At 66.8% G+C, this 84,007-nt stretch carries 72 protein-coding genes, 1 other RNA gene and 1 pseudogene; 35 read left to right on the top strand and 39 right to left on the bottom strand.

Annotated features, from left to right (window positions below):
* The 5 genes from A3CW_RS48665 to cobA all read left to right on the top strand — a co-directional run.
* Positions 1 to 393 (top strand): DUF934 domain-containing protein (locus A3CW_RS48665; protein ID WP_035514919.1); only part of this gene is annotated, 393 nt, incomplete at its 5' end.
* Positions 390 to 1,157: a phosphoadenylyl-sulfate reductase gene (locus tag A3CW_RS0135485; protein WP_028207776.1), complete on the top strand. Its 768-nt coding sequence runs from the start codon at positions 390 to 392 to the stop codon at positions 1,155 to 1,157. The genes A3CW_RS48665 and A3CW_RS0135485, both read left to right, overlap by 4 nt.
* Before the next feature lie 99 nt (positions 1,158 to 1,256).
* Positions 1,257 to 2,219 (top strand): sulfate adenylyltransferase subunit CysD, encoded by a 963-nt coding sequence (cysD, locus tag A3CW_RS0135480; RefSeq protein WP_028207775.1) that lies wholly within the window; start codon positions 1,257 to 1,259, stop codon positions 2,217 to 2,219.
* 25 nt (positions 2,220 to 2,244) lie between these two features.
* Positions 2,245 to 3,561, top strand: a complete 1,317-nt coding sequence (locus tag A3CW_RS0135475) for a sulfate adenylyltransferase subunit 1 (protein ID WP_028207774.1) — start codon at positions 2,245 to 2,247, stop codon at positions 3,559 to 3,561.
* 53 nt (positions 3,562 to 3,614) lie between these two features.
* Complete coding sequence (gene cobA, locus A3CW_RS0135470) at positions 3,615 to 4,388, top strand: uroporphyrinogen-III C-methyltransferase (protein WP_028207773.1); 774 nt, start codon at positions 3,615 to 3,617, stop codon at positions 4,386 to 4,388.
* Positions 4,389 to 4,464: 76 nt separating this feature from the next.
* On the opposite strand, the gene A3CW_RS0135465 is transcribed toward cobA, so the two are convergent.
* The 3 genes from A3CW_RS0135465 to lptF are packed head-to-tail and all read right to left on the bottom strand — an operon-like array spanning position 4,465 to position 7,149.
* Positions 4,465 to 4,842, bottom strand: a complete 378-nt coding sequence (locus tag A3CW_RS0135465; RefSeq protein WP_028207772.1) for a sirohydrochlorin chelatase — start codon at positions 4,840 to 4,842, stop codon at positions 4,465 to 4,467.
* Positions 4,843 to 4,884: 42 nt separating this feature from the next.
* Positions 4,885 to 6,033 carry an LPS export ABC transporter permease LptG gene (lptG, locus tag A3CW_RS0135460; RefSeq protein ID WP_028207771.1) on the bottom strand — a complete coding sequence of 383 codons (1,149 nt, stop codon included), beginning with the start codon at positions 6,031 to 6,033 and terminating at the stop codon, positions 4,885 to 4,887.
* 15 nt (positions 6,034 to 6,048) lie between these two features.
* Positions 6,049 to 7,149: an LPS export ABC transporter permease LptF gene (lptF, locus tag A3CW_RS0135455; RefSeq protein ID WP_028207770.1), complete on the bottom strand. Its 1,101-nt coding sequence runs from the start codon at positions 7,147 to 7,149 to the stop codon at positions 6,049 to 6,051.
* A 134-nt stretch (positions 7,150 to 7,283) separates the two neighbouring features.
* Here lptF and A3CW_RS0135450 point away from each other — a divergent pair, with 134 nt between their 5' ends.
* From A3CW_RS0135450 to A3CW_RS50435, 3 genes are read left to right on the top strand one after another with little or no spacing between them, the layout of a single operon-like run.
* Positions 7,284 to 8,795 carry a leucyl aminopeptidase gene (locus A3CW_RS0135450; protein WP_028207769.1) on the top strand — a complete coding sequence of 504 codons (1,512 nt, stop codon included), beginning with the start codon at positions 7,284 to 7,286 and terminating at the stop codon, positions 8,793 to 8,795.
* 52 nt (positions 8,796 to 8,847) lie between these two features.
* A complete protein-coding gene (locus A3CW_RS0135445) occupies positions 8,848 to 9,264 on the top strand; it encodes a DNA polymerase III subunit chi (RefSeq protein ID WP_028207768.1) in 417 nt (138 codons plus the stop codon).
* Positions 9,265 to 9,323: 59 nt separating this feature from the next.
* The gene (locus A3CW_RS50435; protein WP_028207767.1) at positions 9,324 to 9,725 is read left to right on the top strand and encodes a DUF2486 family protein; all 402 of its coding nucleotides are present in this window, start codon (positions 9,324 to 9,326) and stop codon (positions 9,723 to 9,725) included.
* Positions 9,726 to 9,785: 60 nt separating this feature from the next.
* On the opposite strand, the gene A3CW_RS0135435 is transcribed toward A3CW_RS50435, so the two are convergent.
* Both A3CW_RS0135435 and ilvD read right to left on the bottom strand, forming a co-directional pair.
* Complete coding sequence (locus A3CW_RS0135435; RefSeq protein WP_028207766.1) at positions 9,786 to 10,145, bottom strand: c-type cytochrome; 360 nt, start codon at positions 10,143 to 10,145, stop codon at positions 9,786 to 9,788.
* 142 nt (positions 10,146 to 10,287) lie between these two features.
* The gene (gene ilvD / locus A3CW_RS0135430) at positions 10,288 to 11,961 is read right to left on the bottom strand and encodes a dihydroxy-acid dehydratase (RefSeq protein WP_028207765.1); all 1,674 of its coding nucleotides are present in this window, start codon (positions 11,959 to 11,961) and stop codon (positions 10,288 to 10,290) included.
* 160 nt (positions 11,962 to 12,121) lie between these two features.
* Here ilvD and A3CW_RS0135425 point away from each other — a divergent pair, with 160 nt between their 5' ends.
* Both A3CW_RS0135425 and lgt read left to right on the top strand, forming a co-directional pair.
* Positions 12,122 to 13,081 (top strand): LysR family transcriptional regulator, encoded by a 960-nt coding sequence (locus tag A3CW_RS0135425; RefSeq protein ID WP_028207764.1) that lies wholly within the window; start codon positions 12,122 to 12,124, stop codon positions 13,079 to 13,081.
* A gap of 234 nt (positions 13,082 to 13,315) precedes the next feature.
* Positions 13,316 to 14,230 (top strand): prolipoprotein diacylglyceryl transferase, encoded by a 915-nt coding sequence (gene lgt, locus A3CW_RS0135420; protein WP_028207763.1) that lies wholly within the window; start codon positions 13,316 to 13,318, stop codon positions 14,228 to 14,230.
* 99 nt (positions 14,231 to 14,329) lie between these two features.
* Here the strand turns inward: lgt and A3CW_RS0135415 are convergent, their stop codons facing one another.
* The 5 genes from A3CW_RS0135415 to A3CW_RS0135400 form a co-directional block, all read right to left on the bottom strand.
* The gene (locus tag A3CW_RS0135415; protein ID WP_028207762.1) at positions 14,330 to 15,064 is read right to left on the bottom strand and encodes an SIMPL domain-containing protein; all 735 of its coding nucleotides are present in this window, start codon (positions 15,062 to 15,064) and stop codon (positions 14,330 to 14,332) included.
* Between the two features lie 118 nt (positions 15,065 to 15,182).
* Entirely contained in the window at positions 15,183 to 15,641 is a 459-nt protein-coding gene (locus A3CW_RS0135410; RefSeq protein ID WP_028207761.1) for an EVE domain-containing protein, read from the bottom strand.
* Positions 15,642 to 15,754: 113 nt separating this feature from the next.
* Positions 15,755 to 15,936: non-coding RNA, 6S RNA (gene ssrS, locus A3CW_RS50645), on the bottom strand.
* 115 nt (positions 15,937 to 16,051) lie between these two features.
* Positions 16,052 to 16,366, bottom strand: a complete 315-nt coding sequence (locus A3CW_RS0135405) for a cell division protein ZapA (protein WP_028207760.1) — start codon at positions 16,364 to 16,366, stop codon at positions 16,052 to 16,054.
* Positions 16,363 to 16,716 (bottom strand): hypothetical protein, encoded by a 354-nt coding sequence (locus A3CW_RS0135400; protein ID WP_028207759.1) that lies wholly within the window; start codon positions 16,714 to 16,716, stop codon positions 16,363 to 16,365. Before A3CW_RS0135400 ends, A3CW_RS0135405 begins: the two co-directional genes overlap by 4 nt.
* 388 nt (positions 16,717 to 17,104) lie before the next feature.
* Between A3CW_RS0135400 and A3CW_RS0135395 the strand changes: the two genes are divergently transcribed.
* The 5 genes from A3CW_RS0135395 to cobC are packed head-to-tail and all read left to right on the top strand — an operon-like array spanning position 17,105 to position 21,482.
* On the top strand, positions 17,105 to 18,172 hold the full coding sequence (locus A3CW_RS0135395; RefSeq protein ID WP_051481935.1) for a FecCD family ABC transporter permease: 1,068 nt from the start codon (positions 17,105 to 17,107) through the stop codon (positions 18,170 to 18,172).
* Complete coding sequence (locus A3CW_RS48655) at positions 18,169 to 19,014, top strand: ABC transporter ATP-binding protein (protein ID WP_051481934.1); 846 nt, start codon at positions 18,169 to 18,171, stop codon at positions 19,012 to 19,014. Before A3CW_RS0135395 ends, A3CW_RS48655 begins: the two co-directional genes overlap by 4 nt.
* A gap of 41 nt (positions 19,015 to 19,055) precedes the next feature.
* On the top strand, positions 19,056 to 20,120 hold the full coding sequence (cobT, locus tag A3CW_RS0135385; protein WP_028207757.1) for a nicotinate-nucleotide--dimethylbenzimidazole phosphoribosyltransferase: 1,065 nt from the start codon (positions 19,056 to 19,058) through the stop codon (positions 20,118 to 20,120).
* Between the two features lie 10 nt (positions 20,121 to 20,130).
* On the top strand, positions 20,131 to 20,907 hold the full coding sequence (locus A3CW_RS0135380; RefSeq protein ID WP_028207756.1) for an adenosylcobinamide-GDP ribazoletransferase: 777 nt from the start codon (positions 20,131 to 20,133) through the stop codon (positions 20,905 to 20,907).
* Entirely contained in the window at positions 20,892 to 21,482 is a 591-nt protein-coding gene (gene cobC / locus A3CW_RS0135375) for an alpha-ribazole phosphatase (protein ID WP_028207755.1), read from the top strand. The genes A3CW_RS0135380 and cobC overlap by 16 nt, the downstream gene beginning before the upstream one ends.
* 18 nt (positions 21,483 to 21,500) lie before the next feature.
* On the opposite strand, the gene A3CW_RS0135370 is transcribed toward cobC, so the two are convergent.
* The 4 genes from A3CW_RS0135370 to cobU are packed head-to-tail and all read right to left on the bottom strand — an operon-like array spanning position 21,501 to position 24,916.
* Entirely contained in the window at positions 21,501 to 22,409 is a 909-nt protein-coding gene (locus A3CW_RS0135370; protein WP_028207754.1) for a cobalamin-binding protein, read from the bottom strand.
* A complete protein-coding gene (cobD, locus tag A3CW_RS0135365; RefSeq protein WP_028207753.1) occupies positions 22,409 to 23,434 on the bottom strand; it encodes a threonine-phosphate decarboxylase CobD in 1,026 nt (341 codons plus the stop codon). The genes A3CW_RS0135370 and cobD overlap by 1 nt, the downstream gene beginning before the upstream one ends.
* Entirely contained in the window at positions 23,427 to 24,362 is a 936-nt protein-coding gene (gene cbiB / locus A3CW_RS0135360; protein WP_028207752.1) for an adenosylcobinamide-phosphate synthase CbiB, read from the bottom strand. The genes cobD and cbiB overlap by 8 nt, the downstream gene beginning before the upstream one ends.
* Positions 24,362 to 24,916, bottom strand: a complete 555-nt coding sequence (gene cobU, locus A3CW_RS0135355) for a bifunctional adenosylcobinamide kinase/adenosylcobinamide-phosphate guanylyltransferase (RefSeq protein ID WP_028207751.1) — start codon at positions 24,914 to 24,916, stop codon at positions 24,362 to 24,364. Before cobU ends, cbiB begins: the two co-directional genes overlap by 1 nt.
* A gap of 129 nt (positions 24,917 to 25,045) precedes the next feature.
* On the opposite strand from cobU, the gene A3CW_RS0135350 reads away from it, so the two are divergent.
* Positions 25,046 to 26,575: a cobyric acid synthase gene (locus A3CW_RS0135350; protein WP_028207750.1), complete on the top strand. Its 1,530-nt coding sequence runs from the start codon at positions 25,046 to 25,048 to the stop codon at positions 26,573 to 26,575.
* Between the two features lie 17 nt (positions 26,576 to 26,592).
* Here the strand turns inward: A3CW_RS0135350 and A3CW_RS0135345 are convergent, their stop codons facing one another.
* On the bottom strand, positions 26,593 to 27,012 hold the full coding sequence (locus tag A3CW_RS0135345; protein WP_028207749.1) for a PaaI family thioesterase: 420 nt from the start codon (positions 27,010 to 27,012) through the stop codon (positions 26,593 to 26,595).
* 209 nt (positions 27,013 to 27,221) lie between these two features.
* Here A3CW_RS0135345 and A3CW_RS0135340 point away from each other — a divergent pair, with 209 nt between their 5' ends.
* A complete protein-coding gene (locus A3CW_RS0135340) occupies positions 27,222 to 27,848 on the top strand; it encodes a ParA family protein (RefSeq protein WP_028207748.1) in 627 nt (208 codons plus the stop codon).
* Between the two features lie 54 nt (positions 27,849 to 27,902).
* On the opposite strand, the gene panD is transcribed toward A3CW_RS0135340, so the two are convergent.
* From panD to A3CW_RS0135320, 4 genes are all read right to left on the bottom strand, one after another.
* On the bottom strand, positions 27,903 to 28,289 hold the full coding sequence (gene panD, locus A3CW_RS0135335) for an aspartate 1-decarboxylase (protein ID WP_028207747.1): 387 nt from the start codon (positions 28,287 to 28,289) through the stop codon (positions 27,903 to 27,905).
* 98 nt (positions 28,290 to 28,387) lie between these two features.
* A complete protein-coding gene (gene panC / locus A3CW_RS0135330) occupies positions 28,388 to 29,230 on the bottom strand; it encodes a pantoate--beta-alanine ligase (RefSeq protein WP_028207746.1) in 843 nt (280 codons plus the stop codon).
* Between the two features lie 316 nt (positions 29,231 to 29,546).
* On the bottom strand, positions 29,547 to 30,461 hold the full coding sequence (locus A3CW_RS48650; RefSeq protein ID WP_169739131.1) for a segregation and condensation protein A: 915 nt from the start codon (positions 30,459 to 30,461) through the stop codon (positions 29,547 to 29,549).
* A complete protein-coding gene (locus tag A3CW_RS0135320; protein ID WP_028207745.1) occupies positions 30,461 to 30,646 on the bottom strand; it encodes a DUF3460 family protein in 186 nt (61 codons plus the stop codon). Before A3CW_RS0135320 ends, A3CW_RS48650 begins: the two co-directional genes overlap by 1 nt.
* A gap of 313 nt (positions 30,647 to 30,959) precedes the next feature.
* Between A3CW_RS0135320 and A3CW_RS0135315 the strand changes: the two genes are divergently transcribed.
* Entirely contained in the window at positions 30,960 to 32,801 is a 1,842-nt protein-coding gene (locus A3CW_RS0135315; RefSeq protein WP_407669798.1) for an autotransporter assembly complex protein TamA, read from the top strand.
* A 61-nt stretch (positions 32,802 to 32,862) separates the two neighbouring features.
* Positions 32,863 to 37,359: a translocation/assembly module TamB domain-containing protein gene (locus tag A3CW_RS48645; protein WP_051481933.1), complete on the top strand. Its 4,497-nt coding sequence runs from the start codon at positions 32,863 to 32,865 to the stop codon at positions 37,357 to 37,359.
* A gap of 68 nt (positions 37,360 to 37,427) precedes the next feature.
* Here the strand turns inward: A3CW_RS48645 and metG are convergent, their stop codons facing one another.
* Positions 37,428 to 39,581 carry a methionine--tRNA ligase gene (metG, locus tag A3CW_RS0135305; protein ID WP_028207743.1) on the bottom strand — a complete coding sequence of 718 codons (2,154 nt, stop codon included), beginning with the start codon at positions 39,579 to 39,581 and terminating at the stop codon, positions 37,428 to 37,430.
* A 464-nt stretch (positions 39,582 to 40,045) separates the two neighbouring features.
* Positions 40,046 to 40,699, bottom strand: coding sequence for an OmpA family protein (locus A3CW_RS0135300; protein WP_028207742.1), 654 nt, complete (start codon positions 40,697 to 40,699; stop codon positions 40,046 to 40,048).
* Between the two features lie 318 nt (positions 40,700 to 41,017).
* Here A3CW_RS0135300 and apbC point away from each other — a divergent pair, with 318 nt between their 5' ends.
* From apbC to A3CW_RS0135275, 5 genes are all read left to right on the top strand, one after another.
* On the top strand, positions 41,018 to 42,106 hold the full coding sequence (gene apbC, locus A3CW_RS0135295; protein WP_028207741.1) for an iron-sulfur cluster carrier protein ApbC: 1,089 nt from the start codon (positions 41,018 to 41,020) through the stop codon (positions 42,104 to 42,106).
* A 149-nt stretch (positions 42,107 to 42,255) separates the two neighbouring features.
* Complete coding sequence (locus A3CW_RS0135290; RefSeq protein ID WP_028207740.1) at positions 42,256 to 42,810, top strand: superoxide dismutase family protein; 555 nt, start codon at positions 42,256 to 42,258, stop codon at positions 42,808 to 42,810.
* 143 nt (positions 42,811 to 42,953) lie between these two features.
* Entirely contained in the window at positions 42,954 to 43,523 is a 570-nt protein-coding gene (gene dcd / locus A3CW_RS0135285; protein WP_028207739.1) for a dCTP deaminase, read from the top strand.
* 81 nt (positions 43,524 to 43,604) lie between these two features.
* Complete coding sequence (locus A3CW_RS0135280; RefSeq protein ID WP_028207738.1) at positions 43,605 to 45,884, top strand: arginine/lysine/ornithine decarboxylase; 2,280 nt, start codon at positions 43,605 to 43,607, stop codon at positions 45,882 to 45,884.
* A 62-nt stretch (positions 45,885 to 45,946) separates the two neighbouring features.
* The gene (locus A3CW_RS0135275) at positions 45,947 to 46,627 is read left to right on the top strand and encodes a lysozyme inhibitor LprI family protein (protein ID WP_154678134.1); all 681 of its coding nucleotides are present in this window, start codon (positions 45,947 to 45,949) and stop codon (positions 46,625 to 46,627) included.
* Positions 46,628 to 46,637: 10 nt separating this feature from the next.
* On the opposite strand, the gene A3CW_RS0135270 is transcribed toward A3CW_RS0135275, so the two are convergent.
* From A3CW_RS0135270 to A3CW_RS0135255, 3 genes are all read right to left on the bottom strand, one after another.
* Complete coding sequence (locus A3CW_RS0135270; RefSeq protein ID WP_028207736.1) at positions 46,638 to 47,567, bottom strand: bestrophin family protein; 930 nt, start codon at positions 47,565 to 47,567, stop codon at positions 46,638 to 46,640.
* A gap of 254 nt (positions 47,568 to 47,821) precedes the next feature.
* Positions 47,822 to 49,228: an argininosuccinate lyase gene (argH, locus tag A3CW_RS0135260; RefSeq protein WP_028207735.1), complete on the bottom strand. Its 1,407-nt coding sequence runs from the start codon at positions 49,226 to 49,228 to the stop codon at positions 47,822 to 47,824.
* Positions 49,229 to 49,367: 139 nt separating this feature from the next.
* Positions 49,368 to 50,201 carry a helix-turn-helix transcriptional regulator gene (locus A3CW_RS0135255; protein ID WP_028207734.1) on the bottom strand — a complete coding sequence of 278 codons (834 nt, stop codon included), beginning with the start codon at positions 50,199 to 50,201 and terminating at the stop codon, positions 49,368 to 49,370.
* Between the two features lie 200 nt (positions 50,202 to 50,401).
* Between A3CW_RS0135255 and A3CW_RS0135250 the strand changes: the two genes are divergently transcribed.
* Positions 50,402 to 51,166, top strand: coding sequence for a class I SAM-dependent methyltransferase (locus tag A3CW_RS0135250; RefSeq protein WP_028207733.1), 765 nt, complete (start codon positions 50,402 to 50,404; stop codon positions 51,164 to 51,166).
* Positions 51,167 to 51,245: 79 nt separating this feature from the next.
* Here A3CW_RS0135250 and ppc read toward each other — a convergent pair whose 3' ends face one another.
* Positions 51,246 to 54,320, bottom strand: coding sequence for a phosphoenolpyruvate carboxylase (gene ppc, locus A3CW_RS0135245; protein WP_028207732.1), 3,075 nt, complete (start codon positions 54,318 to 54,320; stop codon positions 51,246 to 51,248).
* A gap of 535 nt (positions 54,321 to 54,855) precedes the next feature.
* Between ppc and hemC the strand changes: the two genes are divergently transcribed.
* Genes hemC through A3CW_RS0135230 form a run of 3 tightly spaced genes read left to right on the top strand, consistent with a single transcriptional unit; the run spans position 54,856 to position 59,294 of the window.
* On the top strand, positions 54,856 to 55,908 hold the full coding sequence (gene hemC, locus A3CW_RS0135240) for a hydroxymethylbilane synthase (protein WP_028207731.1): 1,053 nt from the start codon (positions 54,856 to 54,858) through the stop codon (positions 55,906 to 55,908).
* Positions 55,905 to 58,091, top strand: a complete 2,187-nt coding sequence (gene hemDX, locus A3CW_RS0135235) for a fused uroporphyrinogen-III synthase HemD/membrane protein HemX (protein WP_245623837.1) — start codon at positions 55,905 to 55,907, stop codon at positions 58,089 to 58,091. Before hemC ends, hemDX begins: the two co-directional genes overlap by 4 nt.
* Before the next feature lie 3 nt (positions 58,092 to 58,094).
* On the top strand, positions 58,095 to 59,294 hold the full coding sequence (locus A3CW_RS0135230) for a heme biosynthesis protein HemY (RefSeq protein ID WP_028207729.1): 1,200 nt from the start codon (positions 58,095 to 58,097) through the stop codon (positions 59,292 to 59,294).
* 87 nt (positions 59,295 to 59,381) lie between these two features.
* On the opposite strand, the gene A3CW_RS0135225 is transcribed toward A3CW_RS0135230, so the two are convergent.
* The 3 genes from A3CW_RS0135225 to A3CW_RS0135215 all read right to left on the bottom strand — a co-directional run bounded on the left by A3CW_RS0135225 (position 59,382) and on the right by A3CW_RS0135215 (position 63,081).
* Positions 59,382 to 60,701 (bottom strand): MFS transporter, encoded by a 1,320-nt coding sequence (locus tag A3CW_RS0135225; RefSeq protein WP_028207728.1) that lies wholly within the window; start codon positions 60,699 to 60,701, stop codon positions 59,382 to 59,384.
* Positions 60,702 to 60,852: 151 nt separating this feature from the next.
* The gene (locus A3CW_RS0135220; RefSeq protein ID WP_028207727.1) at positions 60,853 to 61,611 is read right to left on the bottom strand and encodes an SDR family oxidoreductase; all 759 of its coding nucleotides are present in this window, start codon (positions 61,609 to 61,611) and stop codon (positions 60,853 to 60,855) included.
* A 30-nt stretch (positions 61,612 to 61,641) separates the two neighbouring features.
* Positions 61,642 to 63,081: an aldehyde dehydrogenase family protein gene (locus A3CW_RS0135215; protein WP_028207726.1), complete on the bottom strand. Its 1,440-nt coding sequence runs from the start codon at positions 63,079 to 63,081 to the stop codon at positions 61,642 to 61,644.
* Between the two features lie 308 nt (positions 63,082 to 63,389).
* Here A3CW_RS0135215 and ppa point away from each other — a divergent pair, with 308 nt between their 5' ends.
* Entirely contained in the window at positions 63,390 to 63,917 is a 528-nt protein-coding gene (gene ppa / locus A3CW_RS0135210; RefSeq protein ID WP_028207725.1) for an inorganic diphosphatase, read from the top strand.
* Between the two features lie 71 nt (positions 63,918 to 63,988).
* Here ppa and A3CW_RS48640 read toward each other — a convergent pair whose 3' ends face one another.
* The 3 genes from A3CW_RS48640 to A3CW_RS0135195 form a co-directional block, all read right to left on the bottom strand.
* Complete coding sequence (locus tag A3CW_RS48640) at positions 63,989 to 66,829, bottom strand: EAL domain-containing protein (protein ID WP_081771959.1); 2,841 nt, start codon at positions 66,827 to 66,829, stop codon at positions 63,989 to 63,991.
* Between the two features lie 159 nt (positions 66,830 to 66,988).
* Complete coding sequence (locus tag A3CW_RS0135200; protein WP_028207724.1) at positions 66,989 to 67,309, bottom strand: GIY-YIG nuclease family protein; 321 nt, start codon at positions 67,307 to 67,309, stop codon at positions 66,989 to 66,991.
* Positions 67,310 to 67,391: 82 nt separating this feature from the next.
* A complete protein-coding gene (locus tag A3CW_RS0135195; RefSeq protein WP_028207723.1) occupies positions 67,392 to 68,564 on the bottom strand; it encodes a GNAT family N-acetyltransferase in 1,173 nt (390 codons plus the stop codon).
* 218 nt (positions 68,565 to 68,782) lie between these two features.
* Here A3CW_RS0135195 and A3CW_RS0135190 point away from each other — a divergent pair, with 218 nt between their 5' ends.
* Both A3CW_RS0135190 and A3CW_RS0135185 read left to right on the top strand, forming a co-directional pair.
* Positions 68,783 to 70,894 carry an NAD(+) synthase gene (locus A3CW_RS0135190; protein ID WP_028207722.1) on the top strand — a complete coding sequence of 704 codons (2,112 nt, stop codon included), beginning with the start codon at positions 68,783 to 68,785 and terminating at the stop codon, positions 70,892 to 70,894.
* 75 nt (positions 70,895 to 70,969) lie between these two features.
* Complete coding sequence (locus A3CW_RS0135185; protein ID WP_028207721.1) at positions 70,970 to 71,308, top strand: P-II family nitrogen regulator; 339 nt, start codon at positions 70,970 to 70,972, stop codon at positions 71,306 to 71,308.
* A gap of 199 nt (positions 71,309 to 71,507) precedes the next feature.
* Here A3CW_RS0135185 and A3CW_RS0135180 read toward each other — a convergent pair whose 3' ends face one another.
* The 5 genes from A3CW_RS0135180 to A3CW_RS0135160 all read right to left on the bottom strand — a co-directional run bounded on the left by A3CW_RS0135180 (position 71,508) and on the right by A3CW_RS0135160 (position 76,539).
* The gene (locus A3CW_RS0135180; RefSeq protein ID WP_028207720.1) at positions 71,508 to 72,680 is read right to left on the bottom strand and encodes a porin; all 1,173 of its coding nucleotides are present in this window, start codon (positions 72,678 to 72,680) and stop codon (positions 71,508 to 71,510) included.
* Between the two features lie 579 nt (positions 72,681 to 73,259).
* On the bottom strand, positions 73,260 to 74,042 hold the full coding sequence (locus A3CW_RS0135175; RefSeq protein ID WP_028207719.1) for an ABC transporter ATP-binding protein: 783 nt from the start codon (positions 74,040 to 74,042) through the stop codon (positions 73,260 to 73,262).
* A 30-nt stretch (positions 74,043 to 74,072) separates the two neighbouring features.
* Positions 74,073 to 74,795, bottom strand: coding sequence for an ABC transporter permease (locus A3CW_RS0135170; protein WP_028207718.1), 723 nt, complete (start codon positions 74,793 to 74,795; stop codon positions 74,073 to 74,075).
* Between the two features lie 19 nt (positions 74,796 to 74,814).
* Positions 74,815 to 75,504: an ABC transporter permease gene (locus A3CW_RS0135165; protein WP_028207717.1), complete on the bottom strand. Its 690-nt coding sequence runs from the start codon at positions 75,502 to 75,504 to the stop codon at positions 74,815 to 74,817.
* 258 nt (positions 75,505 to 75,762) lie between these two features.
* Complete coding sequence (locus A3CW_RS0135160; protein WP_028207716.1) at positions 75,763 to 76,539, bottom strand: ABC transporter substrate-binding protein; 777 nt, start codon at positions 76,537 to 76,539, stop codon at positions 75,763 to 75,765.
* Between the two features lie 434 nt (positions 76,540 to 76,973).
* Here A3CW_RS0135160 and A3CW_RS0135155 point away from each other — a divergent pair, with 434 nt between their 5' ends.
* Positions 76,974 to 77,672, top strand: coding sequence for a pirin family protein (locus A3CW_RS0135155; RefSeq protein WP_028207715.1), 699 nt, complete (start codon positions 76,974 to 76,976; stop codon positions 77,670 to 77,672).
* Between the two features lie 142 nt (positions 77,673 to 77,814).
* On the opposite strand, the gene A3CW_RS0135150 is transcribed toward A3CW_RS0135155, so the two are convergent.
* Positions 77,815 to 78,384 (bottom strand): periplasmic heavy metal sensor, encoded by a 570-nt coding sequence (locus tag A3CW_RS0135150; protein WP_028207714.1) that lies wholly within the window; start codon positions 78,382 to 78,384, stop codon positions 77,815 to 77,817.
* 233 nt (positions 78,385 to 78,617) lie between these two features.
* Between A3CW_RS0135150 and A3CW_RS0135145 the strand changes: the two genes are divergently transcribed.
* Both A3CW_RS0135145 and A3CW_RS0135140 read left to right on the top strand, forming a co-directional pair.
* Positions 78,618 to 79,349 (top strand): response regulator, encoded by a 732-nt coding sequence (locus A3CW_RS0135145; protein ID WP_028207713.1) that lies wholly within the window; start codon positions 78,618 to 78,620, stop codon positions 79,347 to 79,349.
* Positions 79,333 to 80,649 (top strand): ATP-binding protein, encoded by a 1,317-nt coding sequence (locus tag A3CW_RS0135140; protein ID WP_028207712.1) that lies wholly within the window; start codon positions 79,333 to 79,335, stop codon positions 80,647 to 80,649. Before A3CW_RS0135145 ends, A3CW_RS0135140 begins: the two co-directional genes overlap by 17 nt.
* A 166-nt stretch (positions 80,650 to 80,815) precedes the next feature.
* Here A3CW_RS0135140 and A3CW_RS0135135 read toward each other — a convergent pair whose 3' ends face one another.
* Complete coding sequence (locus tag A3CW_RS0135135) at positions 80,816 to 81,082, bottom strand: double-stranded DNA-specific endonuclease (RefSeq protein WP_028207711.1); 267 nt, start codon at positions 81,080 to 81,082, stop codon at positions 80,816 to 80,818.
* 177 nt (positions 81,083 to 81,259) lie between these two features.
* Positions 81,260 to 82,939, bottom strand: coding sequence for a GGDEF domain-containing protein (locus A3CW_RS0135130; protein ID WP_028207710.1), 1,680 nt, complete (start codon positions 82,937 to 82,939; stop codon positions 81,260 to 81,262).
* Positions 82,940 to 83,704: 765 nt separating this feature from the next.
* On the opposite strand from A3CW_RS0135130, the pseudogene A3CW_RS48635 reads away from it, so the two are divergent.
* A pseudogene (locus A3CW_RS48635) lies at positions 83,705 to 84,007 on the top strand (sulfonate ABC transporter permease); the annotation flags it as partial.

Below are 84,007 nucleotides of genomic sequence, written 5' to 3'. Positions count from 1 at the left end.
GTCGCTGCGCGCGGCAAGGACGAACTCGGCGTGTGGCTCGCGCCGGACAGCGAACCGGCCGATATCGCCGGCGACTTCGACAAGCTCGCGCTGATCGGCGTGGACTTCCCCGTNTTCCGNGATGGCCGCGGCTTNTCGATCGGCCGCCTGTTGCGCGAGCGCTATGGCTACAAGGGCGAGCTGCGCGCGATCGGCGACGTGCTGCGCGACCAGCTGCGCTTTCACGAGCGCTGCGGCTTCGATGCGTTCGCCGTGCGCGCCGACAAGGACATCCACGACGCGCTCAAGGCGTTCACCGAGTTCACGGTGCAATACCAGGGCGCCTTCGACGAACCGTCGCCGCTGTTCCGCCGCCGTCTGGCTCAACAAGCGCAACAAGGTTCGGCAGCATGAGCACCGTCGCGAACGAAATCACGGCTGAGCTGCAGGCGAAAATCGGGCGCCTCGACGCGCTGCTCGATTCGATCGCGGCGCGTCACGCCGACGTGAAGCTGGCCAGTAGCCTCGCAGCCGAAGACATGCTGCTCACGCACGCGATTCTTTCGCGCGCTGTGAAAATCGGCGTCTTCTCGCTGAACACGGGCCGCCTGCACGCCGAAACGCTCGGCATGATCGACGTGGTGCGCGAGCGCTACGGCTACGAGATCGAGCAGCTTCATCCGCAACAGGACGCGGTGGACGAATACGTCGCCCAGCACGGCCTGAATGCGTTCTACGAGAGCGTCGATCTGCGCAAGCGCTGCTGCGAAATCCGCAAGGTCGAGCCGCTGAACCGTGCGCTTTCGGGCGTTTCCGCCTGGGTCACGGGCCAGCGCCGCGAGCAGTCGGTCACGCGCGCGGAGCTGCACGAGGAAGAACGCGACGAAGCGCGCAATATCGACAAGTTCAATCCGCTCGCCGACTGGACCGAAGCCGATGTCTGGGCCTACCTGCGCGCCTTCGAGGTGCCGGTGAACCCGCTGCACGCCCGCGGCTACCCGAGCATCGGCTGCGAGCCCTGCACGCGCGCGATCCGTCCCGGCGAAGACAGCCGCGCGGGCCGCTGGTGGTGGGAATCGCGCGACACGAAGGAATGTGGCTTGCACATCACGTCCGTGTCGGCCATTCCGGTCGTCGAAGTGTCGTCCGAAGTGTCGTCAATCGGCCAGGCGAACTAAGATTCAAGTTTGTCGCGCCGTCGTGAAGACCGGCGCGCTACCGAATACCGAGTACTGCGTGTCCCGTAAAAAGGGCGCGAATAAACGAAGGATCCGAACATGAGCACCACGCTCGACTCAGCAGTGAACGCACCGCTCCAGGTCACGGCGAACCGCATGGACCATCTCGACTGGCTCGAAGCCGAGTCGATCCACATCCTGCGTGAACTCGTCGCCGAATGCAGCAAGCCTGCGCTGCTGTTCTCGGGCGGCAAGGACTCGGTCGTCGTGCTGGCGCTCGCACTGAAGGCGTTCGGCCTCGGCGCGAACCGCAAGACCGCGCTGCCGTTCCCGCTCGTGCACATCGACACGGGCCACAACTACGAGGAAGTGATCGACTTCCGCGATCGCCGCGCAGCCGAAATCGGCGCGGAACTCGTGGTCGGCCACGTGGAAGATTCGATCAAGCGCGGCACCGTGCGCCTGCGCCGCGAAACCGATTCGCGCAACGCCGCGCAAGCGGTCACGCTGCTGGAAACCATCGAGCAATACGGCTACACGGCGATGATCGGCGGTGCGCGCCGCGACGAAGAGAAGGCCCGCGCGAAGGAGCGCATCTTCTCGTTCCGCGACGAATTCGGCCAGTGGGACCCGAAGGCGCAGCGCCCGGAACTCTGGAGCCTGTACAACGCGCGCCTGCACAAGGGCGAGCACCTGCGCGTGTTCCCGATCTCGAACTGGACGGAACTGGACGTGTGGCAATACATCGAGCGCGAGAAGCTCGAACTGCCGTCGATCTACTACGCGCACCAGCGCGAGATCGTGCGCCGCAACGGCCTGCTCGTGCCGGTCACGCCGCTCACGCCGATGAAGGAAGGCGAAGTCAGCGAAATGGCGCAGGTGCGTTTCCGCACCGTGGGCGACATCAGCTGCACGTGCCCGGTGGCGAGCGATGCCGACAACGTCGAGAAGATCATCGCCGAAACGGCCGTGACCGAGATCACGGAACGCGGTGCGACGCGCATGGACGACCAGGCGTCGGAAGCCGCGATGGAACAGCGCAAGAAGCAAGGTTATTTCTAAAGAGCACGCAGAGGAAAGATTAGACATGGTTACGACGCATCAACCTGAAGACCTCGGCGTGCTGCGCTTCATCACGGCGGGCAGCGTGGACGACGGCAAGAGCACGCTGATCGGCCGCCTGCTGTACGACAGCAAGGCTGTTCTGAGCGACCAGCTCTCGGCGCTTTCGCGTGCGAAGAACAAGCGCACGGTGGGCGACGAGATCGACCTGTCGCTGCTCACCGACGGCCTCGAAGCCGAGCGCGAGCAGGGCATCACGATCGACGTGGCGTACCGTTATTTCGCCACGGCCAAGCGCAAGTTCATCATCGCCGACACGCCGGGCCACGAGCAGTACACGCGCAACATGGTCACGGGCGCTTCGACGGCGCACGCCGCGATCATCCTGATCGACCCGACGCGCGTGACGGTCGAGAACGGTGTCACGCAACTGCTGCCGCAGACCAAGCGCCACAGCGCCATCGTCAAGCTGCTGGGCCTGCAGCACGTGATCGTCGCGATCAACAAGATGGACCTGGTCGATTACAGCGAAGCGACGTTCGACCTGATCCGCGAAGCCTATGTCGTGCTCGCGCGCCAGCTCGGCCTCAATGACGTGCGCTTCGTGCCGGTTTCGGCGCTCAAGGGCGACAACATCGTCGCCGCGAGCGAGCGTATGCCGTGGTATGCGGGCGAGCCGCTGCTCGACGTGCTCGAGCAACTGCCGGTCGCGCAGGCCACGGGCGAAGCGCTGCGCTTCCCGGTGCAGTGGGTCGCGCGCCAGGATGGTTCCAGCGCCGACGACTTCCGCGGTTACATGGGCCGTGTCGAAGCGGGCGAAGTGAAGCTCGGCGACGCCATTTCGGTGCTCCCGGCTGGCCGCAGCGCAACGGTGGCCGAAATCATCGCGCCGGTCCCGGGCGGCACGGCGCAGGTCGACCGCGCGTTCGCGGGCCAGACCGTCACGATCCGTCTTTCGGAAGACGTCGACGTCTCGCGCGGCGACACCTTCGTGCCCGCGGCCGATGCTGCGCAACCCGCGAAGAAGCTCGAAGCGGACCTCTGCTGGTTCGACGAAGAGCCGCTCTCGCAGCAGCGCAAGTACCTGCTCAAGCAGACCACGAGCACGGTGTTCGCGAAGATCGGCGCGGTCAAGCAGGTGCTCGACGTGCACACGCTCTCGCACGCCACCGACCGCCACGAACTCGCGATGAACGATATCGGCCGCGTGGCGCTCTCGCTGCAGAAGCCGCTCGTCTGCGACCTGTATGATGCGAATCCTGGCACCGGCGCATTCGTGCTGATCGACGAGGCGACGCATCACACGGTGGCCGCGGGCATGATCCGCGCGTTCTCGGCGTAAGGCATTGCGCGAGGTTGCGGCCGCGCGCGGCCGCAACAATGGATTCGAAGCATATGGGCAAGGTATATCTGATCGGCGCGGGACCGGGCGCAGCGGACCTCATCACGGTACGCGGCGCACGGCTGCTCGCGAGCGCCGACGTCGTGCTGCACGACGCGCTCGTCGAGCCGGCCATGCTCGAGTACGCGCCGCCAACCGCGAAGTTCATCGCGGTCGGCAAGCGCTGCGGGCAGCGCTCCACGGCGCAGCACTTCATCAACAAGCAACTCGTCGATGCGGCGCGCGAGCACGCCGTGGTCGTGCGCCTGAAGGGCGGCGACCCGATGCTGTTCGGCCGAGCCGACGAGGAGATGCGCGCGCTCGAAGCGGCCGGCATCGAGTTCGAAGTCGTGCCGGGCATTACAGCGGCGCTGGCGAGCGCGGCGACGCTGCAACGCTCGCTCACGCTGCGAGGCGTGGCGCGCAGCGTTGCGCTTGCCACGTATTCGCGCGCGGCGGGCAGCGAGGAGATTCGCGAGCAGGTCAACGCCGATTCGCTCGTGTTCTACATGGGCCGCGACAGCGCGCCCGAGATCGCGCGCCAGCTGATCGACGCGGGCCGCGCGGGCGCCACGCCGGTGGCGATCGTCGAAGCCTGCAGCACCGCGCGCGAGCGCACGCTGACGCTGACGCTGGCCGGTCTCGCAGCGGGTGAGGCGCAGGAGTGGCTCGACCCGGCGCAGCCGAGCCTGCTCATGATCGGCGATGCGTTCGCCGAACGCGCAGGGCAGGCGCAACGCGAGGATGATGCGCAGGACGACCATCGAGGCCGTCGCGCCGCGGCATAAGCGCCACGCGAAAAAAGCCAGCAAAGCAAAACGGGCTCGCTGAAAAGCGAGCCCGTTTTTTTATGCGTGAGCGATTTTAGTCGCGGTCGTTTTCGATGCAGTAGCGCACGATCGCATCGAGCACTGTATCGTCCTCGCCGACAGCGCCCACACAGCGCAGGCGCACATCCGGATGCTCGCTCTGGCATTGCGCGATCAGCGCGGGCAGATCGCGGCGCACGTGGCCGCCCTGGCCAAAGAACACGGGCACGACCGTGATCGTGTCGCAGCCCGCCGCGGCCTGTCCGGCGATGGCATCGGGCAGGCTCGGAGTCATGAGTTCGAGAAAGGCGAGGCCGACCGGACCCGCATCGCCGCGCGCGGCGGCGAGCCTCGTGGCCAGGCGCTGAAACGGCTCTTGCCAGCGCGCGTCGCGTGCGCCGTGGCCGAAGAGAATCATGCCGTGCGTGCCCATGCCTGCGAGCCTGTGCGAATTAGCGGCCGAACGCTTCCGGCATCAATGCCGGTCGACCCATTTGAGCCCGATCAGCCCGACCGCGAGATAGATAAGCCCCGGTGTCGCCGCCGTGAGCGGCGCGGGCCAGGTGTTCAGTGTACCCACGTGCGAGAACAGCGTGTTGACGAGCTGGAAGCTCATGCCGAGCATGATCCCGCCGAACACCTTCATGCCCACCACGCCGGCGCGCGTATGCAGATACGCGAACGGCAGCGAGAGCACGAGCATCACGAACACGGCGAACGGGTAGAGCAGCTTGCGCCAGAACGCAATCTGGTAGCGCTGCGCGTCCTGATGGTTCTCGGTCAGATGCTGGATGTAGCGGAACAGGTTGAACATCGACATCCGGTCGGGCGAAACGAGCAGCACCGAGAGAATGTTCGGCGTGAGCTCCGAGCGCAGCGAGTATTCGGGCGCGGAGGTCTGCTGTGCGCGATAGACCGGATTGAGCGCATCGACCGGCTGGTTCTGCGGCGGCGGCACGCCGATCAGTTGCGTATCGGTCACGTCCTTGAGCAGCCAGTGGCCCGGCGGCTGGAACGTGCCGCTCTTCGCGAGGCGCACGTTGGAGAGCCGGAACTGCGAATCGAATTCGTAGATGCGCACGTTCGTGATGGTCGCGTCGGGCAGCAGCTCGCCCACGTTCACGAAACGCGTGACCTGCTCGCCGTCGGCGCGCGCAGTGAGCGTGTCCTTCACCCACACACCCGACTGGAAGTTGCTCGACACCGCCGAGCCCAACGCCTCGAGACGCACGCGCTCGGAGAGCTGGTCGGTGTAAGGGCCGACGACTTCGCCGATCAGGTAGGTGAGCATCACGAGCGGCACGCCGATCTTGAGCAGCGAGCGCAGCGCCTGGTTGGTGGCGAGACCCGACACGCGAAAGATCGTGTACTCGGAATTCGCGGCCATTTGCGCGAACACGTAGATCGCGGCGATGAGCGCCGCGACCGGGATGATCTCGTAGAGCCGCGAGGGCGCCTGGAGCGCCACGCGCAGCACCGCGTACTGGAATTTGTAGTTGCCGTGGCCGACCGAGTTCAGCTCGTTGATGAGGTCGAAGAAGAAGAACAGGCCGGAGAAGGCGAACAGGATGAAGATGAACGTCAGGTAAACCTGGCGAGCGAAGTATTTTTCGTAGATGCGCATCGGTCAGTATCCCCCTCAGTTTCCAGGAGAGGCGCGCCGGAACATCGCACGTGTAAAGAGCGGCCGGTTGCGCACGCGTATCCAGAAGATGAACACGACGAGCGCGAGCACCACGGCGTGCAGCAGGACGAGACCGACGCCGAAGGACATCTTGCCTTGCTCGATCTGCGACTGCACGACGTTGAGCAGGTTCGAATAGGTGAGGTAGATCAGCACCGCCATCACGAGATTGATCGTGCGGCTGCGGCGCGGGTTCTGGTAGGCAAGCGGAATGCCGAGCAGCATCAGGTTGATCGCGATGAGCGGCAGACCGGCGCGCCAGGCGAGTTCGCCCAGGTTGTCGTTGGTCGGATGGCGCAGGAGGCCCGGCGTGGACGTCGTGCTCGCCGAGGGCGTGTTCACCAGCGGCTGGCTCGTGATCTTCACGCCGTAACGCTGGAACTCGCTGATGCGGAAGTCCGGGTGGCCAGGCTCGCCGTCGTAGCGGCGGCCGTTTTCGAGCACGACGAAGCGGTCGCCGCTCTTCATGGTTTCGGTGTGGCCCGTCTTCGAGACGATCACGCTCACCTTGCCGTTTTCCGTGCTCGTGACGAACACGTTCTCCACGCGGCCCTGGTCGGGGCTCATGCTCTCGATGAAGAACACGCGGTGCGTGGTGGGCGATTCGCGGAACTGGCCAGGCGCCAGCAGCGACACTTCATCGCGCTGCTGGAAGCGCGCGCGAATCAGTTTGCTTTGCGCATTCGACCACGGCCAGCCGATGAACGCGAAGAACACGACGAGCAGGATGATCGGCGCGGCAAAGGTGGCGACCGGTTTGATCAGGCGCGTGAGGCTCACCCCGGAGGAGAGCCACACGACCATTTCGGAATCCTTGTACCAGCGCGTGAGGACGAACAGGATCGACACGAACAGCGTGACGATGAGCATGACGGCCATGTAGCCGATCACGGTGAGTCCGATCAGCACCAGCACGTCGCGCGGGTCGATCTGACCGGACGCGGCGAAGCCGACGATGCGGATCATCATCGTCGTCAGCATGATCGTGAGCAGAACCATGAACACGGCGCCGGCCGTGTACGCGAGTTCGCGCTGCAGGGAACGTTCGAAGATCATTCTTGATGGGCAGGGCGGGCGGACCATGCCGGGAGGCGCGCAGCTCGCGCAACCGCCCAGGAGCCGCCGCGGGAAAAATAGCGGATAATTGCGGCTTTCATCCTAAGCCCTGATTTTATCCGAGGACAAGCGCGATGGACTTTAGCATAAAAGCCTGTGACTGGAGCAAAGGCGGGGACGGCCCCTTCCTGACCGGCAAGTCGGATTGTGTCGTGGTCGGCGTGTTCGAGGCGCAAACGCTCTCGGGCGCGGCGTTCGCGATCGACAGCGCCATTGGCGGCGCAATCGCGCGCGTCGTCAAGGCCGGCGACATCGACGGCAAGGCCGGCTCCACGCTGTTCCTGCCGGAAGTGAGCGGCATCGGCGCATCGCGCGTGCTGCTCGTGGGTCTCGGCAAGCAGGACGCGTTCGGCCAGAAGGCTTACGGCGACGCGGTCAAGGCCGCCTGGCGAGCGATCCTCGGCACGAAAATCGCACAGGTCACCTTCACGCTCGCGCAACTGCCGGTGAAGGAGCGCACGGGCGACTGGGGCGTGCGCACCGCCATTCTCGCGCTGCGCAACGAGACCTATCGCTTCACGCAGATGAAGAGCAAGCCCGACGTCTCGCAGCGGGCCCTCAAGCGCGTGGTCTTCAGCATCGACGCCGCCGAAGAGAAGGCCGCCAAGCTTGCGGCGAAGCAGTCTGTCGCGCTCGCCAACGGCATGGACCTCACGCGCGACCTCGGCAATCTGCCGGGCAACGTGTGCACGCCCACCTATCTCGCGGCCACGGCCAAGAAGCTCGCGCGCGACTGGAAGCTCAAGGTCGAGGTGCTCGGCCAGCGCCAGATCGAGACGCTCAAGATGGGTTCGTTTCTTTCGGTGACAAAGGGCTCCGTCGAGCCGCCGCAGTTCATCGTGCTGCACTATCAGGGCGCAAGCGTCAAGGCCGCGCCGATCGTGCTGGTCGGCAAGGGCATCACGTTCGACACGGGCGGCATTTCGCTCAAGCCCGGCGAGGGCATGGACGAGATGAAGTACGACATGTGCGGCGCGGGCTCGGTGCTCGGCACGATCCGCGCGGTCGCCGAAATGGGGCTCAAGCTCAACGTGATCGGCATCATTCCGACCTGCGAGAACATGCCCGCGGGCAACGCCACGAAGCCGGGCGATATCGTCACGACGATGGCGGGCCTCACGGTCGAAGTGCTCAACACCGACGCCGAAGGCCGCCTGATCCTGTGCGACGCGCTCACCTACGCCGAGCGCTTCAAGCCGGCCGCCGTGGTGGACATCGCCACGCTCACGGGCGCCTGCATCATCGCGCTCGGCCATCACAACAGCGGCCTTTTCTCGAAGGACGACGCGCTCGCGGGCGAACTGCTCGACGCTTCGCGCGAAGCGAACGATCCGGCCTGGCGCCTGCCGCTCGACGACGAGTATCAGGACCAGCTCAAGTCGAACTTTGCCGACCTCGCCAACATCGGCGGGCGTCCGGCGGGCAGCGTGACGGCGGCGTGCTTCCTGTCGCGTTTCACCGACAACTACCCGTGGGCGCACCTCGACATCGCGGGCACGGCGTGGAAGAGCGGCGCGGCCAAGGGGGCAACGGGCCGTCCGGTGCCGCTGCTCGCCCAGTTCCTGATCGATCGCGCCGGGCAATGAGGGCAGGTATGGCGATTGCTGCCCACCTGACGGTGTGTAAAGTGGTGTGGGCATGACGCGCATCGATTTCCACACGAACGTCGGCGACTCGCTGCTGTATGCGTGCCGCCTCGTGCGCAAGGCGTATCAGGCGGGCCAGCAGGCAGTGGTGCTGGCCGAGCCTGCGCGCCTGCGCGCGTTCGACGAAATGTTGTGGACCTTTTCGCCGCTCGACTTCGTGCCGCACTGCATGGCCGACAGCCCGCACGCGGGCGAATCGCCCATCGTGCTGGCAACGGATCTCGAGCGTGCGCCGCATCATCGTGTGCTGCTCAATCTCGGCGCGGAAGTCCCGCCTCAGTTCGCACGCTTCGAACGCCTGCTCGAAGTGATTGGCGATGCGCCCGACGAACTCGCGTCGGGCCGTGAGCGCTATCGTTTCTACCGCGACCGCGGTTACGCGCTCAACAACTACAAGCAGGGCGGCTAAGGCCGGACGCGAGAGGCGTACCGGCGCGAGGCCGACTGCCCCGATCGATGGAGGTAGACATGTCCGGCATGCACGAATCGGAAGATGCTTCGATTCCGCTCTTGAGCGAGGTGATGGTGTCCGGCAATCCGCTGCGCGCGCACAACGTCGAAGAGGCGAAGAGCGCGACGGCCGCTGCCGTCACGGCCGCCGTGGCCGAGCGCGAGGAGGGACTGTTCGCGCACGACGCCGACGCGCTCGTCGAGCGCCTGCGGGGCCGTTGCCTGACCTGGCTCACCGGCGAAGGCCGCGCCGTGATCGAGGCGCGCTGCGGCGCCGCGATGCAGGAACATACAAACTGGCTCGTGGGCCAGGTGTCGCGCGAAATCGGCCTTGCGCTCGAAACGGAGCTCACGAACTGGGTGAAGGCCGCCGTGCGCGAAGAGTTGGCGGCGCGCGCGGGGCGACCGCCTTCGGCCTGATTCAGTCAAGTGTGAGGCGGCGAGCGCTCACCCGGGGCCCGCGCCATCACACCGTTCGCCTCACTTGAGCGTGAGGATCCAGTTCGCGAGCTGGGCCGCCTGGCCTGGGTTCAGCTGCGTGTTGGCCGGCATCTGCACCGTGCCCCACACGCCGCTGCTGCCTTCCAGAATCTTGTGGGTGAGATAGGTCTGCGCGTCGGGCTTGCCCGCGTACTTCGCGGCGACATCGCGCAGGGCGGGACCCATGAAATTGCGGGTCACCGAGTGGCAGCTCATGCAGTTCTGCTGCTGGGCGAGCGCGAGGCCAGTGGGTCCATGCTGCGCGCGGGCCGGGGCTGCCCCGAGTGCGCCGGCAAGGCCGATGGCGAGCGCGGCGGCGAGCGTCGCTGTCTTGTTCTTCGCTTGCGACTTCCGTTTCATACTGGTCTCCGCCAGCGTATGCGCCGGCTGTGTCGTCGCATTATAAAAGCAAAGGGCGCACGTCCTGGACGTGCGCCCTCTGCTTTACTGCAGGTCGAGATTCGAGCGGCGCCTGGCCCCCGCCGGCGCGGCTCAGCGCCGCCTAGCCCGTCACCGCGCCCTGGTTCGCCGGGCGCGCGAGCGCCGCATACTTCGCCATGACACCGCGTGTGTAGCGCGGCGTGGGCTGCTTCCACGCCGCGCGCCGGCGCGCGAGTTCGGCGTCGTCCACGTTCAGTTGCAGCAGGAGCGTGTGAGCGTCGATGGTGATCGAGTCGCCTTCCTGCACCAGCGCGATCGTGCCGCCTTCAAACGCTTCCGGCGCGACGTGGCCCACCACCATGCCCCAGGTGCCGCCCGAGAAGCGTCCATCGGTGATGAGCCCAACCGACTCCCCAAGCCCCTTGCCGATGATCGCCGAAGTCGGCGCGAGCATTTCCGGCATGCCGGGACCGCCCTTCGGGCCGAGATAGCGCAGCACGACCACGTCGCCTGCCTTGATCTCGTCTGCGAGGATGGCTTCCATCGCGCTCTGCTCGTCGTCGAATACGCGCGCGGGGCCCGTGATGACCGGATTCTTCAGGCCTGTGATCTTGGCGACCGCGCCCTCGGTCGCGAGGTTGCCCTTGAGGATCGCCAGGTGGCCTTCCTTGTACAGCGCCTGGCTGATCGGGAAGATCACCTTCTGGTCCACGCGCGGCGTGGAAGGCACGTCCTTGAGTTCTTCCGCGATGGTCTTGCCCGTGATGGTGATGCAGTCGCCATGCAGGAGGCCCGCATCGAGCAGGATCTTGAGGACCTGCGGAATGCCGCCGGCCTCGTGCAGGTCGGTGGCGACGTACTGGCCCGAGGGTTTCAGGTCGCAGATCACCGGCACCTTCTTGCGCATGCGCTCGAAGTCGTCGATGGTCCATTCGATTTCCGCGGCGTGCGCGATGGCGAGATAGTGCAGCACGGCGTTGGTCGAGCCGCCCGTCGCCATGATGAGCGCCACGGCGTTCTCGATCGACTTCTTCGTGATGATGTCGCGCGGCTTGAGGTCCTGCTTGACGGCCTCGACCAGCACGCGCGCCGATTCCGCCGCCGAGTCGACTTTCTCCTCGTCGGGGTTGGCCATCGTCGACGAATACATGAGCGACATGCCGAGCGCCTCGAACGACGAACTCATCGTGTTCGCGGTGTACATGCCGCCGCACGAACCCGTGGATGGGCAGGCGTTTTTCTCGACGCCTTCGAAATCTTCTTCGGTCATGCGCCCCGCGGTGAATTCGCCCACGGCCTCGAACGCCGAGACGATGGTGAGGGCCTTACCCTTCCAGTTACCCGGGCGGATCGTGCCGCCGTACACGTAAATGCCGGGCACGTTGATGCGCGCGAGCGCGATCATGCCGCCAGGCATGTTCTTGTCGCAGCCGCCGATCACGACCACGCCGTCCATCCACTGGCCTTGCACGCAGGTCTCGATGCAGTCCGCGATGACTTCGCGCGAGACGAGCGAGTACTTCATGCCCTCGGTGCCCATCGACATGCCGTCCGAGATCGTGGGCGTGCCGAAGGTCTGCGGGTTCGCGTCGGCGCGCTTGATGGCGTCGACGGCCGCGTCGGTCAGGCGCTGCAGGCCGGCGTTGCACGGCGTGATGGTCGAATGGCCATTGGCGACGCCGATCATCGGCTTGTCGAAATCGGCCTTCTCGTAGCCGAGCGCGTAATACATCGAACGATTGGGCGAGCGGGCGACGCCTTGCGTGATGTGCTTCGAACGACGGTTATAGGGCATGGGGACCTCCGGTGGATTTTGTCTCGGATGCCGGGTGTGGGTTCTGGTTTGGGGGAGCGCCGGCACGTCTATCGAAGCATGCGATTTCGCGAGAGCGCTGTCCAATATATTATTCGTGGTCTATTGAGTCGAAAAACATATCAATACGAGACCGCTGCCGATGAATCCGACTATCCCCGATCTGCGCCAGCTTCGTTATTTCGTCGCCGTGGCCGAGGAGCAGCATTTCGGCCGCGCGGCGGCGCGCCTGTCGATGACGCAGCCGCCGCTTTCGCAGGCCATTCGCGCGCTGGAGGAGACGCTGGGCGTGGAGCTGTTCGCGCGCACGCGCCGTTCGGTCGAATTGACGGCCGTGGGCGCCGATCTGCTGCCGGAGGTGAGGCGCCTCCTGGCGAGCGCCGAAGCGCTGCGGCCGCTCGCCCAGAGCCTCGCGCGCGGCGAGGCGGGCGTGCTTGCGCTGGCCTTCGTTTCGACCGCCGACTACGGCTTGCTGCCGCTTTTGCTGCGCGACTTCGGCGCGCGCTATCCGCGCGTGCGCCTGCAGCTCGCCGAAGCCACGAGCGACGTGCAGGTGGAAGAGCTGGTGGCGGGCCGCATCGACGCCGGCCTCGTGATCGCACCCGTGCCGCCGCGCCACGCGGCCCAGCTCGCTTACCAGCCGATCGCGCGCGAGCCGCTCGTGGTCGCGATGCCCACGGCGCTTTCGGCGCGCCTTGGCGGCCCGTGCGCCGACGACTGGCACGACGAGCCCGTGAGCCTGCGCGATCTCGCCGATGCGCCGCTCGTCGTTTTTCCGCGCCATCTGGCCCCCGGTTTCTACGACACCATCATGGACTGCTACGGCGCGGCCGGCCTCGCGCCGCTCATTGGCCAGGAAGCGATCCAGATGCAGACGATCGTGAGCCTCGTCTCGGCCGGCATGGGCGTGGCGCTCGTGCCGCAGTCGCTGCGCCATCTGCGGCGCACGTGCGTCGTGTACCGGCCGCTCACCGGGGCGGTGCCGGCCATCGAAACGGGCCTCGTCTGGCGCTCGGCCGAGGTGAGCCCGGTGCTCGCGGCGTTCATCGAGATCGTGCGCGCGCACGCGGCGACGGCGGGCGGGCCGGCGCGCGAGGGCTAGCCGGAAGCTGGGTGTGCCGCGCACGTCATCTGTCACCGTGACACTCGCCGCGCATCGCCAAACGTGCATTTTGGTTCGCGCCCCCTCGCGTCGGCGATAATGTCACGCCATGACGTGCTGGCGGCGAACCTCGCCGCTTTGCAAACGTCCAACGCGCTTTGCCCGCTTGCGTGAGCGGCGCGTACTGCTTACAACCCGATTTCAATCGATATCGCCGACAAGACTTCATCCACGATGCTCATCCACCCGAACTTCGACCCCGTCGCCATTCATCTGGGGCCGCTCGCCGTGCGCTGGTACGGCCTCATGTATCTCGTCGGCTTCATTCTGGCGATCGTGATCGGCCGTCTGCGCCTGCGTCTGCCCTACGTGGCCGCGCAGGGCTGGACCGCGAAAGACATCGACGACATGCTGTTCTACGGTGTGCTCGGCACGATACTCGGCGGGCGCTTGGGTTACGTGCTGTTCTACAAGGCGAGCTGGTATTTCGCGCATCCGCTCGACATCTTCAAGGTGTGGGAAGGCGGCATGTCGTTTCACGGCGGCTTCCTCGGCGTGACGTTCGCGATGGTTCTGTTCGCGTGGCAACGCGGCCGCACCTGGCTGCAAGTCACCGACTTCGTCGCGCCGATGGTGCCCACGGGACTCGCCTTTGGCCGTCTCGGCAACTTCATCAACGGCGAGCTGTGGGGCCGCGTGACCTCGCCCGACTCGCCGTGGGCCATGCTGTTTCCGGGCGCCGCGAACGACGACGCCGCGTGGCTCGCCGCGCATCCGCAACTGGCCGCGCAGTGGCATCTGAACGAAGTGTTCGCGCAGTACCATCTGCTGCCGCGCCATCCTTCGGAGCTGTATGAAATCGCGCTGGAAGGCATCGCGCTCTTCATCGTGCTGATTCTGTTCGCGCGCAAGCCGCGCCCCGTTGGCGCAATTTCGGCCATGTTCCTGATCGGCTATGGTCTCGCGCGCTTCACGGTCGAGTTCGCACGCGAACCCGATGACTTCCTCGGCCTGCTCGCGCTCGGCCTCTCGATGGGCCAGTGGCTCTCGCTGCCGATGATCATCGTGGGAATTGGCTTGATGGCGTGGGCGTATCGCCGCGCCAGGCGTGGCAACGACGGCGCGCAGGTAGCGGGCGCAAAGAGCTGACACGCGCACGACGCACTCCGCGTTTTAGCCCATGAAAAAGGCCACGGTTTTCACCGTGGCCTTTTTACTTGCGCGCCTGAACTGCTTGTATGGCGCGCCTTACTTCATCTGCACCGAGCCGGAGACGTTGACCGTCACCGTGGATGTGCCGCCTTCGAGCGGCACCGGCGCCGACATCTTCGCGTCAGCCGAAGCGGCGCGCGCGCTCATCATCATCATGGGGCGCGGCATCACGCCCGAGTGCCCCACGTTCACGTCGCGAATCGTGTAGCTGCTGTAGCCGAACGCGCGCGTGGCCGAGAGCGCCTGGTCGCGAAACGAGGCGATGGCCTGGCCCGAAAGCTTTTGCTCGGCGGCGCGCTGCGCCTCGGGCGACAGCGAGAACTGCACGTTGCCCACCTGCATGATCGACGAGAGGTCGCCGGCGAGCTTCGACGCCGCGGCGAAATCATGCGACTCGAGCACAACTTCCGTGCGGCCGCGCCAGGCGGAGATGCGTCCGTCGCGATCCGTGGAGGGGAAGATCGAGAACTGGCCGGAGTGCGCGGTCACGCCCGCGACGCCTCTGGCGCGTTGGAGCGCGGCGTCGGCGCGCTGATTGAGCGTTGCGGTGAGCGACGCGGGATCGTTCGCTTCCTGTTCGTAGAACAGCGTAATGTTGACGACGTCCTGAGGCACTTCGGCGCTAGCCTGCGCGGAAAGCGAAAGCACGCCCGAGGGCTGCTGGAAGCGCGCGTCGCTCTGTGCGAACGCGGTGCCCGGCGCGAGTGTCATGGCGAGGGGGAGGGCGGCAGCCAATGCGGCGGCGAGCGTGACGGCGGTTTTTCGGTTCATTGAGGCTCCTTGCAGAACTGGCGTCGCGCGCGAGGCATACGTGACGCGCGACTGTGCGCGATTGTGCTTGAAGTCGCGCACGAATGCTGTGTGCGTGCCCGGCCGCGTCAACACCGCATCACATCAGATGTTTTGTGATGAAGTTCCACTCGGCCGTCGTGACCGGCGTGATCGAAAGGCGATTGCCCTTGGCGAGCACGCTCATGTCCGCGAGTTCCTGGTGCTCGCGCAAGGCGGCCAGCGCAATGAGCGGGCACTTCTTCTTGAACACGACGTCGACGAGTATCCAGCGCGGATTCTCGTGCGTCGATTTCGCGTCGTAGTAAGCGCTTTTCGGATCGAACTGCGTGGGATCGGGGTAGGCCGTGGACGACACCTGCGCGAGGCCCGCGATACCGGGCTCAGGGCAGCTCGAGTGATAGAACAGGACGCCGTCGCCTTGCTGCATGGTGTCGCGCATGAAATTGCGCGCCTGATAGTTCCGTACGCCTGTCCAGGGCAGCGTGCGCTGCGGCGCGTTTGCGAGGTCGTCGATGCTTGCTTCGTCGGGTTCGGACTTCATCAGCCAGTAGCGCATGAGTCGAAGTTCACGTCGAAAGGGGGAGGGGCGAGCGTGCGCGCCACGAAACAAGGCAAGTGCAGGCCGCACAATGGAAAACGGCATCGGACTGTGGTCCGATGCCGTTTGAATAGGTCCCCGCCATAGCCGCTAGGCCGGCATCCTGAACCGAGGGTTCAGAATTGGTCGCAGTTAGCAGCACTTCGGGTACATCAGACTGTGTGACGCGCACGCCCGTGCTACAAATTTCCGCAACCGTGCACATGGCATTGGTTCAAGGAATATATGACCTTGGCGAACCAGGCAGGGAAGCTGACTAAACTGGTTGGCAGCGTGTTTAGAAACGCGCGTTTCTAAACAAATCAACGCTACCTATGAACAACATCATACCGCACATTAGCGCTTACAACTGCGATGTACGACAGCGCTTATTGCACACCGTACTGGTGAATCACAGCGCCGAGTTGTTCGTTCATTTGGCGCATTGTACGACGGATTTCTTCGGCTGGGAATGCTTCGCCGTGTCGCACGCTCGTTTGCAGGCGCAGCAGTTCCGAGGCGAGCGAGAGCGCCGCCATGACGGCGATGCGATCGATGCCGCGCACGTTGCTGTGATTGCGGATCTTCGACATTTCGGCGTCCACGCGCGCCACGGCTTCGAGCAGCGCCTGTTCCGTTTCCGGCGAACAGACGAGGCGATAGGTTTGGCCGAGTATCGTCGCTTCGATCTGCTTGGTGGTCATGCATTTTCTCCGTGGCGGGCCGCGTTGCTGTCGTCGTCGTTGCTCTGCGACGGCTCAAGCAGATCGAGCTGGTTGTCGCGCTCGTTACCTGCGCGTGCGCGTGGCAGCTTTTCGAGGATCGCGTTCAGCCGCACCTGCGCATCGTCGATCTTGGCCGAGAGTGCATCGCGCTCGGCTTGCAGCGCGGCGCGCTCCTCGCGGACCTGTTCGAGTTCGGTGCGTGTTTCGTCGCATTGCGCACGCAGCTGCGCGAGTTGCTCTTCGAGTGCGAGGCGTGCTTCGTGTTGGCGCTGATTAATCTCGATCAGCCGCCCGATGTTTTGTGAGAGTGTTTCGAGTTCGTTGAGCATGTGCTGCGTCCTCTAAAGACAGGCATTCTAGCGCGGATTAACGCGTATTTTGATAATTGTGTCGTTTCCAGACGTAACAACCCGGCTTCTTACCCGAATCAGGCCCGAAACCCTCGCTACGTGTGCTGCATAGGCCGGGCGGGAACGTAATTTGCCAAAGCCGCGCGCGCAGCGCATCGTCTCGATCGTGGTCCGCGCGTTATAACATCACGGATTCATGGTTTTTTGCCAGTGCTTTCGCGAACGGCTTGTGCCATGCCGCTTCTGCTACGCGTCATGCTGAATCTTTCGCGATAAACATACTCGCTCTGTCGTGGCCTGCGATAGCCCTATTGTCTTTCTGTGTGAACTTGATTGAATTCCGCCGCCGAGTTTCCCGATGCGTTCCATGAGCCGCGATGAGTCCCACGCTGTGCCGCCGCTGCACGCGTTGCCGCGCCGCTCGATGAGTGCGCGCCGCGCGAGCATGATCTGGGGCGCGCTCGCAGCAGTGGCGCTCGTGGTGTTCGTTGCATCGCTCGCAACCGGCAGCGTGAGCGTGACGTTTGCGCAGGCGCTGGCGGCGCTGGCTCCCGCACATGACGTGCACGGCGCGCCGGACATGGCGGTCGAAATCGTGCGCACGCTGCGCTTGCCGCGCGCGTTGGCGGGTTTTGCATGTGGCGGCTTGCTCGCGCTGGCGGGCGCGCTGCTGCAGGTGCTGCTGCGCAATCCGCTTGCGGAGCCCTATGTGCTGGGCGTTTCGGGGGGCGCTGCCGCATTCGCACTCGTGGCGATGATCGCGGGCGTGGCGTGGTGGGGCGTGCAGGCGAGCGCGTGTGCGGGTGCGTTCGTTTCGATCCTGCTCGTGCTCGGCCTCGCGCGCCGCGAGTTGTGGCGCGGCGAGCCGCAAGACAGCTCGCCGCGGCTGCTCCTGACGGGCGCGGTGACGGCGGCAGGCTGGGGCGCATTGATCACGCTGCTGCTCACGCTCGCGCCTGACACGCGCTTGCGCGGCATGCTGTTCTGGCTCACGGGCGATCTCAATGGCGCGAGCACGCCATGGCCCGCGCTCGCGACGCTTGGCGTGGTCCTTGCGTGCATCGTGCCCGCCGCGCCGATGCTCAACGTGCTGCTGCGCGGCGACGCTGCTGCGCAGGCGCTCGGTGTGCCGGTGCTGCGTCTGCGCGTGGGCATTTATCTTGCCGCGTCGCTCGCGGCGGCCGCTGCCGTGACGACGGGCGGCACCATCGGCTTCGTGGGGCTCGTCGTGCCCCACATGCTGCGCCTCGCGTTCGGCAACGACCAGCGCATGCTCGTGCCCGCCGCCGCGCTCGCGGGCGGCGTGGCCGTGATGGGCGCGGACCTCGTCGCGCGTACGGTAGCGGCGCCCGCGCAGTTGCCGGTGGGCGTCGTGACTGCGCTCGCGGGCGTGCCCGTTTTCCTGTGGATGCTGCTCGCGAGGCGCGGACGATGAGCGATACGCATCCACCCCCGCTCGCGGTCCACGCGCTCACGTTGCGCGCGGGCGCGCGCACGCTCGTGGAATCGCTCACGCAAAGGTTTGCCGCTGGCGAAATCTGGTGCGTGGTGGGCGCGAATGGCGCGGGCAAGACCACGCTGATCGGCGCGCTTGCGGGCCTGGGCGAGCCCTCGGCGGGACGCGTGGAAGTGGAGGGCATCGCGCTCTCGCAGTGGCCGCCGGTGCGCCTCGCGCAGCGCCGCGCGCTGATGCCCCAGGACCAGCGTGACGCCTTCGGTGCGAGCGTGATCGACACTGTGCTGCTCAATCGCTATCCGCATCTTTCGGGCTGGGGCTGGGAAGGCGACGCCGATCGCGCCGCCGCGCATGCCGCGCTCGCCACGCTCGGCCTCGAAGCGTTCGCCGCGCGCGATGTGCTGTCGCTCTCGGGCGGTGAGCGCCAGCGTGTCGCGCTCGCCGCCGCGCTGTGCCAGGGCGCGGCGCTCCTGCTGCTCGACGAGCCGCTCGCGCATCTGGACCTGCATCATCAGATCGCGTGTCTTCAAGCGCTCTCGCACTGGGTGCGCAGTGAAGCGCGGACGGTGCTGTTTTCGTGCCACGATCTCAATCTTGCGCGGCGTTTCGCAACGCACGCGCTCCTGCTCGACGGCCGCGGCGGCTTTCACGCGGGCCCCGTGCGCGATGTGCTCACGCCGGAGCGCGCGAGCGCCGCATTCGGTCATCCGCTCGTGCTGATACGCGAGGGCGCGCACGAGGCGCTTGTCCCTGCACTCGTCCCTGCACCCGGCTCGACATCTTCATCACCGCATTCGCCGGGATCGAACGGCGTGCACTAGTACGCCGCCGTCGCCCGCATCACTTCGAAACGAAACACACCATGACGTCATCGCTTACCGAACTGCTCGCCGTCGAACCGCTCGACCTCTCGTTGCGCGACGAACTGCAACGCCTCATCGACACGAAGACCAAACCGCCCGGCAGTCTCGGCCGCCTCGAAACACTGGCGCGCCAGCTCGGCATGATCCAGGGCACGACGCACCCGAGCGTCGAGCGTCCCGTGATGATCGTGTTCGCAGGGGACCACGGCGTTGCCGCCGAAGGCGTGAGCCCGTATCCGCAGGCCGTGACCGCGCAGATGGTCGCGAACTTCGTGGCAGGGGGCGCGGCGATCAACGTGTTCAGCGACGTGGCGGGACTCACGCTCGAAGTCGTCAACGCGGGCGTGGCGACGCCGCTGCCGCCGTCGCCGACACTCGTCGACGTGCCCATCGCGGCCGGCACGCGCAACTTCGCGCGCGAGCGCGCCATGACGCGCGACGAAGCCATCGCCGCGCTCGCCGCGGGCGCTGGGCGCGTGCGCCATCACGCGGCGCTCGGCACGAACGTGATCGGCTTCGGCGAAATGGGCATTGCGAACACGTCGTCGGCCGCGTGCCTGATGAGCCGGCTGTGCGGCGTGCCGATCGACGAATGCGTCGGGCGCGGCACGGGCCTCGACAATGCGGGCCTTGCGAAAAAGCGCAATGTGCTCGCGGCGGCGCTCGCGCATCATGCCGACGCGCGCGAGCCGCTCGACGTGCTCGCCGCGTTCGGCGGCTTCGAGATCGCGATGATGACGGGCGCGTACCTCGAAGCGGCACGCTCGCGCATGGCGATTCTCGTGGACGGCTTCATCGCCACCTCGGCGCTGCTCGTGGCCGACTCGCTCGCGCCGAACGTGCGCGACTACTGCGTGTTTGCGCACGCATCGAACGAAGCGGGGCACCGCCGCATGCTCGATCACTTCGGCGCGCGCGAACTGCTCGCGCTCGATCTGCGTCTGGGCGAGGGCACCGGCGCGGCGCTCGCGGTGCCGCTGCTGCGCGCGGCGGTGGCGTTCCTCAACGACATGGCGAGCTTCGAGTCGGCCGGCGTCGACAATCGCAGTGATCGCCACGCCTGAGCGCCGCGCGATGAATCCGCTTGCGGAGCTGCGTTATTTCTTCACGGCGCTGGGCTATTTCACGCGCGTGCCCGTGCCGCGCTGGGTGGGCTTCGAGCCCGCGTGGCTCAATGCGGCGGCGCGCTACTTTCCGCTCGTCGGCGCGTTGATCGGCGCGCTTGGGGCGCTCGTCTATCTCGCCGCGTTGCGCGTGTTTCCGGCGAACGTGGCCGTGTTGCTGTCGATGGCGGTCACGCTCCTCGCGACGGGCGCTTTCCACGAGGATGGTCTCGCCGACTGCCTCGACGCATTCGGCGGCGCGTACGCCCGTGAGGACGTGCTGCGCATCATGCACGATTCGCGCATCGGCGCGTTCGGCGCGATCGGGCTCGTGGTGGCGCTCGCGCTCAAGTGGCAGACGCTCGCGGCACTGCCGCCGGCGCGCGCCGCGATGCTGATGATCGCCGGCCATGCCGCGAGCCGCGCGTGCGCGATCAGCTATCTCGTCTCGCTCGAGTATGTGCGTCCCGAGGGCAAGGCCAAGCCCGTCGCGCAGCGCATGAGCGTGCCCGCGTGGCTGTGCGCGTGCGTGTTCGGCTTGCCGTGGCTGTTCTGGCCGGCGGGGTCCGGCGCGCCCGACTGGCGCGCGGGCGCAGCGACGCTCGTCGTGCTCGCCGGATTGCGCTATGGGCTGGGGCGTTACTTCGTGCGCCGCATCGGCGGCTATACGGGCGATTGTCTCGGCTTCGCGCAACAGGTGTTCGAGATTGCCATCTACCTCGTGGGGCTCGCATGGATCTCGTTCTGATCCGTCATCCCGCCGTGGCGGTGGATGCGGGCGTGTGCTACGGCGCGAGCGATGTGCCGCTCGCGGGCGACGCGACGCAGCAGGCCGCGTCGATTGCCGGGCGGATTGCGGCGCTCGGCGTGCGCGAACCGCAACGTATCGAAACGAGCCCGCTCACGCGCTGCGCGAGCGTGGCGGCGGCGCTTGGCCGTCCGCGCGGCTACACGCCGCAAGCCGACGCATGCCTCGCAGAGATGGATTTCGGCGCGTGGGAGATGCAGCGCTGGGACGCTATCGAGCGCGCGCAGATCGACGCATGGGCCGCGAATTTCGAGCATGCGCGCGAGCATGGCGGCGAGAGCGTCGCGCAGTTCGATGCGCGCGTGAGCGGCTGGTTCGACGCGCTCGACGCGCGCGAGAAGTCCACCGTTTGGGCCGTCACGCATGCGGGCGTGATTCGCACCGTCACGGCGCGCGCACTCGGCGTACCGCTCGCGCGCTGCGTGCGCTGGCCGCTGGAGATGGGCGCCATCGTGCATTTGCGTTACGACTCGTCGAGCGCCCTATGGCTGCTCGCGCGCTGGAACGCCTGGTAAGTCGCTGAGGATAGCGAATCAATGCGCCGCGGCGTTGCGCGAGCGGGCGAGGTCGAGATCCTTGCACAACTGCGCCGCGCCCAGGGCGATGCGCGGCGCGGGGCGCGTGAGCAGATCGCCGTCGATGGCGAAGAGATTGCCATGCGCAACCGCGGCTAGCGCGGGCCAGGCGCGCCAGCGCTCGAGGCTCGGCAGCGGGCGGTCCGGCGAGGTCGCGCCCTGTGACGCGGTGACGATCGCATCGGGATTGGCGGCGAGGACGGCTTCAGTCGTTACCGTCGGCACGAGCGGTTCGAGCGCCGCGAACACGTTGCGGCCGCCGCAGAGCGCGATCACGTCGCTGATCATGTGCGAGCCGTTGAGGGTCATCAGCGGCTGATCCCAGACTTCGTAGAACACGCTCACGGGTGCGCGCTGCGCATAGCGTGCGCGCAGCTGCGCGATGTCACGGCGATAAACAGTCGCGGCGGCCTGCGCGGTGTCTTCGGTGCCGAGCAGCACGCCGAGGCGCATGAGCGAGGTCGCGACGTCGTCGAGCTTATGCGGCTCGCTGAAAAAGAGGGGGATGTGCAGCGCGCGCAGACGATCGAGCTGTTGCTGCGCGTTGCCGTGACGCCAGACCACGATGAGGTCGGGCTTGAGCGCGGCGATGCGCTCGAGGTCGAGCGCGCGATTGTCGCCCACGCGCGGCACCTTTTGCGCGTCGGGCGGGTAGTCGCTGTAGGCCACGGCGCCGACCACTTTCGCGCCGCCGCCCGCGGCATAGAGCAGCTCGGTCATGTGGGGCGCGAGGCTCACCACGCGCTGCGCAGGCGCGGGGAGGGTGACGGTGTTGCCGGCGTCGTCGATGGCGGTGACGGTCGCATGCGCGGCGCACGGCAGGATCGTCGCGACCAGCAGTGCCAGCGCCATGGCGGCTGCGCGCATCAGCCGATCGTCCGCATGGCTTGCCCGAGTGCGCTTTCGAAGCGCTGCCATTCGTCTTCGGACGCGGGCAGGCCAAAGCGCAGGCTGGCCGGCGCGTCGAAGCGGCGCGTCCACACGGCGTGGCGCGCGAGGGCGTCCTGCAGCGCCGGCGCGCGAGGGTCCGTGATCCACGCAAACAGTGGCGTGGCGTGCAGCGTGAAGCCGTGAACGCGCAACAGCGCGACGAGGCGCGCGCTTTCGGCGGCGAGGCGAATGCGCGCCTCGTTCTGCCACGCGCTGTCTTCGAATGCATGGGTGACGGCGTGGCGCGCCGGCCCGCTCACGGTCCACGCGCCCAGACTCGCGCGCAACGCGGCCAGCAGGGCAGGTGCGCCGAGCGCGAATCCGCAGCGCGCGCCCGCGAGCCCGAAGAACTTGCCGGGCGAGCGCAGCACGACGAGTCCTGCGCGGCGGGTTGCGTGCGCAAGCGTTTCGGATCGCTCGTGGCCGAACGCATCGGCAAAGGCTTCGTCGACGATCAGCGTGCCGCCGCGCGCCGCGAGTTGTGCATGCCAATGCAGCAGGCGGTCGGCAGCAAGATGCGTGGCCGTCGGATTGTTCGGATTCACCACGACGGCATGCGTGACGGTATCGGGCAGCGTGTCCTGCATGACGTCGAGCGGCACGATCTCATGGCCCGCGCGCGCGAACGCCGGTGCGTACTCGCCGTAGGTGAGCGGTGCAATCGCGACACGTGCACTCGGCAGCAGCGCCGGCAGCGCGCGGATCGCGGCCTGACTGCCCGCCACCGGCAAGACGTGGCGGGCATCGGGTGCGCCGTAGTAGCGCGCGGCGCACGCGGCGAAGCCGTCGCCGTCGTCGGGCAGGCGCCGCCATGCCGTGGGCGGCACCGGCGGCACGGGGTAGCCATGCGGATTGATGCCGGTGGAGAGGTCGATCCACGCGTCCCAGGCGATGCCGTAACGCTGTGCGGCTTCGTGCAGATTACCGCCGTGCGCGACGAGTGCGGTTGGCTGCTCAGACATGGGTCGCTACGCTCACGAAGGCCAGTGCGAGCAGCGCCGCGAGCCACAAAATGGTGGTGCGCTCGACGAGCCGCAGAGCCGCATCCACATGCTGCGCGCGCGGCGGCGAGCCCGCGCCGAGCGCCGGGCGCTCCTCGAGCATGCCGTGGTAAACGGCCGCGCCGCCCAGCAGCACGTTCAGGCTGCCTGCGCCGGAGGCCATCACCGGGCCCGCGTTCGGGCTCTCCCAGCGATGCGCCTGTTCGCGCCAGCAGCGCAGCGCCATGCGCGTATCGCCGAGCAGCGCGTAGCTCGCGGCCGTGAGGCGCGCGGGAATCCAGTTGAGTACGTCGTCGATGCGCGCGGCCGCCCAGCCAAAGCGCAGGAAGCGCGGCGTGCGGTAGCCCCACATGGCATCGAGCGTGTTGGCGAGACGGAACGCGAGGGCGCCCGGGCCGCCCGCGATCGCGAACCAGAACAGCGCGCCGAAGATCGCGTCGTTGCCGTTTTCGAGCGCCGATTCGACGGCCGCACGCGAGAGCGCGGTGGCGTCTGCCCCGGCTGTGTCGCGCGAGACGATGCGGCCCGTCAACTCGCGCGCGGCTGCGAGGTCGCGCCGGGCGAGCGCGGCGCCGATCGGCGCGATGTGCTCCGTGAGGCTGCGCGCGCCGAGCGCGAACCAGAGCAGCGCGACGTGGAGCGCCCAGGCGAGCGGCCAGGGCAGCAGCGCGCACAGCAGCGCGGCGACGACGACGGGCGGCGCAACGGCGGCGAGCCATGCGACGAGGCCGAGCGGACGGCCGCGGCGGCCTATGTTCAAGCGCGCTTCGAGGCGGTTCGCGTAGCGGCCGAAAGCGACGAGCGGGTGGGCGCGTCGCGGCTCGCCGAGCCAGCGGTCCACGGCGACGCCGGCCACGGCGAGCGCGGCGGTGACGGGTAGCGAGAGCATCATGAGGTCCCGCGCGGCGCTTTGAGCACCAGAGGCAGGCCTGCGGCGACGAGCGTGGCGCGGTCGGCGAGCGCCGCGATGCGCTGATTGAGGCGGCCGAGTTCGTCGACGTAAAGGCGCGTGGCCGCGCCCATCGGCACGACGCCCATGCCGATCTCGTTGCTCACCACGAGCACCGTGCCTTGCGCGCGCTCGCAGGCGGCGGCGAAGGCGTCGAGGCGCTCGCGCCAGTCGGGCAGCGGCGCTTCGGAGTCGGCGGGGCAAAGCAGGTTCGCGAGCCACAGCGTGAGGCAATCGATCAGCACGCACTGGCCGGGCGCCGCTGCTGCGTCGAGGGCGAGAGCGAGATCGAGCGGCGCCTCGGCGAGCGCCCAGTGCGCAGGCCGGCGCGCGCGGTGGTGGCCGATGCGCTCGGCGAACTCGATGTCGGCCGTCACGCGCGCGGTGGCGATATACGTGACCGGCAGGCCGCTCGCGGCGGCGAGGCGTTCGGCGTGCGCGCTCTTGCCCGAGCGCGCGCCGCCGACGATGAAGGTGAGATCGCGCGAATTCATCGCGTGATTGTAACGGCTGCGCTCAGGCCCGCCGTTGTCCGTTCGGCCAATGTCGCGCCGTGGTCCTGCATCGGGCGGCGGGGCGATGGGATAATGCGCGTTCGCCTTCGCCGCCCACCCAAGCGCTTCATGACCGCCACGCTACCCGCCCGCGTACCCACCGGCACGCTGATGATCCAGGGCACGACCTCCGACGCCGGCAAGAGCACGCTCGTCGCCGGCCTGTGCCGCCTCGCGCGCCGCGCGGGGGCGCGCGTCGCGCCGTTCAAGCCGCAGAACATGGCGCTCAACAGCGCCGTGACCGTGGACGGCGGCGAGATCGGCCGCGCCCAGGCGCTGCAGGCCGTCGCCGCCGGCATCGAGGCGCATACCGACCTCAATCCGGTGCTGCTCAAACCCAATAGCGACCTCGGCTCGCAGGTCATCATCCACGGCAAGGCGCGCATGAACCTGGGCGCGCGCGCGTACCAGGACTACAAGCCGCTCGCGCGCGAGGCCGTGCTGGCGTCCTATGCGCGTCTGCGCGCGCGCTATGACACGGTGTTCGTGGAAGGCGCGGGCAGCCCCGCCGAAGTCAACCTGCGCGCCAACGACATCGCGAACATGGGTTTTGCCGAGGCGGTCGATTGCCCGGTCGTGCTCGTGGCCGACATCGACCGGGGCGGCGTGTTCGCGCATCTGATCGGCACGCTGGCCTGTCTTTCGGAGAGCGAGCGCGCGCGAATCAAAGGTTTCGTCATCAACCGCTTTCGCGGCGACCGCACGCTGCTGGAACCCGGCCTCGCCTGGCTCGAGCAGCAGACGGGCAAGCCGGTGCTGGGCGTCGTGCCGTATCTGCACGGCCTCACGCTCGACGCCGAGGACATGCTGCCCGGCGCGGCCCACAGCGGCGCACAGGCTGGCGGCGAGACGCTGCGCGTGATCGTGCCGGCGCTGCCGCACATCAGCAACCACACTGACTTCGACGCCCTACGCGCGCATCCACAGGTCGATTTCACCTATGTGCGCACGGGCGAAGCGCCGCCCGCCTCCGATCTCGTGATCCTGCCGGGCTCGAAGAACGTGTGCGACGACCTCGCGTGGCTGCGCGCCCAGGGCTGGGAGACGGCGCTCGCGCGGCATCTGCGCTATGGCGGGCGCGTGATCGGCATTTGCGGCGGCATGCAGATGCTCGGGCGCGCGATTGCCGATCCGCATGGCGTGGAGGGCGAGCCGGGCGCGGTCGAGGGCTTCGGCTGGCTCGACTACGAGACCGTGCTCACGCGCGAAAAGACCTTGAAGAACGTGACGGGCGCGCTCGCGCTGGAAGGCGCGGATGGAGATACGGTCGCGGGCCCGGCGCGCGTGGCGGGCTACGAAATCCATATGGGCGAGACGCGCGGACGCTCGCTCGAATCGCCCGCGCTATGGCTTGCTGTAGGCGACGAGGGGGCGACGCGCCCCGATGGCGCGCGCTCGGCGGATGGCCAGATTCTCGCGACCTATGTGCACGGCCTGTTCGACACGCCGCAGGCGTGCGCGGCGCTCTTGCGCTGGGCCGGGCTCGCGCAGGCGCGCGCGGTGGACTATCCGGCGTTGCGCGAGGCGTCGCTGGAGCGGCTCGCGGACACGCTCGCGGCGAGCCTCGATCTGGAGAAGGTGTTCGGCGTAATCGGCTAAAAGCGCGGCTGACCGGCTCAGTAAAGCACCATCTGCGTACAGCGGAACAGCGCGATGGTCTTGCCGTCCGGGCCGCTCACGGTGGCGTCCCAGACCTGGGTGCTGCGCCCGAGGTGCACGCCCTTCGCCACGGCCGAGATCGTGCCTTCGCGCGCGGTGCTGAGATGATTGCTCTTGATCTCGATGGTCGTGAAGTTCTTCGCGTTGGGCGGCAGGTGCGCGAGGCAGGCGTAGCCGCAGGCCGTGTCGGCGAGGCCGATTACCGTGGCGGCGTGCAGGAAGCCATTGGGGGCGAGCAGGTCGCTGCGCACGTCGAGTTCGGCGCGCAGCAGGCCTTGCTCGAGGACCAGCGGGCGAAAGCCCAGCAAATCGGGCAGGCGGCCGCGCTGTCTCTCGAGCAGGGATTCGATCGTGATGTCGTGGCGTAGCGTGCTCATGCTCGGTCAGTCTCCTTGATTTGATATGAACATTGCGGGTGCGCGCTCGCGAGGGGGCTTCGGCGGCGCGCAATTTGCCGATAATATCGGACGGTTGATTCGGGGCGCCGGTTCGTCTGCAAGGCGCCTCGCCAGGTATCGAACAACGCATCACGCAAAATCACGGCAATCCGGCTGGCCATGCGCCAGCCATCCTGACGGGAGCATTCATGACGGTAATCGTGGTGGCGAATCCCAAGGGCGGCGTGGGAAAGAGCACGCTGTCCACCAATCTGGCCGGTTATTTCGCCGCGCAGGGCGAGTGGGTGGCGCTCGCGGACCTCGACCGGCAGCAGTCCTCGCACGCCTGGCTCGATCTGCGGCCCGCGACGCTGCCGGCCATCGAAAGCTGGCAGGTCGATCTGGACGACCCGGCAAAGCCGCCCAAAGGGCTCGAGCACGCAGTCATCGACACGCCCGCCGGCCTGCATGGCAACCGGCTCGGGGCGATCATCGAGCTGGCGGACAGGGTGATCGTGCCGCTGCAGCCCTCGATGTTCGACATTCTCGCCACCCAGGACTTCCTGAACCGCCTGGCCAAGGAAAAGGCCGTGCGCAAGGGCGCGATCCAGGTGGGCGTGGTGGGCATGCGGGTGGACGCGCGCACGCGCTCGGCCGAGCAGCTGCAGCGCTTCGTCGAAGGCCTGGAGCTGCCCGTGCTGGGCTATCTGCGCGACACGCAGAACTACGTGCAGCTCGCTGCGCACGGCCTCACGCTGTGGGACGTCGCGAAGAGCCGGGTCGAGAAGGACCTCGACCAGTGGCAGTCGATTCTCGGCTGGGTCGACGGCAAATAAGCGCGCAGGGACGGCGGCGCGGGCCCGATGAGCCGCGCCGGCCAGGCCCGCGTTTTAGCTCCAGCTTTGCGTGGGCACGTGGTCGCGGCTGCCCTTGATGCGGTTGTTCTCGTCCACGAACACGAGGTCCGGCTTCCAGCCGGCCTTGAGCTCTTCCTCTTCCACGTTCGCGAAGGCCGCGATGATCACGAGGTCGCCCAGTTGTGCGCGGCGCGCGGCCGAGCCGTTCAGCGAGATCATGCCGCTGCCGCGCTCGCCCTTGATCGCGTAGGTCGTGAAGCGCTCGCCATTGTTGATGTTCCAGATGTCGATGCGCTCGTTTTCGACGATGTTCGCCGCTTCGAGCAGGTTTTCGTCGATGGCGCACGAGCCTTCGTAGTGCAGCTCGCAGTGCGTGACCGCGACGCGGTGGATCTTCGACTTGAGCATATGGCGTTGCATGGAGGGTCTCCTCAGGCGGACGGGCGCGCGGCCCGCCGCGGGTAGGCGGAATCTGGGGTTATCGGGTGAAAGCGGGACGGCGCGGCCGCCCGCGGGCCTCAGATCTCGAGGTTGTCGATCAGGCGCGTCGCGCCGAGCCTGGCGGCAGCCAGCACGACGAGCGGCGACTCGGCGTCGCCAGCCACGCCCGGCGCGGGCGGCAGCAGGTTCGCGCGCTTGCGGATCGCAATGTAGTCGGGCTTCCAGCCGCGCGCGGCGAGCGTCGCCATGGCGTCGAGTTCGAGCTGCTGGAAGTCGCGGCGGCCCGACAGCACCGACTCGCGGATCGCGCGCAGCACGCCTGCCAGTTGCGGCGCCTCGGCGCGCTCGGCGTCGCTCAGATAGCGGTTGCGTGAGCTGAGCGCGAGGCCGTTGGTGTCGCGCACGGTTTCCGCGGCGACGATCTCGGTCGGCAGCGCGAACTGCTGGCACATCCCGCGCATGATCATGAGCTGCTGGTAGTCCTTCTTGCCGAACACGGCCACGCGCGGCTGCACGCACGACATCAGCTTCATGACGACCGTGCACACGCCCTCGAAGAAGCCGGGGCGGAATTCGCCTTCCAGAATGTCGCCCAGGTCGTGCGGCGGGCGCACGCGGTACTCCTGCGGCTGCGGATACATGTCGCGCTCGGTCGGCGCGAACAGCACATAGACGTTTTCCTTCTGCAGCTTCTCGATGTCGTCCTGAAGCGTGCGCGGATACTTGTCGAAGTCCTCGTTCGGGCCGAACTGCAGCCGGTTGACGAAGATACTCGCCACGACCGGGTCGCCGTGCTGGCGCGCGAGGCGCATCAGCGAGAGATGGCCTTCGTGCAGGTTGCCCATGGTCGGCACGAACGCGGTGCGGTTTTGGCCGCGCATCTGGTCGCGCAATTCCTGAATCGAGCTAATGACTTTCATGATCGGATGCTTTATGCCTCGCGCGGGGCAAGACTTGGGTGGCACGGCCGCAAGCCAGAGACCCGGACGAAGGGCCGCGAGCGGACGTCGCGCGCCCGGTCCGCGCGGATGGCGCGGCAAGTGTTTCGTGTGCCCCGTATATGGGACGAGACCGGGCAGGCGCGGGCGATTGTAGTGGATTTGTGCATGCGGCGCACCCGCCTCGGGTAGGGGGTTGTCCTGGCGTTCCGCTGTGCGGCCCGGCGGAGGGTCCTGCGCGATGCGGTCCTATTTAATGGCTCGCCGCGCGCGGGCCCGGGCAAGGGCGGGCCAGGAATCAGGCCGGCAAATACGCGAGCCGCACGTAAATCGGCGCGAACGGCTCGGGCTGGGTGATCTCGATGAGCGATTCGCGCGACAGCTCCAGCATGGCGATGAAGTTCACGATCACGACGGGCACGCCGCGCGTGGTGTCGAACAGCTCGGAGAACTCCATGAAACGCTCGCCCTGGAGCCGGCGCAGGATGATGCTCATGTGCTCGCGCACCGAGAGCTCCTCGCGCGAGATCTTGTGGTGCTGGACGAGCTTCGCGCGCTTGATGACGTCGGCCCACGCGGCGCGCAGGTCGTTGCTGTCCACGTCGGGAAAGCGCGGGGTGATGCTCTGTTCGATAAAGACCTCGGCGCGCAGGAAGTCGCGGCCGAGCTGCGGCAACTGATCCAGGCGCTGAGAGGCGAGCTTCATCTGCTCGTATTCGAGCAGGCGGCGAACGAGTTCGGCGCGCGGGTCCTCGGCTTCCTCGCCCGTATCGGCCTTCTTTACAGGCAGCAGCATGCGCGACTTGATCTCGATGAGCATGGCCGCCATCAGCAGATATTCGGCTGCGAGTTCGAGGTTGGTCTTGCGCAGTTGCTCGACATAGCCGAGGTACTGGGTCGTGACATCCGCCATCGGGATGTCGAGGACGTTGAAGTTCTGCTTGCGGATGAGGTACAGCAGCAGGTCGAGCGGGCCTTCGAAGGTCTCGAGGAAGACTTCGAGCGCGTCCGGCGGGATGTAGAGGTCCTGCGGGAGCTTGAAGAGCGGCTCGCCGTAAAGGCGTGCGAACGCGACGCCGTCGACCGTGTCGGGCGTCGAGTCGGTTGCGGGCGTGGTCAGCGCCTCACCGGGCGTTTGCCCGGCAGCGTGGCCCGCGTGACTGGCCGCGTGCTCGCCTGCTGGCGGCGCGCCGGCTCCGTCGGCCTCGGCCATCAGAAGTTCTGGTAGTAGACGTAAGACGTTTGCCTCACGCGCGAAGCCTGCTGGCGCTCGCGCTCGTCGAGGTCGATCGGCTGCTTGTCCCACAGGAGCGCGCGGCCCTTGCGTTGCTGTTCTTCGAGCTGCGGCTTTTGCTGCTTGAGCTGGTTGATGAACTGCGTGATGTCCGACTGATACATGGCTGACGTCCGTCCAGTAAGGCGGGGCGCCTGATTGCGCCGCGCCGCTAATTCTGTCGGCGGCAATTTTACCGCAAGCCAACGCCGCGGAACATCCGCGCGGGCGCAGCGCGCGTCGGCCATGCCTCGGGCCGCTCCGCGCGCGCCATGCGTCCGGCTGCGCCGGCGTTGTGGCACGCTTTGCGCCTCCTCCTGGGGTTTTGACGCGCCGATGTGGTGAAATAACGCGTTTGCGCCCGTTGCCGCTTCCCGTGCCCTGCGCGCGAGCGGCGCAACCGGTGGCAACCAGTTCTACGACGGCCGGAGGTGGCGTTTGGCGGGATGGGTGATCGAAGCATTGTGCGCACGGCGGCGCCCCTCGCGGGCGGCGCGGCCACGGCTCGCCGCGTGCCTGATCGTGTGCCTCGCCGAGTTCTGCGCCGTGGCGCCGCCCGCCCGGGCCGACATCCTGACCACCCTGCTGCCGTGGATGCGCCCGCGCACCTACTACGACGTCGATATCCAGGCCTCGCCGCGCGACCTGCGCAAGCTGCTCGAGACGCACCTCGACATTGCGCGCTTTGCCACGCGCGCCGACGTGAACGAGGACCAGTTCGAGTTCCTCGTGACCGCGGCGCCGCAGCAGGTACGCGACCTCGCCTCGACGGCGGGCTATTTCACGCCGGTCGTGCGTACCGACGTGCGCACGATCGACGGCAGGCGGCACGTGCGGGTGAGCGTCGATCCGGGGCCGCGCACGACGATTTCCTCGGTGAAGCTCGTGTTTCGCGGCCCGGTCCTCACGGAAGACCCGGCGCAGGAGAACACCGCGCGCTTCGCGTTCTCGCTGCACGACGGCGACGCCTTTACGCAGTCGGGCTGGGACGACGCCAAGAATGCCTCGCTCAAGGCACTGCAGGCGCGCCGCTACCTCGGCGCCAAGATCGCGTTTTCGGAGGCGCGGGTCGATCCGCTCAGACATGACGCGCAACTTTCCGTAACGTTCGACAGCGGGCCGACCTTCACGCTGGGCAAGCTCGATGTTTCGGGGCCGCGGCGCTATCCGGGCTACATCATCGACAACGTGAATCCGCTCTCGCCGGGCGAAATCTACGACCTGAAGCGCGTGGCCGAACTGCAGCGCCAGGTGCAGAACACGCCGTACTACGCGAGCGTGGCGATCGACGTCGACGCGAACACGCAAAAGCCGCTCGAGACGCCCGTGCACGTGAAGGTGAGCGAGTTCCCCTACAACAACTTCCGCGGCGGCGTGGGTTATTCGACCGACACCGGTGCGCACGTCCAGGGCTCCTACACCTACCTGAACACGTTCGGGGCGGCGTGGCCGTTCCAGGTGCAGGGGCGGCTCGACCAGATCCAGAAGTTCGGTCAGGTCCAGCTTTCGATGCCGCCGGGCCCGCGCGCCTGGACCAACAGCCTCGTCGCGTCCTACACGACCACCGACGTCTCGGACACGAACATCTATAGCGCGCGTGTCGGTGTCCAGCGCACGCGCACCTCGCAGAACATCGACTACGCGTACGCGCTGATGTTCTACGACGACCGCCTCACGCAGAACGTGGGGCCGTCCTCGCGGGCCTATGCGCTCGTGCCGACATGGGGCTGGACGCGCCGCAATGTCGACGACCCGCTGTTTCCGCGCTCGGGCAACATCATCCGCATGGAGGCGGGCGTCGCGCTCAAGAACGTGGGCGCCGAGCAAAGCTTCCTGCGCGCCTACATGCGCGGCCAGCAATACCTGCCGATCGGCCACAGCGACATCATGGTGTTCCGCGCGGAACTGGGCGGCGTGTTCACGAGCGGTCCGTCGAGCGGCATCCCCGCGTCGCTGCTGTTCCGTGCGGGCGGTTCGAACTCGGTGCGCGGCTACTCGTTCCAGAGCATCGGTAACGACCAGTCGGGCTCGATCCTGCCGACCAAGTACCTCGTCACCGGCTCAGCCGAGTACCAGCACTGGTTCAGTCACGACTGGGGCGGCGCAGCGTTCTTCGACGTCGGCACCGCCACCGACACCTGGGGCGAAAAGGAGTTCGATCCGGGCGCGGGTATCGGCGCGCGCTGGCGCAGCCCCGTCGGGCCGGTCAACCTCGATCTCGCCTATGGCTTTCGCACTCACAGCGTGCGGCCTTATCTGACACTCGGGATCGCCTTCTGATGATGACGCGCTCGCTGTTCCGCTTTTCAACGCCTCCTGCGCCGCACGGCGAGGGGGCGGCATGAGCGCGCGTCGTCTCACTGCGGTGGCATGGCTGACGGCCACGTTCGCGGTGCCGCCGGGGGAGGCTGGCCGCAGCCCGGACGATGAAGCGCGCGGCGAACCCGGCGGCGATGGAGGCAATGGCGGCGACGGCGGCGACGGCGGCGCGGGCGGTGCAGGCGACAACAATGGTGCGCCGCCGCGGCGCCGCGGGCCGCGGCTCTGGAAGGCGCTTGCCTGGGCGATCGTCGTGCCGGTGCTGCTCGTCGGGCTCGTCGCCGGCTTGCTCTATGGCGTGCTGACCACCGAGCGCGGCACGGCCTACGCGTGGCGCGCGGCAGTCAGGCTGCTCGACGGCAAGCTCGCGGGCAGGCTCGAAGGCGGCACGCTTGCGACCGGTGTGCGTTTTTCCAACGTGAGCTGGCGCGGCACGGACGGCACCACGCTCAAGGTGGACCGCATCGGCGGCCAGTGGGAGCTGCAGGGATTCGGCCAGAAACCCTGGCGGTTCGTGGTGGACTATCTGCACGCCGGCGACATCGAGATGCGCATCGTGCCGTCGCACGAGCCTTCCTCGCCCATGAAGCTGCCGGAAAACCTGCAGCTGCCGCTCGGGCTCGAGATCCGCGACCTGCAGGTGGACAAGCTCACGGTGCACGAAGGCACCTCGACCAACGAGTTCTCGCACTTCCAGTTCCACGGACGCAGCGACGGCCGCCATCACGAGGCCGCCATCGAGCGTCTCGACACGCCCTTTGGCGCGGTGAGCGCCGAGGCGAAGCTCGACGGCGTGCGGCCGTTCGCGCTCACGGGCGACCTGGGCTACTCCGGCAAGGTGAACGGCGAAGACGTGCAGGTCAGCGCAAACCTCGCCGGCTCGCTCGAGGCGCTCACGGCCGATGTCGAGGCAAGCGGCATGAAGCTCACCGGCCGCGCGCATGTGGAGGCCACGCCGTTCGCTTCCGTGCCGCTGCAGCGCGTCACGCTCGCGTTCGATCATGTCAATCCGCAGGCGTTTGCGCCGGGCGCGCCGTTCGCCGACCTCGCGGTGCGTGCGCAGTTGCAGCCAGTGCCGGGCGGTGCGGCGGGCGTGCCGGCGGCGCTCGCGGCGGTGGCGTCGGGGGCGGCGGCGGTGTCGGACGTGACGCCGGCTTCCGTGCCGGCGTCGGCATCGGCGCCAGCGGGTGGCGCGAAGCCCGATGCCGCGGCTGCCTCCGCCGCCTCGGCCGCAGCCGACGCGGCGCGCGCGCGCAGCAATGCGGCTGGCTTCACGGTGGCGGGCGCGGTCTCGATCGTGAACGCGAAGCCGGGCGCCATCGACGAAAAGCTGCTGCCGCTCATCGACGCCCACGCCGACGTCGTGCTCGATGCGAAGACGCAGCGCATCCCGAAGCTCGCCGTGCGTCTCGTGAAGAACGCGACGATCACCGGAGGCGGGACGATCAGCGGGCGCGACGGACGCTTCGACCTGAAGGTGGCCGCCCTCGACCTCAACGCGATCCAGTCGAGCGTGCGCGCCACGCAATTCGCGGGGCCGGTCGGCGTGCGGCTGAACGGCGACGTGCAGAGCGTCACGCTCGATCTCGCCGATCCGAGGGCGGCGCTGCGCGTGCAGGGCAAGATCACGCAGGACCCCGCGCGCCTCTCGCTCAACGACGTGCGGCTGACTTCGGGGGCGGGGCGCATCGACCTGTCGGGCGCGCTCAAGCACGACGCCAGTTCCACGTATCAACTCAAGGCGGTGCTGACCAATTTCGATCCGTTGTCGCTCACGCCGCAAACGCCGGCGCGCCCGGCCGCGAAGTCGCCCGCGCTGGCCGCCCGGCCGCGGCCCGCGGCCCAACCCGCCGCCGACGCGCTCAATCAGCAACGCAATCTCGCGCTCAATCCGGCACTGAACCCGTCGCTCAATCCCGCGCAATCGGGCGAGCAGGCCGCCGCGCAAAAGCGCGTGGAGAACGCGAAACAGACTGAGCAGGCCGGGGCGGCCGAACCTGTAGCGAAGCCGCGACCGGCCACGCGTCCCGCAGGCCGGCGCATCGAGGCGCGCGTGAACGGCACGCTCAATGCGAGCGGCACACTCGCGCCCACCTTCACGACGCGGGCCGAGTTCAAGCTCGGCCCGAGCGTCTACGACGACCTGCCGCTCACGGGCCAGGGCCTTATCCAGCTGGCGGGCTCGCGTATTCTGCCAAGCCGCGCGAACCTCTCGGTCGCGGGCAATACCGTGGACCTGCAAGGCAGCTTCGGCGCGCGGGGCGACCGCCTGCGCTTTCGCGTGGATGCGCCGCAGCTCGACCGGCTCGGCTTCGGCATAGCGGGCCAGCTCGCGGCGAACGGCGACGTGACCGGCACCTTCGCGCATCCCGACGTCTCGCTCGACTACAAGGCCGACCACGTGGTGTTCGGCGATAACCGCGTCGGCCATGCCGAGGGCCGGGCCCTCGCGCGCGACGGCGCGAACGGCGCGCTCGCCTTCAGCACCGACGCGAGTGACATTGCCGTGGCGGGCGTCGACATCGCGACGCTCACCGCGCGCCTCGACGGCACGCGCGCGAAGCACACGCTCAGCGCGAGCGCGAAGGGCAAGGTGCAGGGCCAGCCGATCGACTTCGTGGTGGCGGCCAACGGCGGCCTCCAGGACACGCGCGAAGGCACGCGCTGGAACGGCACGGTGACGCAACTCGAGAACCGCGGCGTGCCCGGTGTGAAGCTGCAGTCGCCGCTCACGGTGAGCGCGGGCCCCGGCAAGGTCACGCTCGGCGCGACGCGTATTACGGGGGAAGGCGCGTCGCTCGACCTGAAATCGTTCGATCTCGACCATGGCCGCATCCGCTCGGCGGGCACGCTCACCAACGTGTCGCTCGCGCGCATCATGCAGATCCGGCAGCAGTTCACGGGCGTGCCGTCGACGCTCAGGACCGACCTGATCTTCGACGGCGACTGGGACTTCGCCGTCGGCCCGACGGCCACCGGCTATGTGCAGATCAAGCGCCGCTCGGGCGACATCACGACCGAGGTCGGCCGCGGCTTTGCCTCGCTCGGCGTGGGCGAGCTCAACGTGCGCGCGGCCTTCAGCGGCGGCAACCGCCTCACGCTCACGGCGCATGCGCAGGCGAGCCGCATCGGCGTGCTCGACATCGACGCCTATACGACACTCATGCCGCGCGACGGCATTCTCACTGTCGCGGACGAGGCGCCGATCGGCGGCACCATCAAGGCGAACGTGCCCTCGCTCAGGAACACGGGCGGCATGCTCGGCCCGACTTATCTGCTCGACGGCCATCTCGCGCTGCAACTCGCGCTCGGCGGCACGGTCGCGAAGCCGAATCTCACGGGCTCGCTGGTCGGCGACGGCATCTCGGCCACCGTGGTCGACCAGGGCGTGGAGTTGAAGGACGGCGTGATCCGCATCGCGCTCTCGCAGAACCTCGTCGACTTCCAGCAGGTGGAGTTCCACGGCGCGACGAGCGGCACGCTGCGCGCAAAGGGCCAGGTGCGCCTCGACAACGCCGAGCCCGATCTCACCGCGAGCATCGTCGCGGACAAGCTCGAGCTTTTCGCTTCGCCCGACCGCAAGCTGTCGCTGTCCGGCAGCGCGAGCATCGCCAACGGCGGGCATCTCGGCGGCATGCAGATCGACGGCAAGTTCACCGTCGATCACGCGCTCTTCGACATGCCCGAGTTACCTGCGCCTTCGCTCGGCGACGACGTCGTGATCGTGCGCCCCGACGGCACGACGGTGGGCGGCAGGCCGCCCATCGAGGAAACGGCATCGACCAGGCCCGCGCCGCGCTTCGCGCCGCGTGCAAACATCGACATCGATCTCGGCCACGACTTCCGCTTCCGCGGGCAGGGCGCGGATCTGGGCCTCGCAGGCATGATCTCGGTCAACAGCGCGCCGGACGTCCCGCTGCGCGCGGTCGGCAACGTGCGCGTGACCGAAGGCTCCACGTACACGGCGTTCGGCACCAAGCTCAATATCGAAAATGGCTTCTTCACGTTCAACGGGCCGGTGGGCAATCCGGGCATCAACATTCTCGCCATGCGGCGCAACCAGCAGGTCGAGGCGGGCGTGCAGGTCACCGGCACCGTGCAGGCGCCTTCGGTGCGGCTCGTGTCCGAGCCCAACGTGCCCGATAACGAAAAGCTCTCCTGGCTGCTATTCGGGCACGGCACCGACCAGGGCAACAACCTCGGCCAGCAGAGCGCGATGACGACGGCGCTCGCCCTGCTCGGCAGCGCGCAAGGCAAGCGCATTGCGCAGAGCATCGGCCTCGACGAATTTTCGATCGGCCGCAGCGAGGTGGGCCTGACCGACACCGAGGTCGTGATGATCGCGAAGGCCATCAACCAGCGTCTCGTGATCGGCTACGAACAGGGCCTGCAGTCGGCGTCGAACGCGGTGAAGGCCACGATCAACCTCTCGCGCTACTGGTCGCTGGTGGTGTACGGCGGCACCTTCAACGGCGCCGATATTCTTTATACGCGGCGTTTCGATCGGCTGCGCCGCTAGCGCCTCGAAAAGCCAGGCGCAAAAAAAACGCCCCTCGCAAGGGGCGTTTCGCACGACATGGGCGGGTGTTACCTGACCCGCATGCCCGGCTTCGCGCCGCTATGCGGCTCGAGAATGTACAGACCCGGTTCGGCCTTCTCGTCGGCGGCGGAAGCCGCGAGCACCATGCCTTCGGACATGCCGAACTTCATCTTGCGCGGCGCGAGGTTCGCAACCATCACCGTGAGCTTGCCCTTGAGGTCTTCCGGCTTGTACGCCGACCGGATACCCGAGAACACGTTGCGCGTTTTTTCCTCGCCCACGTCGAGCGTGAGTTGCAGCAGCTTGTCCGATCCTTCGACGAGGTTGCAGTCGACGATCAGCGCCACGCGCAGGTCGATCTTCGCGAAGTCGTCGATCGAGATGACTTCCGGCGTTTCATCGGCGGCAGGTTTCTTCGCTTCCCTGGCAGCCTTCGACTTCTTGTTCGCATCCGCAGCCGCAGCGGCGGGCGCATCGGTTGCCTGGAGCGAATCGCGGTTGGCGGCGAGCAGCGCCTCGATCTGCTTCGGATCGACGCGCGTCATCAGGTGCTTGTACGCGTTGATCGGCTGTTGCGACGAGAGCGCCTTGCCTGCATCGGCCCAGGTCAGCGGCTCGATCGCCAGGAACTGTTCGACGCCTTCTGCGAGCGTCGGCAGCACCGGCTTCAGAGCGAGCGAAAGCAGGCGGAACGCTTCGAGGCTCACGCTGCAGGTCTCGTGCAGCGCCGCCGAGTTGGCCGGATCCTTGGCCTGCTCCCACGGCTTGGCCGTATCGACGTAACCGTTCACGGCGTCGGCGAGCTCCATCGTCTGGCGCAGCGCGCGGCTGTATTCGCGTGCTTCGTAGTGCGCAGCGATTTGCGCAATCGTGGCGCGCAGTTGCTCGAGCAGCGGATGATGCATCGCGCTATCTTGCACGCGGCCTTCGAAGCGCTTGATCAGGAAGCCCGCCGCGCGGCTTGCGATGTTGATGTACTTGCCGACGAGGTCGCTGTTCACGCGCGCCTGGAAGTCTTCGAGGTTCAGGTCGAGGTCTTCCATGGTGCTGTTGAGCTTCGCGGCGAAGTAGTAGCGCAGCCACTCGGGGTTCAGGCCCGTGGTCACATAGCTTTCCGCCGTGATGAAGGTGCCGCGCGACTTCGACATCTTCGCGCCGTCCACGGTCAAAAAGCCGTGCGCGAAGACGTTGGTCGGCGTGCGGTGGCCCGAGAACTGCAGCATGGCCGGCCAGAACAGCGTATGGAAATACAGGATGTCCTTGCCGATGAAGTGGTACTGCTCCGTCTTCGAGCCGGCCTTCACCCATGCCTCGAAATCGAGGCCGCGCTTCTCGCACAGGTTCTTGAAGCTCGCGTAATAGCCGACCGGCGCGTCGAGCCACACGTAGAAGTACTTGCCGGGCGCGCCCGGAATCTCAAAGCCGAAGTAGGGCGCGTCGCGCGAGATGTCCCAGTCGGCGAGCTTCGATTCGCCCGACTCGCCCAGCCACTCGCGCATCTTGTTGGTCGCTTCCGGTTGCGCGAGGCCGCTCACCCAGCCGCGCAGGAAGTCTTCGCAGCGCGGGTCCGAGAGGCGGAAGAAGTGGTGCGTCGAGGTCTTGCGGATGGGGGTTGCGCCCGAGACCACCGAGTACGGATTCTTCAGATCAGTCGGCGCGTAGGTCGAGCCGCACACTTCGCAGCTGTCGCCGTACTGGTCCTTCGCGCCGCACTTCGGGCACTCGCCCTTGATGAAGCGGTCCGGCAGAAACATGTTCTTGACCGGGTCGTAGGCCTGCTCGATGTCGCGCGTCTCGATGAAACCCGCTTCCTTGAGCGCCAGATAGACCGACTCGGAAAGTACGCGGTTCTCTTCGGAGTCCGTCGAGTAGTAATTGTCGAACGAGACGCCGAAGCTGTCGAAGTCGCGCTTGTGCTCCTGCCACACGCGCGCGATCAGCTGCTGCGGCGTGAGGCCTTCCTTCTCCGCACGCAGCATGACGGGCGTGCCGTGCGTGTCGTCGGCACCGACGTAGTAGACCTCGTGGCCATGCATTCGCAGCGCGCGAACCCAGATGTCCGTCTGGATGTACTCGACCAGGTGGCCGATGTGGATCTGACCGTTGGCGTACGGCAGAGCAGACGTAACGAGAACCTGGCGGCGGCCGCTTTGATTGGCATGCGCGCCGGCTGCAGCGAGGTCGGTGGCGGGTGCTGACATAAGTGAGGGGAAGTCCGATGTTGCGGGGGGAAAGGGCGATTTTAGCAGGGCGGGCGCACCACCGTTCGGCGAGCCGGTGGACGCTCGTATGCGAAATGCCTGGAGGGAGCGCGGGGCTGCGCAGGCAACGGCTATGTTGCGTTGCACAAATCGCGGCCAAAAAAAACCGGGGCAAGAATGGCCCCGGAGCAACAACGACAAGAGGAGAATGGTGACGCGGCGGCGCTGCCGCACACGTACCGTAAAGACAGACAGCACGTTTTCTCGAGAGTTCGAAAAATATTTCGATTCTCTTCCAGCGCGTGGAAGCGGGGGTCGGATGGCCGTCCAGCAAGGATTTCGGAGCGCGTCTTTCGGGCCGCTCGAAATGCAAACGGGGCAGCATGACTGCCGCCCCGTTGATGTGTCGCTCTTTTATGGCGCAGTCGCTGGCAACTGCATTCCGGCGACTGCGCCTGGCCGGCTTAACCGCCCTGGTGCTGCGACGTCGCGCGCAGGTACATTTCCACGCGGCGGTTAGCCGCGCGGCCCGCTTCGGTGTTGTTGTCTGCGATCGGTTGCGTATCGCCGAGGCCTGAGGCCGACATGCGCTGCATCTGAATGCCGCGAGAGGCGAGGTAGTTCACGACGCTCTGGGCGCGGTTGACCGACAGCGTCTGGTTGTAGGCGGGGGAGCCCGTGTTATCCGTATGGCCGACCACCTGCGCAACCACTTCCGGGTTCTGCTGGAGCGTCTGCGCGACCTGGTCGAGCACCGGCGCGAACGACGGCTTGATTGCGTAGCTGCTGGTGTCGAACGTCACATTGCTCGGGATGTCGAGCTTGAGCGAGCCGTCCGGCTGCTCGGTGATCTTCGTGCCGGTGCCCTTGGTGGCGCCCGAGAGCTTGTTGTGGATGTTCTGCCAGTTGTAGCCGGTGATGCCGCCGACCAGTGCGCCCGCGCCTGCGCCGATTGCAGCGCCCTTGCCGCCGCCGAAGATGGCGCCGATCGCCGCGCCCGTGCCTGCGCCGACACCGGTGCCGACAGCCGTGTTGGTGCCCTGCTGCGTCGCGCAGCCGGCGACGAGCGCGCCGGCGATGGCGAAGACGGACAGGCGAGTCAGGATTTTTGTGTTCATTTGCTTTCCTTTCTTGAGTGGAACGGACGCTGCCCGCGGCGTCCGCGGCCCCGCATGCGAACAGGGTCTTCGAACGGCGCGCGGCGGCAGCTACTACAATGACGCCTTGAGGTTTGCGCCGCCAGGCGGAAAGCCGCTAAGTCGCGGCTTCGAGACCACCTGGTCGGCACACAAAATCGATGCTGCCGCGAAGCGTGCCCTGTCGGGCAATTTTGCGCAATGCAGCTTAACAATTTCTTTCGATTTCCGGCGCGTAGGCGATCAGTCCACACTCGGATCGGCGCTAATGCAGACCGGCATTCTCCCCACGGAGTTTCAATGAGCATAGATCGGGCTTTGGTCGACGCCGCGCTCGCGGCCTTGACGGATCCGAACACGGGCCATCCCTACACGGTGGCCAAGGGCGTGCGCAACGTCACCGTCGAAGGCGAGACGGTCGGCGTCGAGATCGTGCTCGGCTATCCGGCGAAGAGCCAGTTCGACGCGGTGCGCGTGCAGGTCGAAGCGGCGCTCGGCGCCGTGCCGGGCGTGAAGGCGAGCCGCGTCGCGGTTAGAAGCGAGATTACCGCGCATACGGTGCAACGCGGCGTGAAGCTGCTGCCCAACGTGAAGAATATCGTCGCCGTGGCCTCGGGCAAGGGCGGCGTGGGCAAGAGCACGACCGCCGTGAATTTCGCGCTCGCGCTCGCCGCCGAAGGCGCTTCGGTCGGCCTGCTCGACGCGGACATCTACGGCCCCTCGCTGCCGATGATGCTTGGCATCCAGGGCCGCCCCGAGTCGCCCGACGGACAGTCGATGAATCCGCTCGAAGGCCACGGCGTGCAGGCCAACTCGATCGGCTTTCTGATCGAGCAGGACAACCCGATGGTCTGGCGCGGCCCGATGGCGACGTCCGCGCTCGAGCAGCTGCTGCGTCAGACCAACTGGCGCGAGCTCGACTATCTCGTGGTCGACATGCCGCCGGGCACCGGCGACATCCAGCTCACGCTCTCGCAGCGCGTGCCCGTGACGGGCGCCGTGATCGTCACGACGCCGCAGGACATCGCGCTGCTCGACGCGAAGAAGGGCCTCAAGATGTTCGAGAAGGTGGGCATTCCGATTCTCGGCATCGTCGAGAACATGGCCGTGCACATCTGCTCGAACTGCGGCCACGCCGAGCACATTTTCGGCGCGGGCGGCGGCGAGCGCATGGCGAAGGAGTACGGCGTGGAAGTGCTCGGCAGTCTGCCGCTAGACATCGCCATTCGCGAGCAGGCCGATTCGGGCAACCCCACCGTGGTAGCCGCGCCGCAGGGGCCGGTGGCGGAAATCTATCGGGCGATCGCGCGCCGCGTGGCGATCCAGATCGCCGAGCGCGCCCGCGACATGACCTCGAAGTTCCCGACCATCGTCGTGCAGAACACCTGAGCTCCGGCGCGGGCCGCGGCGCTTGTGCGGCGCCCCGCGCATGGGGACAGATAGGCGCGCGCCGCGCCGCCTGCGCGGTATCATGTGGGCTTCATCGGGTCCGGTATGGCGGCAGCAACGGGGCTGCCGCCGCCCGGCAAGAGGATCGCATGGATAAAGGACACGACAGGCAAGCGGGGAATGCGCAGGTCGTCTGGGTGATCGCCGTCGTCACGCTTTGCGGCTGCGCGCTGCTGGCGGGCTGCACGAGCTTCATGGGGCAGCAGGACAAGCGCGCGGTCGCACAGTTGCTGCCCACGGTCGGCAGCCAGGTGCGCGGCACGGTTTCGTTCGTCGAGCACTCCGACGGCGTGCAGGTGAGCTACAACCTCGCGGGCCTGCAGCCCGACAGCGATCACGCATTGCAGGTGCACGAGCGCGGCGACTGCAACGCCACCGACGCCTCGAGCGCCGGCGCCGTGTTCGCGCCCGCCGCGGAGCGCCTGAAGCCCGGCGTGCGCGTGGAAGGCGACCTCGGCAATATCCATGCGGATTCGAACGGCGTGGCGTCGGGCTTTATCGTCGCACCCGAGGTCTCGCTCGACGGCGTGCGCTCCGTGCTGCAACGCGCGGTGATCGTGCACCGGGACGCCATCGACCCCTACGCGTACCCGCAGCGCGGCACCGGCCCGGCGCTCGCCTGCGGGCTGATCCGCGCCCAGTGAGCGCGGCGTTTGCGCCGGCGCGAAACGCAGTTCCAGGCATGCCGATCCACATCGCGTAAAATAGGCGCCTTTCGCACGCGGCGCACGCCCGGTGGGGCCGTCCGCATGCTTTCCCGACCCGATTTTCTCGTTAAGTAGCGAACATGGCAATCAAGTCCGACAAGTGGATCCGGCGCATGGCCGAAGAGCAGAAGATGATCGAGCCGTTCGTGCGCGATCAGGTCCGTATGTCGGAAGACGGCCGCAAGATCGTGAGCTACGGCACCTCGAGCTACGGCTACGATATCCGCTGCGCCGACGAATTCAAGATCTTCACGAACATCAACTCGACCATCGTCGATCCGAAGAACTTCGACGAAAAGTCGTTCGTGGACTTCAAGGGCGACGTCTGCATCATCCCGCCCAATTCGTTCGCGCTGGCGCGCACGGTCGAGTATTTCCGCATTCCGCGTAACGTCCTGACCGTGTGTCTGGGCAAGTCGACCTATGCGCGCTGCGGGATCATCGTGAACGTCACGCCGTTCGAGCCTGAGTGGGAAGGGTACGTCACGCTCGAATTCTCAAATACGACACCTTTGCCTGCGAAAATCTACGCGAACGAAGGGGTGGCGCAAGTGCTGTTCTTCGAAAGCGACGAGATCTGCGAGGTCTCCTACGCGGATCGCGGCGGCAAGTATCAAGGCCAGCACGGCGTCACCCTGCCGAAGACCTGACGCAGACAACCACCGGACACAACGACATACGGGGACCGCTGCGCGTCATATGCAGCGGTCGTTTCTTTTGGAGAATCGCCCATGAAGTTCCGTTTTCCCGTCGTCATCATCGACGAAGACTTTCGCTCCGAGAACATCTCGGGTTCCGGCATACGCGCGCTCGCCGAAGCCATCGAGAAAGAGGGCGCGGAAGTCCTCGGGCTGACGAGCTACGGCGACCTCACGTCGTTCGCGCAGCAGTCGAGCCGCGCCGCCTGCTTCATCCTCTCGATCGACGACGACGAACTGCTGCCCTACGTGGAAGGCTCGGACGAGGAAGCGCCCGAGCACGCCCCCGCCATCGTCGCGTTGCGCGCGTTCATGGAAGCGGTGCGCAAGCGCAACTCGGACATCCCGATCTTCCTGTACGGCGAGACGCGCACCTCGCGCCATCTGCCCAACGACATCCTGCGCGAGCTGCACGGCTTCATCCACATGTTCGAGGACACGCCGGAGTTCGTCGCGCGCCACGTGATTCGCGAAGCGCGCGTGTATCTCGACGCGCTGGCGCCGCCGTTCTTCAAGGAACTCGTCAAGTACGCCGACGAAGGTTCGTACTCGTGGCACTGCCCGGGTCACTCGGGCGGCGTCGCGTTCCTGAAGAATCCGCTCGGCCAGATGTTCCACCAGTTCTTCGGCGAGAACATGCTGCGCGCCGACGTCTGCAATGCGGTCGAGGAACTCGGCCAGCTGCTCGATCACACCGGCCCGGTCGCGGCCTCGGAGCGCAACGCGGCGCGCATCTTCAGCGCGGACCACGTGTTCTTTGTGACCAACGGCACGTCCACGTCGAACAAGATCGTCTGGCACGCGACGGTCGCGCCCGGCGACATCGTGCTGGTGGACCGCAACTGCCACAAGTCGATCCTGCACGCGATCACGATGACGGGCGCGATTCCCGTGTTCCTCACGCCCACGCGCAACAACTTCGGCATCATCGGTCCGATTCCGCGCGACGAGTTCAAGCCGGAAAACATCCGCAAGAAGATCGAGGCGAATCCGTTCGCCCGCGAGGCGCTCGCGAAGAATCCGAACGTGAAGCCGCGCATTCTGACGATCACGCAGAGCACGTACGACGGCGTGGTCTACAACGTCGAGATGATCAAGGATCTGCTCGGCGACATGCTCGACACGCTGCACTTCGACGAAGCCTGGCTGCCGCACGCCGAATTCCACGAGTTCTATCAGGACATGCACGCGATCGGCGCGGGCCGTCCGCGCACCAAGGCGCTGGTGTTCGCGACACACTCCACGCACAAGCTGCTCGCCGGCATCTCGCAGGCCTCGCAGATCGTCGTGCAGGACTCGGAAGACAGCGCATTCGACCGCCACCGCTTCAACGAGGCGTATCTGATGCACACGTCGACGTCGCCGCAGTATGCGATCATCGCGTCGTGCGACGTGGCCGCCGCGATGATGGAAGCGCCGGGCGGCCCGGCGCTGGTGGAAGAGTCGATCGCCGAGGCGCTCGACTTCCGCCGCGCCATGCGCAAGGTCGACGCCGAATACGGCGACGACTGGTTCTTCCAGGTCTGGGGGCCGGACGAGCTGGCCGAAGAAGGCATCGGTTCGCGCGAAGACTGGATGCTGCGCCCGAACGATCACTGGCACGGCTTCGGCGCGCTGGCGGAAGGCTTCAACATGCTGGACCCGATCAAGGCGACCATCGTCACGCCGGGTCTGGACGTGGACGGCGAATTCGGCGAGACCGGCATTCCGGCCGCGATCGTGACGAAGTACCTGGCCGAGCACGGCATCATCGTCGAGAAGACCGGGCTGTACTCGTTCTTCATCATGTTCACGATCGGCATCACGAAGGGCCGCTGGAACTCGATGGTGACCGAGCTCCAGCAGTTCAAGGACGACTACGACAACAACCAGCCGCTGTGGCGCGTGTTGCCCGAATTCGTCGCGCAGCATCCGATGTACGAGCGCGTGGGCCTGCGCGACCTGTGCCAGCAGATCCACAGCGTCTACCGCGCCAACGACATCGCGCGCCTCACGACCGAGATGTACCTCTCGAGCATGGAGCCTGCGATGAAGCCTTCGGACGCATTCGCGAAGCTCGCGCACCGCGAGATCGATCGCGTGCCTGTCGACGAACTCGAAGGCCGCGTCACGTCGATCCTGCTCACGCCGTACCCGCCGGGCATTCCGCTGCTGATTCCGGGCGAGCGCTTCAACAGGACGATCGTGAATTATCTGAAGTTCGCGCGCGAGTTCAACGAGCGCTTCCCGGGCTTCCACACCGACATCCACGGGCTCGTGGGCGAGACCATCAACGGCCGCATCGAGTATTTCGTGGATTGCGTGCGCGCCTGAACGCGCAAGGGAGGGGAATGTTGGGTGGTTCATCGGCGCGGCTAGCGCGTTACTTTGCTGCGATGGTCTCGACGCTGTCGGTGATTTCGGCCGCCACGGTGCTGTTCGCCGTGGCGCCGGCGGCGCGCGCCGAGGTCGCGGCCGCCGATCCGATCGACACGGCCATGCGCACCTGCCTCGCGCGCGCGGACCGGTCGTCGACGGCCGGGCAGATCCAGTGCATGGACGACGCGCGCACGGCATGGCGCAAGGCCGCCGACAACGCGCTCACGCAACTGCTCGCGAAGTTGCCGGCCGCGCAGCAAAAGCGCTGGCAACTGAGCCAGCAGAAGTGGGTGGCGTGGCGCGACGCCGAGGACACCATGCTCGGCGCCGCGTTCGCGACCACGAGCGGCAGCACCTATCAGCTCTACGAGGCGGACATGCGCCTGCAGCCGGTGCGCGATCGCGCGCTCGCGCTGCGCAACCAGGCGGCGATGTACGACGGCGACGCGCCGAAGGTGCGCGCCTGCAGCGCCGACGCGCGCTGCGAGCACGTGAGCTACGACCTCAATCGCTACTACCGTCAGCTCTATGCGCGGATGCCGAAGCACGCGCGGCCTACGGTCTCGCGTGCACAAAGCGACTGGCGCGCGTATCGCGACGCGACCACGCCGCTCATCGACGAGCATGCGCGGCTCGATCTGCTAGGCGGGCGCCTCGCGACCTTGAAGCGCCTCGCCGAAACGGTGAACAACCACTGAGGCTGGGCTTTCAGTCGAGGATGAACTGCTCCGGCGCGCGCGCCGGCAGCGCGGTGGGCTCGCCCATCAGGTCGTGCAACGCGACCTCGATGCCGGCCGACATCAGGTTGAGCGCGAGGTCGTTGTCTTCGGTGCCGAACGGGTCTTCGAGCTGCGAGGCGATCGCCTCGTGGGCCATGAACGCGTAGGCCACGAACACGGCGAAGATCGGCGTCAAACCGCCGATGCTATCGACGAGGCCGAACGGCAGCATCGCGCAGAAGAAGTACACGGTGCGATGAATCATCACCGTATAGGCGAACGGCAGCGGCGTGGAGACGATGCGCTCGCACCCGCCGATCACATCCGAAATGCCATTGAGATTGTGCTCGAACGCGAGCACCGCGTAGCCGTCGAGGCGGCCTTCGCGCGTCTCGCGCCGGACCCATTCCGCGGCGCACAGCAGGAGCGCGGCCGGGCGGTAGCGCGACGCCAGCACGCGCTCGAACAGCGCGGGCGGCAGGCGCGATTCGAGATCGGCGCGCGGGTCGGAGTTGCGCAGTTGATGGCGCAGCGCATGCGGCAACGCAGCGAGCAGACTCATCAGCTCGCGGGCCCGTTCGCGCGTTGCGGCTTCGTCGCCGCTGCGCGGGAGCGTCAGCGCTTGCCGCACCAGCGAGCGCGTCTCATTGAGCATTTGCCCCCAGAGCTTGCGGCCTTCCCAGTAGCGGTCGTAGCTCGCGCTGTTGCGAAAGCCGAGAAACACCGCGAGCGCGATGCCGATCAGCGAGAACGGCACCGTGCTCAGGTTGACCGTGAGCTTGAGGATGTGATCGTGCGCGGCCACTGCGATGATCGAGAGGACCAGCACGATGGAAAGGCGCGGCAGAAGTTGCGGCAGCACGGAGCCGCGCCACGCGAGCAGCATGCGGAACCAGTGGAGATGAGGGCGGACGATCATTGGGGCAGGGGTGGGAGCGAAGACAAAACCCGACGGAGCAAGTCGTCAGTATGGCGCGGGATCGTAGGCCATGGCGCGCGACCGCCGGGCGCACACTTCCGACATTTTGCTGCGGGCACAGCGCGCTGTCATGTGTGTCCTCATGCGCATTGTCACCTTGCGCGCGGCCCAGAAACAAACAGGGCGCGCGACGTTGTCCGTCGCGCGCCCTGTTGGCCTTTGAGTGCGGGCGTTCTCCGCCCGCTTCGCTGCGCTTACTTGAGCGCTGCGCGCGCCGCCGCGATGGCCGCACGCACCTGCTCGGGCGCGGTGCCGCCCGGATGGTTGCGCGCCGAGACCGAGCCTTCGAGCGTCAGCACTTCGAACACGTCTTCGGTCAGCAGGTGCGAGACGGCCGGCAGTTCGCGGCGCATCTCGTCGAGCGTGAGGTCGGCGAGATCGCAGTTGCGGTCCACGCAGATACGCACCGCGTGCGCCACGGCTTCGTGCGCGTCGCGGAACGGCAGGCCCTTCTTGACGAGGTAGTCGGCCAGATCCGTGGCCGTGGAGAAGCCTTGCAGCGCAGCCGCGCGCATTGCCTGCTCCTTGACCGCGATGCCCGCGACCATCTCCGCGAAGATACGCAGCGTGTCCGCCACCGTATCGACGGTATCGAACAACGGCTCCTTGTCTTCCTGGTTGTCCTTGTTGTACGCGAGCGGCTGGCCCTTCATCAGCGTGAGGAGCGCCATGAGATGGCCGTTCACGCGGCCGGTCTTGCCGCGCGCCAGTTCAGGCACGTCCGGGTTCTTCTTCTGCGGCATGATCGACGAGCCCGTGCAGAAGCGGTCGGCCAGATCGATGAAGCCCACGCGCGGGCTCATCCACAGCACCAGCTCTTCCGAGAAGCGCGAGACGTGCGTCATCACGAGCGCGGCCGCCGCCGTGAATTCGATGGCGAAGTCGCGATCGGAAACGGCGTCGAGCGAGTTCGCGCAGATGCCGTCGAAGCCCAGCGTCTTCGCCACGGCGAAGCGGTCGATCGGATAGCTCGTGCCCGCGAGCGCCGCCGCGCCGAGCGGCAGACGGTTCACGCGCTTGCGGCAGTCCACCATGCGCTCGGCGTCGCGCGAGAACATTTCCACGTAGGCGAGCAGGTGATGGCCGAAGGTGACCGGCTGCGCCACTTGCAGGTGCGTGAAGCCGGGCATGATGGTGCCCGAGTGCTGTTCGGCCAGGTCGAGCAGCGCGCCGCGCAGGTCGACAAGCAGGCCGCCGATGCGGTCGATCTCGCCGCGCAGCCACAGGCGGATGTCGGTCGCGACCTGGTCGTTGCGCGAGCGGCCCGTGTGCAGGCGCTTGCCTGCGTCGCCGATCAGGGCGGTCAGGCGCGCTTCGATGTTCAGGTGCACGTCTTCGAGGTCGAGCAGCCATTCGAATTCGCCGCGCTCGATCTCGCCCTTGATCTTCGCCATGCCGCCCTGGATGGCGGCGAGGTCGTCGGCGGAGATGATCTTCTGTGCAGCCAGCATCGACGCGTGCGCGAGCGAGCCCTCGATATCGACGAGCGCGAGGCGCTTGTCGAAGAAGACCGACGACGTGTAGCGCTTGACCAGCTCCGACATGGGTTCGGAGAAGCGAGCCGACCAGGCTTCGCCTTTTTTGTGCAGTTGGGACGTCATGGTGATGGGGCGTGAACGAGCAAGCGGTGAGAAGGCGTGCCGCGCGGCGCATTGCGCTGCATTGCGTCAAGCACGGCGGGAAAGATCACAATTTTAACATCGGCGGTCTGCCGCAACGCCGCCAGGCGGCCCGCGCCGCTCAGAGCCGCACCAGCACCACGAGCTTGAGATCTTCGCGGTGCGCGGGCTTGAAGGTGATCTGGTCGTAGGCGATGCGGCCGTGGCGCGGGTGGTTGAACTCGCGCCGGCCGCCCTCGCGCTCGAACACGTCCTGCGAGGCCCAGAAGCGCGCGAACTCGTCGCTCGCGGCGATCAGCGAGTCGATCAGCGCGCGCGTGGGCGCGTCGTTCAGGTGGCGAATCGAGTCGGCGCGGAACTCGGCGGCCAGGCGCCGCGCGCGCGTTTCCCAGTCGAGAATCAGCTCGCGCCCGAGCGGCTCGGTGAACGTGAAGCGCAGCAGGTTGCGGTCGTGCTCGCCGTCGAGCCAGCCCGTGAAGAGGTCCGCCGCATGCGCGTTCCAGGCGAGCGCGGTCCACTGGCGGTCGAGCACGTAGGCGGGGGCGTCCACGAGCTTCACCGTTTGCAGCAGCGTGGCGGGCGCGTCCGCGGCGGTGGCCGGATCGGGCTCGGCGGGGTCGCGCTGCGCGGCCAGTTCGAACAGGTAGGCGCGCTCGGCGCGCGAGAGCCGCAGCGCGACGGCGATGCGCGCGAGCGCGTCCGCCGAGGCCGAAACGGGGCGGCCCTGCTCGATCCACGTGTACCAGGTCGGGCTCACGCCGCACAACTGCGCGACTTCCTCGCGGCGCAGGCCCGGTGTGCGGCGGCGCGGGCCCGGCGGCAGGCCGACCTCCGCGGGCGAAAGACGCTCGCGATGGGCGCGGATGAATTCACCCAGCGCGCGGGCGGGTGTCGCGTCGAGGGTTTTGCCGGCGGCGGCGGAAGGCGATCCCGAGGAGGGCGTGTCGAGGCTCATGGGCGTGGGGCTAGTGGCGGCGATACCAGAATAATCGCTTAACTTGTACTGGTACAAAACGGCCTCTATTGTAGCGTCTGACGCAGCGACGGGCCGCCACGTCAGCCAGCCCGGAGATTGCAGAAGCCGCGGCGCGCAGCGCTCGCCGCTTCGCGCCCTACATAACGAGCCGCATCAGAACCCGCAAAAAGGAGCATGCGATGAAGCATCACGATCAGGTCGCCGACGCATTCGGCTCGACCGCCGCCGCCTACCTCACGAGCCAGGTCCACGCGAGCGGCGCGGATCTGGAGAACCTCGCCGCGACCTTCGCGGCCACCTGCGGCAATGCGACGGTGCTGGACATGGGCTGCGGCGCAGGCCACGCGAGCTTTGCCGTGGCGCCGCACGTGCGCGAAGTCGTCGCCTACGACATCGCCCCGCAGATGCTGGCCACGGTCGAAGCCGCCGCGAAGGCGCGTGGCTTGACGACGGTGCGCGCACAGCAGGGCGCGGCGGAAACGCTGCCGTTCGCCGACGCGAGCTTCAACTGGGCCGTTAGCCGCATGAGCGCGCACCACTGGCGCGACGTGCCGCAGGCGCTGGCCGAAGTGCACCGCGTGCTCAAGCCGGGCGGCCGGCTGAAGTTCATCGACATCGCGGGCATCGACGATCCGCTTTACGACACGCATATTCAGGCGATCGAACTGTTGCGCGATGCGTCGCACATTCGCGACTACCGCGCCGACGAGTGGCTCGCGATGCTCGACGCGGCCGGCTTCGACGCGAAGGTGAGCGAGCGCTGGCGCATCGCGCTCGACTTCGATTCGTGGGTGACGCGCATGCGTACGCCTCCGGAGCGCGTGACGGCGATCCGCTCGATGTGGGAACGCGCGCCCGATGAAGTGCGGCAATACTTCGATGTGCAGAGCGATTTGTCGTTCAAGCTCGATGCGCTGATGATCGAGGCGACGCGGCGCGATTGACGCGCACCTGAGGCAATCAAAAACGGCGTCGTGACCGCGAGGGCACGACGCCGTTTGCACATGAGCGCAGCGCGAACGCTCAACCCGTATTGCGCAACCCCGCCGCAATTCCGTTGATCGTCAGATGAATACCGCGCCGCACGCGCGGGCTCGGGTCACCGGCGCGATAGCGCTTGATCAGTTCCACCTGCAAGTGATTCAGGGGATCGAGATACGGGAAGCGGTTCTTGATCGAACGCGCGAGCAGCGGGTTATCGGCGAGCCGTGCGGAGGCACCCGTGATCTCGCCGAGCACCTTCGTCGTGCGCTCCCATTCGGCCACGATGCGCTCGAACACGAGCTTGCGCAGCTTCTTGTCCGCGACGAGCTGCGCGTAGCGCGAGGCTACCGCGAGGTCGGTCTTCGCGAGCGTCATGTCCATGTTCGAGAGCAGGTTCGAGAAGAACGGCCAGGTCTTGTACATCTTCTTGAACATCGCAAGACGGCGCGCGCGCTCGGCGTCGCTGCCCGCATCGTCGAGATACGAGGCGACCGCGCTGCCAAAGCCGTACCAGCCCGTGAGCAGCAGGCGGCACTGGCCCCACGAGAAGCCCCAAGGAATCGCGCGCAGATCGTCGATCTTGCGGTTCTTCGGGTCCTGCAGCTTGCGCGAGGCCGGACGGCTGCCGATGTTCAGCTCCGCGATTTCCGTGATCGGCGTGGAGGCGAAGAAGTAGTCGGTGAAGCCCGGCGTCTCGTAGACGAGCGAGCGGTATGCGGCCATCGCGGCGTCGGAGAGCGCCTGCATCGTCTCTTCGAATGCGGGCAGTTGATCGGGTGCGCTGCTCGCCCCGCCCATCGGCAGCAGCGTCGCTTCGAGCGTCGCGGCGATCACCGTTTCGAGGTTGCGGCGGCCGATCTCCGGATTGCCGAACTTGCTCGCGATGACTTCGCCCTGCTCGGTCAGACGGATCTGGCCTTCCACCGTGCCCGGGGGCTGCGAGAGGATCGCGTTGTAGGTCGGGCCGCCGCCGCGGCCCACCGTGCCGCCGCGGCCGTGGAACAGACGCAGCGTGATGCCGCGCTGCTTGTACAGCGCGACGAGCGCCAGCTCCGCGCGGTACAGCTCCCAGTTCGAGGTGAGGAAGCCGCCGTCCTTGTTGCTGTCCGAGTAGCCGAGCATGATTTCCTGCTCGTTGCCCTGGTGCTCGACAATGCCGTCGATGCCCGGCAGCGCGAGCAGGTCGCGCATGATGCCCGGCGCGTGGCGCAAGTCGGGGATCGTCTCGAAGAGCGGGATCACCATCAGCGCGGCCTTCGCGGGGTCTTCCGCGTGGCCGAGGCGTCCGCCCATGAGGCCGGTTTCCTTCTGCAGCAGCAGCACTTCGAGCAGGTCGGAAACCGTTTCGGTGTGCGAGATGATGTAGTTGCGCACCGCGCGCGCGCCGAACTTCTCGCGCGTGACGCGCGCCATTTCGAGCACGCCCAGCTCGCTCTTCACGAGGTCCGAATAGTCGAGGTACGGCGAGCGCAGCGTGCGCGGGTCGGCGAGCTGCGCGAGCAGCACGATCTGCTTGTCTTCTTCGGAAAGCTCCGCATAGTCGGCTTCGACGCCGGCGCGCGCGAGCAGCTCCGTAATCACGGCTTCGTGGATGTCCGAGCTCTGGCGTAGATCGATCGAGGCGAGATGGAAGCCGAACACGTCGACGGCGCGCATGAGCGGCGCAAGCCGCGTGGTGGCGAGCGACGCGCCGTGATGCTCGGCGAGCGAATCCATCAGGATATGCAGGTCGCGCGAGAACTCGTCCGCATCGGCATAGGGCTTGGCGCGCACGGGCGCGGCGTTGCGGCCCGCGCTGCGCACGGCCACCACGCCTTCGCCCAGACGCACGCGCGCGCTCGCGGCGAGGCGCGTGTACACGCCGATCAGCGCGCGGCGATAGGGCTCGTCCACGCGGTGCGGCGACTGGTCGGGCGAGGCTTCGGCCAGCGCCTTCAATTCATCGCTTGCGCCCGCGAGCAGGTTCGACACCGAAAGCTCGGCGCCGAGGCGGTGCACTTCGTCGAGGTAATGCTGCAGGATCACCTGCGCCTGGCGCTCGCTTGCTTCTTCGAGCGTCGCGGCGGTGACGTTCGGGTTGCCGTCGCGGTCGCCGCCGATCCAGCTGCCCATCTGGAAGAAAGCAGGCAGGCGCGCCGAAAGACCGTGCTCCTTCAGCTGCGTTTCGATCTCGCTGTAGAGCGCCGGGATCTCGGTGAGGAAGGTCGTGTGGTAATACGAAAGCGCGTTTTCGATTTCGTCGCCCACGCTCAGGCGCGAGTCGCGCAGCATGCGCGTTTGCCAGAGCGAGGTCACGCGCGCACGCAAGAGCAACTCGTTGTGCTCGAGCTCGCGATGCGTGAGCGGCTGGTCGCGCTCGGCGAGCAGGCGCGCGATGTCGTGCTGCGAGTCGAGCGTGCTCTTGCGCTGCACTTCCGTGGGGTGCGCGGTGAGCACGGGGACGATCAGCGCGTCGTTGAAGAACTGCTGGAGCACCGGCGTCGCGGCCGCGCCCGCAAGCGCGAGACGTTCGAGCGAATGCGCGATGGTGCCCGCCTGCGGCGCCGAGCCCGCGAGGTCGTGAATGCGGCGGCGGCGGTTGCGGTGGCGATCTTCAGCGATGTTCGCGAGATGCGAGAAGTAGCTGAACGCGCGCACGACGCTCACGGTCTGCTCGGGCGAGAGCGCGCGCAGCTGCTTTTCCAGCGCGAGCGCGTCGGCGTTGTCGTCTTCGCGGCGAAAGCGCACGGCGGTCTGACGAATGGTTTCCACGACGTCGAACACGGCGTCGCCTTCCTGCTCGCGCAGCACTTCGCCGAGCAGGCGCCCCAGGTACCGGATGTCTTCGAAGAGCGGCTGGTCCTTGTCGTCGCGGGCGCGGCCATTGCGCGAGGCGCCGGCGGGCGCTTTCGGAGCCTTCGCCGCCTGCGTGGCCTTCGTCGCTTTTGCGGCCTTCGGCGTTATCGCCGCCTTGACAGCCTCGGCGGCCGGTTGGGTCGTCGTGGATTTCGTGGTCTTCGTGGTCTTCGTCGTTTTCGCCGGTTTCGTGGACGGCGTGGCCGATGCGGCCTTCGAAGTTGCGTTCTGCGATGCGGTGTTGCGGCGCTCTGCGCGCGCCGAGCCTGAAGACTTCACGATGTTTTCCTTGAGGCTTGCCAGGATATGGGCAGGTTAGTCGGAGAACTGCCAACTGCATGGCCGCGGCGCGTGCCGGGCCGTGTACTGCGGGTGCAACCTGGAGAGGGTGGAAGGTGCCACCCTGTGCGAGCCGTGCGGATAGGGCAGAGGCGGCGCGCCTCGCCAATGGCGGTGCGCCGGGTGCAGGCCTTGCTGGAGAGTGCGCCGCTGCGAGGGCGAGCGCAAGCCGAAGCGGCGCCGCGGCGATAGCCGGGGCCGCGCGGGCCGCACACGTGCCAGACGCGCGCCAGTCACGCAGCCTCTTCGGGCCGCCGTGCGCATGGCGTATCGCTGCTGGCCGGGCTCGCGGCGCATTGCGTACCGAATTGCCTACGATGGATACAGTAGGTGCCGCTGCAACGCCTGAGTCTCTTCCTTGCCGCCGCCCGCGCCTTTTAAGCCTGTCCCTGCGGGGAGGCGGTAAAAAGGGCGCGTGCTAACATTGCCTGTTATCCGATCCTGCTTTTTCATCCCGTCATTCGATGTACTTGCCATGAACTCCGAGACGTTATCCGCGCCCATGCCCAACACCCTGGTGATCGCTTCGCGGGAGAGCCGCCTCGCGATGTGGCAGGCCGAGCATGTGCAAGCTGCGCTGCACAAATTATATCCAGCCTGCGACGTGAAAATTGTTGGAATGACGACACGCGGCGATCAAATTCTCGACCGCACGCTCTCGAAGGTGGGCGGCAAGGGTCTTTTCGTGAAGGAACTGGAGCAGGCGCTGGCCGAGGGCCGCGCCGATCTCGCCGTGCACTCGCTCAAGGACGTGCCGATGGAGTTGCCCGAAGGCTTCACGCTCGCGGCCATCATGGAGCGCGAGGACCCGCGCGACGCGTTCGTCTCGAACGACTACGACTCGCTCGCCGCGTTGCCGGCGGGCAGCGTGGTGGGCACGTCGAGTCTGCGCCGCGAGTCGATGATCCGCGCGCGCTATCCGCATCTCGACGTGAAGCCGTTGCGCGGCAATCTCGACACGCGCCTCGCCAAGCTCGACCGCGGCGATTACGCGGCCATCATCCTCGCGGCTGCGGGCTTGAAGCGCCTTGGCCTCGGCGCGCGTATCCGCGCGCTCATCGAGCCCGAGGACAGCCTGCCGGCGGCGGGCCAGGGCGCGCTCGGCATCGAGATCCGCGCCGATCGCGCCGATATCGCCGCCTGGCTCGCGCCGCTGCACGACGACGCCACCGCGAAGGCCGTCGAAGCCGAGCGTATGGTTTCGCGCGCACTGGGCGGCAGCTGCACGGTGCCGCTCGCGGCCTACGCGCAGTGGCACGACGGCAAGCTTGCGTTGCGCGGCACGATCGCCACGCCCGACGCGAGCCGCGTGCTCGCCGCGCAGGAGGCCGCCGCGGCGTCCACGGTCGACGATGCCATGGCGCTCGGCCGCCGCGTTGCCGACGACCTCATCGCGCAGGGCGCGCTCGAGATCGTGCGCGCACTCGCGGACGCGGCTCAGGCTGCCGATGGTCCGAATGCGGCGCCCGCCAAGGGCGCCGCCACCCAGAACCCAACCGGCGCGGGCGAAGGCCCGGCCTCCAGATGATGGCCGGCTCCTGGCAACCGTACGGTAAAGCCGGCCAGCCCGACGAGTGGGGTGGCCCGGGCGACGCCTCCACTGGCGCGAAGCGCGCGTCACCGTCGAGCGGCGATAACAGCCATGGTGGCGGCACACCGTTCACCGTCGTCATTACCCGGCCGGCCGGTCAGTCGGATGGTCTCGCCGGGCAACTCGCGCAGCACGGCATGCGCACGCTCGACTTCCCGCTCATCTCCATTGCGCCCGTGACCGACGACGCGCCGTTGCGCGCCGCGCTCGGCGCGCTCGAACGTTATGCGCTCGTCGTGTTCGTTTCGCCGAACGCCGTCGATCGCGCGTTCGCGTGCTATGCCGCGGTGTCCTCGATCTGGCCGCCTGCGTTGCCCGTGGCCGTGGTCGGCCCGGCGAGCGTGGCCGCGCTCGAGCGGCACGGCGTGGCGGCACCCGAGCATCGTGTGGTGAGCCCTTCGGGCGTGGGGGAAGAAGAGGCCGCGCGCTTCGATTCGGAGTCGCTCTACGCGGCGCTCGAAACGACCTTCGGCGTGGACGCGTTTGCGGGCAAGCGTGTCCTGATTGTGCGCGGCGACGGCGGCCGCGAGTGGCTCGCCGAGCGTCTGCGCGAAGCGGGCGCCGAGGTGGAGACCGTGGCGGCTTACCGCCGTGTCGTGCCCGAGCCGCCCATCGCCGCCTGGACCCAGGTGCATGCGCTGCTCGAAGGCGCGCCGCACGCGTGGCTCGTCACGAGCTCAGAGGGCGTGCGCAACCTCGACGAACTCGCGCGCGAGCACCTCACGGCGGGCGAGATCGTCGAGCTGCGTCACGCGCCGCTCGTCGCGCCCCACCCGCGGATCGCCGAGACGGCGCGCTCAATGGGTTTTGATAGGATTACGGTGTCCGGCGCGGGCGACGTACGCATCGTCGAGACGCTGCTAGGCCTCGCTTCTTCCGTTGTTCAACCGGTTCAGAACACTCCGGCCCAGGCGCCGGCCAACCCACGCATGACAGATTCGAACAACTCAAGCAGCACAGCAAACCAGGGCGCCGTCACCACGGGGGCGGCGGTTTCCAGCAGCGCGTCGGCATCGGGCAGCGCATCGGCGCGGCCTTCGTATGCGTCGTCGGGCGCGGGGTCTTCCGCGCCGCTGACGCCGCCGCCGGGCGCGGGCAACGGGCGCCGCGGCGCGGGCACGGCGCTGCTGTGGCTCGTCCTGGTGCTGGTCGCGGCGGGCTCGGGCGCAGGCGGCTATCTCCTCAATCGCAAGGTCGACAACCTCGGCATGCAGGCCATTCAACGCCAGCAGGCAAGCGAGCAGCAGACCGCCGCGTTGCGCGCACGCGCCGACCAGGTCGCGGCAGGCTCACAGCAGATCGACAAGCAGATCGCCCAGCTCGAAGGCAAGATCGCCGACGCGCAGAATTCGCAGCAGGCGCTCGCGCAGCAATACGCCGATCTGTCGAAGAGCCGCGACGACTGGACGCTCGCCGAAGTCGGCCAGATGCTGTCGAGCGCGAGCGAACAGCTCCAGCTCACGGGCAACACGCAGCTCGCGCTGTTCGCGCTGCAAAGCGCCGACACGCGCCTTGCCGCCTCCGACAACGCGCAGGCCATCGCCGTGCGCAAGGCGATCGCGCAGGACATCGACAAGCTCAAGGCCGCGCCGTCGACCGACCTCACGGGTCTCGCCATCAAGCTCGACACCGCGCTCGGCCAGATCGACTCGCTGCCGCTTTCGGGTGAGGCGATCGTCGCGCATACGAAGCCGGAGGCTGCACAGCCCGCCGATATCGCCCAGGTTGCCGCGGCGACCAACCAGCCGAAATGGAAGGTGTGGATCGACACGTTCGTCGACGGCGTGGGCAAGCAGATCACGAGCCTCGTGCAGGTGCGCCGCATCGACAACGCGGACGCCATGCTCGTTTCGCCCGATCAAGGCTATTTCGTGCGCCAGAACCTGAAGCTGCGTCTGCTTTCGGCGCGCCTCTCGCTGCTCTCGCGCAATCAGGACACGCTCAAGTCCGACCTCGCGGCCGCCGACGCCACGCTCGCGCGCTACTTCGACGGCGCGTCGAAAGACACGCAAACCGTGCGCGAGCTGCTCAAGGAAGTAAACGACGGCTCGGCCGCCGTCACGCTGCCCACGCTCGACACGAGCCTGAAGGCGATCCAGCAATACCGGAGCCGGGGGTAAGACATGGCGATCCGTGGACTCCTCTGGCTCGCGCTACTCTTCGCGATTGCCGTCGCGCTCGCGACCGTCGGGCGCTTCGACACCGGCCAGGTGCTGCTCGTCTACCCGCCGTATCGCGTGGACGTCTCGCTCAACCTGTTCGTGGTCGGCATCGTGGTGGCGTTCCTGCTGCTTTACGCGATCCTGCGTTTCGCACGCAACATCGTGACGATGCCGCGCCGCGTGGGCGCCTACCGCGCGCGCATGCGTGCCGAGAAGGCGAACTCGGCGCTGCGCGACGCCGTGGGCAATCTCTACGCGGGCCGCTTCTCGCGCGCCGAGAAAGCCGCGCGCGATTCGCTCGCCGACGCGAAGAATACGAGCGCCGCGGGCCTGATCGCCGCGACGGCCGCGCATCGTCTGCATGAATACGCGCGCCGCGACGAATGGCTCACCCAGGTCGACGACCCCGACCTCCAGGAAGCGCGCCTCATGGCCACCGCCGACATGCGCGCCGACGGCCGCGACGCCGATGGCGCGCTCGCCGCGCTCACCGAAATGCGCACGCAGGGCGGTCGCCGCATCCACGCGCAACAGATCGCGCTGCGCGCGCAGCAGCAGCTCAAGAACTGGAGCGAAGTGCTCAAGCTCGTGAAGACGCTGGAAAAACGCGAGGCGTTGCACCCGGCCGTGGCCGTGCGCCTGCGCCAGCTCGCGGCGGAAAATCTGCTGCGCGACCGTCGTCACAACGCCGATGCGTTGCTCGAGCTTTGGCAGTCGCTCTCGAACGTCGAGCGTCACTCGCCGCGTCTTGCCGATTGCGCCGCCGAACTGCTGATCGCACTCGATCGCCAGGCCGACGCACGCAAGATCGTCGAAGAAGCGCTCGCGCAGAACTGGGACGCGCGCTTGCTGCGCCGCTATCCGGACACCGCGGGCAGTGACGCGCTGCCGCTCATCCAGAAGGCCGAGGCGTGGCGCAAGGAACGTCCCGAGGACGGCGACCTGCTGTTCGCGCTGGGCCGCCTGTGCCTGAAGCAGCAGCTGTGGGGCAAGGCGCAGTCGTTCCTCGAAGCCGCGCTCAAGTCTGCCGACGCGACGCAGAACGAGCCGCTCAAGATCCGCTCGCATCGCGCACTCGCGCGCCTGCACGAGCAGCTCGGCGACGGCGATAAGGCCGCTTCGCACTATCGCGAAAGCGCGCTGTCGATGAACGTGGTGTAAAGAAGCGCACCACGAATCCGAAGCCGCAACGAAAACGGCCGCCTGCAAAACAGGCGGCCGTTTGTTTTTGCGGAAGCCGTCTTGCGTTTAGCGGTTCACGAGCTTCGCCGGCGCCGAAAGCGCGAGCAAACCGCCCAGGATCATGAACGCCGCGAGCATGTACATGCCCGAATCGTTGGCCGAGGTGGCCTGCTTGAGCCAGCCCACCGCATACGGGCTCAGGAAGCCCGCGAGATTGCCGATCGAGTTGATCAGCGCGATGCCGGCCGCCGCGCCCGTGCCCGCGAGCCAGGCCGTGGGCAGGCTCCAGAACAGCGGCAGCGTGGTGAGAATGCCCATGGTCGCGATGGTGAGCGCCGTCATCGCGAGCGTGGTGTCGTGCGCCCACGTGACCGACAGCACGAGGCCGAGCGCGCCGATGGCGGCCGGCACGGCGATGTGCCAGCGGCGCTCGCGCGTGCGGTCGGCGCTCTTCGCCACCAGCACCATGCCGACCACGGCCGCGGCGAACGGAATCGCCGAAAGCAGGCCGATCGTGAGCGCGTCTTTCACGCCCGTCGCCTTGATGATGGTGGGCAGCCAGAAGCTCACGCCGTAGAGCCCCATCACGAACGAGAAGTAGGTGAAGCTCATCACCAGCACGCGCGCGCTCGTGAGCACGGTCATGATCGGCGGGTCTTCCTTGGTGGCGTCCTCCATGGCGATGTTGCGTTCGAGCAGCGCGCGCTCTTCCTCCGTGAGCCACTTCGCTTTGCCGATGCGGTCATCGAGTACGAAGAACACCAGCACGCCGACGATCACCGAAGGCAGCCCTTCGAGCAGGAACAGCCACTGCCAGCCTTGCCAGCCGTTCGCGCCGTCGAAGGACTTGAGAATCCAGCCCGACACCGGACCGCCGATCACGCCCGACAGCGCGATGGCCGTCATGAACCACGTGGTCATGCGCCCGCGGCGGTGCGCCGGATACCAGTAGGTGAGATAGAGGATGATGCCGGGGAAGAAGCCCGCCTCGCACAGGCCGAGCAGAAAGCGCATCACGTAGAACATGGTCGGTGTGGTGACGAACATCGTCAGGATCGAGACGAGGCCCCACGTGACCATGATGCGCGCGATCCACACGCGAGCGCCCACGCGATGCAGGATGATATTGCTTGGCACTTCGAACAGAAAGTAGCCGATGAAGAAAATGCCTGCGCCGAAGCCATAAACCGCATCGGAGAGATTGAGCGCCGAACTCATCTGCAGCTTGGCGAAGCCCACGTTGACGCGGTCCAGATACGCGACCACGTAACACAGCATGAGAAGCGGAATGAGGCGCCACGCGACTTTGCGGTACGTGGCTTCTTCGAAGGCGGAAGGCGGGGCGCCCGCTCCCGCTTGCGGCAGATGATTCGCTGGACTGGCCATGGTGTCTCCAAATCTCGGTCGTGCTTGTTGTATTGCCGCCTTGTTATGGCGGGTATTCGACGCGAAAGCACGATCATTCTATACGCGCCGCCGTGCCGCAACGGCGCGTATCTGTCGGGGAAAACACCGATCGGTCAGCTAGAGCGCGCAATTACACGCAGCGCCCGCCATCCACTTCGATGCAGGTGCCGGTGATGAACGCCGCCTCATCCGAGGCGAGATAGAGACACGCATTGGCCACGTCCTGCGGCGTGGAAAAGCGCCCGAGCGGAATGGTCGCGACGAAGCGCTGGCGGTTCTCGGGCGTGTCGGGCACGCCCATGAACTCCGCCGTGAGGCCCGTGTCGCCAATCACGGGATTCACGCAGTTCACGCGAATCTGGTCGGGGCCCAGTTCGGCGGCGAGCGCCTTGCTGGCCACGATCATCGCGCCCTTGCTGCCGTTGTACCAGACGAGCCCGGGCCGGGGCCGGATGCCGGCCGTCGATGCGATGTTGACGAACGCGCCGCCGCCGCGCTCGCGAAAGTGCGGCACGAACGCGCGCACGCTCCAGTAGAGACCCTTCACGTTGACCGCATACACGCGGTCGAACTCCGCTTCGCTCACTTCGAGCACGGGCTTGTTGCGATGCGTGGTGCCCGCGTTGTTGACGACGATCTGCACGCTGCCGAAGTCAACGATCGCCGCCTCGCGCAGCGCGTGCCAGTCGGCTTCGCGCGTGATGTCGCCTTGCACGGCGATGGCCTTGCCGCCTGCGAGCGCGATCTCGCTCGCCACGCGCTCGGCGGCGTCGCCGTTCAGATCGTTGATGACGACGTTCGCGCCTTCGCGCGCATAGGTCCTGGCGATCCCTTCGCCGAAGCCCGAGCCGCCGCCGGTCACGACGGCCGTCTTGCCCTTGAGTCGCATGGTGTCTCCGTTCATGTTTATCGACATGATTCAGCCGTGCCGGATCGCGATGGTCTTGAGCACCGTGAAGCCATAGAGCGCTTCGAAGCCTTTTTCGCGCCCGTGTCCCGAGTGCCGCGTGCCGCCGAACGGCAATTCGACGCCGCCGCCCGCGCCGTAGTTGTTGACGAACACCTGGCCCGCGCGCACGCGCCGGGCGAGACGCATCTGGCGCGCGCCGTCGCGCGTCCAGATGCTGGCGACGAGGCCATAAGGCGTGCCGTTGGCGAGCGCGAGCGCTTCTTCCTCGCTCTCGAAGGGCATGGCCGCGAGCACCGGGCCGAACACTTCCTCCTGAGCGAGGCGGCTTTGCGGCGGCACGTCGCGCAGGAGCGTCGGGACTTCGTAGAAGCCGCCGCTGGGCGCATCGGCTTCGAGCCGGCCGCTCGCCGCCGTGGCGATGCGGCTCGCGGCCGCTTCGTCGAGAAAGCCGCGCACGCGCTGGCGCTGCTTCTCGTTGATGAGCGGGCCGCAGTCGAGATCGGCACTGGCCGGGCCCACGCGCAACTTGCCAAACGACGCGGCGAGCCGGTCGATGAGCGGCTCATAGGCGCCGCGCTCGATCAGCACGCGGCTGCCCGCCGAACAGGTCTGCCCCGCGTTCTGCACGATCGCGGCGACGAGCACGGGCAGCGCGGCGTCGAAATCGGCATCGGCGAAGACAATTTGCGGCGACTTGCCGCCCAGTTCGAGCGTGACGGGCACGTGGTGTTCGGCGGCCATCTGCGCGACGAGCTTGCCCGTTTGCGGCGAGCCCGTGAACGAGATGTGGTCGATACCCGGATGCCCCGCGAGCGCCGCGCCCGCCTCATGCCCGAGCCCGGTGACGATGTTGAGCGCGCCGGCGGGCAGACCGGCTTCGCGCGCGAGTTCGGCCACGCGCAGCAGCGACACGCAGGCGTCCTCGGCGGGCTTCACCACGCACGCGTTGCCGGTGGCGAGCGCCGCGCCCACGCTGCGGCCGAAGATCTGCATCGGGTAGTTCCAGGGCACGATGTGGCCCGTCACGCCGTGCGGCTCGCGCACCGTGAGCACCGTGTAGCCGGCCTGGTAGGGCAGCGTTTCGCCGTGCAGCTTGTCGGCGGCGCCTGCGTAGAACTCGAAATAGCGCGCGAGCGCAGCGGCGTCGGCGCGCGCCTGAGTGAGCGGCTTGCCGGTGTCGCGCGCTTCGAGCTGCGCGAGTGCTTCCTTGTGCTGGCCGACGAGGCCCGAGAGTGCGAACAGCACTCGCCCGCGCTCAGTGGCGCTCAGTGCGCCCCAGGCGCCCTCGTAGGCTTTGCGTGCGGCGGTGACGGCCGAGTCGATGTCGGTGGCATTGCCGCGCGCGAGCTGCGCGAAGGGCTGGCCGGTGGAGGGATCGATCGCGGCGAGCGTCTCGCCGCTGGCGGGCGATTGCCATTCGCCGCCGATGAAGTGCTTCGCTTCTTCCATGCATGCGCCTCGTAAATGGGGGTGAAACGAGGGAGGGAAACGCAAAACGGGAAACGTCGCCGAAGCGTGCCTCGGATCGCCCGATGGAAGGCCGCGCCGGCAGGTCGATTATCGCGCCAATTGCGGGCGCCACGCGCAGGAATTCAGCAGACACTTCATCTGCGTGCGGGAAAGCCCTGGGCCGAACTGCCGGCCGCCCTGGCCGATTGGCTATAATGGCGTCCATCCTCCAACGTCCGCGACGTTCGGTTCCGCGCCGTTTTTCCGCGCGAGCCGTCGATTTTTTCCCTTCTCAACAGAGAGCGCTCATGAGCTTTGCAAATGTCCCCGCCGGCAAGGATCTGCCGCAAGACTTCAACGTGATCATCGAGATTCCCGCGCAAAGCGATCCGGTGAAATACGAAGCCGACAAGGACCTGGGCCTGCTCGTCGTCGACCGTTTCGTCGGCACGGGTATGCGCTATCCCGTGAACTACGGCTTCATTCCGCAGACGCTCTCCGGCGACGGCGACCCGGTCGACGTGCTCGTGATCACGCCGTTCCCGCTGCTGGCAGGCTCGGTTGTGCGCTCGCGCGCGCTCGGCATGCTGCAGATGACCGACGAGTCGGGCGTCGACGCGAAGCTGATCGCAGTCCCGCACGACAAGGTCTGCCCGATGACGGCCAACCTCAAGTCGCTCGACGATGTGCCCGAGTACCTGAAGGACCAGATCAAGCACTTCTTCGAGAACTACAAGGCGCTCGAAAAGGGCAAGTGGGTCAAGGTCGAAGGCTGGGTCGGCATCGAAGCCGCCCACAAGGAAATCACCGAAGGCGTCGCGAACTTCAAGAAGTAAATCGCGCTGCAGGGTCGATCGAAAACCGCACGTGCCTGTCAAGGCCGTGCGGTTTTTTCATGGGCGCTCGATCAACCCACTTCGGCGACGTCGCGCAGCTCGGGCCCGCGCAGGATGTCGAGCCGCGCGGGCCTGCCCACGCCGTAGCCCTGCGCGTAGTCCACGCCCATCGCGATCATCCAGTCCACGATGGCGGCGTCCTCCACGCACTCGGCGATCGTCAGCTTGCCCGCCGCGTGCGCGACCTGGTTGATCGATCGCACGATGGCCTGGTCCAGCGGACTGTCGATGATGCCGCGTATGAAGCTGCCGTCGATCTTCAGATAATCGACGTGCAGATGCTTGAGGTAGTTGAACGACGACATGCCCGCGCCGAAGTCGTCGAGCGCGAAGCGGCAGCCCTGCGCGCGCAGGCGTTCGATGAGGGCGATCGCCTCGTTCAGGTTCGTGATCGCGGCGGTTTCGGTGATCTCGAAGCACACGCGCTCGAACGGGATCGACCAGATGCGCTGTTGATCCTCGATATAGTCGGCGAGCTGCTCGTCGCCGAGCGAGGCGCCCGAGAGGTTGATCGACCAGGTGCCGTAATCGTGCGTGCCTTCGGCAATCATTGCGAATGCGCTCGCGATTACCCAGCGGTCGATGGCCGGCATGAGGTCGAAGCGCTCGGCCGCGCCGATGAACGCGGAAGGCTCGACGAGCGCGCCTGAGGCGGACTGCATGCGCAACAGCAGTTCGACGTGCGTGTCGTCGGCCGCCGACGCCGGTGCGAGCGAGAGAATCTTCTGGCCGAAGAGACAGAACTGGCCGTTTTCGAGCGCCGCCTTGATGTCGGAGACCCACGCCATCTGCGCGTGCGTTTGCGAGAGTTCCTCGTCGTCATAGCGAAAGCGGTGCACGCGGTTGCGGCCTTTCTTCTTCGCCATGTAGCACGCGACGTCCGCGGCCTTCATCACCTCCTTCACGGAAACGAGCCCCGCCGCGTCGCCGACGAGGCCGATACTCACGCTCGTCTGCACGATGCGCCCCGCGCCCGTGAAGCGGATCGCGGCAATGCCCGCACGCAGGTTCTCCGCGAGCAGCGACGCGTGCGCCACCGTGCAGTGCGGCAGCACGACGCCGAATTCGTCGCCGCCCAGGCGCGCAATGATGTCCTCGCCGCGCAACTCGCTTTTGAGTACGCGGCAGACCTGGCGGATCAGCTCGTCACCGGTCGAGTGGCCGCAGGTGTCGTTGACGACCTTGAACTGGTCGAGGTCGAGAAACATGACCGCGTGACCAGGCTGTCCGGGTGGTGCGCTCGCGCTGTCGTCGAGCAACGCGGCGAGGCGCCGCTCGAACTCGCGGCGGTTGTAGATGTCGGTCAGCTCGTCGTGGGTCGCCTGGTAGGCGAGGCGGGCGGCATGCTCGCGCAGTGCGCTCACGTCGTAGAGCACGATGACGGTGCCGATCACGCGGCGTTGCGCGTCGCGCAGCTTCGACACCGAGTAGTCGACGGCGAGGCGCGAGCCGTTCGGACGCGTTACGTGCAGACTCGCGCCGCCTGCGTTCCCTGTCGCCTGTGAATTCATCAGGATGTCGAAGCGCTGTGGTTCGTGCGCGTCGTTGCGCAGGTCGCAGATCGCGTCGAACGGCTGCGCGAGCATCTCGGCGACGGCGCGGCCGAGCATGCGTTCGGCCACCGCGTTGCAGTAGGTCACGCGTGCGTGCTCGTCGGTGCGGATCACGGCTTCGCCGATCGAGGCCAGTGTGACCTCCGCCAGTTCGCGTTCGGTATAGGCCGTCGCTTCGGCAGTCCTCAGCTCGGAAATGTCGAACAGGCAACCGACCATGCGCACGGCGCGTCCGCGCGCGTCGCGCACCGCCTGGCCGCGCGCGCGACACCAGCAGTAGCTGCCCGCGAGCGTGCGCAGACGAAACTCCACGTCGAAAGTCGTTGCGCGCGCAAGGTGTTGGCGCAGCGCGTGGCGCACGAGCGTGAGGTCATCCGGGTGGACGAGCTGGGTGAGGCCCGTGTCGCTTTCAAAGCGCGTGCCCACGTCGTAGCCGAGCTGCTCGTAGAGCCAGTTCGAGAAGTAGCATTGCCGGCTGCCGACCTCCCAGTCCCAGAGTCCGGCGTTGATGCCTTCAAAGCCTAGCGTGAGGCGCTCCTCGTTCTTGCGCACTTCGGCTTCGAGGCGGTCGCTGCGCGCGAGCGCGCGGCGGATGAATTGCGAGAACACGCCGAGCAGCACGATTGCGGAGGCGGCGAGCGCGAGCGTGAGGAGCGAGCGTGTGGCGCGCGCCGCGTCGTCGAGCGAGCGGGAGAAGCCGCTTTCGACAGGCGCGAGCTGGCTGTCGATCTCGCGCAGCTCGTGCACGAGGCTGGCGGATTCGGGCGCGTGCAGTTTGCCCGCCTGCACGAGCGCGTGCAGGCGTTCGCCGGTATCGGCAAGACGCAGAATATAGCGGTCGCCGATGTCCCAGAACGCCACGGCCGGGCGCATCCATGGCGTGTTCTTGAGCGTGCGGTAGCCCCAGGTCATGCCGTCGATGTCGGCGGGCGCGATGCGGCCCAGTTCGAAGCCGTGCCGGATTGCTGCGGTGTCCGGCTGCGCGCGGTTCATCTCCAGCCTGGCCGCGCGGTCGCCGAGCGGCACGGCAATGCCGGCGAGGAACGTGCGGTAGTCCGCCTCGTCGCCGGTGCGCGCGTAGCGCTCCAGCGCGTGAACCGCGTCCTTCTGGCCTTTCGACCAGCTGCTTTCCCCCGCCACATACGCAAGCAGGATCGACATGATCGCGAGGCTGACCGCGGCGATCACCGCCATGACGGCAGCGAGCAGCCATAGCGGCAGCAGGACCGCGGTCGTGCGCCGCAATCCGTGCCAACCGGGGGCAAGCCGGCTCGTCTCCGTTTTAATGGGTCTCTTCATGCTTCACCGGTTCCTTCGGCTTGCAAGGTGAAATGAGAGCGCACGCCGGGGGCTAAGACCGGCGTCTTGTGGTGAATAACGGCGAGGGCTGCGGCGGCTTTAGGCTTTAGTCGACGCGTTCGATGAAAAGAGCAAACGCTCGTTTGGCGAGACGTTTGCTCATTCTGGCGCTGCGGTTTCCGGGGCGGTTTCCGGGGCCGGTGGGGGTGGCGGGGGCAGGACCGATTCGAGCGTGCGCACGCCGGCCGCGAGCGCGCGCTTTTCGCGCGGGGTCAGGCGCTTGACCCAGTACTCGGCGCTCGAGGCGCGCGCCCGGTCGGCGAACTCGAATTGCGCGAGTACCTGTACCGGCTTGCGCGAGCGCGTGTAACGCGCGCCCGTGCCGCTCGCGTGCTGGGCGAAGCGGGCGGCGACGTCAATGGCGATGCCCGTGTAGACGCTGCCGTCGGCGCATTCGAGCATGTAGAGGAACCACGGCATAGTTCTGGAAGCGATGATCGTTATGGGCGAGCGTGTCTCAGGGCACGCACCGCGCGAGTTTTACGGTCGAGTCACGCTCGAATCACGCGCGAAAAGGATTGCGCTCATTGAGCTCGTGCATGTAGGCGTGAATGTGGTTCGTCTCGCTTTCGAGAAAGCGCGCGACGGCATCGGAGAACGCAGGATGGGCAAGCCAGTGCGCCGAGCGCGTGGCGGTGGGCAGGAAACCGCGCGCCATCTTGTGTTCGCCTTGCGCGCCGCCTTCGAAGACGTCGAGCTTTTCCTCGATGCAGAATTCGAGCGGCTGATAATACGCGGTCTCGAAGTGCAGGCAGGGCACGTGTTCGAGCGCGCCCCAGTAGCGGCCATAGAGCGTGCCGCCTCGACCGTTCTCACCGCGCTGCCAGACCACGAGCGAACTCGCGATCGGCTTGCCTTCGCGCTCGGCGATCACGAGCAGCAGATTCTCCGGCATCGTTTCGCCGATCATGCGGAAGAAGTCGAGATTCAGGTACGGCGAAGAGAAATGCTCGCGGTAGGTTTGCCGGTAGCAGCGGCTGAAAAAGCGCCATTCGGTGTCGCTGATGTCCTCGCCGCGCACGCGCCGCATCGTCACCCCCGCCTCGTGCACCTTGCGCCGTTCGGCGCGGATGTTCTTGCGCTTCTTCTGTTCGAGAGTCGAGAGGAAATCGTCGAAGTCGCGATAGCCGTCGTTGAGCCAGTGAAACTGCACGCCTTCGCGCTGCATCATGCCGAGGCCGGTCAGCGCCTCGGCGTCTTCGGCGGTCGGGAAGAGCACGTGCAGCGACGAGACGTCGGCCTGCTCGGCGAAGGCGAGCAGCGTCGCGGCCAGATGGCGGCGCGCGGTTGCGTCGGCGGCGATCAGGCGCGTGCCCTGGACCGGCGTGAACGGCACGGCGCACAGGAGCTTCGGGTAGTACTCGAGGCCGTTGCGCTTGTATGCGTCGGCCCAGGCCCAGTCGAACACGTACTCGCCGTATGAGTGGCCCTTGAGATACACGGGCGCGGCGGCGGCGAGGCGGCCCGTGCGCGTGTCGGTGAGCGTGACGAATTGCGCGGCCCAGCCCTCGTTCGGCGTGGTACAGCGCGTGGCGTCGAGCGCCGCGAGGAATTCGTGGCGCAAAAAGGGCGTAGGCTGCGCCTGGCGTGCGAGCAGCGCGTTCCATTCGGCGGCGTCGACCTCGGACAGTGAGCCGAGGATGCCCGTGCGATAATCGAAATGTTCCTGTTTCATGCGTGCCCGTTGGCGTGGGATGCGGCTTGGGTGTTTCAGCAGCGCCTGCCGCGGCAAACGGTCATGGTAAAGCAAACGTCCCGAGCGGGTGAGGACCGCCGCGCTTCGTGCAGCGGCGTGAGCCAGGCAGCATCGAGCGGTTTCAAAGCGGCATCAAGCAGCCCGAACGTCAGAGCGTGCGCTTTCGTGCGCAGCGCGCCCGCCTCAAGGTTATCGAAATGAAAGAGCGCTTCTTCAATCTCTATACGCACGGCTTTGCGCGCGTGGCCGTGGGCGTGCCGCGCTGCCGTGTGGCCGATCCCGCATTCAACGCCAGCGAGACGCTCGCGCTCGCGCGCGCGGCCGCCGCGCAGGGCGCGGCGCTCGTCGCGTTCCCCGAGCTTGGGCTTTCGGCCTATACCTGCGACGACCTGTTCCATCAGCAAGCGTTGCTCGACGCCTGCGAGCGCGCGCTCGCGCAGATCGTGGAAGCGTCGGCGGCGCTGCCGCTCGTGATGATCGTGGGGCTGCCGGTGCGCGCGGGGCATTCGCTTTTCAATTGCGCGGCGGTCGTGGCGGGCGGGCGTGTGGCGGGCGTCGTGCCAAAGAGCTTCCTGCCGAACTACGGCGAATTCTACGAGCCGCGCCAGTTCAGCGCCGCCGAAAGCGCGAGCACCGACACAGTGCGCCTCGCCGGCGCGGACGTGCCGTTCGGCGCGTCCCTGCTGTTCGAGGTGCCGCAGGTCGCGGGTCTGCGTTTTCACGTGGAGATCTGCGAGGACGTCTGGGTGCCGATCCCGCCGTCGTCGTTCGCGGCGCTCGCGGGCGCTTCGGTGCTCGTCAATCTTTCTGCATCGAACGTCGTGGTGGGCAAGGCGGGCTACCGGCAGCAGCTGGTGTCGCAACAGTCGGCGCGCTGTCTCGCCGCGTATCTGTACACCTCGGCGGGCAAGGGCGAATCGACCACCGACATGGCCTGGGACGGCCACGCGCTCGTGTGCGAAAACGGCGAGCTGCTCGCACAGTCGGAGCGCTTCTCCGACGACTCGCACCTCATTTTCGCCGATGTCGATCTCGCGCGGCTGCAGCAGGAGCGCATCCGCCAGACCACGTTCGGCGATTCGATCCGCCGCCACGCCGATGAAGTCGCGAAGTTTCGCGTGATTTCGTGCGAGCTGGCGGGCGAGGGCGCATGGCAGCGCGAAACGCTCGCGCTCACGCGCCGCGTGGAGCGCTTCCCCTACGTGCCGGCCGATCCGAAGCGGCGCGACGAGCGCTGCAACGAGGTCTACAACATCCAGGTGCAGGCGCTCGTGCAGCGGCTTTCGCAGGCGGGCATCAAGAAGGTGGTGATTGGCGTCTCGGGCGGGCTCGACTCCACGCATGCGCTGCTCGTCTGCGCGAAGGCGATGGATCGCCTCGGGCTGCCGCGCGCGAACATCCTCGCGTACACCATGCCGGGGTTCGCCACGAGCGAGCGCACGCTGCGCCAGGCGCGCGAACTGATGGCGCTCGTGGGCTGCACGGCGCGCGAAATCGACATTCGCCAGAGCTGCATGCAGATGCTCGAAGACCTCGGCCATCCGTACTCGGAAGGCAAGGAAAGCTACGACATCACTTTCGAAAACGTGCAGGCCGGCGAGCGCACGAATCACCTGTTCCGCCTCGCCAACTTCAATCACGCGATCGTGATCGGCACGGGCGATCTCTCCGAGCTTGCGCTCGGCTGGTGCACATACGGGGTGGGCGATCACATGTCGCACTACAACGTGAATGCGAGCGTGCCGAAAACGCTCATCACGCACCTCGTGCGCTGGGTGGCCGAAACGGGCCAGATTGGCCAGAACGGGGAGAGCGGCCGCGACGTCCTCGAAGCGATTCTCGCGACCGACATCAGCCCGGAGCTGATCCCCGGCAAGTCCGATGGCGCGCCCGAGCAGAAAACCGAGAGCACGATCGGCCCCTACGAGCTGCAGGACTTCAACCTCTACTACACGCTGCGCTTTGGCTTCGCGCCTTCGAAGGTCGCGTTCCTCGCGCGCCACGCGTGGGGTGACCGCGAAGCGGGCGCGTGGCCCGAGAACGCGAAGGTCGCGCGCAATCAGTACGATCTCGCGTCGATCAAGCGCAATCTGCGCATTTTCCTCGACCGCTTCTTCCGCCAGAGCCAGTTCAAGCGCACCTGCATTCCGAATGCGCCGAAGGTCGGCTCGGGCGGCTCACTGTCGCCGCGCGGCGACTGGCGCGCGCCAAGCGATTCGGAATCGGTGGTCTGGCTCGCCGATCTGGAGCGCGTGCCCGATGAAGCGGGCAGGGCGAGCGCGGCGCCTGCGGGCAAGCCCTCGGCGTGAGCCTCGGCTGCACAGCGTAGAATCCCGATAGGTTCCGAAATTTCCGACAAATCCGATAACGAGACGAGGTTCGCCATGAAACGTATTACTGCCGTGATCAAACCGTTCAAGCTCGACGAAGTGCGCGAGGCGCTCGCCGAAGTGGGCCTCACGGGCCTGACCGTCACCGAGGTCAAGGGCTTCGGCCGCCAGAAGGGCCACACGGAGCTCTACCGCGGCGCCGAATACGTGGTCGACTTCCTGCCGAAAGTGAAGATCGAGGTGGTGGTCGCGAGCGACCAGGCCGACCAGGTGATCGACGCGATCATCGGCGCGGCGCGCACCGGCAAGATCGGCGACGGCAAGATCTTCGTGACCGACGTGGAGCGCGTGATCCGCATCCGCACGGGCGAGGAAAACGAAGCGGCGGTTTGAGGCCGCCCGCGTTGCACGGCCGGCCCCCGAAGTACACGAAGCACCTGATGCACCAATAGAAAAGGGGACGGCGCCGCCTGCGCGGCCCGTCCCCAGCATAAAAAACGGTGCGATACCCTTTCGGACATCGCACCGATACGCGCCTCTCGCAGCAGCGTGAAAACGTCGATGTAGCTGTTCTTTCTACACTCGCTTCAAATTAGAACGAGTGCTGGATACCTGCGTACACGCCAACCTGGCTGTGGCCCGGGACCGGGTTGCCGGTGGCTGCCGTCGTACCGAAGTTGTTGGCGTTCAGGCCGAAGTTGGCCGTCTTGCTGTTCTGCACCGTGCCTGCCTGGATGTCGAGCAGCGTGCGCTTGGACAGGTTGTACGAACCACCAACCGTGTACAGCGTGGCGTTGCCGCCGCCGTTGTTCGCATTGACGTGGTAGACCGCGGCGATCAGCGCTGCAGCCGGCGTCATTTGCCACGTCACACCGCCCCATTCGTGGTCAAGCGTGGTCGGCTGGCCGATGATGCCCGGGTTCATGCCCGACGAACGGATGGCTTCATAGCCGCCCTGAACCTTGAATGCGCCGAGGAACAGGTTGAACATGGCCATGTAGTCACGCGAGTACGCGAACACGCCGTTGCCGTTTGCCTGCGTAGCGCCGACAGGAGCATTGGCGCCGTTGAGCGCGTTGTACACGCCGCCCAGTTGGCCGTTGTCCGGATTGCGGATTTCGTCATACAGACCGCGGATCTGGAACAGCGAGCTCGTGTAGGTGAGCTGCAGGCCGGCTTCGCGACCCTGGCTCGTCGAGCCGTTGCCGTTCCAGTTCGTCGCGTTCGAGAACGCGTACTGGCCGTACACGTCGAAGCCCATCCAGTTCGGCGACTGGTACGAAATGTTGTTGCTCGATTGCGGCCAGTTGCGGCCACGGACCATCGAAGCCGACGACCAGTTCGACTGACCGAACGGGTCGAAGTCCCAAATGCCGTTGGAGATGAACAGCATGCGGCCAGCGAGCAGCGTACCGAACTGGTCGTTCGCGACTCCGATAGTCGCCCAGCGATTCCAGAGCGAGCCGGCCGAGCCGAGCGAGCCGTTCGCGGTGCTGAAGCTGCCTTCCAGGTGGAACAGAACCTTGTTGCCGCCACCGATGTCCTCAACGCCCTTCATGCCCCAGAGGCTGGTGCCCCAGTAGCCGCTTTCGAGCTGAACCTGGCTCGAGCCGTGCGTGGCCGGAGTCGTCGAGGTGCCACCGGCACCAATGCCGTTCATATACGCCACACCCATGTCCAGGCGGCCGTAGAGCGTGACGCTGCTTTGTGCATGCGCGATCACGCCAGCCGACATCAATGCTGCGGCGAGCAAAGCTTTCTTCATCTTCTCCTCCATACCCTGTCAAAGAGTCAACCTTAGTACTGCGAAAGACGTCCGTGCGCTTGGCGGCGCTGCGAACAGAAATCGTCGCGTAAGGGAGAATTACCCCGAGGACCGGCGTACGGGCTGGTGCCGCTGCATGACCCAGGCTGGGTCGTCATGCAGGTCCCCTGGTTGACTGGCATCTCCCGTTCTTTTTGAAGTGAAACTACTTTTAATGAACTTTGTTTTGCTACTTTGGTTACTAATTTAGCAAAAAAGGTCCGCGCTGGCGAACTAATTCGTGCTCGCACCCCGGGATGTCGTCAAATTGCAATATGGTCTTCCTGGATGGTGGTCAGAGAGGTACTACAAACAGATCGAAAACCTTGCGGGACAAGGGACTCACGTCAATCGAATGGCTGAGTTCAGGATTGCCACTATTGACGGGAGATTTCACAAGGAGTAATGCGAAAAACGCCGTTTTTAGACATAAACAGCCCGCTTTTCGAGGGTGAAAGATCCAAAAAGAAAAGGCGCTGTAAGCGCCTTGTAAAACTACTTTTACTACATCGCCGAAAGGCGGCGACCCTGCGAGTCGTCTTACTTGAGGCTGCCCGAAAGGAACTGGCGCAGGCGCTCGCTCTTCGGATTGGCGAAGACATCGGCCGGCTGGCCTTCCTCTTCCACGAGCCCCTTGTGCAGGAACATGACGTGGTTCGAAACGTTGCGCGCGAAACCCATTTCGTGTGTGACCACGATCATCGTGCGGCCTTCCTCGGCGAGCTTCTGCATGACCTTGAGCACTTCGCCCACGAGCTCGGGGTCGAGCGCCGAAGTGGGCTCGTCGAACAGCATGACGTCGGGGTGCATGGCGAGCGCGCGGGCAATCGCCACACGCTGCTGCTGACCGCCCGAGAGGTGCGAGGGGTATTGCTTCTCCACGCGCGGCGCGAGACCGACCTTCTCCAGATAGGTGCGCGCGCGATCTTCGGCTTCCTTGCGCGACAAGCCCAGCACGTGCACGGGCGCCTCGATCACGTTCTCGAGCACCGACATGTGCGACCACAGGTTGAAGTGCTGGAACACCATGGCGAGCTTGGTGCGCACGCGCTGGAGCTGCTTCGCGTCCGCGGGGTGAAGTGCGCCCGTGCGCTTGTCCGCGCGCGTGGCGACTTCCTCGCCATCCACCACGATGCGCCCGGCGTTGGGCTGCTCGAGGAAGTTGATGCAACGCAGCATCGTGCTCTTGCCCGATCCGGACGAGCCGATCACGCTGATCACGTCGCCGGCATTGGCTTTCAGGGACACGCCCTTGAGGACTTCGTTGTCGCCGTACTTCTTGTGGATGGAGTCGACGAACAGCTTCTGCTTCTGGGAATTCATCAATTGACCTTTAAACACGCCCTCGCGGGCTCACTTGCCTTGCGGTCGCAGGTATGCGAGCCAGCGGCGCTCCGCGCGGCGGAACAGCCACACGAGCGTGAAAGAAATGATCAGGTACAACAGCGCGGCGATGCCGAACGCGCCGAACGACTGATACGTCGCCGAGTTCACGTCGCGCGCGATCTTCAGGATGTCCGGCACGGTGGCCGTGAAGGCCACGGTCGTTGCGTGCAGCATCAGAATGACTTCGTTGCTGTAGTACGGCAGGGCGCGGCGCAGCGCCGAAGGCAGGATCACGCGCCGGTACAGCGTGAATTGCGACATGCCATAAGCGCGTGCGGCCTCGATCTCGCCATAGGGCGTGGCCTTGATCGCGCCCGCGAAGATTTCGGTCGTGTACGCGCAGGTGTTGAGCGTGAACGCCAGCAGCGTGCAGTTCATGCCGCTTCTGAAGAACGCGCTCGTCAGTTCGTGGTTGCGCACGATCTCGAGGCTGTAGAGGCCCGTGTAGCACAGCAGCAGCTGCACGTAGAGCGGCGTGCCGCGGAAGATGTACGTGTAGAGCCACACGAGCGCGGCGAGCCACTTCTTCTTCGACACGCGGGCCACGGCGAGCGGCACCGAGAGGCAGAAGCCGAGCCCGATCGAGATGACGAGCAGCCACAGCGTGATGGCCACGCCGCTGAAATGGTAGCCGTCGGAGAAGAGATAGTTGCGCCAGTATTGCTGGATCAGTTGGACGAAGTCTTGCATGGTCTTGGCCTCGCGCGATTCAGAGATCCGCCTTGCGCACACCGGTGGAGTAGCGCTTGTCGAGATACATCAGCACGAAGTTGGAGACCGTGGTGATGACGAGATAGATCGCGCCGGCGAGCAGCGTGAAGAAGAAGAACCGCAGCGTGCCCTTGCCGGCGTCCTGGCTGGCCTTCACGACGTCGGCGAGGCCGATGATCGAGACGAGCGCCGTGGACTTCACGAGCACCTGCCAGTTGTTGCCGATGCCGGGCAGCGCGAAGCGCATCATCTGCGGGAACATGATGCGCGTGAACACCTGCCAGCCCGTCATGCCGTAGGCGTGGCCCGCTTCGAGCTGGCCGCGTGGCACGGCGAGGAACGCGCCGCGGAACGTCTCGGTGAAGTACGCGCCGTAGATGAAGCCGAGCACGACCACGCCCGCGAGGAACGGATCGATGTCGATCTGATCCCAGCCGAGCATGTCGGTGAGGTTGTTCAGCCAGATCTGGATGCTGTAGAAGAGCAGCAGCATGAGCACGAGATCGGGCACGCCGCGAATGAGCGTGGTGTAGAGCGTGCCCGCGCCGTGCGCGACGCGGTTTTTGGAGAGCTTGGCCGCCGCGCCGATCAGCCCGAGCACGAACGAGAGCGCGAGCGACAGCACGGCGAGCTTGACGGTCTGCCAGGTGCCGGCGAGGATCAGCGGGCCGTAGCCTTGAAGAAACATGGGCAAGTCCTTGACGGTGCGCTTCTCACACCGCGAAAGGCGCGGCGCTTGTCTGCCGCGGTTCAAATCCGTTCATGGCCGCGCGGTTTTTAGCATATTCGCGCGCGGCCGATGCGATTGCGCTCGTGAGCGCGCCTGTGACTGTATACGAAGCCCGGTGGCGGTCTATCGGGGAGCCCCCGGGGCTTTTGATGTGTCGTGGCGCGAGGCGCGAGCGGTGGTGTCTCGTTGTTTATTTACCTGCGTGTGCTTTCCCGTTCACTTGCCTTTGTAGATATCGAAGTCGAAGTACTGCTTCGCGATCTTGTCGAACGTGCCGTCGGCATGAATCGCGGCCAGCGCCGTGTTGAACTTCGTCTTGAGTTCGGCGTCATCCTTGCGCAGGCCGATCGCGGTGCCGTCGCCGATCGTCGCCGGGTCTTCCACTTCCGGGCCCGCCCACGCGAAGCCTTTGCCGCGCGGCGTTTTCAGGAAGCCGAAATCCGCCTGGACCTCGTCTTGCAGCGTGGCGTCGAGGCGCCCGGCTAACAGATCCTGGTAGACCTGATCCTGATTCTGGTACGAGATCACGTTCACGCCCTGCGGCGCCCAGTGCGCCTTTGCGTACGCTTCCTGGGTCGAGCCCTGCTCGACGCCCACGTTCTTGCCCTTGAGCGAAGCCGGCGTGGGCAGAAGCGGCGAGCCCGTGCGCGCGAGCATGCGTGCGGGCGCATCGAACATCTTCGCGGAGTAGTCGATCTGCTGGGCGCGCTGCGGCGTGATGGTCAGCGACGACACGATCGCGTCGAACTTGCGGGCCTTGAGCGCGGGAATAATGCCGTCGAGGTCGTTCTCGACCCAGACGCACTTCACGTTCATGCGCGCGCACAGGGCTTTCGTGAGGTCGACATCGAAGCCGACGATCTGTCCGTTCGGCGCTTTGGATTCGAACGGCGCATAGCTGGCGTCCACGCCGATGCGCACGGTTTTCCACTCTTTGGCGGCGGCGCTGCCCGCGATCAGGGCGAGCGCCACGCACACTGCAAACTTCTTCATCATTCTCCTGTCGAGCCGGAGCGAGTGCTTTTTTAGCACTGACTCCGTCCCATGCACGACTGATACGGGTGGCGCGGCGCGGTAAGGGGCGCGCGGCCGACGCAAGGCGGACCGGCTCGTGGCCGTTGGCCGCCATTCTAGGCGATCAAAAATGCGGGTCGGAAAGCGCGACGCGCTCCGGCCCCGGTGGCAGCGCGCGCTGGCGGGGCGGGGTAGCCGCCACGGAGTGTTCATCCCGGGCCATCAGGCTCGCGCTGGCCGAAAAGCGCGGTATTTTACCCGAAGCCGGAGGCCGTGCGGGTCTGACGCAGGGCGACGCTGGCAGCGCAGCCCATTGATGTTGCTGGCGAAACGATGCGGTGCGCCGCTGCGGATTGTGCAAGCGGGCCGCCGCCCTTACCTTCTGATATCGACATGATTGACCGGAGATTGCCATGCTGACTATCCGACGCGCCGACGAACGCGGCCACGCCAACCACGGCTGGCTCGACTCGTACCACAGTTTTTCGTTTGCCGACTATTTCGACGAAGCGCACATGCACTATGGTGCGCTGCGGGTGCTCAACGACGACCGTATCGCGGGCGGCCAGGGCTTCGGCGCGCACAGCCACCGCGACATGGAGATCGTGACCTATGTGCTTTCCGGCGCACTCGCACACCGCGACAGCATGGGCAACGGCTCGACCATCCGCCCCGGCGACGTGCAGCGCATGAGCGCCGGCACGGGCGTGATGCACAGCGAGTTCAATGGCTCGAAGGAAGAGGAAGCGCACCTGCTGCAGATCTGGCTGCTGCCGCGCGAGCGGGGCGGGGCGCCAGGCTACGAGGAAAAGCGTTTCGACGACGCCGACAAGCGCGGGCGGCTGCGCCTCGTCGCTTCGCCCGACGGGCGCGACGGCTCGGTGACCGTGCAGTCGGATGCTTCGATCTACGCGGCCCTCGTCGACGGCGAGGAGCGCGTCGAGTATGCGGTGCCCGCCGGGCGGCGCGTCTATCTGCATGTCGCGCGCGGCGCGCTGGACGTGAACGGCCAGCGCCTCGAAGCCGGCGATGCCGCGATGATCGAGGCCGAGGCGGGCGTCACGCTCGCGAGGGGCACAGCGGCCGAAGTGCTGCTGTTCGATCTCGCCTGACCCTTTGAGCGGCGGCAAGGCCGGCAACCGTCCGCGCCATGAAAAAAGCGCCGCGGGGTGCGAATCCCGCGGCGCTTTGTCGCGCGTTTGAGCGCGATTGTGTATCGGCGCGCCGCAGCGAGGCGGCGCGTGAACGGCGCGATTACTGCTGCGCGGCCGGTGCCGAAGCGCCGCCCTTGTGGTGCTGCTCCCAGCGCTCACGCATCTGCTCGTGGCGCTGCTCCATCTTCGCGAAGCGCTCCTTGATCGCGGTGCTCACGGTCGTCTTCTGCTGGTCGTTCAGGCCGTTATAGAAGGCGAGCCACGCTTGCGTGGTTTGCTCGCGCAGCTGCTGGTTCTGCTGCTCGACCTGCTCGTGCGCCGTGTGCATGGCGTTCAGGTCGAGGATCGGCTGGTTCTTCATCGAATCGAACTGCTGCTTCATCTGTTCATGATTCTTGCGCATGGCCTGACCGTTCTGCTTCATCGTGTCGAGCGCGGCCTGCCATTGCTTTTCCTGCGCGGCGTTCAGGTTCAGCTTGTCGTGCAGCTTCTTGAAGCCGAGCATGAAGTCGCCGTGCATGCCGGGGCCGCCATGCATGCCCGGACCGCCGTGCATCATGCCGGGACCGCCCGGGGGCGGCGGGGTCTGGGCGTTGGCGGCGGTGGCGCCCACGGTGAGCGCGAGCGAGGCAGCGGCGATAGCGAGAAGGCGCGAAGTCGTCTTGTACATGGTGATGCTCCTGACAAATCCATGAGGGTTTTATCCGGTCTGGCGCGGCGCCCTGGAAAGTGGTGGCGCTCGCAACCGGTGTCCCTAGCGTATCGACCGGGCAGGCGGCGCGTGTTACGCGGCGGGCCGCCGAGATTACGCGACATTACACACGCCTTTCGCGGTAACACCTCGTAACCCAGCTGGAAGAGCTGTAAGCAAACGGCCCGTGCGCGCGCGTTACACTTCATCCCATGGCTACTCAAATCCTTGTCGTCGACGACGACCTCGAACTACGCGACCTCCTGCGCGACTATCTCGCGCGCCAGGGCATGGAAGTCTCGGTGCTGCACGACGCCGGCTCGCTGGAGCGGCGGCTCGAGCGCGAGCGCCCGGACCTGATCGTGCTCGACCTGATGATGCCGGGCGTAGACGGCCTGACCGCGCTGCGCAAGCTGCGCGCAGCCGGCGACGACATCCCCGTCATCATGCTCACGGCGCGCGCGGACGACGTGGACCGCATCGTCGGCCTCGAACTCGGCGCGGACGACTATCTCGGCAAGCCGTTCAACCCGCGCGAACTGCTCGCGCGCGTGCAGGCGGTGCTGCGCCGGCGCCGCACGGTGCCTTCGGCGGCGGCGCCCGAGCAGCGCGAACCGTACGCGTTCGGCCGCTTCACGCTCGACTTCCAGTCGCGCACGTTGCAGCAGGAAGGCAAGCCCATCATGCTGTCGGGCAGCGAGTTCGCGCTCCTGAAGATTTTCGTGAACCACCCCATGCGCACGCTGACGCGCGAGCGCCTGCTGGAACTGCTGCACGGTCCCGAGTACGACGGCACCGACCGCGGCATCGACGTGCAGGTGTGGCGTCTGCGGCGTATTCTCGAAAGCGACCCGTCCACGCCGCGCTTCATTCAGACCGTGCGCGGGCGCGGCTACGTGTTCGTTCCCGACGGAGAGCAGGGCAACCATGCGCCGGCCGGTTGATTCGCTGTTCGGGCGCCTCGCGGTCATCTTCATCGGCGTTCTGCTGGTGTCGCACGTCGCCTGGTTCACGCTCATGCGCGTCGAACACAATCAGATGCAAACGCGCTACGCCGTCGAGGAAGCGACCTTCCTTGTCGACGCGGTGCGCCAGCACGTCGAGCGCGAGCCCGACCAGCCGCTGCCTTCGCGCGTGCAACTCGTCGATCCGGCGAGTCCCGCCGTGCCGCCGGTCACCGAACGCATGCCCGAACCGCTGCGCCGTTTCATCGACGACGTGCGCGATCGCATGCCGCCCGGCACCGACGTGCGCGTCGGGCCGCCCGGCGGTCCGCCCACGCTTTGGGTGCGCGGACCGCAGGACGCCCGCTGGATCGTCCTGCCGGGCCAGCCGCTGCGCATCATGCGGCCGCTCGACAAGTTTCTGCCCTGGGTCATCACCATTTTCGCCACCGCCGTGATCGCTGCGCTCGTGGCCGCGTGGATGCTGCAACAGCCGCTGAGCGCGCTCGCGCAGGCCGTCGGGCGCTTTGGCCGCGGCGAGCCCGTGCCGCCCGTGCCCGAGCGCGGGCCGCGCGAGCTGCGTCAGCTCACGCTGGGTTTCAACCAGATGGTCAGGGAAGTCGAGCGCACCGAGAAAGACCGCGCCGTCATGCTGGCGGGCGTTGCGCACGATCTCAAGACGCCGCTTGCCCGGCTGCGCCTGCGCGCCGAAATGATGGACGAGCAAAAGGTGCGCGACGGCGTGGTGCGCGACGTCGAGTCGATGGCGCACATCGTCGACCAGTTCCTTGTGTTCGCGCACGACGGCGCCGATCGCAGCGAGCCCGTCGAGGTCGACGACCAGTGCGAGCGCATCGCGCGCAACCACCGCACGGCGAGCGGCGAGGCGATTGCGATCGAAACGCATCTGCGCGCGGGTCCGGAGTTTCGTCTGCCCGCGGCCACGCTCGAGCGCGTGGTCTCGAACCTGCTCGACAACGCGCATGCGTACGGCGCACCGCCCGTCGTGATCGAGAGCGAGCGCGGCCCGACGGGTTTCTCGCTCACTGTGCGCGACCACGGCAAGGGCATCCCCGACCAGGATCTGACGCAGGCGAGCCGGCCGTTCGTGCGCCTCGACCCTGCGCGCGGCGGCAACGGCCACAGCGGCCTCGGCCTCGCGATCGTCGAGCGGCTCGTGCGCCGCGCGGGCGGCGAGCTCTCGATCGGCAACGGCGAGAGCGGCGGGCTCGCGGTGCGCATGACGTTTGCGTTCGACGTGGTGGAGCGCACCGTAACCGAAGCGGCGCAGATCTGGTAAATCGCGTTGGAATTGCCTTGGCGGGAGCCCGCACCGAACAGGTGGGACATGGCCGGATGGGCTTGACCTGGTACTGAGCTGGTATTGACGAGGTTGGCCGGACGTTCGCCCGAAGGCGCCGCCAGAGCGACGCCAGGTTCAGTCAGGTCAGGTTGGGCGCAGCCGCTCAGGCCGTAAAGAGCGTGTCGAGCGCGGCGGCGGCCTCGTTGTCCACCGTGTTGTAGGTCACGGTGTCGGCCTCGAAGATGTAGTGCGTGGTGTACTTGCCGAGGCGGGCAAGAATCTCTTCCTGAATCAACTCGGGCGTGGCGTCGAGTTTCAGGTACCACGCGGTCGATGACAGGCGCGTCTGGAACGCGCCGTACTCGACCATCAACTGGTCGAACGCGAGCGCATCCTGATCGCGGCAGACAATGACCAGATTTCCCTTCATGCATGCCTCCAGATTTGTGCGGAACACCGAAGTGGCGCCGTTTGAGTCATGCGCACCGTATGGACTGGCGCGCACCGTTCATCCCATGATACCGCGCCTCGCCGGTTGAGCCGGGCGAGCCCCGCAGCCTCGTACGGGCATCCCTCGTGTGATCGACTGCGCAAGCTCGTTGCGCACTCACCAGGTCGGCGCCGCGGCGCGCGGCGGCACGACGCCCTCGGCCGTCATGGCCTCGCAACGGTCGCGCCCGGCCGCCTTCGCCATGTAGAGCGCGAGGTCGGCGCGGCTCATCAGACGCTCGGGCTGATCCTGCGCGGCGGCAAGTTCGGTTACGCCGATGCTCACGCTCACGCTTGCTTCCTCGGGCAGTTCCGCGCAAATGCGTTTGCTCACCTGCTCGCGCAGGCGGTCGAGCACGGCAAGGCCCGTGGCGAGCGAGGTCGCGGGCAGCAGGATGCCGAACTCCTCGCCGCCCAGGCGCCCGACGGCGTCGTCGGCGCGCAGCTCCGCGCGGCAGGTCTCCACGAAATGCTGAAGCGCGCGGTCGCCCGCCGGGTGGCCGAAGCGGTCGTTGATCTGCTTGAAGTAGTCGAGGTCGGCAATCGCCATGCACAGCGGTTTGCCTGCCGCGTAGGCCGCGTCGATCTCGCGGCGCAGCAGGTCGAGGAAGTAGCGCCGCGAGAGCGCGCCGGTCAGCGCGTCGTGGCGCGCCTCGGCGGCGAGCAGGGCGTTCGCGGCCTGCAGCTGCCCGGCGAGATCGCGGCTCGCATGGTGAAGACGCCGCTCGCGCACCCACGAGACCGAGATCACCGCCGCGAGCGCCGCCGTGCCCGCGAGCGTGAGGAAAATAAGAAGCCGGTCGCGCTGATGGTTCGCGATCAGCTCGGACCACGCATTGACCGGATCCACGAGATGCGCCGAGAGCCCGGAGTTCAGGCCGCCGCGCTGTTCGTAGAGGGCTGGCGCGCGTTGGCCCGGCGACGCGATCATTTGCGCGGCGTCGGCGCGCGGGATCCACGGCGCTGCGCTCAATGCGGTTTGCGATGCCGGGCCCAGCTCGAGCGGCGAGAAGCGCTCGCGCAGATAGGTGTTCACGCGGTCCACCGCGTTCATTTCGGCGACGTGCGAGCCCGGCAAGGCGCGTCCTTCGAGCGCGCTGTCGTGGGCCATGATGATGACGCCATTGTTGTCCGCGACGAAGGTGCCCGGGTGGGTCACCCAGTGGCGCAGCCGCGCGATGCTGACCTTTGCGACCACGGCGCCGACCAGCAGGCCGTCGTCATAGGCGGGCGCCGCGACGAAAATGCCGGGCTCGCCGCTTGCCGTGCCCACGCCGTAGGCTTCGGAGAACGCCCCGAGCAGCGTGTCGTTCAGATACGCGCGCGGACGCATGTCCACGCCGACGTAGGAGATTTTTTCGAGCGCATTGCTCGAGGCGATGCAGATGCCGTTCGCGTTGACGAGCCAGATCGCATCGAGCCCGGAGAAGCCCTGGGCATCGTGGAGAAAGCGGTCGACCCCGGCGAGCGCCGGCACGCCTTGCAGCTCCTTGCGCCGCGCCAGTTCCGTCAAATCGCTCGACGCGGCATAATGCGCGGCCTCGGTAAGCGCCTGCTGGACGACGCGGGTCTCTGCCATCGTTGCCGGAATGGCGCGCGACATGGCGAGGTCGCTGGCGATCACTTCGGCCATGTTGTCCACGACCGAGCGCATCATCTGGCGCTGTGCGGCGAGCGCGGCCTCGAACTCCTGGCGGACCATGCGGTCCGCGAGCCAGTCGGCCGCCGCCCAGCAGACGAGCGCGACCACCACGACCCCGAGGGGTCCGGCTGCCTGACGCAAGAGTCTCCTGTTCATCGGCCTTCTGGTTCGTGAGTGGTATTGAGGCGTGGGTATCGGCGCCCGTGGGCGTCGGTGCGCCACCGACGGGGCGTGTCGATTTTACCCCTCGAACGGGGCTGGCGAGCCCGCTCTCGAAGCGTCAGCGCGGCGTTGCAAGGCGGCGCGAGCGGGCGGCGGCGCGAGCGTGGATCGCTAACATGCAAGCCGCATGCCGTCAGCACGGCGATATGCGGCGATGAGCGGAGTGGAGGGGGCGTAAGTGTGGACAGAGCGGTTTCGTGCGCGGGGTTCACGCGTGAGCCAGCGTGTGGCGTGCAAGCGACGCCCACTGGCGCTGGCGGCCTGAATGAGGCAGGCGTGGAGTCAGACGCGGCGTCGTTGTGTCATCAAGGTGTCATCGATGCGTCATCACGATGACGTGCACAAGCCGTTCGCGGCGCGCTCTGGAAGCTCTCCAGAAGGCCGGCGAAAGCGCTGCGAAAGCCCGTGTGGTCTGGTTTTCGCGGCGTACCGGACGCGGTTGTGAGTGTCATGAAGGTTGTAGTAGTGTCGTGCCGTTTCAGTCGAGGCAAGCCCAGTCGCCAATCGTCAGCCGCAACTGCGGCGCGGGCGGTGCGTACCACCGCGGCATCGTCGCCGTGTCATCAACGCCAACGAAATTCTGTGTCCATGCGCCTTGCCTTTGTCGATCCGCCATCCCCGCAGTATCTGCAACGCCTGTCCTGCGGCACGCACGCTATGTCGTCCGCCTTTCTGAAACCCGGCGCGGAGGGCGTCTGAATGGAGTTCAGCTTCAACCTGAACCGCACGGCCAACGCCTCGGCGTGGCGCGTGCTGCCGAACCGCTGGGACTTCGTGGCGTTCCCGCTGATGATCGGCCTGATCGCGATGGCGGCCGTGGGCTTTCACGAGACCATGGCGCCCATCGCCACGCTCAAGACCCAGGTCATCTCGCTCGATCCCGCGAACCTGCCCGAGTACGCNATGCGCACCACGCTGCGCATGCTCGCGGCGATGGTCGCTTCGCTGATCTTCACGCTCGTGTACGGCACGCTCGCGGCGAAGAGCCGCCGCGCGGGCCAG

It is taken from the genome of Paraburkholderia nodosa DSM 21604 (genome assembly GCF_000519185.1).
GTDB classification, from domain to species: domain Bacteria; phylum Pseudomonadota; class Gammaproteobacteria; order Burkholderiales; family Burkholderiaceae; genus Paraburkholderia; species Paraburkholderia nodosa.
The sequence above is the reverse complement of the archived record's forward strand: the minus strand, read 5'-3'. Positions and strand labels throughout refer to the sequence as shown.

What these genes read in the sequence shown, in the direction of transcription:
- A3CW_RS0135485 (WP_028207776.1), top strand. Translation starts at nt 390, where the DNA reads ATGAGCACCGTCGCGAACGAAATCACGGCTGAGCTGCAGGCGAAAATC.
- cysD (WP_028207775.1), top strand. Translation starts at nt 1,257, where the DNA reads ATGAGCACCACGCTCGACTCAGCAGTGAACGCACCGCTCCAGGTCACG.
- A3CW_RS0135475 (WP_028207774.1), top strand. Translation starts at nt 2,245, where the DNA reads ATGGTTACGACGCATCAACCTGAAGACCTCGGCGTGCTGCGCTTCATC.
- cobA (WP_028207773.1), top strand. Translation starts at nt 3,615, where the DNA reads ATGGGCAAGGTATATCTGATCGGCGCGGGACCGGGCGCAGCGGACCTC.
- A3CW_RS0135465 (WP_028207772.1), bottom strand. Translation starts at nt 4,842, where the DNA reads ATGGGCACGCACGGCATGATTCTCTTCGGCCACGGCGCACGCGACGCG.
- lptG (WP_028207771.1), bottom strand. Translation starts at nt 6,033, where the DNA reads ATGCGCATCTACGAAAAATACTTCGCTCGCCAGGTTTACCTGACGTTC.
- lptF (WP_028207770.1), bottom strand. Translation starts at nt 7,149, where the DNA reads ATGATCTTCGAACGTTCCCTGCAGCGCGAACTCGCGTACACGGCCGGC.
- A3CW_RS0135450 (WP_028207769.1), top strand. Translation starts at nt 7,284, where the DNA reads ATGGACTTTAGCATAAAAGCCTGTGACTGGAGCAAAGGCGGGGACGGC.
- A3CW_RS0135445 (WP_028207768.1), top strand. Translation starts at nt 8,848, where the DNA reads ATGACGCGCATCGATTTCCACACGAACGTCGGCGACTCGCTGCTGTAT.
- A3CW_RS50435 (WP_028207767.1), top strand. Translation starts at nt 9,324, where the DNA reads ATGTCCGGCATGCACGAATCGGAAGATGCTTCGATTCCGCTCTTGAGC.
- A3CW_RS0135435 (WP_028207766.1), bottom strand. Translation starts at nt 10,145, where the DNA reads ATGAAACGGAAGTCGCAAGCGAAGAACAAGACAGCGACGCTCGCCGCC.
- ilvD (WP_028207765.1), bottom strand. Translation starts at nt 11,961, where the DNA reads ATGCCCTATAACCGTCGTTCGAAGCACATCACGCAAGGCGTCGCCCGC.
- A3CW_RS0135425 (WP_028207764.1), top strand. Translation starts at nt 12,122, where the DNA reads ATGAATCCGACTATCCCCGATCTGCGCCAGCTTCGTTATTTCGTCGCC.
- lgt (WP_028207763.1), top strand. Translation starts at nt 13,316, where the DNA reads ATGCTCATCCACCCGAACTTCGACCCCGTCGCCATTCATCTGGGGCCG.
- A3CW_RS0135415 (WP_028207762.1), bottom strand. Translation starts at nt 15,064, where the DNA reads ATGAACCGAAAAACCGCCGTCACGCTCGCCGCCGCATTGGCTGCCGCC.
- A3CW_RS0135410 (WP_028207761.1), bottom strand. Translation starts at nt 15,641, where the DNA reads ATGCGCTACTGGCTGATGAAGTCCGAACCCGACGAAGCAAGCATCGAC.
- A3CW_RS0135405 (WP_028207760.1), bottom strand. Translation starts at nt 16,366, where the DNA reads ATGACCACCAAGCAGATCGAAGCGACGATACTCGGCCAAACCTATCGC.
- A3CW_RS0135400 (WP_028207759.1), bottom strand. Translation starts at nt 16,716, where the DNA reads ATGCTCAACGAACTCGAAACACTCTCACAAAACATCGGGCGGCTGATC.
- A3CW_RS0135395 (WP_051481935.1), top strand. Translation starts at nt 17,105, where the DNA reads ATGAGCCGCGATGAGTCCCACGCTGTGCCGCCGCTGCACGCGTTGCCG.
- A3CW_RS48655 (WP_051481934.1), top strand. Translation starts at nt 18,169, where the DNA reads ATGAGCGATACGCATCCACCCCCGCTCGCGGTCCACGCGCTCACGTTG.
- cobT (WP_028207757.1), top strand. Translation starts at nt 19,056, where the DNA reads ATGACGTCATCGCTTACCGAACTGCTCGCCGTCGAACCGCTCGACCTC.
- A3CW_RS0135380 (WP_028207756.1), top strand. Translation starts at nt 20,131, where the DNA reads ATGAATCCGCTTGCGGAGCTGCGTTATTTCTTCACGGCGCTGGGCTAT.
- cobC (WP_028207755.1), top strand. Translation starts at nt 20,892, where the DNA reads ATGGATCTCGTTCTGATCCGTCATCCCGCCGTGGCGGTGGATGCGGGC.
- A3CW_RS0135370 (WP_028207754.1), bottom strand. Translation starts at nt 22,409, where the DNA reads ATGCGCGCAGCCGCCATGGCGCTGGCACTGCTGGTCGCGACGATCCTG.
- cobD (WP_028207753.1), bottom strand. Translation starts at nt 23,434, where the DNA reads ATGTCTGAGCAGCCAACCGCACTCGTCGCGCACGGCGGTAATCTGCAC.
- cbiB (WP_028207752.1), bottom strand. Translation starts at nt 24,362, where the DNA reads ATGCTCTCGCTACCCGTCACCGCCGCGCTCGCCGTGGCCGGCGTCGCC.
- cobU (WP_028207751.1), bottom strand. Translation starts at nt 24,916, where the DNA reads ATGAATTCGCGCGATCTCACCTTCATCGTCGGCGGCGCGCGCTCGGGC.
- A3CW_RS0135350 (WP_028207750.1), top strand. Translation starts at nt 25,046, where the DNA reads ATGACCGCCACGCTACCCGCCCGCGTACCCACCGGCACGCTGATGATC.
- A3CW_RS0135345 (WP_028207749.1), bottom strand. Translation starts at nt 27,012, where the DNA reads ATGAGCACGCTACGCCACGACATCACGATCGAATCCCTGCTCGAGAGA.
- A3CW_RS0135340 (WP_028207748.1), top strand. Translation starts at nt 27,222, where the DNA reads ATGACGGTAATCGTGGTGGCGAATCCCAAGGGCGGCGTGGGAAAGAGC.
- panD (WP_028207747.1), bottom strand. Translation starts at nt 28,289, where the DNA reads ATGCAACGCCATATGCTCAAGTCGAAGATCCACCGCGTCGCGGTCACG.
- panC (WP_028207746.1), bottom strand. Translation starts at nt 29,230, where the DNA reads ATGAAAGTCATTAGCTCGATTCAGGAATTGCGCGACCAGATGCGCGGC.
- A3CW_RS48650 (WP_169739131.1), bottom strand. Translation starts at nt 30,461, where the DNA reads ATGGCCGAGGCCGACGGAGCCGGCGCGCCGCCAGCAGGCGAGCACGCG.
- A3CW_RS0135320 (WP_028207745.1), bottom strand. Translation starts at nt 30,646, where the DNA reads ATGTATCAGTCGGACATCACGCAGTTCATCAACCAGCTCAAGCAGCAA.
- A3CW_RS48645 (WP_051481933.1), top strand. Translation starts at nt 32,863, where the DNA reads ATGAGCGCGCGTCGTCTCACTGCGGTGGCATGGCTGACGGCCACGTTC.
- metG (WP_028207743.1), bottom strand. Translation starts at nt 39,581, where the DNA reads ATGTCAGCACCCGCCACCGACCTCGCTGCAGCCGGCGCGCATGCCAAT.
- A3CW_RS0135300 (WP_028207742.1), bottom strand. Translation starts at nt 40,699, where the DNA reads ATGAACACAAAAATCCTGACTCGCCTGTCCGTCTTCGCCATCGCCGGC.
- apbC (WP_028207741.1), top strand. Translation starts at nt 41,018, where the DNA reads ATGAGCATAGATCGGGCTTTGGTCGACGCCGCGCTCGCGGCCTTGACG.
- A3CW_RS0135290 (WP_028207740.1), top strand. Translation starts at nt 42,256, where the DNA reads ATGGATAAAGGACACGACAGGCAAGCGGGGAATGCGCAGGTCGTCTGG.
- dcd (WP_028207739.1), top strand. Translation starts at nt 42,954, where the DNA reads ATGGCAATCAAGTCCGACAAGTGGATCCGGCGCATGGCCGAAGAGCAG.
- A3CW_RS0135280 (WP_028207738.1), top strand. Translation starts at nt 43,605, where the DNA reads ATGAAGTTCCGTTTTCCCGTCGTCATCATCGACGAAGACTTTCGCTCC.
- A3CW_RS0135275 (WP_154678134.1), top strand. Translation starts at nt 45,947, where the DNA reads ATGGTCTCGACGCTGTCGGTGATTTCGGCCGCCACGGTGCTGTTCGCC.
- A3CW_RS0135270 (WP_028207736.1), bottom strand. Translation starts at nt 47,567, where the DNA reads ATGATCGTCCGCCCTCATCTCCACTGGTTCCGCATGCTGCTCGCGTGG.
- argH (WP_028207735.1), bottom strand. Translation starts at nt 49,228, where the DNA reads ATGACGTCCCAACTGCACAAAAAAGGCGAAGCCTGGTCGGCTCGCTTC.
- A3CW_RS0135255 (WP_028207734.1), bottom strand. Translation starts at nt 50,201, where the DNA reads ATGAGCCTCGACACGCCCTCCTCGGGATCGCCTTCCGCCGCCGCCGGC.
- A3CW_RS0135250 (WP_028207733.1), top strand. Translation starts at nt 50,402, where the DNA reads ATGAAGCATCACGATCAGGTCGCCGACGCATTCGGCTCGACCGCCGCC.
- hemC (WP_028207731.1), top strand. Translation starts at nt 54,856, where the DNA reads ATGAACTCCGAGACGTTATCCGCGCCCATGCCCAACACCCTGGTGATC.
- hemDX (WP_245623837.1), top strand. Translation starts at nt 55,905, where the DNA reads ATGATGGCCGGCTCCTGGCAACCGTACGGTAAAGCCGGCCAGCCCGAC.
- A3CW_RS0135230 (WP_028207729.1), top strand. Translation starts at nt 58,095, where the DNA reads ATGGCGATCCGTGGACTCCTCTGGCTCGCGCTACTCTTCGCGATTGCC.
- A3CW_RS0135225 (WP_028207728.1), bottom strand. Translation starts at nt 60,701, where the DNA reads ATGGCCAGTCCAGCGAATCATCTGCCGCAAGCGGGAGCGGGCGCCCCG.
- A3CW_RS0135220 (WP_028207727.1), bottom strand. Translation starts at nt 61,611, where the DNA reads ATGCGACTCAAGGGCAAGACGGCCGTCGTGACCGGCGGCGGCTCGGGC.
- A3CW_RS0135215 (WP_028207726.1), bottom strand. Translation starts at nt 63,081, where the DNA reads ATGGAAGAAGCGAAGCACTTCATCGGCGGCGAATGGCAATCGCCCGCC.
- ppa (WP_028207725.1), top strand. Translation starts at nt 63,390, where the DNA reads ATGAGCTTTGCAAATGTCCCCGCCGGCAAGGATCTGCCGCAAGACTTC.
- A3CW_RS48640 (WP_081771959.1), bottom strand. Translation starts at nt 66,829, where the DNA reads ATGAAGAGACCCATTAAAACGGAGACGAGCCGGCTTGCCCCCGGTTGG.
- A3CW_RS0135200 (WP_028207724.1), bottom strand. Translation starts at nt 67,309, where the DNA reads ATGCCGTGGTTCCTCTACATGCTCGAATGCGCCGACGGCAGCGTCTAC.
- A3CW_RS0135195 (WP_028207723.1), bottom strand. Translation starts at nt 68,564, where the DNA reads ATGAAACAGGAACATTTCGATTATCGCACGGGCATCCTCGGCTCACTG.
- A3CW_RS0135190 (WP_028207722.1), top strand. Translation starts at nt 68,783, where the DNA reads ATGAAAGAGCGCTTCTTCAATCTCTATACGCACGGCTTTGCGCGCGTG.
- A3CW_RS0135185 (WP_028207721.1), top strand. Translation starts at nt 70,970, where the DNA reads ATGAAACGTATTACTGCCGTGATCAAACCGTTCAAGCTCGACGAAGTG.
- A3CW_RS0135180 (WP_028207720.1), bottom strand. Translation starts at nt 72,680, where the DNA reads ATGAAGAAAGCTTTGCTCGCCGCAGCATTGATGTCGGCTGGCGTGATC.
- A3CW_RS0135175 (WP_028207719.1), bottom strand. Translation starts at nt 74,042, where the DNA reads ATGAATTCCCAGAAGCAGAAGCTGTTCGTCGACTCCATCCACAAGAAG.
- A3CW_RS0135170 (WP_028207718.1), bottom strand. Translation starts at nt 74,795, where the DNA reads ATGCAAGACTTCGTCCAACTGATCCAGCAATACTGGCGCAACTATCTC.
- A3CW_RS0135165 (WP_028207717.1), bottom strand. Translation starts at nt 75,504, where the DNA reads ATGTTTCTTCAAGGCTACGGCCCGCTGATCCTCGCCGGCACCTGGCAG.
- A3CW_RS0135160 (WP_028207716.1), bottom strand. Translation starts at nt 76,539, where the DNA reads ATGAAGAAGTTTGCAGTGTGCGTGGCGCTCGCCCTGATCGCGGGCAGC.
- A3CW_RS0135155 (WP_028207715.1), top strand. Translation starts at nt 76,974, where the DNA reads ATGCTGACTATCCGACGCGCCGACGAACGCGGCCACGCCAACCACGGC.
- A3CW_RS0135150 (WP_028207714.1), bottom strand. Translation starts at nt 78,384, where the DNA reads ATGTACAAGACGACTTCGCGCCTTCTCGCTATCGCCGCTGCCTCGCTC.
- A3CW_RS0135145 (WP_028207713.1), top strand. Translation starts at nt 78,618, where the DNA reads ATGGCTACTCAAATCCTTGTCGTCGACGACGACCTCGAACTACGCGAC.
- A3CW_RS0135140 (WP_028207712.1), top strand. Translation starts at nt 79,333, where the DNA reads ATGCGCCGGCCGGTTGATTCGCTGTTCGGGCGCCTCGCGGTCATCTTC.
- A3CW_RS0135135 (WP_028207711.1), bottom strand. Translation starts at nt 81,082, where the DNA reads ATGAAGGGAAATCTGGTCATTGTCTGCCGCGATCAGGATGCGCTCGCG.
- A3CW_RS0135130 (WP_028207710.1), bottom strand. Translation starts at nt 82,939, where the DNA reads ATGAACAGGAGACTCTTGCGTCAGGCAGCCGGACCCCTCGGGGTCGTG.